We start from the raw sequence: 115,343 nt of genomic DNA, 5'->3' as shown, positions 1-115,343 counted from the left end.
CACCGACATTGATTGTCACTGCTACAGATTGACCAGTACCAACTTGTTGACCCATTTGCTTTTGTGCATTTTCAATACTGCGTGACAGCATTTCATAGCGAGAGTCTTTAGGGCCAATCATCTGCTGCATAATACTCCAATAGCGAACAGCGGCAGGGTAGTCTTGACGTTCATACGCATCGAAAGCAAGTAAAGAGAATACTCGTAAATCCACGTAGTCATCCTGTACTAACTTACCTAACAAGCCACGAGCTTTGTCTTGATCAATATCGTCTTGAGAAAGCATTAATGCTTGAGCATAGCCGAGCATGACATCAGGATCACTTGGCTCTAAGTTATAAGCTTTCTTCATTGCGCCAATCGCCGTATCAATCGTACGGTTCGCTAAGGCAATACGACCAAGTAGTAACCAACCCGTTGAATCATCAGGCTGGTAATGTAGACGCGTACGAAGAGCCAATGATAAGTCACGCATTTCATCTTCGCTTAGCTCAGCACCTTCTGGTGACATCAATTTCTTTGATAGCGCAGGAAGATTGGCACTCACTTGTTGCCATTGCTGAACATCTTCAGATGCGCCAAACTTGAAGTACAAGCCGTATGAAAGACCAATCACCAGTAGAGCTGACGGAATAATCACTGCAAGAGCCGATGTTGTGCTCTCATTCTGTGTCTTCTCATCCGTAGGAATATCATCAAGAAGTGACTGCTTAAGGTCATCTATTAGGTCTTGTTGATTCTCAACCAAACCTTCATCAGCCTCTTCTTCAAGCTCTGATAAACGATCTTTATAGAACGCTTTATTTAGCTCATCACGAAGTTGCTCGTCGTTATTCGACTTCTTCTTGATAAACGGTATTGCAATAAGCACGATGCTGATTGCGATAAGAATGACTGAGGCTATCCAAAATAGTGTCATTACTGCTTATCTCCATCATTCTTTTCATCATCAAGAAGTGCTTTAAGACGTGCTTCTTTATCTGAATCCCACTCTTGATCTTTTTGCTCTACTACTGCTTTAGGTTTGCGGCTACGAACGATAATTAAACCAAAACCAAGAAGTACAACGGCAATTGGCCCAAGCCACAGAATTGACGTTGCTAGCGTAAACGGCGGGTTATACGTCACGAAGTTACCGTAGCGGGCAATCATGTAGTCAACAATCTCTTGCTTAGACTTACCCTCTTTAGTCATTTCATACACTTTATGACGTAAATCAACCGCGAGCTCAGCATTAGAATCAGCAATCGTATTATTCTGACACTTAGGGCAACGAAGCGTATTACCTAACTCTTTGAATTGATGCTCTTGCTCAAGATTATCAAACTCATAGATTTCAATCGTAGCGTACGCTGTCATTGAGAACGTCAAACATGCAACTAATGCGAGGATCCACTTTTTCATTGTTTCGCCTCCGCAAGAAGCTCTTCATACATAGGCTTCAACTTTTCGTTCCAGTTGCGTGTATTGACATCACCAACATGGCGGTAACGAATCACACCGTTAGCGTCGATAAGGAACGTCTCTGGAGCGCCGTAAACACCTAGGTCAAGCCCTAGCATACCATTACCATCGAACAAACTGATTAAGTACGGGTTGCCTAGGTCTCTTAGCCAACCTACCGCTTTGTTACGATCATCTTTATAGTTCATTCCGATAATCTTAACGCCTTCAGAAGCCAACTCGTTTAGGTATTGGTGCTCTGCATAACACGTCGGACACCAAGTCGCCCAAACATTCAATAGCAAGGGTTCACCTTTAAAGATCGCTTGATCGTAAAGTTTTCCCGGCTCAGCTAGGTCTTCAAGACGAAACTGAGGGACTTCTTTACCAACCAGAACAGATTCTAGCTTGGTTGGGTCATCACCATGTTGGTTTTTCACCAGCTGGGTGGCAAATACTGCCACCAAGCCTAAAAATGCCACTAAGGGAATAAATAACAGTTTCTTATTCATTATGCCTCCTGCTTCTTGGCGCTCTTTCTAAAGCGGTAGCGCTTATCACTAATTGCGATAGCACCGCCAAGAGCCATCAATAACGAACCAGCCCAAATCCAACGTACGAACGGTTTGTAATAAATGCGGACAGCCCATGACTTGTCATCATCTAGACGCTCACCCATCGCGATATAAAGGTCACGAGTAATACCGCGATCAATGGCAGCTTCTGTCATCATTGAACGTGCCGTTGTGTAGAAACGCTTTTCTGCATGTAACGTGTTAACGTACTTGCCTTCGTTAGTGATTTCAAAGTCAGCGATGTAGCCATCATAGTTCGGGCCGTCTTTATCACGTAGCCCTTTAAAGTAGAAATCGTATCCTTGGATCTGGAAGTGCTCACCCGGCGCTAAACGCACGTCACGTTCGATACTGTAGTTTTGCACCATCGCAATACCGATAACACTTACGGCTAAGCCGATATGACCAAGCATCATTGCCCAGTGGCTGCGTTGCAGTTTCTTCACACCTTCCATAAATGGGTGGCGGTGAGTTGCACGTTGGTAAAGTTCAAAGCCGTGCATGAAGATAATCCACAGAGCCATCACCCAACCAATGTAAGCCATAGTTAAGAAGAAGTCTGACAACAACGTGGTGAACACAAATGCGAGAACCAGTGATGCTACACCAGAAATCAGCATCGGCTTTTTCAGGCTTGATAGGTCATCACGCTTCCAACGAATCAGAGGACCAATACCCAACAAGAAAGAGAATGGAATCATTAACCAAGCAAACAACATATCGAAGAATGGCGCACCAATCGATACTGAGCCTAGACCAATTTGTTTGTGTACCAGTGGTAGCAATGTACCGACAAGAACCACAACCAGTGCAGCAATCAGTAGAACGTTGTTAGCTAACAGTGCGTTTTCGCGAGAGACTAAATCAAAGTTACCGCGAACACGGACTGATGCCCCTTTCACAGCAAACAGAAGCAAAGATCCACCAATAACAAAGACTAAGAAGCCTAGGATAAACATACCTCGCGATGGATCTGATGCGAAGGCGTGTACCGAGACCAAGATACCAGAACGTACTAAGAAGGTACCAAGTAGACTTAGTGAGAATGCGGAGATCGCAAGCAATACAGTCCAAGCTTTAAACGTACCGCGCTTTTCGGTTACCGCCAGTGAGTGCATAAGTGCCGTACCAGCTAGCCAAGGCATGAACGATGCATTTTCGACTGGATCCCAGAACCACCAGCCGCCCCAGCCAAGTTCGTAGTACGCCCACCAAGAACCTAGAGCGATACCTAGAGTCAGGAACAACCATGCAGCTGTCGTCCAAGGACGTGACCAACGAGCCCAAGCCGTATCAAGACGACCAGTCATCAGTGAGGCAATAGCAAAAGAGAAAGCGACCGAGAAACCTACATAACCCATGTAAAGCATAGGTGGGTGGATGATTAACCCAGGGTCTTGCAGAAGTGGGTTAAGGTCACGACCATCTACCGGGAAGTAAGGTAACGTACGCAAGAACGGGTTCGACGTTAAGATAATGAACAATAGGAAACCTACAGTAATCATACCCATAACTGCGAGTACACGTGCAACCGATTCTTGTGGCATTCCACGGCTAAAGGTCGCAACCGCCACCGTCCACGCTGCTTGGATTAATACCCAAAGCAATAATGAACCTTCGTGCGCACCCCAAACCGCGGTTAAGCGATAGTACCAAGGCAACTGACTATTCGAGTTGCTTGCAACATAGTTCAAGGTGAAATCGTTGGTATAAAATGCCCAAAGCAGAATACAAAACGACAATAGTAGTAATAAGAACATACCCCAAGACAAAGGTCTTGCGCTGTTCATTAAGAGAGTATTGTTTTTCGATGCACCAACCAATGGCAAGATACTAAGCAGTACCGCGAGCGCCAAAGAGATGATCAGTGCAAAGTGACCGATTTCAGCAATCATTGATCGCTTCCTTGTTTTTGTTGTTCAGTGTATTGAAGCGGTTCATGAGTCTTTTTCATCGCTTCAGCTACTTCTGGTGGCATGTACTCTTCATCGTGCTTAGCTAGAACTTCGAATGCCTCAACTGTCGTTGCATCTAGAAGAACACCTTGAGCTACAATACCTTGCCCTTCACGGAATAAGTCTGGAAGAATACCGTCGTAGACGATAGTGACTTTAGGGCCGACATCATGAAGGTCAAATGAAACACGCAGAGACTCAACATCACGCTTAACTGAACCTTCAACAACCATTCCACCAATACGAAGACGCTGACCGACTTCAGGCTTAGTACCATCCGGTTTACCGTTTACCAATTCCGTTGGTGTGTAAAACAAGTCCATATTCTGATTTAAGGCATACAACATCAGACCGATGGTTGCACTGATCCCTAAAAAGATTGCTAGAACAATGCCAAGCCTCTTTTTACGTCTTGGGTTCATAATGTGTTCTCCAAATTTTTCGCTGCATCAATACGTGCTTGTCTATCCACTTTCGCCTGTACTTCATTTAGTAGTGCACGTCCGCGTCGAATACTAGAAACAAGTAAAACAAGCATCACGCCAAAAGTAATACCAAAAGCAGCCCAGACATAACCTGCGTAGCCACCCATGGCAAAGAAGTCACCCAAAGATTCAAAATGCATGATTAATTCCCTCTCTGAGACTTAGCTTCTGCTAGCTTCATCACCCATGGGCGATGGCTCTCTTTATTTATGATTTCGTTGCGTAAACGGATCATCGTTACTGAGCCAAAGAAGAAAGCAAAACCAAAAATATTTAATAGAAGTGGCCATAACATATTGCTTGAAATTGATGGCTTCTCGAATTTTGTAATTGTCGCGCCCTGATGCAGGGTGTTCCACCATTCAACAGAGAAGTGAATGATCGGTAGATTAACCACACCCACAATCGCAAGAATACCAGCCGCTTTTGCTGCCGTTTTTTGATCATCAAATGCGTGATAAAGCGCGATAACACCTAGGTAGAGGAATAGAAGGATTAATTCAGAAGTTAAACGTGCATCCCACACCCACCATGTACCCCACATTGGTTTACCCCAGATAGCACCAGTTAACAGTGCAATAAAGGTATAAACAGCGCCAATTGGGGCCATCGCCGAAGCAGCCATATCGGATAAACGGATCTGCCACACAATGCCGATAAAGGCTGCGATAGCCATCGACATGTAGACACCCATTGACCAAATGGCTGATGGTACATGAATGTAAATGATTCTAAAGCTGTCACCTTGCTGGTAATCAGAAGGTGCAAAGGCTAAACCCCATACTGTGCCGATAGATAAACATAACAGCGCTAGTACAGAGAACCATGGCAAGAGCTTACCACATAGCTGGTAAGCAGATTCAGGCTTGGCATAGGGATGGAGCCATTTCCACATCGTTGTTCTCACTCTTACTTCAGGTTCGTCTAATTTTTCGTTAGACAATTATTAGTTTTGTAATTTATATAAAGGGAAAATTTCGTGCTTGATCAAAAACAATTAATTGACACTTACTCGCAAAGCGGCACTTATTGCAAAAGGCGTTAGCGTCATTGCTCCCATAAACATTGCGCCAAGAATTGCCAATTGACCGTTATACGCCATTCCTAGTGATGCCGCATCAATCGCTGATGTCGCAAAAATCAAGATAGGAATGTATAAAGGCAGTACTAACAAACTCAGTAACACACCACCTTTTTGCAACCCAACTGTTAGTGCTACACCTATCGCACCGATAAAGCTCAGCGTTGGCGTGCCAACCAGCAGAGTCAATACCACAGCGAGCCATGTATTAAAGTCTAGCGATAATAGGATCGACAATAATGGGCTGATCAAAATCAAAGGCAAACCCGTCAACAACCAGTGAGCAATGACTTTAGAGATCACCACTACCGGTAATGGGACAGGCATTAACATCATTTGTTCCAATGCACCGTCTTGAAAATCATCTCTAAATAAACGCTCCAACGATAAAAGTGCTGATAGCAAAGCTGCCACCCACACTATCCCAGCTGCGATTCTCGCTAGCAGATTTGGCTCTGGCCCGATACTTAACGGGAATAACGTAATAACAATGATAAAAAACCACAAAGGGTTAAAGATATCTGCTTGACGGCGAAAAGCGATGAGCAATTCACGTCTTATAATACTATTCATGGTGCCAAGCACTATTAATCACCTAATTTTATTTTTCTTAATTTCGGATTATCAGCGAACATATCTTGGTGTGTCGTCAGCATAACGATTCCACCACTTTCAGCATGCTGCAAAAATAGCGACTCCAGAACCTTTACCCCCTGCTTATCAATTGCGGTTAGAGGCTCGTCAAGAATCCATAGTTTGTGGTCACTCAGCCACAATCGAGCAAGTGCAACTCGCCTCTGTTGACCTGCAGAGAGCTGACCGACAGGTACATCTTCACGGCCTGCTAGGCCTACTTTAGTCAGGGCATCGAATATAGTGGACTTGTCGAATGATTGACGAGAATGAATACTAAGATAAAAACGTAAGTTCTCGTAGGCGGTGAGTTCGCGTTTAACGCCTGTTTGGTGCCCTAGAAATAAAAGGTCTTGGTGAAATTGGTCACGGTTGGACTCAATATTCTCACCATTCCAACAGATTTCTCCGTCATCACGGTCACCTAGTCCAGTCACGATACGTAGCAAGGTTGTTTTGCCAGTACCATTTCTACCCTCAATCTGAACTAATTCTCCAGAATCGATAGTAAAAGACAGGGATTCAAATAGAATTCTTTCATCTCGAATAGCGGTAAGTTGAGATACTTCTAACATTTGGGGTCACTAGGTAAATTTCGAAAGTGTATCTTACCACAGCCGATGCTTCTCTAAATAGGAATAGACCTATACGAATCACGAAACTACGTAAGAATCTGTTAATATTCAAACACAAGCTTAAACAACTACCACTAAATGGCTACATGGGGACATAAAAAAAGTGCCCTAAGGCACTTTTCTAAACGCTATCTTCTCATTGTTCTCTTACGAGCTGCGGCTTTTTGCCGCTCGGGACTACTTTCGAGAGGAGGGACTTTTTCCTGACCAGCAATCTTTTTCTGCAGCGACATCATCAGTTCAGCTTCTGCTTTTGGCAGTTCGCATTCTTCGATCAACTCATTAATATCGGCTCCTAGCTGAACCATTTTGCTGGCTCTAGAGTACAAACGACCATCACTGTCAGCTTGCTCTAGTTCAGTAATACGTTCGTTTAGGTGCTTAATAATATCTTGCTGCTCACTGACTTTTTGACCCAGCCCAACAACGACGGAACGAACTTCTAGAAGTTGCTTATTGGCTTTCTGTAGTTCTTTATCCAAATGTCGAGTCTGCTGACGCTGATGTTCAGCTGAGCGAGCTTGCCCCTGCTTAACACGTAGCAATGCAAAAACAAAAATCAATACGACAAACGATATTGCTCCAGCGATCACCGGAGCACTAAACATCGAACTACTAAATTCCATTATAGGTGAGCCATCTCATCCCATTCTTCGTCTGTAAGCAGCTTGTTCAAATCTACTAGGATCAGAAGCTTGCCATCGCGGTTACTTACACCTTGGATGAATTTAGCACTTTCGTCAGTACCAACACTTGGTGTAGTGTCTATTTCAGAAGAACGTAGGTAAACCACTTCCGCAACGCTATCAACGAGAATACCAATTACTTGATGCTCTGATTCAATAACAATAATGCGAGTGTTATCTGTAATTTCGCCTTCCATTAGGCCAAAACGAGAGCGAGTATCGATAACAGTAACAACGTTGCCACGTAAGTTAATGATACCTAACACGTAGTCTGGCGCACCTGGTACAGGAGCAATTTCAGTGTAACGAAGTACTTCACGCACTTGCATTACATTGATACCGTAAGTTTCTTCTTCTAATTGGAACGTCACCCACTGAAGCACTTCGTCATTTGACTGCTCTTTTCTTACTTCGACTTCATTAGTTTGAGACATACCTTATCCTCTCTAAGCCTAAATCGGCATAAATGTTCTAATTATCTAATGCTTTTACATCAAGTCCTGCATTAAGCATAGCTATCAATGCTTCGACGTGGATCAAAGCACACATTTTTTCTGTGACCATTCCAGCAAGCCATGGGCGTTTCCCGGCGGTTTTACGCCAACGAACCATGTCTGGGTTTAGCGACTCTGTACCTTTAAGTTCGGTTGATGCCAAGCCCCACATGCTCTCACCTAGCATGACTATGTATTGGTAATCGTCTTTATATTCTTCATCTTTAAGCTTTGCAGCCATCACCCACTTAGCAGTGTCAACAACATCAAGCTGAGCTTCTCTACTTGTCTGTAAACCCAAATACCATTCAGGGCGACCGATTAGATGGTTCATTTCACCAATACGGTGGATGCCACCTAGTTCATCCAATGGGACTGCAAACGTCACGCCATTGACATCAAAATAGAGAACCTGAAAATCTAAATTGCGCTCTGTTGAGTGCCATTCACCTAAGTCACCTGCACCTTGAGCAGTTTGTAACTCAGTCTTTATCTCAGTATCCGTTTCAACGTCTAACTCAGGTTGTGGCAGCTCAACTTCTGGGACAACAATCTCAGGTTCGATTTCTGTCTCAACCTCGACGACTGGCTCTTCAATTGTCCAGTCTTGAATCTCTTCCGTAACGACATCAGGTCGAGTTTGAATCTCTTCAGCCTGAGCGATGTCGACGGTATTTTGTTCCATCACCTCTTCTAGTTCTAACTCAGCAACTGGGTTAGTTGATTCTAGCTGCTGCAGTAAGCGCTCAACATCTTCTAGATTCGGTACTTCAACTTCTTCAGTCGGCGGATGATAGTAGCTCTTCTCTTCCACTGACTGAACCATAGGCTCAAGGTGTTGCTCTGGCTCTGGCTCTGGCTCTGGCTCTGGCTCTGGCTCTGGCTCTGGCAAAACCATAGCTTCGACTTCTTGCTCTACAAGCTCATCTTCGCTCAGTTCTTCAGGCTCTTCGAGGAGCGCGGTGAAGTAATCATCTAGAGCTTGTTCACTTGAAAGCAACGATTGGTTAGTCATTAATTGCTAACCTCTCGAGATAGATTAACAGCTGCTTGTAGGCAAATACGCCTCGACTACCAGAAGCAAAGTGAGACACAGGCAAGTGTTTTAAGCTCGCATCTCTAAACTTGGTATCGATAGGAACCGCTGATGACCAAACCTGATTTGGATAGTCTTTCTTCAATTGCTGTAAGGTTTGCAACGAGGCTCGAGTTCGTTTGTCATACATAGTCGGCACAATCGTCACGTTAAATGACTTGTTGCGAGACTTCTGCATGATCGCCAACGTACGTACCATTCGCTCAAGACCTTTCATCGCCAAAAACTCTGTCTGAACAGGAATCAAAATGCGGTCGCTGGCAGCAAGAGCATTCACCATCATTACACCTAGAATTGGTGGACAGTCGATCAACACATAATCATAGTGACTACGAATCGCATTAAGCGCTCGCTTGAGAATAAGCCCCATGCCACTACGATTACCCATCACTCGATCAAGTGTCGCTAATGACATGTGAGCAGGGATAAGATCAATACCTTCAATATCTGAACGCATTACCAAAGGCATGACCGATTGTTCGGTATATTCCTTTAGCTGAAACAAATCAAAAAGGCTTGAAGGTACGCTATCAGAGTCGTAACCAAGGTACGTGGTTAAAGAGGCGTGCGGGTCAGTATCGACTAACAGAACACGCTTTCCTTGTTTACTGAGCAAACCCGCTAGAGTTATGGTTGTAGTTGTTTTACCTACCCCACCTTTCTGGTTCGCTATACTCCATACAATCATGACAACCTCTATGCTAGACCGACTTCGACTAACATTCGCTCGGCAATTCTATCCAATGGTAGGTCTTCAGTAGAAATACCAGCTTTGGCAACAGCTTGAGGCATCCCGTAAACTACGCAGCTCTCTTCGTCTTGCGCCCAAACTGTCGAACCAACTCCTTTCAGCATACGTGCACCTTCACGGCCATCAGCACCCATGCCTGTTAGAACCATTGAAAGTACTTGGTCAGAATAAATCTTAGCGGCACTACCAAATGTCACATCAACGCACGGCTTATAGTTCATACGCTCACCACCATCAATGATACGTAGCTTCGCAGAACCTGGGCGACCATCTAACATCATTTGCTTACCACCTGGAGCTAGATAAGCAACACCAGGTTTTAGAACATCACCGTCTTCTGCTTCCTTCACTTGAATCTTACACAAAGAGTTCAAACGACTCGCGAATGCAGCAGTGAAAGTAGCTGGCATGTGCTGAATCAACACAATTGGATGTGGGTAATTAGCAGGCAGTTTAGTCAAGATCTTCTGTAGTGCAACAGGGCCTCCCGTCGACGTACCAATCGCAGTTATCTGGTACTTTTTACCACTCGCTTTAAAACGCGTCGCTACAGATGGTTTCGCGGTGGTTGGCGCCGTTGCCGGACGTAACGAAGAACGCATTGTCGTTGGAGTTGGCGAAGCAGCAGGTGCCGCCGGAGCACTTGACCTTACTGGCGCAGCACGGCGCATTGAAGCACGCTTCGATGCAATCTGGATAACACGTTGTTGAAGCAGGCTAACCGCTTCGTCTCGGTTACGAGCAATATCTTCAAACTTCTTCGGAAGAAAGTCGAGCGCACCCGCTTCTAGAGCATCTAACGTCGCTTTTGCACCATCGTGCGTCAAAGAAGAGAACATTAGAATTGGCACAGGGCTCTTTGACATGATTTCACGGACGGCAGTAATACCATCCATAACTGGCATTTCGATATCCATCGTAATCACATCAGGCTTAATGGAAATCGCTTTCTCGACAGCTTCTTTACCGTTAGTAGCTACATCGATAACTTCAAGCCTCGCGTCTGAGTTAATAATCTCGCTCACTCGACGTCGGAAAAAACTCGAATCATCAACGACTAATACTTTGATTGCCATATACGTCCTTTATATTCTTATACTTAGATTCGAGAAGCAGCTGCATACTGCTTAAGCAAATCAGGCACATCTAAGATAAGGGCAATATGACCATCACTGGTGATCGTCGCGCCCGCCATACCTGGCGTACCTTGCAATAAATTGTCTAATGGTTTGATAACCACTTCTTCTTGTCCGATTAACGTATCCACGACAAAACCAACACGCTGACTGCCGATCTGTACAATCACAACATGGCCATGACCTTTGCGTAATTCAACTTGACCCGCTTGTGGTGCAAGCCAGTTCTGCAAATAGAACAGTGGAATTGATTTGTCACGTACGATGATGGTCAACTGTCCATCTACTACGTTTGTACGGCTTAAATCTAAGTGGAAAATCTCATTAACGCTCGCTAGAGGAAGCGCGAATGGGTGACCTGCAACGCCAACCATTAGAGTAGGTAGAATCGCAAGAGTCAGAGGTACTTTGATCGTAATCTTTGTGCCTTTACCCATTTCTGAGTCAATATCAATCGAGCCGTTTAAGGTATTAATCGCTGTTTTCACAACATCCATACCCACACCACGACCTGAGATATCAGAAATCTGCTCTTTACTAGAGAAACCTGGCATGAAGATGAGGTTAAAACACTCTTTGTCAGTCAAACGTGACGCAGCATCTTCATCCATAATACCGCGTTTTACAGCGATACCACGAAGCTTGTCTGGGTCCATACCGCCGCCATCATCAACGATAGCAAGCTCAATGTGATCCCCCTCTTGAGAAGCAGATAGAATCACTTTACCTGTACGAGACTTACCAGCGGCAACGCGCGCTTCTGGCATTTCAACACCATGGTCAACTGAGTTACGAACCAAGTGAATCAACGGATCTGCAAGTGCCTCTACTAAGTTCTTATCTAAGTCAGTATCTTCACCACGCATTTCCAGCGTGATGTCTTTGTTTAGGCTACGTGCTAAGTCACGTACCACGCGAGGGAAACGGCCAAATACTTTTTTGATTGGCTGCATTCGCGTTTTCATTACTGCACCTTGAAGGTCCGCAGTAACAACATCTAGGTTTGCCACAGCTTTCGACATTTCTTCATCATTGCTGTTCAAACCTAAACTGAGAAGTCGGTTACGCACCAATACAAGCTCACCGACCATATTCATGATGGTATCTAGTGTTGATGTATCGACACGCACAGTTGCTTCAGCTTGCGTTTTCTTAGCCGGTGCTGCTGCGTCTTTTTTCGCTGGAGGTGCAGCTTTTGGTGCAGGCTCGGTTTTTGCCGCCGGTTGAGGTGCAGGAGCAGGAGTTGGTGCTGGCGCAGGCTTCGATGCAGCAGGTGCCACTGGTTTGGTTGCCGCTTCAAGCTCTTCAGCACTTGGGCCTTTACCGGATCCATGCAGTTCATCGAGAAGCTTTTCAAACTCTTCGTCTGACATCAGATCACTGTCACCTGTGGAGGCTGGAGCCGCCGGTGCAGGCGCTGCAGCTACAGGTTCTGGTGCAGGCGTTGATTCACCTTCACCTGGCGCTTTACCTACACCATGTAATTCGTCAAGAAGCTTTTCAAACTCGTCATCAGTGATGTCACTACTCATGTCGACTTCAGCAGCAGGTGCTGGAGGTGGCACTGGCGCACTTGCTGGTTTTCCTGGCGCACTACCTGCACCATGCAACTCATCAAGTAACTTTTCAAATTCGTCTTGAGTAATCTCATCAATTGAACCTGCTGCTATCTCAGTTTGAGGAGCAGCCGGAGCTTCAACGACTGGCTCTGGAATGACAGGCTCTTCAACAACGGGCGTCGCAGCAACGACTTCATCAGCAGACTCTGGACTGCTTAAACGATGAAGTTCATCTAGCAATGCTTGTTCAGCTTTAGGCAGCTCTTCACGATCTTGAACCGCTTGGAATTGCTCATTAACCGTGTCGAGAGCTTTAAGCATCGTATCCATTAGACTAGCGCTTACTTGACGCTGGCCATTACGCAAGATATCAAACACGTTCTCTGCACCGTGACATGTATCCACAAGCTCGGTTAGGGATAAGAAACCCGCACCACCTTTAACAGTGTGGAAACCACGGAAAATGGCATTTAATAGATCTTTATCTTCAGGGTTATTTTCAAGCTCTACTAACTGCTCAGAAAGCAGCTCTAATATCTCGCCCGCTTCTACCAAAAAGTCCTGAAGAATGTCTTCGTCTAAATCGTAGCTCATATTTACCTCTAAAACCCAAGACTCGAAAGTAAGTCGTCAACTTCGTCTTGTGATGAAACGGCATCTTCCCTATCTTGAGCGTTAAGGATGGGACCTTCCGGGTCCGTTGATGCTTTGTTCTTGTTATTCTTGCTTTCTTCCAACTGTCCAGAACTGAAGGCAGTCAATATTTCTACTAGTCTGCCTTCGACCTCATCTACTAAGGTAATAACACGTCGGATAATTTGACCTGTTAAATCCTGAAAGTCTTGAGCCATAAGGATTTCGGTCAATTGACCTCTTAGCTCAGAGCTATCACCTTCGACTTCACTTAGTAAGTTATCAATGCGATAACAAAGTGCTTTGAATTCAGCGAGCTCTATGCGGCCATGCATAAGTTCATTCCACTGTGGGCGAACTTGTAGCAGTCCTTCATGGAGGTTATCGGCAATAGGCATACAACGATCGACCGCGTCCATTGTTTTGTTCGCAGCAACTTCAGTTTTATCAATGACGTATTGGAGGCGATCCCTTGCATCAGGGATTTCGTCATTGGCGATCTGACTCATGCGTTCGTCCATGCTGAAATGTTTGATTGACTCGTGTAAGTCACGAGTCAACTCACCAATTTCTTGTAGCATTGGATTCGAGATGTTTTCGTATATGTCTTTAACAAGAAGATCCGCTTCCTGCTGCTGACCTTCTTCTAACAACTCGACAAGTTGCTTTGCCTGTTCTAATGAAATCATTCTGAAATTTGGCCTTTCGCGCCTCTAGTCAGTGCCTTGACTATAAACGCTCAAAAATTTTGTCTAATTTTTCTTTTAATGTTGCAGCAGTAAATGGCTTAACGATGTAGCCATTAACACCAGCTTGTGCTGCTTCAATGATTTGCTCACGCTTTGCTTCTGCAGTGATCATCAATACTGGTAAATGCTTAAGCTCGTCATCTGCACGAATATGCTTAAGCAAGTCAATTCCTTGCATACCTGGCATGTTCCAATCGGTCACGACAAAGTCGAACTCACCCTTCTTAAGCATTGGTAGCGCTGTTAAGCCATCATCCGCTTCTTGGGTGTTATTGAAACCCAAATCACGAAGTAGGTTCTTAACGATACGGCGCATTGTTGAAAAATCGTCAACAATAAGGATCTTCATGTTTTTATTCAAAATTGCCTCCACTGAATTCGAGATCAGTGATTTTTACTCATTATTTGTCCAAGCACTCAACTTTGTGCGTAGACGCTGCATAGATTGGCTTAATATTTGGCTAACGCGTGACTCGCTAACACCAATTACTTCACCGATTTCCTTTAAGTTTAACTCTTCATCATAATAAAGCGAAAGTACTAGAGCTTCACGCTCCGGAAGAGATTTAATCGAGTCAACCAATGCGGTACGAAAATATTCATCAGCGACTCCCTTAAAGGGTAAGTTGTCATCCTCACTGTCCTCTGGCGATATCGAATCCTCCGACACCCCGAGATCTTCTATCCCCACTAAACGAGAACAGTTTATATCCGTCAAAATTGTATGATATTGCTCTAGGCTGATACCCATCCGCTGTGCAACTTCTGCATCAGTTGGGTCTCGATTCAACTCACCTTCAAGTATGGCTATAACCTGACTGACTTCTCGATTATGTTTATGAACAGAACGTGGAACCCAGTCTCCTCGACGTATATCGTCAAGCATTGCCCCTCGAATGCGAATTCCTGCATAGGTTTCGAAGCTCGCACCTTTACTACCATCATAGTTTTTTTGAGCTTCGAGCAGGCCAATCATTCCCGCCTGAATAAGATCTTCTACCTGCACACTCGGAGGTAACCGTCCAAGCAAATGATGAGCAATACGCTTCACCAGCACGGAGTATTTTTCTAAAAATGCTCGCTGACTGTTTTGATTAGCATACTGGTCATAGGTCAAGGCCTTATTCACCAAATGGTTCCTCTAGCATCTCAGGTCTATTAAGTAAGCGTTCAACAAAAAACTCAAGATGTCCACTCGGAGTCTTAGGAATTGGCCATGTTAGTGCCTTACTCGCTAGTGAACCGATGGCTAATGCAGCTGGTGCTCTTGGAAACGCATCAACAACAATCTTTTGTTTTTTAACTGATTGCCTAACTTTATCATCCAATGGAATACATGCTACGAGCTCTAAGCTCACATTCAAGAATCGCTCTGTGACCAAGGTCAACTTTGCGAACAATTCTCTGCCTTCTCGGTAGCTTCTGACCATATTTGCAACAATTTTGAATCGCTGCACTTGATGTTCTTTACTCAATAATTTGATCAGTGCATATGCATCAGTGATCGATGTAGGTTCGTCACAAACGACGATAACCACATCTTGAGCAGCCCTTGAAAAGCTTACCACCATATCAGATATACCGGCTGCTGTATCTATTAACAATACATCCATTTCATCTTCTAAGCTGCCAAAAGCTCGAATCAGGCCGATATGTTGGGCATGCGATAACTCAGTCATCGCCTGTGTACCTGAAGTCGCTGGGATTATTTTGATGCCATGTGGCCCTTCAACAATCGCATCTTTCAGTTCGCATTCGCCAGAAAGGACATGTCCTAAGTTACGCTTAGGTCGAATACCTAACATGACATCTACATTGGCAAGGCCTAAGTCGGCATCAAGTACCATGACTTTCTTACCTTGTCTCGCCATCGAGATAGCCATTCCCAACGTCACATTTGATTTACCAACACCACCTTTACCACCAGTCACAGTAATGACTTTAGTTAGTGAAGGTTGTGTTAAGCGGCGTAGTCCGCTTGCTTGGTCTTGTATCATATTCTTTGTCATAATCGTCCGCCGCCTAGAACCTTTCCGATTCACTATTCCAGTAGTGAGGTTCGTCATCTGTCGACTTCTCAAGTAATTCGTTTGCCTTAGCAACCATATATTTTGGTTGTGCTATGACAATATCTTCTGGGACTCGCTGTCCGTTCGCTATATAAGTCACAGGTAGTGCGTTTTGAACAACAACGCTGAGGAATTCTCCTAAACTCAATGACTCATCAAGCTTCGTCATGATGCATCCTGACAAAGGAATTCGCTTAAAGTGATCGATAGTTTCTTGCAACACTTTACGCTGTGCCGTTGCCGGAAGTACCAGATAACTGTGAATAACTTCCCCAGTTTCCTGCATCAAGGTATCAAGCTGTTCAGACAGTCTTACATCACGCTGTCCCATACCCGCTGTATCAACCAGAATTAGACGACGATTTCTTAACTGATAAATTACATCGGCTAACTCGTTGGAATCTTTAGCGACTTTTACAGGACATCCCATAATGCGCCCATAAATTGCGAGCTGTTCATGTGCGCCGATACGATAAGTATCCGTTGAAACTAGCGCGACATTCTCAGATCCGTATTCCATCGCAGCTCGTGCTGCTAATTTTGCTATCGTGGTGGTTTTACCTACTCCTGTAGGGCCTAGCAGAGCAACAACACCACCGCGTTTTAAAATATCTTTCTGCGAGACAGGTACTTGGTCCGCAACCAAACCGAGTAACGCTTTCCACGCTTTGGTTGGTGCAGTGTCTTCAGGTATATAACACGCAAGTTGATCGGCAAGATCAGAAGAAACACCCATTCGCTCTAAACGCTTAATAAGCATCGCTCGCAGAGGTTCACGTCGTTCAACCTCTTGCCACATTAACCCTGAAACTTGGTGTTCTAAGAGACGACGAATAGATGTCATCTCTTCTTTCATTTCTTCAAGATCTTCGCTTGGAACAGCCGCTTCATTTGGTCGAGAGCGTTCATAACGGGTTGGATCTAATTTCGCAGTCGGTCTATCTAGTCTGCGATCTTCTGCAATCAAACGGGCAAGAGGGGAGTCTTCTTTTAGTTGTACGTTTTCGCGTCCGTCTTGGCGAGCAGCAGACTGCCTGTTCAATAATGCAGCTAACGAGTCCGCACTGGTTTCTTCGTTGCTCTCGTTCGTCTCTCCACCACCGTATTGCTTAAACATGTTCGCAAAACGTTTGGTCATTGAGCGATCCGAGCCAGATTGCGACTGAAGACTTACTTTATCCTCAGCCAGCGCTCTACTCGGTGAAGACATCGGCGCTTTCGTCTGTGTTGGTCGAGGATTGTTTCGAGGGCTAGAACTGTAATTATTCGTCGCGCTGCTCGAACCTTCACCATCTACTGCGGCGACAATCTCGACTCCTCCTGCCACTTTTTTGTTAGACATGATTACCGCATCATCACCGAGTTCTCCTTTAACTTGGAGAAGTGCTGTGCGCATGTCTTTGGCAAAAAATCGTTTAATCTTCAAATTAAGTACCGTATATCAACGTATTAAAGCTAGTTCCCAACAGCTTGAACAATACGAATTTGTTTCTCGTCAGGGATTTCTTGGTAAGAAAGAACTCGTAGTGAAGGAATCGTATTCTTAACAAACTTCGCTAAAGTTGAGCGTAGTACACCCGACGTCAATAACACTGCCGGTTCACCTTTCAGCTCTTGCTCTTGTGTCGCTTGACTTAAAGATGTTTGTAAACGCTCTGCTAAACCAGGCTCGATTCCCGCGGATTCTCCACCAGAAGCCTGCATTGTTTGATGCAATATTTGTTCCAGCTCAGGGATTAATGTAATAACAGGCAACTCTGGCTCTATCCCATTGATTTCCTGAACAATTAGTCGTTTCAATGAGATGCGAACAGCCGCGGTAAGTATGTCAGGTTCTTGACTCTTACTGGAGTACTCGGACAAGGTTTGAACGATTGTACGAATGTCTCGAATAGGTACCGCTTCATTCAACAGATTCTGCAGAACTTTAACTACCACACCCAACTGCAATTGATCCGGTACAAAACTCTCCACCAGCTTAGGTGTGCTACGTCCAAGCATTTCAAGTAGGTTTTGGACTTCTTCATGTCCGATAAGCTGAGAAGCATTATTGGTCAGAAGTTGGCTTAAGTGGGTCGCTAACACGGTTGATGAATCAACAACGGTGTAGCCCAATGCTTGTGCGTGTTCACGTTGTTCTTCTCGTATCCAAACCGCCTCTAGACCAAATGCAGGGTCAATGGTCGGCTCGCCTTCGATCATCCCGTAGACTTGTCCCGGGTTAATCGCAAGTTCCATATCAGGTCGAATTTCTGCTTCACCGACCGCAACACCCATCAAAGTGATGCGATAGCTGTTAGGCGTAAGCTCTAAGTTGTCTCGAATATGTACTGCAGGAATAAGGAAACCGAAATCTTGAGAGAGTTTTTTACGCACCCCTTTAACACGTTCTAGTAACTCACCACCTTGAGCCTGATCCACAAGAGGGATCAGTCGATAACCCACTTCTAAACCAACAATATCAACAGGTTGAACATCGTCCCAAGAGAGCTCTTTTGGTGAGGTTGTTTCCGGTTCAGCTGTGGCAGGAAGGTTCGGTTTCTCAGCTTCTTTTTTCTGTTTACGTGCAATCCAATACGCTCCAGCACCAGCGATGGTCGCGAGCAGTAAGAAAGCAAAATGAGGCATGCCCGGAACAATACCCATGACAAACAAGATTGAAGCCGTGATCATCAGAGCTTTTGGGTTGTCGAACATCTGGAAGACAACTTCTTTGCCCATGTCTTCATCGGTGTTCTGGCGCGTCACCATGATTGCAGCGCCAATAGATAGTAGTAACGAAGGGATCTGAGCGACCAAGCCGTCACCAATGGTTAGCAAGGTATAGATCTGAAGTGCTTCACCAAACCCTAAACCGTATTGCGCCATACCAATCGACAAACCACCAATGATGTTGATGAACAGGATTAAAATACCCGCGATCGCATCACCTTTAACGAATTTAGACGCACCATCCATCGAACCGTAGAAGTCCGCCTCTTTGGTCACTTCTTGTCGACGCGTTCTAGCTTGATCTTGGTCGATCAAACCAGCATTTAAGTCTGCATCAATCGCCATTTGCTTACCTGGCAATGCATCCAAGGTAAAACGAGCACTTACCTCTGAAATACGACCCGCACCTTTGGTTACAACCATAAAGTTAATGATCATCAAGATGAGGAAAACCACCAGACCAACGGCATAATTACCACCGATAACAACACTACCAAAGGCTTCGATCACACTACCAGCAGCACCCGCACCTTCGTGGCCATACAGCAGTACCACACGTGTTGATGCAACGTTCAGAGCTAGTCGTAATAAGGTCGCAATGAGAAGTACAGTAGGAAAAGCCGCGAAGTCCAATGGACGTCGGGTATAAACCGTAACGAGCAAAACCACCATCGCAAGAGCAATGTTGAAGGTGAAGAAAAGGTCGAGCAAAAATGCTGGGATTGGCAATATAACCATCGCCAATGTAGCCAAAACCATGATCGGCGCACCGATGGCTGGCATCGCACGTTGAGGAATTGGAGGCAGTTTGTCCGCGAACGGCAAAGAAAACTTCATAGTCGAGTAGCTACAGTAAATATCAGAAAAAGAACAACTTGGCGTAACTATGCAATATCTAGTCCACCAAGTCTGTCAATTTTATGGCTCGTTGTGATTTAGCTATCGTAGAATAACGAAAGCTGTATTAGGGAGTGGACACTCACTTTCATCCCATACTACCAATAGGACAATAGCTTGGTCTTAGCCTTACTATGGATGAATGTTAAACAGAGCTTCACCAGATAGTTTTTCTAGAGAATACTCAATACAAATCAAACCAGATGTTGGAAACATCGGCGGAGTCATATCGGTCACAAACTCTGCAGTTAAATACCCAACTAACGGTAGGTGCGAGACAATTAGAACACTTTCATATTTATTAACGTCCACAAGCGCTGAAACATAATCCGCTACCTGCTCAGAATCTCCATAGGGTGTTATATCATCACACGTTTCGATCTGTTGTGATGAAAATACAGATGAGATTTCTTGCCAAGTTTGCTGCGCACGAATGTAAGGACTTACTAACACTTTATCAAACTGAGCGAAACCTTTGTCCGCACATGCTCTCGCGACAGCGACTGAGGCTTTACGGCCATGCTGAGTCAGCTCTCGCTCTGCGTCACTTGATGCATAATGCTCAGCTTCTCCATGACGCATAATAAAAATTTTCATGGCTTCTTCCTAATACTATCCCGTAATTCAACTGTAGCGGGCTATTGTTATTCTCGTCTTTTTGTTGTTTGTCTTCTTTGTACTGCGTTGCTTAAAGAAAACTCATTGAGCTATGAATAATTATATCAACTTTGCCCCGAAAGACTCTGACATTCTTAACACTCTTCGCACCGAGCGTTGAATGGCATTGATTTCCATTTTGCTCATATTTCTCAAACAGATAGTTTGCAGTCATCCATATCCGAGTCATAATTACTCTATTGTCTATAAGGCATTCTCAAACTGACTGGAGATGGCATCGTGCACATTAGCCCAAATGATACTAACCAATACCGTTACTTAACACTCTCAAACGGGGTTAGGGTATTATTGATTCACGACGATACCGCACAAAAATCAGCCGCAGCATTAGCGGTGAACGTTGGGCATTTCGACGACCCTTCCGATCGTGAAGGTTTGGCTCACTATCTCGAGCACATGCTATTTTTAGGCACAGAAAAGTACCCTAAAGTGGGCGAATTTCAAAGCTATATTAGTCAGCATGGGGGCAATAACAACGCTTGGACCGGTACAGAGCATACCTGTTTCTTTTTTGACGTTTCACCCAATGCCTTCGAAACCAGTTTAGACCGTTTCAGTCAGTTTTTTACCGCCCCTTTATTTAACCCAGAAGCGTTAGATAAAGAGCGTCAGGCTGTGGAGTCAGAATACAAGCTCAAACTAACTGACGATTCAAGACGCCTGTATCAAGTTCATAAAGAGCTAGTCAACCCTGCGCACCCTTTCAGCAAGTTTTCCGTCGGGAACTTAGAAACTCTCGGTGATCGTGATGGCAATACTATCCGCGACGAAATTGTTGCCTTCCATTACGAGCAATATTCCGCAGATCTCATGACGCTTTCAGTCGCGGGGCCTCAATCTCTCGATGAGTTAGAAGCTTGGTGTCACGAAAAATTTTCAGCAATCCCAAACCACAGTTTAGCAAACAAATCGATTACTATTCCGTACTGTGACGAAAACTCCACGGGCATCCAAGTTAACGTCGAACCAGTGAAAGAAATTCGTAAGCTGATACTCGCATTCCCAATGCCCGGCATGGACGAATTCTATCAATCCAAACCGCTCTCTTTTTTCGCTCACTTACTGGGTTACGAAGGTGACGACAGTTTGATGATAGCACTCAAAGATAAGGGATGGATAACCTCACTGTCAGCCGGTGGTGGTACAAGTGGTAGTAACTACAGGGAGTTCACGGTCAGTTGCGCCTTGACTCCACTTGGACTTGAGCACACAGACGACATTACTCAAGCCGTTTTTAGCTACCTAGAACTCATAAAGAGCCAAGGCTTCGATGAATGGCGCTACCTTGAGAAACAAGCGGTATTAGAGTCGGCATTTCGTTTTCAAGAGCCTACTCGTCCACTCGATTTAGTCAGTCATCTTGTAGTCAATATGCAGCACTATCAGCCTGACGATGTTATTTATGGTGATTTCATGATGAATCACTATGACGAAGCCCAAATACAATCTTTGATGGATTACTTAAAGCCAGACAACCTCCGCACAACCTTGATTGCTCATGGCTACCAGTATGACAAAACCGCAAAATGGTATTTCACACCTTACTCGGTCTCTCAATTTACCCAGCAGCAGAGAGAGCATTTCTTAAAAGCTAGCCCACTCAAGTTTGGGCTGCCTGAAAAGAATCCATTTATTTGCTACGACTTAGATCCTAAAGAACTTGAGTCTACTCAAGTCAATCCAGAAGTCCTTGAAGAACTGCCTGGGTTTAAGCTTTGGCATTTACAAGATGAAGAATTTCGTGTGCCGAAAGGGGTAGTCTATGTTGCTATTGATAGCCCTCATGCCGTCGAAAACCCACGCAATATTGTCAAAACTCGCTTATGCGTTGAGATGTTCCTCGACAGTTTGGCAGCTGAAACTTACCAAGCTGAAATTGCTGGTATGGGCTATAACATGTATGCACACCAAGGCGGGGTAACATTAACCATTTCTGGGTTTAGCCAAAAGCAACCAGAGTTAATGAAACTTATCCTGAGCCGTTTTGCTAAGCGTGACTTCAGCCAACAACGCTTTGAGACCATTAAACAGCAGCTATTGCGAAATTGGCGCAACTCAGCGCAAGACCGCCCTATTTCTCAGCTATTCAATGCGCTTACGGGGATTTTGCAACCCAATAACCCACCCTATTCTGTATTGCTTGAAGCTTTAGAGTCTATTGATGTCAATGAGCTCTCAAGCTTTGTTGATGCAATCCTCGCTGAACTTCATGTCGAGATGTTTGTCTATGGTGACTGGACCAAGTCAGATGCTATCGCTCTAGGTGACACACTCAAAGATGCGCTACGAGTTCAAGATCAATTGTATGAAGAAGCGCTGCGACCATTGGTTATGTTAGGAAAGAATGGTTCATTCCAGCGTGAGGTCTTTTGTGATCAAGAAGACTCAGCCACTGTACTCTACTACCAGTGTGATGATACCAGCCCTCGGAGTATTGCCCTCTACTCACTCGCCAATCACCTGATGTCTGCGACCTTCTTCCATGAAATTCGCACGAAACAGCAGTTGGGTTATATGGTTGGTACGGGTAATCTGCCGCTAAATCGCCACCCGGGTATTGCGTTATATGTTCAATCACCTAATGCAGCACCAATCGATTTAATTCAATCAATAGATGAGTTCCTTAACGCCTTCTATATGGTCTTACTTGAACTCAATGAATATCAATGGCACAGCAGTAAACGCGGATTGTGGAATCAAATCGCTACACCAGATACGACCTTGCGAGGCCGCGCTCAAAGGCTTTGGGTAGCCATTGGAAATAAAGACTTGGAGTTCAATCAAAGAGAAGTCGTTCTAAAAGAGCTTAAAGCACTCACTCGAACCGATATGATTCGCTTCATTGTCAATGAGCTAAAACCAAGAACGGCAAACCGACTCATCATGCACACACAAGGTAACGCACACCATGAGTCGGAGAAGCTCAATTTAGGTCAAGAGATCGGCTCGATTGAAGAATTTCAATTAAGGCCGAAAGATATTGAGTTAGGCTGATTGCTCTGATTCAACAATCGCTTTTAATGGATGGGGGTGGAGCTTAATGCACACCCCTTTGTATTTAAATGCAACCGTCGGGTTATGCAGTCGCTCGCCCTCGCCTTTCGGACTAGAAAGCTTCACTTTTACCCCTTTATCTGTCAAAGCGTCCCAATTTTTCGCCAAAGCAGGAAACTGGTTCTTTAGATCAGCTAAATACTCGTCCGCTGTTTGCGCATTTGACGGGACAACAAATTCTACGTGTTCCCAACTCTGCTCTGGGTAAGTTTTACCAGGTGCTGGATAAGGCAATTCTAAGCACTCAATCTCCCAACCAAGGCTAGTTAGCGCCTGCTCAAACAAAATGACGATGATTGGACGGCCATTAATTTGAGCATTCGAGATAACCTGCCCCTCTTTTTGCCACTCTTGATGCGCTAATTTTGCCAGTTCAGCATCGTTTATACGCAATGCGACATGATCGGCCTGAAATGGTTGTAGATTTATATGCAAAACATCGCTTAAATCTTGAATTTTATGCATAAATTCATCAAGATTTGATTTCATCTGAGAAGGCATTAATTCAGCGTTTATGAGCTGTTGTGACATTTTTACGTACCCAATGCGTTGATTTTTCCTCAATACTAACAAGATCGTCAGGAAAAGTAGAAAATTTCACAGTTCACTCCCTATAAGCGGAGCGATAAAGTTGGTATTATGTGCGCCAAATTTATGAACTAGATCGAGATATGCATTCATTCCACTCCGTGGATATTATTCAGCCTTAGTGCTCTTTGCACCTGAATAACTCGGAATGCATAGCTAACCAATTCCCAGAATTGAAGGAAGCGCGTGTGAATATCCAAGCACTTATTAACGACAAAGTATCTCAGGCTCTTGAAGCCGCTGGCGCACCTGTAGGCAGTCCTGCAGCCGTTCGCCAATCTGCAAAACCTCAGTTTGGTGATTACCAAGCAAACGGTGTAATGGGCGTAGCAAAAAAACTAGGTACTAACCCACGCGAATTCGCACAGAAAGTATTGGATGTTCTGGACCTAGAAGGTATCGCAAGCAAAACTGAAATCGCTGGCCCTGGTTTTATCAACATTTTTCTGAGCGAAGAGTTCCTAGCAAAACAAGCTGATGTAGCTTTGGCTGACTCTCGTTTAGGCGTTGCAGCTGAAGAACAGAAAACAATCGTTGCTGACTATTCTGCACCGAACGTTGCGAAAGAAATGCACGTTGGTCACCTACGTTCAACCATCATCGGTGATGCGGTTGTTCGTACTCTTGAATTCCTAGGCCACAAAGTTATTCGTGCGAACCACATTGGTGACTGGGGTACTCAGTTCGGTATGCTTATCGCAAACCTAGAACGTGTACAAAAAGAGTCTGGCGAAGTTTCAATGGAACTATCTGACCTTGAAGCTTTCTACCGTGAATCTAAAAAACTCTACGATGAAGACGAAGAATTTGCTGTTCGCGCACGTAACTACGTAGTTAAGCTACAAAGCGGCGACGAGTACTGTGCAGAGATGTGGAAGAAGCTTGTTGACGTTACTATGGTTCAAAACCAACGTAACTACGACCGTCTAAACGTTTCTCTTACTCGTGACGACGTTATGGGTGAGAGCATGTACAACGACATGCTACCAGGCATCGTTGCAGACCTTAAAGAGCAAGGCCTTGCACAAGAAGATGACGGCGCTCAGGTTGTATTCTTAGAGGAGTACAAGAACAAAGATGGCGAAGCGATGGGCGTTATCATCCAAAAACGTGATGGTGGCTTCCTATACACGACAACGGATATCGCTTGTGCTAAGTACCGTTATGAGACACTAGGCGCTGACCGTGTGCTTTACTTCATCGATTCACGTCAACATCAGCACCTAATGCAAGCTTGGACTATCGTTCGCAAAGCGGGTTACGTTCCTGAGGAAGTTTCTCTTGAGCACCACGCATTTGGTATGATGCTAGGTAAAGATGGTCGCCCATTCAAAACTCGCGCTGGCGGTACAGTTCGCCTAGCAGACCTTCTTGACGAAGCAGAAGAACGCGCAGCTAAACTCATTGAGTCTAAGAACCCAACGCTAGAAGCTGAAGAGAAGACAAACATTGCTAACACTGTTGCAATGGCTGCTGTTAAGTACGCAGATCTTTCTAAGCACCGTACCACTGACTACGTGTTTGACTGGGACAACATGCTAGCGTTTGAGGGCAACACTGCGCCTTACATGCAATATGCTTACACTCGTGTATCTTCAATCTTCGCGAAAGCGGGCATCTCTATGGATAACCTAGCTGGCGAAATCAAAGTAACCGAAGAGAAAGAAAAAGCACTAATCGCGAAACTTCTACAATTTGAAGAAGCGGTTCAGTCTGTTGCCCGTGAAGGTCAACCACACATTATGTGTAGCTACCTATTTGAACTTGCAGGTCAATTCTCTAGCTTCTACGAAGCGTGCCCAATCCTTAACACTGAAGATGAATCTGTTAAGCAAAGCCGCCTGAAGCTTGCTGCACTAACTGCTAAGACAATCAAGCAAGGTCTATCACTATTAGGCATTGATACTCTAGAGCGTATGTAAGCGACACCAAAAGCTTATAGATAATTAGAAAGGTTGACGTGAGAGCGTCAACCTTTTGTTTTATTTGCAGTATACTCAGCTCATCAATACTGTTTGGACAAAATCTATGAGCTTTGAACTCCACCCTCAACTCGCCAACGACACCACGGTCATCGGTCATTTCCCACTATGTGTAGCTTTACTGCATAAAGATAATGCGGTGCCATGGGTTATCTTGGTTCCTAAGCGCGCAAACCTTAAAGAATTGCACCACCTACCAATGCAAGAGCAACAACAATTCTTACATGAGTCACAAGCGGTAAGCCAAGCTCTGGAAGCCACTTTCCAGCCAGACAAGCTCAATTTAGGAGCGCTAGGTAATATGGTGCCTCAACTTCACATCCATCATATCGCTCGATTCCAAAGTGATGTCGCATGGCCAGGGCCAGTATGGGGTAACACTCAAGGAGAGTTCCGTAGTGAAGAAGAACAAGCTGAACTACAAATGCGAATTGGCAACGTCTTATCACTAAGTAAGCTATTCACACGCGCCTAGCATATCTAAAAATCAGCTGTAAACAATACAGCTGATTAATGACATATTTGTAATAATCTTTCTCAGAATCTTGGGATTATCACACCAGTTACTCTTCTATACACTGTGCCCACAGATTAAGGAGAGAGACATGAGTAAAAAAGCCTTCCATTATTTTCGTTACATTAGTTGGATTGCCATCGTTTGTTCAATGGTAGGGTCTGCACTGCTATTTATCATTGGTGCCAGCAAAACCTATACCGCTATTGAAGTCTTTCTGCTTGGAGCAGTGCCTAGTACTGAACTGCAACACTTGGATAGCGCGGATATTGCCATTAGCTACATTGTAAAGTCACTCGATACTTTTCTAGTTGCGCTAGTTCTGTTTATCTTCGCTCATGGTATCTACACCCTATTCATTAAAAATGAAAGTAAAGAATCGATACCAAACCAACCTCTAAGTTGGATTAAGACGCCAAACATTGGCCACCTAAAAAACAAGCTGACCGAAGTCATTATTGTCATTCTGTTTGTTAAGTTTTTAGAGCTGGTATTGATCAACTTCAATCAACTGAGTTGGGAGATCTTACTTCTTCCTGCATCAATTTTGTTGTTGAGCATTGGGGTTAAACTGCTAGGGCTTGGTCAACATAACGAATAAAAAAAGCCGTTCTTCATAAGAACGGCTTTTTTAATTTTCAACGTTTAGTTTACATAGTAACGGTCATCGCTAAGGAGTCACTTGTTACCTTAGCGTAACGTACCCTAGTAACGTGTTTCGCGGCGTTGGTATCGACTAAGCGTGATACCATGCCTTTATTGATCCATACCGAGAGCATCGCATCCACACCGTCTTCACTTAGACAAAATTTCTTCGCTAGGTCTTTTCTCGATACACAACCCTCTGCATCGATATGTTGCTTCAGCTCGCTAAGAATCATGCTAATTGTGCCTCTAACTCTTCTACTTGTTTACATCCAGCCGCTTTTAGCATACGGAAGGTGATAACGCTTATTAGTAGGATGCCACCGATCCAAGCCGCACTAGTAGCAGGATGGTCTGCAAAGTGAGAGGCTTGGTAATACAATGTTGCACCACCATAAGCTAAACCCATCGTCCAGACAGCAATAAAGCGTGCGTATTTTTGCCCAAATTCGCGCACATAAGCGCCCATAGCAGCAACACATGGTGTGTAGAGCAAGATAAAGATTAGGTAGGCAAACGCAGCATGGCTTGATGCGAAGTAGCCTTTTAGGTTACCAAAAATAGATGCGTCCACTTCTTGCTCTTCAGCAACTGTTTGGCTATCCGTGAGGTCACCGACTTCAATACCCAATGGATCTGAGTAGCTTAAACCCGCTAGGTTATCTGGAATAGACATGACCGCTTCTTCAAGACTTGCCATTAAGTCAAATTCACCCGCTTCTTCATCACTTGGTGCATACAAACTGTTCAACGTACCCACTACAGCTTCTTTAGCGAAGATACCGGTGATAATGCCCACTGTTGCCGGCCAGTTATCTTCTTGGATACCAATCGGCGCAAAAATCGGTGTCACGACTTGAGAAGCTTTTGAAAGTACCGAGTTTTCGCTGTCTTCATTACCAAATGAACCATCCGTACCCACAGAGTTTAGGAAGCTCAGAATCGTCACTACCACAACGATCGTTTTACCCGCACCAAGGACGAAACGCTTCAGCTTTTGCCACGTTTTGATCACGACATTACGCATTGTCGGTAATTCGTAATCAGGCATTTCCATCACTAGGCTATCGCTTGAGCCTGGGTATAAGGTGTTTTTCAGCACTAATCCCGTGAACACTGCTGCGACGATACCTAATAGGTAAAGAGCAAACACAACGTTTTGTCCACTTTGTGGGAAGAATGCTGCTGCAAATAATGCATATACTGGCAAGCGAGCACCACAAGACATAAATGGCGCCATTGATGCTGCGAGTTTACGTTCACGTTCTTGGTCGAGTGTACGAGTCGCCATGATCGATGGAACATTACAACCAAAACCCAAAACAAGTGGCACAAACGCTTTACCCGGCAGACCAATCTTTTGCATCACTTTATCGAGTACAAATGCTGCACGTGACATATAACCCGAGCTCTCTAGCACCGCTAAGAATAAGTACAGACAGGCTATCACAGGAATAAAGGTTGCGACCGTTTGGATACCGCCACCGACGCCATCTGCAAGAAGAGTAACCAACCATACAGGTAAGTGATCATCTAGTAGATAATGGCCACCATCCACCAGCAGAGCACCGACACCAATATCGAAAAAGTCGATAAATGCGCTACCAATGTTTATCGAGAACATAAACATCAAATACATGACAACAAAGAAGAAAGGTACGCCAACCCACTTATTCAAAATGATGTTGTCAACTTTCTCCGTGAAACTGTGGCTTAGTTTTCCTTCCGTGCGGCGAACTTTTTTACACTGTTCATGCAGGAATGTGTACTTCACATCTGCGACTAGCAAATCTACATCGAAAGAAACCTCACTCTGCTCTGCTTTAACGGCCGTTCGTGCTGGCTGCGCCAAAGCGTTGAGTACCAATAAGTCGTTTTCTAATGCTCGGATTGCCAAAGCTCGTGGTGAAACTTCTGACTGCTGATCAAATATTGCCTCCACCTTTGCAATAGCGCTTTCAAATTCTGATCCGTAGTCCAAACGCATCTCGTTAAGAGCAACACCTTGAACGAGCGATTTATGTAAACGCTCTTTGAATGCTTGGACTTGTGATTTGTTGTTCGCAGAAATTGCAAATACTGGGCAGCCCAGCACCTTTTCTAAACCTTTAAGATCAATGGTTTGACGCTCACGTTTTAGCGCGTCCATTTTGTTCAAGACGACAACCATCGGACGGCCTAATTCACGCAATTGAAGCGTCATATATAAGCTACGCTCTAAACACGTTGCGTCAACAACGTTAATAATTAGGTCCGCAGGGTGAGTCAAGACTGCACGAGATGCGATTGATTCATCAATACTGTTACCATCATTACCACTATCCAAAGCATAAATACCAGGTAAATCGGTCAGTAAAAAGTCATCGCTAGAGTGGGTGTATTTACCTGTTTTCTTCTCAACGGTAACACCAGCCCAGTTACCTACTTGCTGCTTAGCACCAGTCAAGCCATTAAAAAGCGTTGTTTTACCACTGTTTGGGTTACCAACGGTTAAGATTTTATATTCCATTAGTTCGCCTCCACTTGAATTGCGTCAGCAATGTTCAGACGAACGGCTAAAGAAACACCACGAACTTCAACTTGAAGAGGGTCTCCCATTGGTGCCTTACGGATCAGTTTGACGGGGGTTTGAGGCAATAGCCCCATTACCATTAATTTTTTTCTGACGTCATTGGAGAGCTCAGTAAAGCTAGTAATAGTTGCTTTTTGCCCTTGTTGTAATTGTGAGAGTTTCATAGACAGGCCAAGATATATAAATGAGAAGAATTTTTATTAACAATCGCAATACTAGCTCTGATATAGCAGATAGATCTTGTCTGAAATCAATGTTTCCAATAATTCGATAGTGAAAAACGTAAAAACTACTCACGTCAATTTCGTTAAAAAGTTTGAAATTAAATCTATAAATATAACTATACAATTTATCAATAAGTAGAAAACCCACAATAAAGTCTTTAAAAACATAAACTTATGAAAGTGTCGCTTTTCTTATGTCAATCTGGCGTTAATTTTATAAGTAAAATAAGTAAGCGCAGTTATAGTTATTCACGTCGACAGGGAACACCCTAACGACAAAACATTGAATTCCAGAGGTGGCGCAACAAGCGTCACTCCGGCAGCAAGCGAAGGTGTCATTGGCACCCGTGGTATAGTCCCCCCGGCTATACCACGATATTTTTTTTCTTGTCCTAATCTCCCTCAAGCACTCAGCACTCAGCACTCAGCACTCAGCACTCAGCACTCAGCACTCAGCACTCAGCACTCAGCACTCAGCACTCAGCACTCAGCACTCAGCACTCAGCACTCAGCACTCAGCACTCAGCACTCAGCACTCAAGCAGGGTATCGTTTCTATATTACGCATCAACCCATCCATATAGACATATCACTAATGCTCAGGGTTAACGCAGAGTTTTGGTTTCTAATACCAATAGGAAAGAGCCACACCGCTATTCTTCACGGTATAGCCCAAAGAGACAAAATAGATAAAGTTAAATTCGATCTTGTTGTTCAACGAACTGAGTTGGTGACATTCCAAAGCGATGTTTAAAGCGTTGGCTAAAATAGGAAGGATCATTGAATCCGCACTCAAACGCCACTTCTGATACTTTTTCCCCAGCCAATAATCGACGGCAAGCGTTGTCGAGACGAACTTCCGTAAGATACTCAGTAAACGTCTTCTCTATTGCTGACTTGAGTCTACGCTGTAAGCTTCGCTCTGAGACAAACAGCATCTTAGCGGCAGAAGATGTACTAAAGTCAGGGTCGGTGTAGTTCTCTTCAACGAGCCCAACCACTTTTTCAAGCCAAGGGTCATTCTCTTCAAAAGTAGCCTTCGTTTCGTTTGGTGTCGCAGAAACGATAGAGTCCTCATCAAACATATCACTCGCCTGCCACGTTATTTCAATGAGATTTCGCTCGTTAGAGACATGAGCGTTCATTTCGCCTCCACTTTGTTCAACCAAAGTACGAAGACTCTGTAACGTAGAAGTTAGGATTGATGCACTTTCAAACTCCTCACCTTGATCCAACATCGCAAACGACACCACATCATTTCTACGAGACAGTTGAATCACAACCGTTTGGTTTCGATAACAGCGCTTTATGATCCCATCAAACAGTATGTTAAAGACTTCATCTAGATTAAAGTTAACCAAACCTACGTAGAGGTCGCTTTCTGCTTCTACCTCTACATTAACGCCAGCTTTAGCAAATTCTTCTTTCCAACCGCTAAGTGCCGATTGAATAATAAGAGTAAGGTTGTGAACAGGAAGAGCTCTGCCATTAGTAGAGCCTGTCGTCGCCAATAAGTCGAGTTCTCTCGAGAGCTGAGCCAACATACCACTTGATTCGCCCTCTTTTCTCGCGATATTCCCCAGCTTCTCTTTCAGTGCATTGACTGACTGAGTAAATATCAGGCGTCTCACTTGGAGCTGTTTTCTCAGTTGCTGATTATTCGTCAATAAAATCCGACTTTGATGGCGAAGCTGGTTAGTCTTAAGCGCTATTTGGGCTTTTAACTCTCTATTCGCAGCCGTCATCATCCTAGAACGCCAGTAAACAGACACTACGATCACAACCACCAATACCATGATATAGGCCGCGATTGCAGAGTTAGTCATAAACCAAGGCTCTGTAACCACAAAGTGATAGCTATTGCTTTGTCCTTGTAAAATGCCATTGCGTGTAGCGCGTACATTTAACGTGTAATAGCCTGGCATTAAGTGCTCGATAGTCAACGTCGCCCCATCTAAAGACTGCCAATCAGCATCATCATTCAATCGGTACTCTAAGCTCAGATTATTTGCTCTTGGAAGCACTCCAAATTGGAAAGTAATCGATTCTTGATAGCCTAACTCTGGACGCTCTTTTAGAGTATTCCCCAATGAGTAGAGTGATTGGTTACGTTTAATTTGACTGATAATTATCCGAATATCAGGTAACTTGCTGACCACGAGTTGGTGGGTGTTTACTTTAACAAGGCTTGATTTAGCCCCTAACAGCAAGGTGCGTTCATTGTCGTTGCTATAACTACATAGCCCAGCTAAAAACTCATTGTTAATTAGGCCAAATGGCTCACCATAGTGGTGGATCAAATCACCTTGAGCACTGTATCGAGACAAGCCGATTGATGACGTCAACCATATTCCATCTTGATTCTGCAAAACACATTTTGGCGTGATATGACCGCCAATCATCGTAATCGGTTCTACTTGTTCTTGATATAAATCGAGCTGATATAGACCATATCGACTTGCTACCCATAACTCATTGTCAGATGGTTGAGTAATATCGATAACTTCACCATAAGGGACACTTTCACCAACAAAGTGAACTTGACCATCTTTTAGCAAGTAAATACCGTGCTCGGTGCCAAGCGATAGATAGCCTTGATTTGTCACATGCATATGGGTCAATTGAGCTGGAAGGTATTTTTCAATCATCCATTCAGAGCCATATTGCGTTAGTTTTCGAGTTGCTAAGTTATAGCTCCATAACTGCTTCTGGCTCGCTCCCCAAACCACATTTTTCTCGTCTAACTCGATAAAGCGAACACTAGTCTCTTTTAAGAAGCGTGGAAGTGAGTCATCGATGATTTCTCCACTATCACTATTGATGCAAACAATACCCTCGTCCGTTGCGACCCAAAGAACGCCATTATTCTCTTCAATATCGTGAACTTTACCTTTGTATACTAGCTTCCGCTTACCAATATTAGACAAACTGATTCGGTAAACACCATTGTTGGTCAGTGCCCAATAACTATCGTGATTATCAGCAGGTGTAAACTTAAGCAATGTTTCACTACGATTACTAAAGGCTAATTGCGCACTAGGAAAGCGCTCGAATTTCTGAGAAAAAAGTGAAAAGTAGCGAACACCTCGGTTCGTCGCTATCCAGATCCCTCCGGCATTGTCGTTAAGCAACGAGTAGATTTTTTCACCTGCTAGCTCATTGCCGGCCAAAAAACCCTGCTCAAAACGTTTGGTTTTTCCTGTCAAAAAGGAATATACAAACAGCCCTTTCTCAGTACCAATCCAATACTCTTGACTGGTTTCAGTAATACTAAGTACATGGCTGCCTGCAATACTTGTTATCGGTTTCCCGGGGTTCTCGATGTCAAAGATGAGTGCTCCATTTAAAGAACCGATTATCAACTCTCGACGCTTGTCTGAAAAATAGAGCTTCTCAACATAGTGCTTGCCAGAACTCGCCACATGTTCAAACTGCTCGTCTTTAGAAAGATAAACCCCTGCATTGGTTGCTAGCACCCATCGCGAGTATATAAATCTAGCGTCGTTGATGAGGATCTTTGAGGACTGGTTATATTGGTACAACTCCATCAATGAAAGAGTTTGAAACTCACCACTGTCGACATTGTAAGTATAAAAGTTACGCTCATCAGACACCCAAATAAATCGCTTAGATGCACCAATGCGTAGGATCTCACTGCCTGGAGTGAGACTAAAAATCAGCTCTTTTTCTTGGTTGGGAACAGTACGATAAATTTCATTTTGGAAAAATGTCCAAAAAGCATTGTCTAAAAAAGCGACTTGTTCCGCTTCAAACTCTAGCGCTGAACCTACTTCTGGTGTGATGTTTTGACCATCAAAGAACAGAACTTGATTACGTACATCTTGCAACCAAATGCCACCGCCGTCTGCGAGAAACAATTGCTTTGCCGCAAACACTTTGCCCTCAGCCTGTGTTGGCAAGGGGTAAAAGACCATGAGTGATGAGTTAGATGCAAAAACATGTGCAGATACCAGCAACATGAAGAACATCCATACTGTTCTAATCAAAGAATTGTCCTAGCAGCGAGAAAGATAACCAGTACTGGCTGTGGGCACAAAAACTGCCCTAATTATTTTGTGATAATAATTATCTAGGAATTGAGGAGATTAACAAGTAAGGGTCATCATTAAATGATGACTTTTTAAAGGGCTTCACAAGTAGAGAGAGAAGCCAGAGGCAAAATTCACCTCTGACTTGACGGAATTAACGGACTAAACAGTTGCTGAAGCTATCAGCTAAGTTTTGTTTAAATTGGAAGTAAGCGCCTACAGTTACCTCTACGTCAGCGCCAATTGGGTCGAGTACACCCGTTTTCGCGTCACTACCACGTGTAACAGACTCAACAACCGCAGGAGTAAACTGAGGTTCAGAGAAAACACACATTGCATTTTGGTTAGCCAACGCTTTACGAATCGAGATCAAGGTTTTCGCACCAGGTTTTCTGTCTGGGCTGACTGTGAAGTAGCCCAGGTGGTTCAATGGGAAGTCTTGCTCGAAATAACCATATGCATCATGAAAAACATAGTATCCTGCGTCAGCAACAGGGGCTAGCTGAGCGCGAATGCTCTCTTGCTGCTCTGCTAGTTGTACTTCAAACGCTGCCAGATTATCTTGATACTGCGCCTTATTCGATGCGTCGACTTCTGAAAGACGTTCAGTGATCGCCTGCGCAACTTGCAGCGTTGGCTTGTAACCTAGCCAAAAGTGAGGGTCATGGCTGCCGTGATCATGGCCATCGTGGTCGTGGTGCCCGCCATCGAATTCGCGTAGCTCTAAACTTTTAGTTTCGCTCAGTGTTAACACATTGTCTTGACCTTCTAATACTTTACTTAGAAACGGTTCTAAGTCATGACCGAACCAAATTACAAGGTCAGCAGTACGTAGTCGTTTTACATCTGAAGGTTTTAATGCGTAATCATGTGGCGAGGTATTCGAAGCAAGTAACACCTCCGGTTGATCAACACCTTTTGTTAACTCTAAAGTAATCAACTGAATTGGTTTGATACTGGTTAATACGGTTGCTGCATGAGCAAATGAGGAACTAACAAGCATGAGGGCACATGCAGATATAAAACGTTTCATAGCGAACTAGAATACTCTCTGGTTTAACGGACCAACAAATGTTACATTATAACATTAACCAATTGCAAATGAGTTCCATTCATGTCGGCACTAGTCGAATTAAATGACATCTGCGTTCAATTTGATGAACGAAAAGTCCTAGATAACGTTAATTTATCTCTGGAGCGAGGCAAAATTACCACGTTGATTGGCCCTAATGGCGCAGGTAAATCTACCCTCGTTAAAGTACTTCTCGGCTTACAGCGACGCTACAAAGGTAGAGTAGTCAAAGCAAAAGGACTGAAGGTTGGTTACGTTCCACAAAAGCTCAAACTGAATGACTCTCTTCCACTCAACGTAGAACGATTTTTACGTCTAGCTGGCAAATACAGTAAACAAGAGCTTCATGATGCGCTAAAACTAGTGGGAGCTGAGCATTTACTTACCAATAACATGCATTCTCTATCCGGTGGTGAGAACCAACGTGTGCTACTTGCTCGCGCTCTATTACAGCGACCAGATCTGTTAGTCCTTGATGAACCAGCGCAAGGCGTTGATGTACAGGGGCAAATAGACCTTTATGACCTCATCGACACGATTCGTCATCGCTTTAATTGTGCAGTATTTATGGTGTCGCACGACCTACACTTAGTGATGGCAAAAACAGATGATGTTATCTGTCTACATCACCATATTTGTTGCTCTGGCGCTCCAGCCGATATCGCTCAACATCCAAGTTACATAGCGTTGTTTGGTCACAGCCACCAGCAATCTTTAGCATTTTACCATCACCAGCATGATCATCATCACCATGACTTAGCTGGCCAACCAGTTTCAGGAGAAAGTTCTCAATGTTCTCATCACTCACATGGGCATCATCATGATTGAGTTTCTACTACCTTCAATTCTTGCTGGACTTGGAATTGCTTTAATTGCTGGGCCATTAGGCTCTTTCGTTGTTTGGCGACGCATGGCCTATTTTGGCGACACACTCGCACATGCTTCTTTAATGGGCCTAGCTCTGGGCTTCTTGCTCGATGTTAATCTATATTTGGCACTGACTATCTGCTGTTTAGCTCTGGCTTTTGTTCTTGTTAGCTTACAAAAACAGCAATTAGTCGCAACTGATACTTTGCTCGGTATTCTGGCTCATAGTGCCCTCTCACTCGGTCTCGTTGCAGTTAGCTTTTTAGACAACGTCAGAATCGATTTGATGAGTTACCTCTTTGGTGATTTGCTGGCAGTAACTCCAGAAGACCTCGCGTATATCTACCTAGGTGTCGTTGTTGTTGCATCTGTTTTGGGCTTTTTCTGGCGTTCTTTATTATCAACCACTGTCAACGAAGATCTCGCTGCTGTTGAAGGGCATAATGTTGATTTAATGCGCCTAGTATTGATGCTGATGGTTGGTCTGGTTATCGCGATCGGAATGAAGTTTGTGGGTGCGCTGATTATGACATCATTACTCATCATCCCTGCCGCAACAGCACGCCGCTTTGCCAAAGCACCTGAACAAATGGCAATTATGGCCTCGTTTATCGGTGCTATTGCCGTTTTACTTGGACTTTCCATGTCATGGCATTACGACACGCCTGCTGGTCCTTCTGTTGTAATTAGTGCAACGGCGATGTTTATGCTTAGCCAACTCTATAGCGTGAAAAGCTAAAACGCGAATAAATGAACTCCAATAAAAAAGCCGATATTTTTATATCGGCTTTTTTGTGTTTCGTTCAAGCTACAGACCTATGCACCTTCGTTGTGAAGCTCTAGGTTCGCGAGTTCTTGCTGAATTTCTCGCTGCACTTTCGCATCATCACTACGTAATGACTCAAGGAAGTCTAGGTATTTCTGGTCAATATCGCCCGTTACGTATTCACCGTTAAACACTGAAGTTTCAAACTTAGTGATATCTGTGTTGCCTAGGCCTACCGCATCAACAAGATCGTCGAGTGTTTGGAAAATTAATTCATCTGCGCCAATTTGCTTACAGATAGCATCATTGTCACGACCATGTGCAATCAGCTCTGTTGCGCTTGGCATATCAATACCGTAAACGTTAGGGAAACGAATCTCTGGTGCTGCAGAAACCATGAATACTTTCTTCGCACCTGAATCGCGAGCCATTTCGATGATCTGTTCAGATGTCGTACCACGAACAATTGAGTCATCAACTAGCAATACATTTTTATCTTTGAATTCAGAACGAATTGCATTCAGCTTACGACGTACTGATTTCTTGCGCTGTTGCTGACCTGGCATAATAAACGTGCGGCCAACATAACGGTTCTTAACGAAGCCCTGACGGTATGGCTTATCAATTGCTTGAGCGATTTGAAGAGCAATATCACATGACGTTTCAGGGATAGGAATTACCACGTCGATATCAAGGTGGCTAAACTCATCACGAATACGGTCACCCAGTTTTTTACCCATTTCAACACGTGCACTGTACACCGACACTTTATCAATAAATGAGTCTGGACGAGCGAAGTAAACAAATTCGAAGATACATGGGTTTAATGTTGGGTTGTCAGCACATTGCTTAGTATGAAGCTGACCATCAAAAGTGGCATAAATAGCTTCACCCGGTGCAACGTCACGTACAAAATCGAAACCAACGGCGTCAAGCGCTACTGACTCAGAAGCTACCATGTACTCTGTTAAGCCATTAACTTCACGCTTACCTAGGCATAGAGGGCGAATGCCATTAGGGTCACGGAACGCTACCATGCCATGACCGATGATCATAGCTGCTACTGCGTAAGCGCCTTTGATCGCACGGTGTACATTAGTTACCGCTCGGAACACGTCATCTGCAGTCACATTACCTTTAACGGTATCAATCTCATGAGCCAGTACATTCAGCAGCACTTCCGAGTCAGAGGTTGTGTTTAGGTGACGGCGATCTTTCTCAAATAACTTTTCGCGTACTTCAGCAGCGTTAGTTAAGTTACCGTTGTGTGCCAGAGTGATACCAAATGGAGAGTTCACATAGAAAGGCTGTGCTTCAGAAGCGCTTGAGCTACCCGCTGTTGGGTAACGAACGTGGCCAATACCTACTGTACCTTGTAGGCGCTGCATGTGTTTTGCTTCAAACACATCTTTCACTAAACCGTTCGCCTTACGCAGACGAAAACGATTGCTTTCTATGGTACAAATACCCGCGGCATCTTGGCCACGGTGCTGCAATACCGTCAACGCATCATAGATAGACTGGTTTACAGGCGTAGTGCCCACGATTCCAACAATACCACACATGTCTTAACCCTCGATTTTCGACAATGACTGGCGCGTTATAGCGCGCCAGATAAGAAACTAGATGTTGCTTGTAAGTGTTCAAAGAAAGGAGCAATGACACGGCTAAACTCCGGCACCAACTGTGACCCTTTCCACCACTGTGAGTCTGGAAACGATGTAAACGCATCCATAAAAAATAGCGCCGCAGAGACAATGAGAACACCACGCAGACCGCCAAACACGATGCCTAATACTCTATCTGTTCCTGACAAACCTGTTTTTTGTACTAGTTGGCCAATTACGTAGTTTACGATTGCGCCAATAACCAGTGTTGCAATAAACAAGGCGGCGATCGCTGCTCCGTTACGAAACATCTCATCTTGGATATTGGAGAAGTACACCGCCAATTTAGCGTAGTACTGACTGGCGATAAAAAAAGCGCCAAACCATATAACCAATGACAATGCTTCTTTCGCGAAACCGCGAACTAAACTGATCAAAGCCGACAGCCCGATCACACCTAAAATGACGATATCTAATGTGTTCATTTTCTAATTACATCTTAAGTTGGCGCGCATTTTAACAGAAAAAACGCTGACGCAAACGTTTTCTTATGGATTTAGTGGTTTAAATTTGAGCAATTGACCTTTTGAACCAGTAATTTTTTCTAATTCAATAATCTGACGTTCCAATTTACTCTTGGACACATCAGGGCCAATAATTACTCGAGTGAAACCATTTTCAGGTTTCGTGTGTGCTTGATACCCGCGCTTTTGTAAATCGTTTACAAGGTTTTTAGCATTGTCGGCATTCTTAAGTGCCATAAGCTGAACTATCCAAGCTGAATCTTGGTATTCATTACGCTCTGGAACGTCTTTCACCACCACAGGAAGTGGTTTATCTTCAGGGACAACCTCATCCTCGATATCGACAACTTCTACCGGTGTATCTGGAAGACTATTAGAGTCATCAACAGGATCAAGGACTTCAAAACTTTCCAGCTCGCTGTCTAGCTCAGGTTTTAGAGGGATACTTGCGATTTCTTCTTTGTAATGGGTCTTCTTCCCATCCAAAACATCCGGCAACACAATCACACCTACAGCCACCAAAATAATGGTGCCCACTAGACGATTTTGAAACTTACTTGCCATTTAAACTCCTTTGGTTTGCCAATGCTCTAACACTTCCCCAACCGTATGGAAAGAGCCGACGACAAGAATGACATCATCTTGAGTCGCGTTTGTCATTGCAGCTTCAAATGCTTCTACAGGCGTAGAAAATTGCTCAGTCGTATGTGGCAGAAACTGACAAAGCTCTTCCGCTTTTGCCGCTCTTGGACCAGATAAGGACGCAGGGTACCAATTTGATGCCACAGGAGCCAAAGCTTCAAGCGTTGATTGGATGTCCTTGTCGTGCAACATTGCAACAACGGTATGAATATTCTTATTTGGATATTGCTTGGCAACACGTTCAACTAAATACTCTGCCGAGTGAGGGTTATGCGCAACATCCAGAAGAATTGTTGGCTCAGAGCTGAGGAGCTGCATACGACCTGGTAGTTTCGCGTTTTGCAGACCTTTCACAATGTTGATGTCGGTTATATCAAGGTGAGACGTCGCCAGGGCCATCAGTGCCGTTGCAGCGTTTTGCAAAGGTAGCCCTGGTACCGGTAAATTATCCAGTTCGTAAGAACCATGAACCCAGCGCCACGTATTATCATCTGTAAGTTCGTAATTAAATTGAATCTCAACTTGATAAAGTTCAGCACCGATATCGTCAGCATGAGCAGCTACAGTTGCAGGCGCTTTAGGTTGGCCACAAATTGCTGGCTTGCCACTACGATAAATACCCGCCTTCTCAAACCCAATAACATTGATGTCGTCGCCCAACCAATCAACATGGTCAATCGCCAAGCTCGTGATGATCGAAACGTCATGATCGACAACATTGGTTGCGTCTAAACGACCACCGAGCCCAACTTCAAGTAATACGATATCAACCTTTTCAATTTGAAAGAGGCGTAATGCCGCTAACGTACCGAACTCGAACAAGCTGAGACTGATCTCACCGCGCTGCTTCTCGATAAAGTCAAAAGCTTCTACATGCTTCTCATCAGGAAGATCTTGGCCATTTACGCGAACACGTTCGTTGTAACGAATAAGGTGCGGGGAGCTATAAACACCGACTGAATAGCCAGCGTCAAGTAAGATTGCTTCCATCAATGCGCAGGTCGAGCCTTTGCCATTAGTACCAGCGACAGTAATCACTGTAGGAGCAGGTTTGGTAAGGTTTGCTGATTTAGCGACAGCTTGAACACGATCTAAACCGAGATCAATTGCTGATGTGTGGATGTTTGTTAAATAATCAAGCCACATCGCTAGTGAAGATGTGGCTTGAGGAATTTGGGTTTGACTCATCTAACTTTAACCAATGAATTGTGGTTGCTTGTTAGTAAGTTACTTTACCCTTTTTCGTCCGCTTCTGGTACAGAATAAGCAGCTTCATTTGGCGAATCGTCGACTGAAACAACCAATGGTGATGGTTTATTGTTCATCTTCGCCATTAAGCTACCAATGCGCTGACGCATTTCACGACGGTCAACGATCATATCAATCGCGCCATGGTCTAACAGGAACTCACTGCGTTGGAAGCCTTCAGGTAGGTCTTCACGTACTGTTTGTTCGATAACTCGACGACCAGCAAAACCGATTAGCGCTTTTGGCTCACCGATGTTGATATCACCTAGCATAGCTAGACTCGCTGATACACCACCCATTGTTGGATCGGTCATTACCGAAATGAATGGTAGGCCTTTTGCCGACATACGCTCTAGCGCCGCACTGGTCTTAGCCATTTGCATTAGAGACATAAGCGCCTCTTGCATACGTGCACCACCACTTGCAGAGAAACAAACTAAACCACAGTTCGCTTCCATAGCAGCTTCAGCAGCACGAACGAAACGAGCACCTACAACAGAACCCATTGAACCGCCCATGAATGAGAAGTCGAATGCACACGCAACGATAGGCTGACCAAGAAGCTCGCCTTTCATTACGACTAAGGCATCTTTCTCACCACTGCTCTTTTGCGCAGCAGAAATACGATCTTTGTATTTCTTAGAATCTTTAAACTTAAGCTTATCTTGTGGCTCAAGCTCATCCGCGATTTCAACACGGTTATTTTCATCCAAGAACGTTTCAAGACGACGACGCGCCTTCATACGCATGTGATGGTCACATTTCGGACATACTTCTAGGTTACGCTCTAGTTCAGCGTGGTAAAGCACTTGCTCACATGAAGTACATTTAGTCCAAACCCCTTCAGGGATAGACGCTTTACGTGAACTAACGATATTGCTTTTTTCTAAAATCTTTTCAAGCCAACTCATGGAAGACCTTTTCTCTCTACTCCCGCGCCAATGCGAAGGATACAAATTCTGAATTTACGCGTGAGGATTAAAGCATATTAAATGCCAAGTGTAGACAAAAAACTGGTTGTACCTATTTCTTGAAGAAAATTCTCACGCACTAAGACTCTGATTCTTTCGACAATTTACCACGTATTAGTTCAAGTTGTCTGGCAAAAATAGTGGTCCAATCGGCACTCTTGGCAATTCGAATTCAGATGGGTAGTCAACATCAACTAAATAGAGGCCTTCAGCCTTTGCCGTCGCTCCTGCTAGCTTGCGATCTTTGGCTTCTAGCAGTTCAGCTATCCACTCTGGTTTTTGCTCACATCGGCCGACACAAATCAAGCTTCCTGTGATATTACGCACCATATGGTGAACAAACGCATTGGCTTTAATATCAATTACGACATATTGATTATGGCGCGTCACATTAATGTGCATCATATTTCGCCATGGACTGCGTGACTGGCAATGCGTTGCTCTAAACGATGTGAAGTCGTTCTCACCCAACAGATATTGAGCGGCTTGATGCATCTTTTTCTCGTCAAGTTCACCATGATAATGACTGACACCTGAAGACAAGATCCCTGGGCGCAATGCACTATTAAAAATGATGTATCGATAGCGACGGGCGGTTGCTGAGAAACGAGCATGAAACTCTTCTGGTACTTCTTTTGCCCAACGAACAGCTATGTCTCCTGGCAAATTCGCATTTGCTCCCATTGTCCACGCGACCATTTTTCGAGTCGCTGTCGTATCAAAGTGGACAACCTGACCTGTACCATGCACGCCAGCGTCAGTGCGACCAGCACATTGAACTTCGATAGGGTGATTCGCAACAACGCTTAGAGCTCGTTCTAGTTTTTCTTGAACGCTCTTAACTTCTCTTTGGCGCTGCCAGCCATAGTATTGAGTACCATTGTATTCGATACCTAAAGCAATTCTCATCAGGTGTTCTCGCAGGATTGATTGAACTAAAATGGGGCGGGAAGTATATACCAAAAAGTAAGGGGGCTAAACTGCCCCCTTTCATCTATCTAACTAAGACTTGTTAATTACGTCTATCAAGTTCTTCGCTTCTCGGCGAATCTCATCACTACCATCCACAATCGCCTCTTCCAGAAGCTTTCTTGCTCCTTGTGAGTCATTCATTTCAAGGTAGATTTTTGCAAGATCAAGCTTACCTGCTGCTTCAGAGTTGGCATCCACATCAGCACCAGCGCCAATGTCACCAATCACATCTGGGAAGTCGTTCAAACCAACATCAAGCTTAAGCTCTTCATCAATTTCTTGCGCTTCTTCTGACTCTACCTCTGCCATCAATTCGTCGATGGTGCGGTATTTGTTAGCCTGAGGGTTAAACTCATCTAAATCAGGCTGGTCTTCCCAGTTTTCGTCCAAAATCTGAGCTTGTTCCGGTTGGTTATCTTGTGACCAAACATCTTGCTCGTCCTCTGGGATATCATCCGAGATTTCCGCTTGTTGATCGGCGGACAAACTGAAACCATTCCAATCTTCACCAATTTCGAGCATGGCATCGATATCCATACCCGCACTGTCAGAGGTTGTCTCATCAATAGGAGCATCAAACGAGAAATTCGTTGACTGCGTATCATCTTCAGACAAAAGCTCATTAAACGTGCTTTCGTTGAATTCTTGACGCTGCATTTCAAGCTCATCCGATTGTGGAAGAGTATTCTCCGCAGGAATCTCTCCCAGCTCAGGAAGTTCTACTTGGTCCAATTCAAAGTCATCACTTTCTGCAGGCAACTCTTCCGACAGAGGCTCTAAGTCCATTAGCGCATCTTCTTCACCATATTCTGGTAAGTCCAAGTCACCAATCTCAAGTGATGCTTCTTCAGTCACTGGATCGGGCAATTCAAGCTCTAACTCAGAATCTGCTAATGCGTCTTCTTCGCTGAACTCCGGCAGCTCAAGGTCATCAATCTCTAATGATGGCTCTTCTGCTACTGGCTCTGGTATTTCTAGCTCAGGCGCAGCAGTCGCATCCGCTAGTGCGTCCTCTTCTCTGTACTCTGGCAGCTCAAGGTCATCAATTTCTAATGATGGTTCTTCTGCTACTGGCTCTGGGATATCAAGCTCAGGTGCTGCAATCGCATCCGCTAGTGCATCCTCTTCGCTGTACTCTGGCAGCTCAAGGTCATCAATCTCTAACGATGGCTCTTCTGCTACTGGCTCTGGAATATCAAGAATCAGGTGCTGCAATCGCATCCGCTAATGCATCCTCTTCGCTGAACTCCGGCAGCTCAAGGTCATCAATCTCCAATGATGGCTCTTCTGCTACTGGCTCTGGTATTTCTAGCTCAGGCGCAGCAGTCGCATCCGCTAGTGCATCCTCTTCGCTGTACTCTGGCAGCTCAAGGTCATCAATCTCTAACGATGGCTCTTCTGCTACTGGCTCAATATCAAGCTCAGGTGCTGCAATCGCATCCGCTAGTGCATCCTCTTCGCTGTACTCTGGCAGTTCAAGGTCATCAATTTCTAATGATGGCTCTTCAGCTACTGGCTCTGGAATATCAAGCTCAGGTGCTGCAATCGCATCCGCTAGTGCATCCTCTTCGCTGTACTCTGGCAGCTCAAGGTCATCAATCTCTAACGATGGCTCTTCTGTTACTGGCTCTGGTATTTCTAGCTCAGGCGCAGCAGTCGCATCCGCTAGTGCGTCTTCTTCGCTGAACTCCGGCAGCTCAAGGTCATCAATCTCCAATGATGGCTCTTCTGCTACTGGCTCTGGTATTTCTAGCTCAGGCGCAGCAGTCGCATCCGCTAGTGCGTCCTCTTCGCTGTACTCTGGCAGCTCAAGGTCATCAATTTCTAATGATGGCTCTTCTACTTGATCCTCTGGTTCAATAGCGGCATCCGCTACTTCAACTGCTGGCTCAGGTAATTCAGGTTCATCAATTAACCAATCATCATCTTGTGGAATGCCAAATTCATTTGGTGTTGCAGACGGCGTTGGAGACTCGTCAACGCTTTCATTCTTCGGGGCTTCAGGAGCTTCAGGAGCTTCAGGAGCTTCAGGAGCTTCAGGAGCTTCAGGAGCTTCAGGAGCTTCAGGAGCTTCAGGAGCTTCATCAGATGGTGCTTGGTTCTGCTCCTGTTGTGCAAGAAGATCTTCTTCAACAATCTCTGATTGCTCTGCGCCTGATTCTGAAATTACATCATCAAGTGCGACAGACGGAGACTCTTCCACCAGCACTGGCTCATCTTCTAACGAGGCACTCTCGACCTCATCAACAATTGAGTCTAACCAATCATCATCGTCTTGATTCTCATCATCCAGTTGAGACTGTGGTATTGCAGCCTCTTCTTCATCTAACTGAGAGTCTAATGTCGGTTGTTCTATATCTAGATCGTCATCCAAATCGAAATCTGGGCTCTCAACTTCTTCAATTGCAGAAGTTAGCCAATCATCTTCGTCTTCTTCTGGCTCTGGCTCTGGCTCTGGCTCTGGCTCTGGCTCTGGCTCTGGCTCTGGCTCTGGCTCTGGCTCTGCAAGACTCTGCTCGAGGTCAGGCATGTCAACAGCCGTTGTTTGTTCCGGCTCAACATCGTCTGGCTCGTCGAGATCGATTTCTTCTAAAAGCGGATCGGCTTCAGGAGCGACACTAAGCATGTCGTCGATAAAATCTTCACTAGCGAAGTCTTTATCATCTTGAGAATCTGCCAGTAGGTCTTCCGAGGATTCTTCTAAAACAGAATCTTGAGTCTCATCGATCGCAATTTCAGGTTGCTCAGCATTTTGCTTCTCGATATCAAGCAACTCTTCAAATAGATCCGTGCTGTCGTCACCCAAGTCATCTGCTTGCAAAGTCTCTGATTGAGATTCAACAACATCATCTAACAGCTCGGTACTTTCGTCTTGTAGCTCAACAGTGTCTGTCAGATCTTGACCAATCAGATCATCCAGCTCAGCATCTAAATCGAAGTCGCCTTCATCTTCTGAGTCAGTAAGAAAATCATCTAGGAGATCCGTACTATCTTCAGCAATCTCATCATCTGCGGTGATCAGCTCGTCAAAGAGATCATCACTACTCTCTTTAGTCGGAGAAGTCGTATCTAAATTTTGCTCATCCATGAGTTCATCAAGTAACTCGGTACTATCTGAACTAATATCAACGCTATCTTCCTCTAGCATCTCATCAAGCAGCGCCGTTTCATCAATAGCGTTTGCTTCCAGAGATTCTAGATCCGCTTGCGCATCCATTTGAGCGAAGATGTCATCGATCTCACTGTCAGAAGCTAAGCCTGACTCTGGTGAAGAGTCATCCGACTCATCACTTAGATCAAAACCGCCTTCATCTAACAGGCTATCGATATCTAAATCGTCACTTGAAGAATCTTGGGTATCATTAAACAAGTCATCGAGCAGCGCTTGATCGAGCTCGTCCGTACCGAGATCCTCTGCGTCGCCATCACCTGCTAGTAAAGAGTCAAAATCATCTTGAGACAGCTCGCCTTCGTCTGAGAGGTCAAACGCTTCTTCATCATCAGTACCATCGATGACTACTTCATCAAGTGCGCGCTCCATTTCTTCAAGGCCAAGTGCTTTTTCATCACCATTAACACTAATACCGTTTGAGCCTAGATCCGCATCGGCAAGAGATTCATCAAGATCGCCATCATCACCAATACCTGCGAATGGGTCGTCGCCATCTTCCCCTTCAAGGTTGAAGTCCAGATCGCCGTCGTCAAGATCAGCAAATACATCATCTGACTCATCTTCTGCCAACTCAGTTTCATCGCCGAATAGCGCTTCGCTGTCATCTTCCGACTCACCAAATAAGTCGTCATCAAGCAATAAGTCATCATCGATCTCATCGTTAAGCGTTTCTGGAACAACCGGTGCAACAGGTGGTGGAGACTGTTGTTCTACTGGTGCTTCAGACTGTTCTTCTTTTGAACGTCGGCCTAATAACATCATAACGATTAAGCCAATCAGTAAACCTGGGATGATAGCGAGCGCAGCAACCAACCATGTGTTAGAGAACAACTGCTCTAGAGCAGAAGGGGCAAGCTTTTGTTCTTCAGCTAAGCGTCGACGTTCCTCTTCGAGTAATTTTTCAACCTCGTTACGAATTCGATTTTCATCACCTAACTCATCTTTTAGAACATCCACTTCCGACTGAACATCCGCAAGCATTAATCTTAGCTTGTGGTTCTTCTCTTCAAGGGCAACAAGCTCCGTTTCAGACAGTTCTAGTTGATTTTCAAGTGACTTAACTTGCTGTTGTTTTTCGTTTTCAGCCAGAGCTTTCAAGTCGCTATCTTGAGCATTTGAAGGAGCCTGCTCTGCCTGAGGCTGAGGTTCTTCAATGGTAGGCTGTGCCGGTTTAGTAACTGGTGTAGCAGGTGTCACTGTTGTTGCTGGTACAGCTTTACCAAGGCGAGCTTGGTGCGCAGCCATCACATTGACTGCTTCTTGAGTACTAACACTTCGGACTTGGCTAAGTGAAGGGATTCGAATTGTACTTCGCGGGATCAATTCGTGGATATTCTGATTGTCAAACGCTTGAGGGTTGAGTTGGAAAATGGCGTAAAGCGTTTGCTGAACAGTCACACTGTTTGATGGTCGCAGTTCTGTTGCGATACTCCACAGTGTCTCTTGGCCAGTCGTTGGACCGTAAAAGCGAGAAGGTTCATCTGTCACACGTGTATTGCGAGAGAGCGGCTCTGAAAACTGGGGAGATGATTGAATCTCTCCATTCGGCCCTTTAAGACGAATGCTCTCTGCATTCACAATAGAAGTTTGAGTCACGGCAACCATCGCTAATGGCAATAGTAGACGCTGTAAAAGTCGACGCATATAAGGCTCAGCTATGTGCTCAATTAAATTAAAGACAATGATCTGTTAAATATATCGGATAAACTCACCAAAACTATAGGCGTAGAGGCAAAAAATGTGTGCCTAACGCCATAATCGCATTAATCTCACACAATTTTTCTTAATTCGATTAAAAAAGCCTCACACAATGGCGAGGCTTTACATATCAAGTTATCAACAGATTAGTAGTAATCTCGGATCAGCACTTCTGCAATCTGCACTGCGTTAGTTGCTGCACCTTTACGCACGTTGTCAGCAACGACCCATAGGTTTACACCACTGTGGTGGCTGATGTCATTACGGATACGGCCAACCATCACGTGATCTTTACCGCCAGCATCACGAACTTGAGTTGGGAAGTCATCACCATGGAAAACTTCAACGCCTTCTGTGTTCTCTAGTAAGTTAATCACTTCTTGAGCATCAATTGGCGCACATGTTTCTAGATGAATCGCTTCTGCGTGACCGTAGAATACAGGAACACGAACACATGTCGGGTTTACTGTAATAGCTGGGTCATTAAAGATTTTCTGCGTTTCCCAGACCATTTTCATCTCTTCACGGGTGTAGCCGTTTTCCATGAACTGGTCGATTTGAGGAATACAGTTAAAGGCAATTTGCTGAGAAAACTGCTCAGTTTCAGCCGGCATACCATTAAGTAGCTTCGCCGTTTGTCCTGCTAACTCGTCGATACCTGCTTTGCCTGCACCTGACACGGACTGGTAGGTCGAAACGTTGATACGCTCAATACCTACCGCATCGTGAATTGGTTTTAGTGCAACCAACATCTGAATGGTTGAACAGTTAGGGTTCGCGATGATGTTACGGTTACGGAATTCGGCGATCGCTTCAGGGTTAACTTCAGGCACAACCAGAGGAATATCATACTCGTAACGGAACTGTGAGGTGTTATCAATCACGATAACGCCTTCATCTGCTGCAATCGGTGCCCATTTCGCTGAAAGTTCGCCACCAGCAGAGAACAGAGCAATATGAACTTGTGACCAATCGAACTCTTCTACATTCTGAACTCGAACAGTTTTACCATTGAAACGGTATGTCTTGCCTTCGCTGCGCTCACTCGCTAGTAGGTAGATCTCTCCAACTGGAAACTTGCGCTCTTGTAGAACTTCAAGGATTGTTTCACCTACTGCACCAGTAGCACCTAAAACAGCAACATTGTATTGTTGGCTCATTGACTTACCTCAACCTGAAAACCTAATTTTTCTAGTGGTGATAGATTACTTGTTTCCTCACCGACTAATGTGACTGCACTGTACTCGCGACGATCCCAGTAATTTTTACGCATCAGGTCAAAAGAGCCTGGATTACTGATTTCACGGCGGAATAAGGCGTCATCTTTACGCACATCATAGACTAGCTGCGTGATGTTGTGCAGCGTTGCTTCATCCCACTCTCGATCCAACACCAATTGTGGTACAGGAGCAGTCGGTAGCAAATCGCTGGCATGCGCACGTAATTCATTACCTAAAAACTCGCAGTAGCTATTAAAGATCATTGTCGTACCACGAGCTTTACCCTCTAATCCGTAACCGGCTACATGAGGGGTTGCGAATGCTAGCAGAGGCAGAAGCTCCATATCAACCACTGGTTCAAACTCAAACACGTCTAGCGCTGCAATAAAGCCATCATTTTTCTGTAATCGCGCTTTAAGAGCAGCGTTATCTACTACTGGTCCACGAGCGGCATTAATTAGAATCTGATCACTGCGTAGATTATTGAGCACAGATTCATTGATAAGATGATGCGTTGGATAGTCACCATCACGAGTAATTGGCGTATGTAGAGTAATGATATCAGCTTGCTCGAGGAGAACTTCTAGCTCGGTGAATGTACGAGTATCCCCTTCCGCTTGCTTGAGCGGATCATTGATAAGCACTTTAAGGCCAATACCTTCAAGACATTTCTGTAGGTAGCTGCCGACTTGACCAGCACCAATAATACCTACCGTCTTATCAAACACTGAGAAACCGTGTTGCTGTGCAAGAAGCATCATTACGCTAAAGGCATACTCTGCAACACCTACTTTGTTACAACCCGGCGCTGCGGTGAAAAAGATGCCTTTCTCTTTTAGCAGCGCTTGATCAACATGATCCATTCCCGCAGTGGCCGTTCCGACAAACTTGAGTTTATTGGCCTTTTCAATTAGCTCAGCGTTAACTTTAGTCACAGAACGAATCATTAACGCATCTACATCTACTAAGTCTTCAGCAGTGAATGTGCGTCCTGATTTTAGTACTACCTCACCTAACTGGCTAAATAGCTGCTCAGCGTAAGGCATGTTTTCATCGATTAGGATTTTCATGAACTTGTATATTTGAATGGCAATTGAATTGATTGTGCAGAAAAGGCTCGTCACTGTCGAGGATTATACCAAACTGCAGATAGAAAAATGCCCGGCGTAATAGCCGGGCAATAGTCCAGAACAAAAGGATCTTAACCCGCTCTCCATGGGTTAAAGTCTGCGTCTGTTAGATTCACCTTTATGACTAAAGGTGAATCAGCTCTGGAAACTGGATTGCAGTATGTTTGGCCTAACGCCCACACCGCTGCAAATTCAGTTAGCCTTGGTACTTCTTGATAACTAGCGTAGCGTTTGTGCCACCAAAACCAAAACTGTTCGACATTACGGTTGTTAGCTCTGCATCACGTTTTTCAGTCACGATGTCTAGGCCTTGAGCCGCTTCGTCTAGGTTCGCTACGTTAATGCTTGGAGCAATAAAGCTGTTGTCTAGCATTAGTGTAGAATAAATTGCTTCGTGAACGCCGGCAGCACCAAGAGCGTGACCAGTCATTGCTTTCGTTGCAGAGATTGCAGGGCTGTTGTCACCGAATAGCTCTTGGATAGCACCAAGTTCTTTCACGTCACCTACAGGAGTAGATGTACCGTGTGTGTTTACGTAGTCGATGCTATCAACATCTTGCATCGCCATCTTCATACAACGCACCGCGCCTTCACCAGAAGGAGCTACCATGTCGTAACCGTCAGAGGTTGCGCCGTAACCTACGATCTCACCGTAAATTTTCGCGCCACGAGCTAAAGCGTGTTCTAGTTCTTCAATAACTAGCATGCCGCCGCCACCAGAGATGACAAAACCATCACGGTCTGCATCGTAAGTACGTGATGCTTTTTCTGGAGTCTCGTTGTACTTAGTAGAAAGAGCGCCCATTGCGTCAAACATCATAGTTTGAGACCAATCTAGCTCTTCACCACCACCTGCGAAAACGATATCTTGTTTACCAAGTTGGATAAGTTCCATCGCGTGACCAATACAGTGTGCAGACGTTGCACAAGCTGAACTCATAGAGTAGTTCACGCCACGGATTTTAAATGGTGTAGCTAGACACGCAGATACTGTTGAAGACATTGTACGTGGCACCATGTAAGGACCTACACGCTTAACGCCTTTCGCGCGCATTGTATCTGTCGCTACAGTTTGGTTTAGTGCTGATGCGCCACCTGAACCTGCAACGATACCAGTACGATCGTTAGACACTTGCTCATCAGTTAGGCCAGCGTCTTCAATTGCTTGCTGCATTGATAGGTATGCATAAGCAGCCGCATCACCCATAAAGCGCATCTGTTTACGGTCAATGTGCTCTGCTGGGTTAATTTTTAGATCACCCCAAACCTGTGAACGTAGGCCGTGTTCTTTAAACTGCTCAGACGCAGTAATACCAGATTTACCTTCTTTTAGAGACGCTAGAACTTCTTCGACGTTGTTACCGATACTTGAAACAATACCCATACCGGTGATTACGACTCGTTTCATTATGACATTCCTATAATTCAAAAATCCGCTAGATAATAACTAAGATAGCGGGGAAAAGTGGTCAGCTTTCCCTTAAAACCGTACAATTACCACAATATTATCGCTTCTATTTACATATTTCCGACACCATGACCACAATTACCAACGCGCAACTTGGCTGGAATGACGCTGGAACGCCAGTTTCAGACCAGTTTGATGACGTCTATTTTTCAAACGTGAACGGCCTTGAAGAGACTCGCTACGTGTTTCTTCATCAGAATCTTCTTCCTGAAAGATGGCAAACGTATGACCAAAGGCGTTTTGTAATTGCAGAAACTGGCTTTGGTACTGGTCTAAATTTCCTTGCCGTTTGGCAGTGGTTTGACAACTTTAGGCAGAAAAACCCAGATGCTGCTCTACAAGAACTGCATTTTGTTAGCTTTGAGAAATATCCGTTAAGCCAACAAGATTTAGTTAAAGCACATGATGCATGGCCAGAGCTGGCTGAGTACGCTAAAAAGCTACAAGCCCACTATCCGATTGCTGTACCTGAATGTCACCGTATCGTACTTGAAAACGGAGCGATTACACTCGACCTGTGGTTTGGTGATATCAAAGATTGTATGCCAAAAGTGCCTGTCCCTACACAGGGTTTAGTAGATACTTGGTTTTTAGATGGGTTTGCTCCAAGCAAAAACCCTGAGATGTGGAATCAAGACCTATTCAATGGTATGGCAACATTGGCAAAACAAGACTGTACCTGCGCTACCTTTACCGCGGCCGGTTTTGTTCGTCGCGGTCTAATTGAAGCCGGCTTTGAGATGAAGAAAGTCAAAGGCTTTGGTACTAAGCGAGACATGATTGCCGGCCATCTAGCTGAGAAAAAGCCTGACTCAAACTTCAAGCCTTGGTTCCACCGCAGTGCGAGTAGCTCTAGTGAATCTATAGCGATTATTGGTGGTGGTGTAGCGAGCGCCACATTAGCTAAAACACTGACTCGACGTGGTAAGCAAGTCACCCTTTACTGCCAAGATGATACTCCAGCTCAAGGGGCATCAGGCAACCGACAAGGTGCTGTATATCCGTTATTAAATGGTGCTCATGAAGGCGTGTCACGCGTATTTGCACCAGCTTTCTTGTTTGCGCGTCAGTTTGTCGAACAAGCAACCGAAACCGTTCAGTTCGATCATGATTGGTGTGGCGTAACGCAATTAATGTGGGACGAGAACGCTGCGACTAAGCTAGAGAAGATGCTGACTGGTGACTTCGATACTCAGCTAATTCACCGACTTGATGAATCTCAGACCAGTAACAAAATTGGTTTACCCATTGATATGCCAAGCGTCCATTACCCACTTGGTGGCTGGTTGTGCCCTGCGCAATTGACCCAAGGTTTGATTGAAGACCTACAAAGCGGCTCAAAGCTAAAAGCTCACTTCAACACAAAGATTGAACGCATGGCTTGGTGTGAAGAGAAGCAACAATGGACACTATATTCAGGTGAGCAACAGTTTATCCATGACACAATCATCGTGGCGAACGGTCATCAATTCGCAGAGTTAACACAGACAGCAGACATTCCTCTAGGGCAAGTTAAAGGTCAGGTTAGCCATATCCCAACCACCGATGATCTAAAACAGTTGAAAACCGTTTTGTGTTATGACGGTTACATGACTCCTGTAAACCCAAATAATGGTCACCACTGTATTGGCGCAAGCTACGATCGTTCTCATCTAGACAATGTTTTCGATCCTAGAGCCCAACAAGAGAACGGTGACAAGTTACGTAAGTGTGTACCAGATCAGAGTTGGCCCGAGCAAGTTGATACTTCTGGTGATTTGTCTCGCCAAGGGATTCGCTGTGTAAGCCGTGACCACCTACCATTCATTGGTAATGTCGGGGAGTTCGATGCGATAAAACAGGAATATGCGGAGCTGCATAAGAAAAAACCGGCACAAAATGCGGTCAATGTTCCGAGTCAGCCAAATCTGTTTTGCATGTTGGGCCTAGGTTCTCGTGGTTTAAGCTCAGCACCACTGCTTGCTGAAGTCCTTGCGTCGCAGATTTGTGGTGATCCTCTCCCACTGCCTATCGATGTGCTAGAACAGCTTCATCCAAGCCGTATGTGGGTAAGAAAGCTGCGCAAAGGCAAAGCTATCACAGAGCTCAATAACCAATAAACAAACTAAAACGCCTTCACTATACACAACATAGCGAAGGCGTTTTTAAAGAGAGTTACTGCTGCATTTTAGCGAATCGACTTAAGATGCTAACTCGCTAACGGCTTGTTTTACTTGCTCAGCGATTTCTTCGTTACGGAACGAGCCCGACTCTAGGTCGAAGTTGTCGTAAAAACTAGGAACTGAAACAGATGCTTTCACTTTAGCACCAAAGTATGGCGCTGAACCTGTTGCTGCACCTAACACCGTTTGAGCGCCACCTGGGCCTGGTGATGTCGCAAGGTAAACCACTGGCTTATCCTGAAATACATTGCGTTCGATACGAGTAGACCAATCAAATAGATTTTTGTACGCCGCTGTGTATGAACCATTGTGCTCCGCAAATGAAACAATAATCGCATCAGCTTCTGCTAAATCTGCCAAAAATGCTTTTGCACCTTCCGCTTGACCGATTTCCTTTTCTGTATCTTCGCTAAACATCGGTACTTGGTACTCATTTAGGTCGAGGACTTTAACGTCTGCTCCTTCAACTTGGTTGGCAGCATAAGCGGCTAATGTTTTGTTGATTGATGTAGAGCTGTTTGATGCACCAAATGCGATAATTTTCATAATCTTCTTCCTAATTTGTTTCCCCGTTGTGTGTTAAGAAGAATATCTGCCGGGCATAAAACCAACAACTATAAAAAATGTAAAGGGTTGTTCGAAATTTTCGAACAACCCTTTATTAAGTCGATATAAAAATGATTTGGATTAAGCAGCGTTAACCAGTTCTAACCATAAATCGTTAACGATAGTGCGGTCCGCAGGCGTCAGTTCTGAGCGCGCGGCTTCAAGGCTTGCTTGAATACGTTCTTTCAACGCTTCGACATCATCAACGCCTTCTTCTTCGCATGCTGCTGCCGATAAAGAAATATGACCTCGTAGATAGCCACCAGCAAATAGTTCATCGTCCGACGCCGTAGAAATTCGCGCATCGATTAGCTCAAGTAGCTGTTCTTCAAATTCAATAATCATTTCGCTTTATCGCCTAATTCAGTTTGATTCTCAAAAAGAGCGCCAAGCTTCTCACATTGACAATCGCAACGCAAACCCTCCGTACAGCAAGGGCTCACAGCATGGCATGGCCTGTGCAATCTCTCCAATATTCACCTTAGTTGAGCGAGGATAACGAGAATGAAAACATTCCAGATTGCTAAAACCAGCATACTTATCACCCTACTGCTTTGCGGTGGAAATGCCGCTCAGGCAGAAACGCCTTTTTCAAGCTGTCCGACACAAGCTTTCCTTATTCAAAACCCAACAGGGACTCCAATATCATTTGGTGTCAACATTGATGTCGGTAGCTATGTCACTCTAGACTCCAACCTTGGTAGCGCGAAACTTAATGGCGTTGGTTACAGCAAACATGATGATTTCATTTACGGCTGGGACTATGGTGCAGAATCTCTTTCTCGGATTGACTCTACCTTCACCAAAACTTTGTTAACGGTAACCAAACCTTCAGGTGCCCCTGCTTCAATCTATGTGGGTGACGTTTCACTCGATGAAAACGCTTGGTATGGCTATCGACCGGGCTATGGGCTCTATCGTATTGACCTTACAACACTTGTAATGGAGCTTTCTGCACCACCGAGTCAGTTTGGCAATCCTTCCATTTATGACTTGGCTTTTCACCCAGATAATAGCCTTGCGTATTCCATTGATTCCAATGGCTACCTATGGGAAATAGACGTCTCTTCCGGCACCACCAACAGACTCAATCAACTGCTAGACAAAAATGCACTCGGCTATCGCTTAACGTTTGGCGCTGTCTACTTTGATGTAGATGGTAATTTCTACGCAAGCAACAACAGTAACGGCTATGTCTTCAAAGTGTCCATCAATGGAGAGCAGTCAACCGCAGAGTTTTTTGCTTATGGCCCTTCAAGTAACTCTAACGATGGAGCCCGCTGTGCACTGGCACCTGTTGAACCAAGTGAATACACCGACTTTGGTGACGCGCCAGATAGCTATAAAACCACCTTTGCTCAATCCGGTGCTCGCCACGGTTTAACTGACCTAAAACTAGGTGCTCTTATCGACGGAGAAACGGATGGTAGTGTCTACCCTGATAGTGATGACAGCTCTGATGGCTCAAACGATGATGACGGTGTTGCCTTCCCAGTCCCTATTCAAGTAGGACAAACTAGTAAAATCATCGCCACTGCATCAGGCACTTCTGGAAGCTCAGTACTCAATGCATGGATTGATTTCGATCGTGATGGGGAATTTGAATCCAACGAGATTATTATTAGTGACCAATCAATGACAGATAGTACCTCTGATGTCTTCTTCTCTGTTCCGACGTGGGCCGTTGCTGGTGATACATGGGCTCGATTCCGTATCTCTAATACTTCTGGAATTGGACCAAGCGGTGGTGTCCCTGCGGGGGAAGTCGAAGACTATCAGGTAGAGATAACAGAAAGTGGTGTTGTTACAGAGATCTACCCTGGTGGCGGCGGCTATACAACATTTGCTTATGAAGACCAATACCCTATGGTTGGCGATTACGACATGAATGATGTTCTTATGAACGTCAAATTCACCGAATATCAGCTCAACGATCAAGTGATACGAATGAAGATCGAGGGTAAAATTGCGGCTCTTGGCGGCGATTATCACTCTGGGTTTGCTATTCGACTACCAAGTGTTGCGAAAGAAGATATCAAGTCTGATTCCGTTACCTTAACAATCAATGGTTCTGATGTTTCAGGTACAGTATTGGAAACAGATACGACGGACGCGGTTTTCATTATCCATGAAGACCTATGGGACATTACTGAGTCTGGTGAAGGCCCAGGTTGTACAATGTTCCGAACCCAAGATAACTGTGGTACTACTTACCGTCCAACGTGGAGCTTAACTTTCTCCCTCGAAAACGCTGTCGACACATCGACCATGCCAGACTTCCCTTATGACCCTTTCATTTTCGCCGCTCCGGGGCACTATTATGGTGATATTGGTCATCAACTCAGTGGCGGGTATCCGGGCCGCAGTTTAGAGATCCACCTTAAAAATCAAGCGCCAACCAGTAAATTTGACACTCGATACAAATCTTACGGCGTCGATGCTTCTTCTAGTGATACCCACTATCACAATACCAATGGTTTGCCATGGGCCATTGAAGTACCCACTACGTGGAAACATCCGAAAGAGCGTAAAAACATCCTAGAAGCGTATTCTTCATTTGCAGACTTCGCCCTTGATGCGAGTGGACAAACACAAGCCACTTGGTACACATCTCCAAACAACGCCATCATCTACATCGATTAGGAGACAAAATTATGCGTAACCTATCAATGAAATCCTATCTGACCCTTTTGTTTGCCACACTCCTAGTCGCTTGTGGAGGTGGCGGCGGTGATGGCGGCAGCGGTTCGTCATCTTCAGGTACATCGACAGGCTCTGGGGCATCAATCACTGCAAGTGGTCAGTCTCTCAAGCTCTCAGACTTACAGATCGACCATGATAATAATTTGGACTCCGTCTATAACGTCGATATTGATGTCAGCCTTCCGCACTTGGCCAGTTCTCAAGTGTATATCTCGGTTTGTGATAACAGTGTCGGTGGGTTGGAGAATGTGGATTACGATAAGTGCTTAATTAAGGCAGCGCTACAAAACGGGCAAGGACAATATCAGCTCCGTGTACCAAACCACTGCCCTTCGTTGATCGCCGTAGTTTCTGTTATGGAACCAAATACAGCTCCGTTAGTGTATACCCTTGATCATAACAACGATTCACAAACCACCTGGCTTATTCAATAGCGACATAAAAAACAAGCTGCACTCGGCAGCTTGTTTTTACTTCACTTCAAACTCAGCAAAAGATAATTCTGGAACTTGGTAAAAGGCTCTTAAAGCGTCCGATAGCATACGTACTCGCAAAGGAATCCCTTGTTCGAATATCTTACCTACCTCTCGGTGTACTTTAGCCATGAATTCCAATCGGTCTGGCTCAAAATCACCATTAAGATTGTCGCAGCTGACAGTAAAGGGAAAACCCGCACTCTTGGAAAGAATCCATTCATAGGCTTGAGGACGAATTTCGACTTTTTCAAACTCTGCTTGAACTTGCTCTGTACGACCATCAGGCTCATACCAGTAACCAAAATCTTCAAGAAGTCGACGTTGTGGCCCTGCAACACACCAATGGGCAATCTCATGCATTCCTGACGCATAGAACCCACGAGCAAAAATAATCCGATGATAAGGTTTCACTTCATCCGCAGGTAGGTAAATTGGCTCATCACCACCCAACTCTAATTTGGTGTTGTATTGGTCGAAAAACGTATCGTTAAAAATCGTGATTAGGTCTTGGTACTCGTGACTCATAGCTTAATTACAGAAGTTGGGATTTAGCGCTCGGCATTCTCGCATGTTTACAGTAAAAAGCAAATCCACACCCAAAGTGTTGATATTAGTTTTATTTATCTGAAAAACGTTTTCGTCTTCATAAAATCTCATTCGTCACAGATCACATTTCCCACTACACTCACGCCTTAAATTTATAAGATCAATCTGCCGTTTTCTGGCCTTTTTTGAGAATTCACTATGCTGCTAAGTGTTTTGTATATTATTGGTATTACAGCGGAAGCAATGACTGGAGCTTTAAGTGCTGGTCGCCGAAAAATGGATTGGTTTGGGGTAATGCTAGTCGCGAGTGCAACGGCTATTGGTGGTGGTACTGTTAGAGACATTCTACTTGGTCACTACCCACTCGGTTGGGTTAAAAACCCTGAATTTCTTGCGATCACTTGTGTCGCGGGTGTTCTAACGACTGGCCTAGCGAAATGGGTCATTAAACTAAAAGGCCTATTTATTAGATTGGATGCGCTTGGCCTGATTGTATTCAGTATCATTGGTACGAAAGTGGCGATGGGTATGGGCCACCATGCACTAATCTGTATGGTGTCGGCATTGGTTACTGGTGTATTCGGTGGGTTACTAAGAGATTTAATCTGTCGTCAAACACCACTTGTTTTACACGAAGAGCTTTACGCCTCAGTCGCTCTAATTGCATCAGGTCTTTATTTAGGGTTATTAGAGCTTGGTGTGAATGATGTCACCGCAACCATTTCGACGTTAATTGTCGGCTACTTACTAAGAATGGCGGCGGTTCGCTTCAAATGGCGCTTACCTTCTTTCCATCTAGAAACGGAAGGCTCTATACATTAAGCAAGCCTTAATAGCTGCGCTCTAACCTAGAGCGCAGTTCCCTTCGCATAAATATCCTTTGCTCTCCCGCTGAGTTCAACGTATTGTGACCTGCTCAATATTTCTACAAAAAAACTCACCTCGTATCTCGGCGAAAGCCCAAACAATATTCATAATTTGAGAGTGAAAGTGCACACTAAGCACGCACTATTGATTCAATTAATTGGAATTTCGGATATTCATTCAGGGTGAATAAAAGCGACTCTAACCGGTTAATTATTCGAGCAATTCTATTGTGATCTAATCCGCACCTTTTCCATCTTCACTTCTATAGCCTAATGGTTGCAGGGAGTTAACAGCGAATTTGGTTCAAATTGCCCCTATTCAAAGCAGTATAATAATCTATAAGCAACGATGAGCCAGAGATCCGAATAAATCCAAATAAGGACTTAAAGATGAAAAAGTACCTATCTGTCTCAACGTGCTCTGCGGTAATCGCATTAGTATTATCTGGTTGTAGTTCTACCTCAAATAACAATGCCTCTCAGCAGCTGAATCTACTTTTAGACAATTACTCCCAACAGGTATCTGAGCTCGACAGCAGTGAATTTGGCATCATCAACGACCAAATGACAGCAGTAAAACAAACGCTTGATCAGCGTTACCTGAACCAACTTCTTAACATTGATCGCAGCCAGCTAACTGATGAGGAAAAAGTCTATTTCGACACTTTCCGATTTGATCGCGAAATAGCCATTCGCGGCGCTTCATTTCCTAACGATCGATTTGGTAATCCTGACGTCCCAATCACACACTTTTATAACTTCATGCAGTGGAATGCCGAAGACGCGGGTGCAGCCATCAAAAAGACCGATGAAGGCAATTCATCAGAAAGCTATCATGAACAACTCGTTAAACTTAATGAGTACACGTCATGGGTGAAAAATCTACAAACTCAATATCGCCTCGGCCAAGTAGAACGAATTCAATTGCCAAAAGTATTAATTGAGCGTCTCTATCAAAACAGTTTAGATACTATAGTTGCGGATGATTGGGCGATATTAAAAGCAGGATTGAATGACTTACAAACTCAATCAGATTACAGTCCAGAATTTGTCGAAGAATATGCTCAATCAGTCAATCAAGCGATCACCGCAACCCAAGCTTTCTTAGACTATCTGCATGACGACTACATTAAAACAGCAAGAGGTACTGGTTCACTTAAGGATGAACACATCGGCTGGGGCGATTTACCAAATGGGCAATCTTGGTACCAATGGCATTTAGACAGAAACAGTACGACTGGAAAATCGGCGCCTGAGCTTCACACTATGGGAGAAACGCTAGTTGCTGAAGCTAAAGCGGAAATGATCCGCGTCGCTCAAGTAGTGATTAATAAGCGTGGACCAAAAGTCGATGCAATGTACCGAGATCCCACTACAAAGCGAGTCTCCATGCGAACTTTTAATCTGGTCGATGAGAATGGAAACGTTGAATTACCAGAGTTCTTTGCCTACCTCAACAGCGAACAATTCTTCTTCGGCCGTGATGGAAAAAACATCAATGGCACAGAATACGCTGAAGTCTGTAAAGAAGCCTCAAATCAATCGTCCTGTGAAAGTTCACTCGTTGATTACTATGCGTTTAAGAACAATGCCAATGATGTCGTGGCCAGTTACTTTAAACCTATAAAGACCGATTACAGCATAGAGCCAACCCCTGCAGGTGGTGAGCTTTATGATGGTGTCGCATCATACGATAGCAATGTATTTACACTTAATACCAACCCTGACTACAGCTTACAAAAATGGAATGTATCTACCCTTCTGCTACATGAAGCAGCGCCTGGGCATCATTTCCAAGATGCTTATGCCAAAGAATATCCACCCGCGAATATTCCGGGCTACATGGAAGATATATGGTACACCGCTTACGGAGAAGGCTGGGCACTCTACACTGAGTGGCTCGGTATCGAGATGGGGATTTATGGTGAGCTCAATGCGAAAGGACTACCTAACTTTATTAACGGCAAGGGGATGTGTCTTAAAGACATTGATTACAGCCAATTCCAAGGCGGCATCTATACCGATGAGCAAGAGTGTAATGCACTGCAATACTTTGGCAGCCTCAACGAAGCTCAATTGCGGAATATGCGCTTAGCGGTTGATACAGGTATCCATGCAAAAGGGTGGAGCATTGAGCAAGCTCGTGACTATATGAGAGCCAACTCAGCACTCGGAGATGGCGATATTGAATCTGAAAGCTATCGCTACGCTGCACACGTTGGTCAGGCCGTCTCTTATAAATCAGGCTACCTAGTGATTAAGGAGATGCTCGCAAAAGCACAACAACAGCTAGGGGATAAGTTTGATTACGCAGAATTCCATGATCAACTGCTGCGCTACGGTCAGCAACCGATGGAAGTCGTGCAAGAAAACGTCAACAACTGGATTGCATCGAAGGGTTAATACCACAGATGTAATCGTGCCTTAAACTAGAGCCAAAGGTTGGTATTGATCTAATCTTTGGCTCGGCATCGGCTTTGCTATCCAATAACCTTGGAAGTAGTCAACACCCGTTGCCTGACACATTTCAAACTGCTCACGAGTTTCTATTCCTTCTGCAATGGTTTTTGCCCCTATTCGTCGTGCCACTTCTACCGCTTGCTTAACAAACTTAGCATCACTGACGAAACTTCTATCAATTTTTAAATAGGGTGCGCGTATCTTCATCGCTCGTTCGGTTGTCGAATAGCAAGCCCCGTAATCATCCAATGCAGTGGCAATTCCATACTGCTCTAAATAGGCTTTACCTTGTAGAATACCTTGTAAATCAGACTCCTCAAACTCTGTAATTTCGTAGATGATCTGGGAACTGACTAAACGCAGGCAACGCAAGCGATGTATCAGATACTCGATAGATTCACGATGATTAGCTACCAGATTAAATACTGACGGAGACACATTGATAAAAAGTTTGCTGTTTCGGTAGATTGTGTGTGCGAGATTGATAGAGTGAAGCTTTCCACACAGTAATGTCGTAATCACACTCGCTTCACCACCAGGCTTCATGGATGAAAAATAGTGCCCTGGATTCAGAGGATATCCCTCTTTATCGTAAATTCTGACTAACCCTTCAAAAGCTAATACCTGCCCAGAGCTATCAACTATAGGCTGGAACACACTATGGAAAGTATTACCCTGATAAAAGCCATAGACAAACCCTCCTCGCTCATAGCGAACAAGATTTTGAATATAATCCATCTTAACTGAGTAAATAGACGCTAGCTCCACAATACACCTCCTTTGTGTTTACGCAATGTAACAAAATCATCGCGAAAGGAGCGTAAGCATGTGTAAGCAAAACCTTTACTTTTGCTTACTTAGCAAGCTTTGTAGTTAGGTCCAATTAATGGTGAAATTTACAAAACTATAAATTAAAAGTTAACGTAATGAGCCAAACACAACCACGCTATGCATTCGTATGTCCCAACTTACAAACCCTTTATGTAGAGCATCAAGGCCAACCTCTTGCTCTTGAAAGCCATTGCTACGATGAAATCACTGATTTTGCAGCACTCGCTATCGATGTTGCTGTTAAGCGAAATACTCGCGTTCTATTACTTGATAGGGAAAGTGGTAAGCAATTAGATTTCTACAGTTTCCTGATGGTATAAAAAAGCCCCGACATTTTGGTCAGGGCTTTGAGGAACAAATCTTAAAGATTAAATTTGTGGTGTATCGGTCGATACGCCATGGTTTTGGCCACGATGACGTAATAAATGATCAAGCACGACAATTGCAAGCATCGCTTCCGCAATTGGCACAGCACGAATACCAACACAAGGATCATGACGGCCTTTCGTGATTAGTTGGGTTGGTTCACCTTCTTTAGTGATAGTTTCACCTGGAACCGTAATGCTAGACGTTGGCTTAAGAGCAATGTTAGCGACGATATCTTGACCTGTAGAGATACCACCTAAGATACCACCAGCGTGATTGCTTGCGAATCCATCAGGAGTTAACTCGTCACGATGCTGGCTGCCTTTTTGATTAACAACATCAAAGCCATCACCGATCTCAACCCCTTTCACCGCGTTAATGCTCATCAGCGCATGCGCAATATCAGCATCAAGGCGATCAAATACAGGCTCGCCCAGACCAACAGGTACATTGGTTGCAACCACTTGAAGCTTGGCGCCAATAGAATCACCCTGCTTCTTTAAATCACGAATAAGTTGATCAAACGCCTCTACTTTGTCGGCATCAGGACAGAAAAATGCGTTATTTTCAATCTCATCCCAATCGACTTTGTCAATGGCAACATCGCCCATCTGAGACAGGTAAGCGCGAATTTCTACACCAAACTCTTGTTTAAGGTACTTCTTAGCAATAGAGCCCGCAGCAACACGCATAGCAGTTTCACGAGCTGAAGAACGACCACCACCACGGTAATCACGTACCCCATACTTTTGGTGGTAGGTATAGTCCGCATGACCCGGGCGGAATTTATCTTTAATTTCTGAGTAATCTTTTGAGCGTTGATCGGTATTTTCGATCAATAAGCCGATTGAAGTACCGGTGGTTTTACCTTCAAAAACACCTGATAAGATCTTTACCTCATCTGGTTCGCGGCGCGCTGTGGTATAACGAGAAGTGCCTGGACGACGACGATCGAGGTCAATTTGAATATCAGCCTCTGTGATTTCAAGACCCGGAGGGCATCCGTCGACAATACATCCTAGTGCGATACCATGACTTTCTCCGAATGTCGTCACTCGAAAATGTTGTCCGATACTGTTTCCTGCCATTACTTCCTCAAAATTTTTCGCTATGCATACTTTTCTCTGTATACATAATTTTACACTTCAATTGTTCGTAAATTCATAGTCGCCTTATTGCGGTTTGATGTAAACCCCTAATCACCAACTATTTTGCTTTTTAGCACGCATAAAAAACGCCAAGCTGATTGGTATGCAAATCAAGGCTTGGCGCTTTATTAAAGAACGAGCGTATTAGCGATTAGTCTTTATAGATAGAAAACTCTGCTGCGTGCTCTAGCATCTGCTCACGAGTTAACATAAATACACCGTGGCCGCCGTTTTCAAACTCAATCCAAGTAAATGGAATATGAGGATACTGCTCCATCATGTGAACCATAGAGTTACCCACTTCACAGATAAGGAAACCATTGTCAGTCAAGTAGTCTGGTGCATTGGCCAGAATACGGCGAACTAGCTTAAGGCCATCTGTACCAGCTGCTAAACCTAGTTCAGGCTCGTGCGTGAACTCATCTGGCAAGCTGTTCATGTCTTCCTCATCCACGTACGGTGGGTTAGACACGATAATGTTGTACTTCTCTTTTGGTAGATCACGGAACAGATCAGAACGGATAGGGAAAACTTGTTGTTCCATGCCATGGTCTTGAACATTTTGTTCTGCAACCTGTAGCGCGTCTGTAGAAATATCAATAGCGTCCACTTCTGCTTCTGGGAAGGCATGAGCACAAGCGATCGCGATACAGCCACTGCCTGTACACAAATCCATAATGCGTGCTGGTTCTTCAATCAACCAAGGTTGGAACTCTGCTTGAATCAGTTCACCAATTGGTGAGCGCGGCACTAGAACTCGCTCATCAACAAAAAACTCAAGGCCACAGAACCATGCTTTATTGGTTAGATACGCAGTTGGAGTACGCTCATTGATACGCTTAACAACGCGTTCAACAATACGCATGCGCTCACTTGTTGTTAGACGAGAGTTCAGTACATGTGGAGGCACATCGATTGGTAGGTATAGCGTCGGCAGGATTAATTGCACTGCTTCATCCCAAGCGTTATCCGTGCCGTGACCATAGAAAAGGTTCGCGGCATTGAAACGGCTTACCGTCCAACGAATCATATCTTGAAGCGAGTGAAGTTCTGATACTGCTTCTTCTACAAAAATCTTATCCAAAATTGCCTCCGAAAAGCGCTACAATACTGCTAATTGCATTTATACATATTAAATTTAGTCCCATGAGCAAAAAAGACACCGATATGGATGATGACTTCGCCCTTTTTAGGGATGCAGTACAAGGCGTAAAAAAGTTGTCACAGGATACCATAGTCCAGCAACCAAAAAAAAATAGTAAACAAAAAGAAATTACCCGAACTGCCCGTGAAGCAAGCGATACGGAGTTTTATTTCTCAGACGAGTTTGTGCCTCTCTTAAATGAAGAAGGACCGACTCGTTATGCGCGAGATGATGTTTCTACTTATGAAGTGAAGCGACTTCGCCGTGGTGTGTATGTACCGGATGTGTTCTTAGACATGCATGGTATGACCCAGCAAGAAGCCAAACGAGAGTTAGGTTCAATGATCGCCTACTGTATTAAAAATGAAATTTCTTGTGCCTGTGTGCAACACGGGATTGGTAAGCACATCTTAAAACAGAAAGCACCACTATGGCTGGCTCAGCATCCAGATGTGATGGCTTTTCACCAAGCACCTCTTGAATTTGGTGGGGATGGTGCCTTATTAGTGTTGCTTTCGATTCCAGAAAAGTAACCGGATCACCTTCAAGAGATTCCCTACTCACTCCTTCGTCGTTCTATGGAATGACAGCTATCAAAGCCTCGTCATCCTCAAGAGTGAGGTACGAACGAGTTGGGGATCTCTTAAAGCAAGTCCCAAACCTTTAAAGATTCCCTATTCGCTCCTTCGTCACTCTAAGGAATGACGGAGAAGCAAAGATAAGCTTCCCTACTTCCTCAATTCAGGAGGAATTGGCAACTCAGACGTCTTCAAGTTAGGACGCTGACCACCTTTCCTACGGTATTGCTTAAGCTGGAACACATAAGCCAGAATCTGAGCCACCGCGGTAAACAACCCATCAGGGATCTCTTGTTCTAGCTCTGTAGAATGGTACAGAGCACGAGCCAATGGTGGCGCTGGAATCACATAAATATCGTGCTCACGAGCAACTTCTCTAATTTTCAACGCCATATGGTCAGTACCTTTCGCTACCACAATAGGTGCTTTATCAGTGTTTTGTTTATAGCGAAGCGCGACAGAGAAGTGCTCTGGGTTGGTAACAATAACGTCGGCTTGCGGTACTTCGGCCATCATTCGACGTTGGGCTGCTTCTCGCTGAAGCATACGAATACGACCTTTAACTTCCGGCTTACCTTCAGTTTCCTTGTATTCGTCTTTGACCTCTTGCTTGGTCATTTTTAGCTGATTGGCGTGCTGCCAAATCTGAAACGGAATATCAATCGCTGCTACAATCAATAGCGTACAACTAATAAGTAAAACGAAGTTAAGCAAGATATCGAGAGCATGGAAAATGTTTTGCGGATAAACATCCATACTAAGCTGGAACAGATCCTCTCGAGCTGCACTGATCAGGTAAAACGCCATACCCGATACTAAAGCCACTTTTAATATCGACTTAATCAGCTCAACCCAGCTTTGCATTCCAACCATACGTTTTAAGCCGCTGAGTGGGTTCATCTTCGACCATTTCGGCATTGCAGCTTCAACTGAAAAGCTCACTCCACCAACACCCGCTGCACCAGCAACGGCAGCAATAAACAAGGTTACGAGTATTAGGAGTAAAGGAAGGATTAGACTGCCCATAGAGCCAATAACAATATCAAACAGCTTAACGTGGTCGAATATCTCTTCCCTGGAAAGGCTAAACAAGCGCCCCATAACGGTAAATAACGCACGCGCTAAACTCTCGCCAAACCACATCAGCGCAACGGAGCCTACCACTAGTACAGAAACTGACGCTAACTCTTTAGACCTTGCAACCTGCCCTTTTTCTCGAGCCTGTTGCAAGCGCCTGGGCGTGGCGTCTTCTGTGCGTTCTTGACCGTCTGACTCTGCCATTCAGCCTCCTAACAATCTAGCCTAATAAATTGGCAAATTTGCTGCTCACCCTGTATCCAGAATAGTTCATAGTGGTTGTACAAACCGGCGATGATATACCAACAAATCAACAAACCAACCATCAATGCAAACGCAAAACCCAAAGAGAAAATGTTTAATTGTGGTGCTGCACGGGTCATAACACCAAATGAAAGGTTGATAGTAAGCAACGCAATAATGCCAGAGAGCGACATACTTAACGCAACTTTAAACATAGTACCAAGCCATAACGCCAGCTCTCTAAAATCAACTGTAGTCAGTGAACCAGTCCCAATCGGCAGCGACTTAAAGCTCATCACCACCAGCATGATCATTTTCAAATGTCCATCAGTGGTTAAGAAGAATAACGTTGATAGGAACATGAATAACTGACCTAATAGAGGCGTATTCTGACCATTCGCTGGGTCTACCATAGAAGCGAAGCCCAAGCTCGATTGCATACCGAGGATCTGACCTAAAATAACAAAGGTTTGAATCATGAACTGAGTTACTGTGCCCATCGCGACGCCAATGATGATTTGCTCAAGCAATGTCATAAAACCAGCAAAAGAGAGCAATTCGATGGTATCTGGGACGGCGGGGATAGCAGGCATCACAGCAAAGGTGATTGCCAAACCAAGATAGAGTCGAACGCGAGTAGAAACGAAGCGAGCACCCGTTACCGACATGACCATCAACATTGCAGCGATGCGGGTATAAGGCCAAAAGTAGTTGGCTATCCAATCCAGTACTATCGTCGCCGGATATTCCATACCGCTACCTAGTAAAGAACCTGAGGCATACGCTCAATCATGCTGAAGAAAAACTCCATCAAGATTTGCGTCATCCAGTGAGCAAACAACATTAGTGCGAGTAGCGTTACGATCAAACGAGGTAAAAAACTTAGTGTTTGTTCGTTGATGGAAGTCGCCGCTTGAAAAATGGCTACCACTAAACCAATCAATAAGCTTGGAATAATGATCGCACACACCATGATAAGAACCATCCACAGTGCGTCTCTAAACAACTCGACAAACATTTCAGGAGTCATAATCTATCTCCCGTCACAAGGCAAAGCTGCCGGCCAAGGTGGACAATATCAAGTTCCAACCATCAACCAGTACAAAGAGCATCAGCTTAAACGGCAGCGATACAATCATTGGCGAAAGCATCATCATACCCATTGCCATCAATACCGATGCGACAACAAGGTCGATAACTAAGAAGGGTAAGAACAGCATGAAGCCGATTTGGAATGCAGTCTTGAGCTCAGAGGTGATAAACGCTGGGATTAGCACCGCCATGGATACGTCTTCCGGTGCGGTTGCCGTTGAGCCTGAAATATTAACGAAGGTTTCTAAGTCTTTCACCCGTGTCTGTTTGAGCATAAAGTCTTTCATCGGAACTTGGGCTAAATCAAACGCTTGGCGAGCCGAAATCTGTTCATTAATGTATGGCTGGATGGCATCATCATTAATCTTGTTTAAAACAGGTGACATGATGAAAAATGTTAAGAAGATAGCGATACCAATAATCACCTGATTCGATGGTGTTTGCTGTAGACCCATCGCCTGACGAAGAATCGACATAACTACCACAATACGGGTAAATGACGTCATCAAGATAACCATCGCAGGCAAGAAGCCGAGCATGGTCATTAGCGCCAATATCTGCAAGTTAACTGAGTAGTCTTCACTACCGTCTGGATTCGTCGTCATGGTGAATGCTGGAACACCAGATCCACCTCCCCCCACTAAACTACTCGTGGAGATGGTTTTTGCTGTCCCTTGCTCACTTTCCATCGCTGATACCGTTACCGAGTTCCCCGGAGCGGCGTTGGCTGGAACGGGTGTTGCAAGTTCCTCTTGCGCATAAGTGAGCGTAGAGAAAGCCAGGATGAAAAGCGTCAGAATGAGCGACGCAATGTTATTCGTTTTTATCATTCTTTTTTAATAGCTGAGTCAATTGATTGGCAAATGGACTCGCAGCCATCTCCTCCTGAGATAAGGGTTTATCCAGTTTTGAGATCAGTTGGATTGATTGGGCAGTGACGCCAACCAAAAATTGTTCTTCTCCGGCTTGAACGATCATAATTCGCTCTCGGTTGCCCAATGCTATCTGACGTACAACGCTTAAACCCTTTTGGTTAACCATTGCAGGCACTCGCATTCGCTTTAGCAACCAAGCCAAAAATAAAATGAAGGCAATAACGAACAAGAGCGACCCAAAAGTGGTCGCCCAGTCTAGTTGGCTACCAGGGGCGGCAGCCATCGCGGATGGTGATATTAAAGCCAGAGAATAAAGTAAGTACTCCTTAACTTTAGACGTCATACTGTACCTTACTTTATCTAAGTTTCTTAATGCGCTCTGTTTGACTGATTACATCTGTAAGACGAATACCAAACTTATCGTTGACGACAACGACTTCACCATGCGCAATCAAAGTGCCGTTAACCAATACATCGAGTGACTCACCCGCAAGGCGTTCCAACTCAACAACAGAACCTTGGTTAAGTTGTAGTAGGTTTCGAATACTAATTTGCGAACGCCCAACTTCCATTGAAATAGTAACTGGGATATCTAAAATCGTATCGAGTTTACGGCGCTCATCTTCTGAAATTGGAGAAGAAGTATCTTCTAGCTCATCAAGCTGAGCATTCATTACTTCATCAACATCAATACTTGGTGCACTTGGATCTTCACCTAATGCGGCAGCCCATTCGTCTGCCAGCTTTTGGTCGTCACTCGGTTCCATACCTGTTACCTGTTATTCTCTTAATCTTCAATTTCGCTATCGTCTTCTTCGAGTTCGGAAATCACATCTTTTCCGAGGAAGGCGATATCGGTTTTCACCACATCAGGGCGTTTAATTTTTTCTGAAACTTGAACTGCAAGATGTTCACCTGAGCGCCCCATCTTGGTTCTAAATGTCGGCAGTTCTTCGACGAACATAGTCGCATGTTCTGGCATCGTGATCGGAATGATATCGCCCGGTTGAAGCTCCATCAGATCACGTAATGAGATGTCTTGTTCCAGCAGTTCTACACGAAAATTCACCGGTACATCCATGATTTCTTCACGAAGTGCTGTACTCCAACGAACGTCTGTTTCCATTTTATCTGATTGAACACCGGCATCGAGCAATTCACGAATCGGTTCAACCATTGAATATGGCATAACAACATGGAAGTCACCGCCACCACCATCCACTTCAATGTGGAATGAACTGACAACAATCACCTCAGTAGGGCTGACAATGTTGGCCATACTTGGGTTAACTTCAGAGTCTAAGTACTCAAACTCAACCCCCATCACTGGAGACCAAGCTTCTTTGTAGTCTTCAAATACAATTTTCAGTAGCAGCTGAACAATTCGACGCTCCGTCGGGGTAAATTCACGCCCTTCGATACGTGCGTGGAATCGGCCATCACCACCAAAGAAGTTCTCTACCAAAATGAAAACCAGTCGTGCTTCCATGGTAATCAACGCAGTACCTTTCAACGGACGGAAACGCACCATGTTCAAACTGGTTGGAACGTACAAGGTATTTTGGTATTCACCAAATTTCATCATTTGTACGCCGTTGATCGATACCTCAGCGGTTTTTCGTAGCATATTAAATAAGCTGATCCGCATATGGCGGGCAAAACGCTCATTAATAAGCTCCAAGGTCGGCATTCGACCACGAACAATGCGATCTTGCGATGAAAAGTCGAACTCAACGGCACTGGCGTCTGAGGCAACAACTTCATCTTCGACATCATCGACATCATCTACCCCGTGTAAGAGAGCATCGATTTCATCTTGGCTTAATAGATCGGTCACTTGGCACCTACTGAATTACAAAATCGGTGAAGAGTACACGCTCAATAACAGGCTGACCTACCGCACGCGTTAAGCTCGCTTTAATATCATCAGTGGCTTTGTCACGTAGTTCTACACGACCATTTGCACTTCTCAGTTGGTCAACCGTCGCTGAAGCAAATGTGCTGAGTAGAGAGCTTTCAATCAATGGAGAGTGGTATCGAGCAAGGTTCTCATTATCACTGCCACGCACCATAAGCTGCACTTTAATCTGAACTAAACGATCTTTCTTATCTCCGGTCACATTGAACAAGAAAGGTTGAGGTATATTCACATACGCCACAGGGTCAGTCGGTGCGACAACTTCTTGTTGTACCGCGCTATCGGCTGCTGCTGGCTCATCAGAACCCATTAAGAAAAAGGCAGCACCACCACCGCCCGCCAATAAGACAACGACGGCGATAATGATGATCAGTAATTTGCTTTTCCCTTTCGGCGCTTCCGTTTCGACTTCTTCGACTGCCATAACTTAACGTTCTCTATTTATTTGATTTTTACAGTTTAAGCGTAATAGCTAATTCCATCACGCTTTGCAGCGACATTCAAATCAAGATTGATGTCTGCTTCAAGGTTTTCTTCGCCTTGGACACCTTGATTGCTGTTACCTTGACCATTTTGTCCTTGTCCTGCTGCAGCATAACCTTTTTGTTGCTGACCTGAGGCTTGCTGTTGCACAGAGCTATCATTCAATTGTACACCTTGCTGAGCAAGCATTTCGCGTAATCTTGGCATCGACTGCTCAATTACGTCACGAGCTTGCTGGTTTGCAACGGTAAAGTGAACAGTAGCACCATCACCATTCATATTCATACGAATCTGCATTCGACCTAACTCTGGTGGGTCCAATCGAATATCAATGTTTTTCAGGTTCTTAGACATCATCATTTGGACGCGCTCTGCCACCTGTTCACTAGCCATTTCGCGAGTGAGTTGAAGAGGGGCCTGAGCGGCGACTTGATCAGCGCGAGCCTGACTAAGCGAGTTAGTCCCCTGAGCGCCAGCTGCTTGAGACAGCTGCTGAGCAAAGCCACTTTCTTGCCCAGCTTGCTGGCCTTCACTACTTTTCGCGAGCTGTCCGATAGTACCTGCAGCTTTCGCTCCCATCGCAGCTTTAAGCAACGCTTGATCCTGTGTCATTGCGACATTGGGTGCCGCTGCAACTTGCTGCATTTGCATCGCTGCTAAATCAGCGGGTATAGCAGAAGCTGCTTGTTGTACAGACTGAGTTTGTAATGCACTTTGAGCGACTTGCGCTTGCTGGTGTCCGAGAGCTTGTTGGACTGATTGTGCCACTGCTGCTTGTTGCGCTTTTGGTGCGCCATCAAGATTAATCGCTACTTCATCCGTGGCAACATTCTCTGCCGACGCTGCCCACGGAATCGCTGCAGCAGCGACAGGAGCAGCTGCAGCCATATTAGGGTCAAGGTCGCCTTCGGTTAGAGCTTGCGAAGCAACAGTGTCACCTTGTTTAATCTGAGTTTGAGCGTCATCGTTAGAAACTTTAGCTTGAGGTGTAGTTTTGTTCGAGGTTGCCACGCTAGCTGCGACAACCGCTGCAGCACCTGCTGCGACCGCAGGTTCTGCCGCAGACCCATTCTCTAATTTTATAGCGTCATCAGATTGAGGCTGTATCAATTCTTCAGAGCTTACCTTTTGCGCTACGTGTTCAACGCTTTCTCCGGCCTCAGCGACATCTGTTGTATTTGCAGCAATCACTCCTGCGCTTGTTGCAACCGCCACTGGTGCTGTATCAGACGAGTCGGATTCTAGGGGCTGTTCAGTGCCTGAAGCTTGTTGCTGCTGAATAAATGGCGCTGCTGCTTTTGGTACAGCGACTTCTTCACCATCAGCGCTCACCACAGTTTGCGTTGAAGGTTCGGGCTTCATTGTTGAAGCCGCTTGTTGTTTACCTTCGAGTTTAACGCCCTCTAACTCATTGTCTGGTGATTGACTACTTGTCAAAGCAACGGCTTCTTTTTTAACATCACCCTGAACGATATCACTTTCTTGAGGCAACTCTTTGCCGTCTTTTGGTTTCAGCGCATTGTTGGATTCATTGAGCCGCTGAAGCACTTCATCATTTTCCGAAACAATTTTGCTCGCTGACTGCGATGTTTCTGCTTTTCCCTCAGCGTCAACCGACTTCGTTGTTGCGGCTGGCTTATCTGAGTCAGATTCACTCTCAACGGATGCTTTCTTCTCTGCTGACTCGTTTTCAGAAGCTAATAACTCGTCAGTACTTTGAGATTCCGTTGTGGTTAGTTTTGCTTCACTAACTTCAGCATCACCTTCAACAGAAACTTCACTATCCCCTTCATTTGAAACAGATTTCACGCTTTCAGTTTCACCTTCGGCTTTCCCTTCACCCTTTATCATAGCGGCAAGTTTGGAAAAGAAGCCTCCTGATTCTGACGCTTCCGTAGCGACCTCTTCTCCAGAGGCAACACTCTTTGCCACTTTTGGGCTTTCTGATACCGATGATAGATTGATATTCATAGAAGACTCACTCAATGTCGCTTAAAGGGGATTAACCTCAGAGCAAAAATGCCGGATAAATTGCATACAAGCTGATGACTATATTGCAGAACACACTGCAAAAAGTGAGCCAAGTTAGGAGCTAAAGGGGATGGGTCGTCGAGATTTAGTTGGACAAGCGTCGAGAGAATTGTAACGTCGAAAACTCGTCCATTTGTTTCTGTTCTCGCTGATGCTCCAGTCGTTCTTTTTCGGTTTTCTTCTTGTCAATCAACCATTCATAAGAGCGGCGCTGCTTGCGACTTTCTAACCAGTTTTGTTCGCAACTTTCTACTTGTCCCTTAAAGTGCTCTTCTGCCTGCTTCTGTTTAGCTAGGGTTTCGTCTAGTGTGGTTAAGAAACGATTTAAATGGGAATATTGACTAGCACTCAACCCTTGCTGACCACGGTCAACAAGTTGCTGGCAGTAGTCGAGACGATACTTTTCAATCTGCTCTAGCTGTTGATAATAACCATCCAATTCAACGCGAGCTTGATTTAGGGCCATCACCGCTTGGTTTTCGCGTTCTTTCGCTTGTTCTAGCAAAAACTCTAGTGCGTTTTCCATTGGCGATTACTCCCCGTGCAATAGACGACTTAGCATGTTGACACACATATCGTATGGCACAGTTTCTTTCATCGTCTGCTGCAAGTAAGCATCAAGCTTAGGCTTAATGGTAAATGCACCATCGATAGCAGGATCAGTACCCGGTTTATAGGCACCAATCGATACCAAATCTTGGTTTTTACGGCAGATAGAAAGAACTTGTCGAACCGCTTTCGACATCAATACATGTTCTTCGGTGGTAATTTGTGGCATCACACGGCTGACTGATTTTTCTACATCAATCGCTGGGTAGTGGCCAGCGTCCGCCATCTCACGAGATAAGACTACGTGACCATCAAGAATCGCTCGAGAAGCATCCGCAATCGGATCTTGTAGGTCATCACCTTCAGTTAGAACGGTAAAAAATGCGGTGATGGAACCTTGTTCGGGGCTACCGTTACCCGCTCGTTCAACCAGCGCAGGGAGTTTGGCAAATACTGACGGCGGATAACCTTTGGTTGCAGGAGGCTCACCAACCGAAAGCGCGATTTCACGTTGCGCTTGCGCAAAACGAGTTAATGAATCCATAAGTAACAAGACATCTAAGCCTTGATCTCGGAAATACTCAGCTATCGTTAGCGCTGTCTGACACCCTTTTAAGCGCATTAGTGGGGAAGAGTCTGCTGGAGCGGCAACAACGACAGAACGTTGACGTCCATCAACGCCTAAGATTTCTTCAATAAATTCTTTTACTTCGCGGCCACGTTCACCAATAAGGCCAACAACAACAACTTGCGCGGTGGTACCACGGGTCATCATTCCAAGCGTTACCGACTTACCAACACCTGAACCGGCAAATAGACCAATTCGTTGTCCTTTCCCCACAGTAAGAAGGCCATTGATCGCTTTAATACCCACATCAAGTGGCTCAGAGATCGGTTTTCTCGCGAGTGGATTGATAGGCTCTGCATTAAATGATGCACGCTTTTCTGTGTAGATAGGACCGAGGCCATCCAACGGGTTACCCACACCATCAATAACTCGACCAAGTAGCTCCATACCAACGGGTAGACCTACTTCTCCGGTCATTGGTGTCACTTTAGCGCCGGGTAAAATACCGGTGATTTGCTCACTCGGCATAAGGAAGAGACTGTCACCTGAAAAGCCAACAACTTCTGCTTCCATTTCACCTTGCATGGTTTCCACAGTGCACAAACTGCCAATAGGTGCTCTACAGCCTGTTGCTTCAAGTGTTAAGCCAACAACTCGCACCAGTTTACCGGAGGCAACAGGTCGACAAGTCAGCCCTTGAGATTTGTATTGGGATAAACGATCGGCAAGCGCGAGCATCACTCACCACCTTGGTGACGGTTCACTCCGCAGAAACTCTGAATGACACTGCGAATACGATCTTCCATACGGTAGTTAACACTCGATTCACCGGCTTCAATCTGCACATCACCGCGATTTAATGCCGGTTCAGAAGCCAGAGTCCAGTTTCTAAACTCCAGCTCTTCTTGACCATACGACGAGCGAATAATCTCTACGTCATCAGGATGAAGTTTAAGAGTGATTGCGTGACCTGAAATCGGCAGAGATTCAACCGATTGTTTTATCGTATCTAAGATAACTTGAGGGTTAGTTTGCACTTCAACGTGCACGACTTCTTTAACAAGCGTCAGCACCATATCCACCAGCTGTTTTTCTACTTGAGCATTCATCAGCTCTAGTGGTTGAGCAAACTGGTTGGCTAGTCCAACAAAGGTTTGTACTTGCTGCTGTATAAATTCTTGCCCAGAAGCAACGCCTTCGATTTTTCCGGCTTCTAAACCTTCTTGATGGCCTTCTGCAAGTCCCTGCTCCTTACCCTTTTCATAACCTTGTTTGAAGCCAGCTTCTTGGCCTTGATGTAAACCTTCCTGATACGCTTGTTGCTTAATCAGTTCGATTTCTTCTTCGGTTAACTCAGTCGGAGCTTCTTCTTTGGCAGGCTCTGCTACCGGCATCCAGCTAGGGTCATAGTTCATCGCCGTGTCGCGCGCTTTTTTATGGGTTTGCGCTGTATAATCAGGCATACCCCAACGCTCTGGTTTCTCAACCAGCTCATCATTATCTAGACGTAAAAAACCACGCTTGCGTTCCCCAGACATAAATACCTTTATCTCACTTTATTGCGGTTATAAGAACTCATCCGCACCACCGCCTAGCATCAATTCGCCAGAGTCAGCCATACGTCTTGCAATTGCCAGAACTTCTTTTTGAGCCGCTTCTACATCGGATACTTTAATTGGTGGCATCGCCTCTAGATCATCACGCATCATCTCAGCAGCACGCTTAGACATGTTCTTGAAGATCTTCTCACGTAGACCATCGTCAGCACCTTTAAGTGCACGTTGTAGTGCATCTTGAGGAACATCACGCAGCAACTTCTGAATACCTTGGTCGTCGACTTCGATAAGGTTCTCGAAGACAAACATAAGATCTTGAATCTGAGTTGCCATGTCTTCGTCTTGGTCGCGAATTTGCTCCATCAAGACGCCTTCGACATTGTTGTCCATGTAGTTCATGATCTCTGCCGCCGCCTTCAGGCCGCCAATCTTGGCAGCTTGTGCGCCAGCTTGACCTGCGAACTGTTTCTCCATGATTTCATTCAGCTCAGCAAGTGCGGAAGGTTGAACTTCTTCAAGGTTGGCAATACGCATCATCAAATCTAGGCGATCACGTTCAGCAAATTGAGACAGAATTTCCGCCGATTGATCAGGCTCGAGGTAAGAAAGAACAATGGTTTGAATCTGCGGGTGCTCGTTGATAATGATGCTGGCAACCTGACGAGGGTCCATCCATTTCAACGAGTCTAGGCCTTTCGATCCTGTACCCAGTAGGATTTGGTCAACAAGGTTATTGGCTTTGTCTTCACCTAACGCTGCAACTAGTGCATTACGCATGAAGTCTTCGCTGCCCATACCGATGTTGGTGTATTTCTGAATGTCTTCCAAAAAAGCACGATGCACAGCACCGACTTTATCTTGACTTAAGTCGGCAGCGCGCGCCATGGCACTACCCACCCGTTGAACTTGTTTTGGTTCTAGATGACGAATAATACCAGCAGCATCTTCCTCATTAAGACTGAGTAAAAGGATCGCCGCACGCTCTTCGCCCGGAATACTTGCTATATCCACGGTGTTTTCTACTACCTCACCACCGCCCTCTTCCTGTGGAACTATTTCGTTAGGCATCCTGCATCCAATTCTTAACTACTTGCGCTGCTAGTTCTGGTTCGTTAGCCACTAGAGCTCGAACCGCTTTCAGCACATCTTCATCTTTATGTAAGTTAGGTAAGTCGATACTCGAACCGAACTCAAATAACTCACCACCATCTAAATCGCCGCCAATTAAGCTTGTCTCGCCATCCGCACCGATTGGCATACCATCTGGGCCGTATAGTTGGTCATCATCTTCGTCAGAAGCTGGGTTGAGCAGTTTCTTCATCGCAGGTCGTACTAGGACAAGTACTACAACAATGATGACTAGCGCACTTGCAAACCAACGAATCCAATCATTGAAGTTCGGATGTTCCCAAATCGGCACATCTGCAATCACTTCTGTTTCAGGAATTGCAAACTGCATACTCAGAACGTTGAGTAAGTCTCCACGTGCTTCGCTAAAGCCAACCGTACCAATCAGTAGTTGCTTAATTGAGTTTAGCTCAGCTTCTGAAAGTGGTTGATACGTCGTTTCACCTGTATCAGGATTAACGACTGCACGATTTTTAACTGCAACCGCGACCGTTTGACGATTAACCACACCCGTTTGACGACGCTCATGACTGATTGTGGTATCTAATTCGAAGTTACGTGTCGCTTCTTTATGGACAGAACCTTGACCAAGTACTGAGCCATCTTTCATTTGAGCAACATCTTGAGGAATAGACGCATCCGCTGGCGGTTGGTTGCTTAACGCCCCCGGAACACCGGCAACAACACTACCGTTGTTATAGTCTTCCAAAGTGTATTCGCTTCGTGTCGCTGGCGTATTAGGGTCAAAGCTCTTACGCGTCTGCTCTACTGCACTGAAGTCGAGTTGAATATCAACTTGAGCGGTGTAGTTGCCGAACCCTAGAATTGGGATAAGTACAGAGTCGATTTTTTCACGTAACGCTTGCTCTTGTTTTCGTTCAAGCTCGTGCTCTTTACGACGAGCAGAAGACGCAGCATCTTGTGTGCCCGAGCTTAGTAAGCGACCATGTTGGTCAGTTACCGTAATTCGATTTGGTTTCATGCCAGGTACGGCGCTCGACACCATATCAACAACAGAGTCGACTTCTTCTTGCTTTAAATTTGTCCCAGTTTTCAGAGTCAAAAATACCGAAGCAGAGGCCTCTTGATTGTGGCGCACAAACACACTTTGTTTCGGTAATGCCAGAAGAACGCGAGCTTTACGCACCTGCTTCATTTCTTCGATAGCTTTCGAAAGTTGGCGCTCACGGCTTAGCTTCAGACGCTCTTGCTCTAATCGCTGAGAGACACCAAATCCCATATCTTGCAATAGAATGTCATCACCAGCCTGCTTCTCGTTATTGAGGCCAGCACGAACCATATCCAGTTTAAGTGTGTTGTATTCACTTGCTGGTACTAGGATAGTGTTGCCATCAAGGGTGTAGTCGAGTTTTTGCTGATCAAGATAATCAAGGATTGGAATAAGCTCTTCTGTCTCATACGCACCAAGCGGGCGCATTTCAGGTTCTTTAACCCAAAAGAACAGCATTACAATCAACGCAACACAGATAGAAATAGAAAGGACAAGTACAACTTGACGCAGAAGGTCGAGATCCCCAACTGCCATGTCAAATTTAGAGCTGCTTTTCTCATCCAGATCTGGGTTTTGTACCCCAGAATCGAGATCGGTCGTTGATAGCATTGTGCTATCAGCGCCACTATCAGAAACAGTCAGGTCGGTTGATTGATTTTGCTCTGCCACAGACTTTACCTACAAACTTAAACTGGCATGTTCATCAATTCTTTGTACGACTCGACGAGTTTATTTCGTACTTGAATTGTTGCTTCGAAAGCGACACTAGACTTGTTTCTAGCGATCATAACATCAGAAAGTGAGACATCAGCATCACCGCGGTCAAAGCGCATTTGTAGATTGCTCGATGTTTTTGAAAGGCTGTTGACGTTATTGATAGCATTGTTGAGCAACTGACCAAAGTCAGCACCAACTGTTTGACCAGTTGCAGCAGGTTTAGTCCCGCCAGCCTCAAACATCATGGCTTGCATTTCGCTTTGAAATCCGTCAATTCTCATCAAAACCTCAGTAGTCAACTCTTTGACTTAAATTAGTGCTAGATTAATGACGCTGCAATCCTCATGCCACGTCATTAAAGAGTGAGAAAAATAACACGTTAGTTAGGAATATCAATCCCAGCATCACGCATTTTTGCTAACTTGTAGCGCAAAGTTCTTGGACTAATGCCTAATTTTTCAGCCATTTCCTTACGACGTCCATTACACTCTTCAAGAGTTTCAAGAATGATTGCGTATTCTTGGTCTCGCAGTTCACCGCCCAAACCCGAACCTGCTGTTAAGTTTTTACTCGCTTCAACGACTGGTTTAATGTCAGGAGTAATACCCTCTCCACTTTCAACCGCCACTTGTAGGCTTGATGCATCTTGCCAATCAAGCCCTTCGAGCAGAATGTGTTCTGCGTCGATATTGTTGTTTTCGCTCAATATCAATGCACGTTGGATAACGTTATCAAGTTCACGTACGTTGCCTGGCCATGGGTAAGCCAATAACTTAGCTACGGCTTGATCCGATACATTTGGGACAGGCATACCCAGTTTTTGGCAGTGTCGCTCAACGAGGTGCTTTGCCAATGGCTCGATATCTCCTTGGCGCTCTGATAATGCTGGCCAAGCAATTGGGAATACGTTCAAACGGTAGTATAAATCTTCACGGAAGTTACCTTCTTGAACATACTGTTTGAGGTCACGGTTACTGGTCGCGAGCACGCGGACATCTAGTTTAATGCTTTTACGACTACCAAGACGCTCAACTTCTCTCTCTTGCAGAACGCGCAGTAGTTTCGCCTGAAGGCTTAAGTCCATTTCGCTGATTTCATCAAGTAGGATTGTGCCACCTTGCGCTTGCTCGAACTTTCCTGGACACGCTTGAACCGCGCCAGTGAATGCCCCTTTCTCGTAGCCAAATAAAGTGGCTTCTAGCATATTGTCCGGAATCGCTGCACAGTTGATCGCGACAAACGGACCATCTTTACGGTTTGAAGCGTTGTGGATGTAACGAGACATCACTTCTTTACCAGAACCACTTGGCCCTAACACCATGACGCTTGCATCGGTTTTCGCTACTTTGTCGGCTAACGCGAGTAATTTGATGCTCTTCTCATCCGCTACAACTGCATCGCCGTTATCGTCTGACTTTACCGGTGCATAGCGACTTACCATGTTTAGCAGCACTTCTGGAGCAAATGGCTTCGCCATGTAATCAATCGCACCATCTTTCATGGCAGAGACAGCATCTTCAATGTTGGCATAAGCCGTCATCAGCAAAACTGGTAAATTTGGCCAATGTTGTTTGATGTTTCGAAGTAACGCTAAGCCGCCCATGCCTGCCATTTGCACATCGGAAACAACAATATCAACGTTATTTGATTTGAGTTTGACCAAGGCATCTTCGGCACTGTCCGCTTCCAACCATTCGTAACCAGCTAGAGCGAGAGTGTCGACTAATGCTTCGCGTAGACCTTCATCATCTTCTACGATTAATACCTTACTTTGAGCCATTATCTTTCTCCAGTCATAGCTTCTTGGTCAGTTTGAGGAATGCGTTCCAACGGAATACACATGGTAAAACATGCGCCGTCACCCTCTTCTGAAATCAGTTCCAATCTTCCGTCATGTGCTCGGCACACCATTTGAACCACCGCTAAACCAAGGCCAGTACCTTGAGAGCGAGTTGTGAAGAAAGGTTCCATAATTTTGTTTTGCAGCTCTTTAGGCACGCCTGGCCCGCTGTCTTGAACTGAAATTTTCAACTCACCATTCACAGGTCTAAAGAATACGTCTACTTGAGACTCTTTGCCTGCGATTTGAATTGCGTTCATTACTAGGTTACTTAACGCAGAGGCAATAGCATTGGCATTGCCTAGTAACTGTGTATGTTCTTCTTCTACTTCTAAAAAGTAATCGATCTGATTGTTTTTAAGCGCCGTTTCGACCATTGGTGAGAACTCTGCCACCAAGTCTGAAATCGTAAATGGCTTCACGACCTTGTTATCACCACCTTTAGCAAAAAGCAGCATGTCATTCACTTGCTTTTCTAAGTCATGCAATCGATCCATCAGCTTATTTTGAAAACGATCTTTTGTCGCTGGCGGTAGATTCGGTGCACCTAGATTCGACGCATACAACATCGCACTAGAGAGCGGTGTTCTTACTTGGTGCGCAAGTGACGCGACCATTCTCCCCAATGAAGAAAGGCGTTGAAGGTCGCTGATTCGAGACTGAAGTAAACGAGTTTCCGTCAAATCCGTGATTAAGATAAGCTGACCTGTGGTCGAAGCCGAAATCGCTAAACGTACTTTGCGGCCATTTCTGAGGGAAATTTCGTGACCATCATCTTCTCGGGGCGCGAACGCTTGTTGAATCACTTCGAACCATTTTTCACCGACAAGAGAAATTTCTAACAAACGCTGAGCTTCAGGGTTGGCTTCTTGAACAACCCCTTGAGTATCAAGCAGAATCACACCAGCAGGCATAACATCGAGCACTTGCTGATAACGTTCGACTTGTTGTTCTAAAGTACCTAGCGGCATTGGGTTATCAGCCTGTGATGTTGAATGCATGACGTATTTCTACCTTAAAAACTACAATAGCCTGTCATGCAATAAGCAAGCCAGGCTATTTTACAATACTTTCAACAAGTTACCATTAAGTCGAAAATTTGACAGTCAAATTTTCGGCCAATACTAACGCTGCAAATTGTATTTTCTCATCTTCTCAACCAGCGTGGTACGACGCATACCTAGCATGTCAGCAGCTCGGGCGACTACTCCACCTTGTGCTTCTAGTGCTTGATTAATCATATTCACTTCAAGCTCAGCCAGCATCTCTTTTAAGTTCACCCCTTCAGGCGGGAGGCTTTGAGGCGCATTGTCATGATCTTGGAAAAAATCCGTCGACTCTAAGCTGAAATCTTCAGAAAACAGATCTTGTAAAGCATCTCGTTCTTGCTCTTCAACCGAATCTACACTGTTGTACTCTGGCTGGAATTCAGGAATATCACTGTATCGGTACTTAGTTGGCAGGTGGTTTACATCAACCAAACTGTTTGGATAGAGGATGATCATACGTTCGACTAAATTCGCCAGTTCACGTACGTTGCCTGGCCAATCATGCTCTGTTAAAGAGTTAATAGAACGAGGAGTAAAGCAGATTGGCTGTGCACCTTCTGACTCCATTCGAGTCATCAGCTCTTGCAGCAATAGAGGTATATCTTCTCTGCGATCACGTAATGCTGGCATCTCTATCGGGAATACGTTTAAACGGTAGTACAAGTCTTCACGGAACGACTCGTCATCGATCATGCCTTCTAGATTACGGTGCGTTGCAGCAATAACACGCACGTTTACACGTATTGTTGTATTACCACCGACTCGTTCGAAGCTACGCTCTTGAAGTACACGAAGAAGCTTCACCTGCATAGGCATTGGCATATCACCAATTTCATCTAGAAACAGAGTGCCGCCTTCAGCAAGCTCAAAACGCCCTTTGCGCGCAGTAATTGCACCTGTAAAGGCCCCTTTCTCATGACCAAACAACTCACTTTCTAACAAGTCAGGCGGGATCGCCCCACAGTTAATAGGGACAAATGGGCCTGTACGGCGCGCTGAATGATAATGAATGTTTCGTGCAACAACTTCTTTACCTGTTCCCGATTCACCGAGAATAAGAACATTGGCTTCTGTACCTGATACTTGTTCGATCAGGTGTCGCACCTCTTTGATTCCCATACTTTGACCAACCAAACTACGGAACAAGGTGTTTTTACGTGAAGAAGAAGGAACATTTACCCCTTTACGACCTAGAAAATCTTTACAGTGACGTAAGGCTTCGCTGAGCTGAGGGTAATTCAAAGGGAACTCCAGCTCACCAACATAATGTGTTAGCTCTTCGACTGGATAAGAATGCTTCCCGGCAATTAATAGCGGAATATGATTGGCTTGAGATAATTTTTCACTCAGCTTGGCCGACAGGTTACCACTGTCCAGAGAACCCAAAATACAGCCAGCCCAAACCTGCGACCAATCGAGATCGTCAAGTTGATCAGAGCTGATCGCCTCACATTGTTCCCCAACAAATTCTAAAATATTACTAAGATTGATACGCGCTTGAGCGTCGTCCTCAATCACAAGTAGCTTTGCTAAACCCTGCATAGGTGAGATTGTTTGCCTTTTCTTTTTAATACGGAGTGGCTGGATAAAGTTGCTAACGATACAGATAACTATAGTTTAGTTAACACGCTAGACAATATATAAATTTCAGCAACAAAAAAAGCCACTAGGCTATATGTGGCTTTCTATTCTATTTTAAAAAAAAATAAAGGCAACCAAGCAATTACTTGATGTGATGTTAAGCCAAAGCTGGCTAAAGCATTATTCGGAAAATACTTACATCGATCTCAGAATTATCAAAAGACTATTGATGAATTTATAAACCAACATCCGTCGCTGTCAGGTTGTGATATTCGTTTGGAATTTGATCCCAAGCTGACTTAATTTCACGAATAATGTCGATAACATCGTCAATTGGCTGCGGATTGTTCTGGTGATTCGCTTCAGTAATCTGAGTGATCATGAACTCATATAGTTGGTCTAGATTCGAAGCAATATCACCACCGTCATCCATTGAAAGACAGCTGCGCAGACTAATAATAATATCTAACGCTTTACCAAGGCGCTCACCTTTCATCGGGATGTTGCCAGCTTGCATTGCCGCCTTACCCTGAATCAATCGCTCAATTGCGCCTGCCATCAACATTTGGACGATCTTATGTGGGGAGGCCGCACTTAGTTGGCTATCAACTGATACCTTCTTGTAAGCCTGTAATGAACCACGCATGATAACCCTCTTAATCTATAAAAACTTTTGATACTGCTGAACAGAACGCTTGCCATGGCGATACTTCTTTAACGCCATTGCTAATTCAGCGGTTTTACTCTGCATCAATTCTACAACAGTTTGAGTGTTTTTGACCGCATCTTGCCACTGTTGCTCGTGCTTAAGCTCTGGATGCAAATGAATCGCTTCCAATAACTTTTGCAAAATCTGTTCCCTTGTATCGACAAACTGACCGATTTCTTCAGCACTTATTTCTTCAAATGAAAGAGTTTCACAGATTTTGTGATCTAAATCTCTCAAATGAGCGATGTTAGCGTCGAAGTCACTATCCAAGGGCATTCATCATCCCTGCTAATTGAGACTGCATTTTGCTTGTTGCATCCTGCATCGCCGAAAACTTGGCGTGAGTACGCTTCTCTAAGTTATCCATACGGCGGTCCAATGCCGCCTGATCATCAGCAATTCGATAATTACGTTCGACGAGGCTACGTTCACGACTTCTGATTGATCCAGTCACGCCTGTCAAACCTTGAATCGCGTCTTCAACCTTCTTAGCAAAGCCTTGGTTGCCACCGAAGAAGTCTTCTAACTTGTTAAAGTTATTGTTGAGTTGGCGATCGAGCATCTCATAGTTGATTTCAAGATTACCCTGCCTTGTGGTGGTAATACCAAATTCAGTCAAGGTTTTAAGGTCTTCTGGTGCAGGCTCTACGCGAGAGGAGAACACCGCTTTTAGCCTTGAGTCAGCACTGCGGACAATGCTGTCTCCTGAAAGTGGTCCTGCCATTCCAGTTCTTGGATCAACACCGCCTAGCTCTTTTGATACTTGATAAAACTGGTTATAAGCGGCGACGAACTGTTCAATGTCTTCTCTTACACCTTGTCGATCGTACTCAATATCAATTTCAGACGCTGGCTGACCCTTCTCTGTACGCCCTTTAAGCGTCAGGTCAACGCCATCAATCGCGTCTTCAATAATATTGTTGTCACTAGATAATTGAGCAACACCATCAAGCATCACCTTGGCATCTTGTGCAGATTGCACTTCTGTCATACCACGGTAAGTATCAAAAGACTGCTGCGCAGCGTCCAAGTCAGCTTGTGCTTTGTCTAAGCGTTCAAGATACTCACGCTCATCTTTAGGGAGATTAGCACGCTCGAGCTCTTTCGCCTGTTCTGGGGTTAATTCACCAGAAGCAACACGGCTTTGCAATGCCGCTTTCTGATCGACAAAGCCCTGTTCAATGCGCGCCTTTTCTGCGTCAAGTTTTGCTTGCGCTTCTTTTGGCGTGACATAGGAGTCCGTAAGTGTACCTGAAGCACTATTTGACCAGCCCGGTATGTCTGGCATTTTTTCTTTAGCTTTTGCATCTAGCTGTGGTTCTGGCTCCCAGTAAGAATCAAGCAGTGTGCCTGATGCTGTTGGACTCCACCCAGGGATGCGTTCTTCAGGTTTTAAGTATTTGTTTGCATCAATACCAGCTTGAGCAGCCGCTGAAGTTGCTCCATTAGACATTTCATTGCCAGGAGTCGCCTCTTTTGCTGCGTTAGGATCGGCACTTATTGCCGCTTGCTTAGATGCATCGGCAATCTCTTGGTCTACAACTTTTGCCGCTTCGATGTTTCTTTGCGCGATTTTGTCGGCAATCAGTTGCTCCGCTGGATTAAGAGGGGAAAGTAATTCTTGAGCGGTCGCTCTGGCACGTTCGAGATCTTTAACACGTTGCTCGAGCGTTTTGTATTCAAGTTGCTTAAGAGTGTCACCTGGCTGCGCTTCAACGGTCATTGAAATGTCGTTTTCTTGGCCAGATTTATTGGATGCCACAATTAAACGAGGCCCCGCCGTATCGTTGATTACAGCGGCTCGTACACCAGGATTAGATTTACTGCCATTGATACCACGAACGATATCAAGCAAATTTGAGTTTTGTTGGACGTCAATGGAGAACTTTTTGTCTCCTAATGAAACCTGCAGCTTACCCGGACCAAACTTCGCGTCTTCAGGTAAAACATCTGACGCAATTTTGTGGCTTTGGGCAAGCTGCAACACATCGATCGCATAGCGACCAGCGATAGCTTCAGTGGTTGCAGTTGCTGATACAACAGCTTCATCCGTTGATTCCACTGTTCTTGAGGCAAAAGCTTTCTCTTGACGAAAGCTCGCCATCAAGTTTTTCATCGTATCCAGCGACTCTCTGAGTCGACCATAGGCACTGATACTGGAATCAATCTTGGTCTGCTCATTGTCGATACGTTGCTGCTTAGGTACACGCTCCGCATCTACAATTTTGCTGACCATGGAATTGATATCCATGCCAGAATTCATGCCTACTGGGCCAAAACTCATTCACTCACCTCAAGTATGGTTACACCGCCTGATTGATAAGCCCCGATGAATAACGGGCCGTTTGCTCTCTCAGTCGACGTAAGATCTCCAACATTTCCTCATCTGGAATCTGACGAATAATATCACCAGTGTCCGCTTCATATATCGTTACAACATCTCTACCGGATTCTTCATCCACCCGGAAGGATAAGCCTTTATTGATTGAAGAAATAAAATTATTCATCTCTTCGACAATGCGCTCTCTCTCAGCTCGATTGAGCTTTTCTCGCTCTTTTGAAGCTTCGATTGCTCTTTCAACCGATTGAGTCGCTTGTTCACTTACCTTCGCTGTAGAAACTTGCTCCTTTTGCGAGGAAACTTGCTGTACACCATCATACTTGGAAGCAATTTTTGTGCCACTTTCTGAACCATAAGGCTGGACGTTCGATGTGTAGGATGATATTTCCATAACGATCTCCCTTCCACCTTAGCAGGTCACAACATAATGTTGCACCAATAAGCTCCTATCGAACCTATCGATTAACCTAGTAAGCTAAGTGCTGCCGACGGAGACTGCTTCGCCTGTGCCAGAATAGAGGTACTCGCTTGTTGAAGGATCTGAGACTTAGTCATCGCAGTAGTTTCCTTCGCATAGTCTGTATCAACGATTCGACTACGAGATGCATTCACATTCTCGTTGATGTTGTCTAAGTTGCTGATCGCATGACCAAAACGGTTTTGGAATGCACCTAATTCAGCACGTTGGCTATCTACAGTTTTCAATGCGCCATCGATCACAGATACCGCTAGCTGAGATCCTGCAACCGTAGTTACATCAACATCAGCAACAGTACGATCTTCTGCAGCACCAAAACCAATTTCACCACCTAAACCGCCACCGATGGTAACATCTGTAGCGACTTTATTTGATGCTGCAAAAAGCTGTAGTTTACCCTCTTCACCTACAGACGCTTTCACATCTTCACTTTGACCATTAATGTACGTTGCAAGCTGCTCCATATCGTCGCCAGCTTTTGCATTTATTGTGAGCGTTTTAGCTTCACCATGTACATCAGTATAGTCCAGTGTAAGATCTGTTGCCCCTGCTGCTACAGTCCAATCGGCAGCTTTACCAGCAGTTGCGATATACGCTTTACCACCCATATTCATGGTATCAGAACGCATGTTACCGATACCTAGCTGTACAGCTTCACCAGAACTTGCACCAATTTGGAAAGACTTGTCACCGAATGTACCGTTTAGCAGTTTATTACCACCAAATGAAGTCGTTTCAGCAATACGATTTAACTCGTCATTTAGTGCTGTTACTTCTTCTTGGATAGCAATACGTTCGCCACGGGAGTTTGAGCCGTTTGAAGATTGAAGAGCCAAATCACGCATACGTTGAAGTATGTTGGTAGTCTCATTCATCGCACCTTCAGCGGTTTGAGCAATAGAGATACCGTCATTGGCATTTTTTACAGCCATGTCTAGGCCACGGCTTTGTGAGTTTAAGCGGTTGGAAATTTGCAAACCAGCAGCGTCATCTCGAGCACTGTTGATTTTATAACCTGAAGATAAACGCTCCATCGATTTCTGCATGCCGTCAGCAGCACCGTTTAGGTAACGCTGTGCGGTCATTGCAGACACGTTCGTGTTTACATTAATTGCCATATTTGATCTCCTTCGGCATTAAGGGCGATGTGCCTCAGTGTCTCTCACCTCACTTTGGCACATCTCATTTCTCTCAATCCTTTAACGGCGAGCTAAAAAATACCTTTAGAAAAAAATTAAATTATTTCTGATTTTTCTTTATCAAGGATATGAAATGTGATGAAGATCATTTATTTAGGCCAAACAAAAAATCCAGCCGAAGCTGGATTTTTTATCGTTTGGTTTGCTTAGCCAAGTAAACCTAGTGCCGAGTTCGGCGCTTGCTTCGCTTGAGCAAGGATAGAGCTTGAAGCTTGAGAAAGAATTTGCGACTTAGTTAGTGCAGTTGTTTCTTTCGCAAAGTCAGTGTCTTTAATACGGCTCTTAGATGCATTCACGTTTTCGTTGATGTTATCTAAGTTATTGATAGCGTGGTTGAAGCGGTTCTGGAATGCACCCAGCTCTGCACGGTGGCTATCTACATTTTTAAGTGCAGCATCAACGATTGCAACTGACTCTTGTGCACCACCAACAGATGTTACGTCGATAGTATCAACAGTTACCGCTTTTGCTGCGCCCATTGCAAGTTCACCTGCTAGACCACCAGAGAAAGCTACACCGCCATCAACCTTATCTGAACCAGCAAACACTTGCAGTTGGCCATCTTCGTTTACAGATGCTTTAACTAAGTCAGTTTGACCATTGATGTACGTCGCTAGCTCTTCGATGTCATCGCCTTCTTTCGCGTTAATAGTGATAGTTTGAGCAACACCATCTACGTCATTTAGGTTAATAGTTAAATCGTTCGCACCTGCAGCTACTGTCCAGTTCGCGTCTTTTCCGTTTGCAGCTTGGAAGCTTTGGCCACCCATCTTAGCGTCATCAGAGCGCATGTTGTTTAGTGATAGCATTACTGCTTCACCGTTGTCTGCACCGATCTGCATTGATTTAGTGCCGAACGTACCATTAAGTAGCTTGTTACCACCGAATGAAGTTGTTTCAGCGATACGGTTTAGTTCGTCGTTTAGCGCTGTTACTTCTTCTTGGATAGCAACACGTTCAGATTTAGAGTTAGAACCGTTCGCAGACTGTAGCGATAGGTCACGCATACGTTGCAGGATGTTTGTAGTCTCATTCATCGCACCTTCAGCAGTCTGAGCGATAGAGATACCGTCGTTCGCGTTACGTACAGCAACGTCTAGACCACGGCTTTGTACGTTTAAGCGGTTAGAGATTTGAAGACCCGCTGCATCGTCTTTAGCGCTGTTGATCTTAGAACCAGATGACAAACGCTCCATTGAAGTTTGTTGAGCATTGTTAGCGCTGTTTAGGTAACGCTGTGCTGTCATTGCTGATACGTTTGTATTTACATTCACTGCCATGGTGATTTCTCCGTTTGATTTTCCGATGTTTCCGGTTTCCGACGTCTCGGAAAACCAAAGTAGTTCTCTCAAAAGTTACATTTATTAACGGCGCGATTTCGAAAACCTTGAGTATTTTTTTAAGTTTTTTTTGAAAAAAGTTCTGTTGGTGAGAAAAGCGTGATTAAACGTCAATAAAGCTATTTTTTTGCTAAAGCTTTCACTTCCTCTGTCGATAATGCTCTCTTGCTTTAATTTAACCGAGCAGTGTTAGCGCTAAATTTGGTTGTTGCTTAGCCTGCGCCAAGATAGAGGTACTGACCTGTTGTAGGATCTGTTGCTTGACCATCTGGGTTGTTTCTTTCGCGTAGTCGGTATCTTTAATCCGGCTATTTGAAGCTGATAGGTTTTCATTTACATTGCCCAAATTATTGATGGCATGGTTGAAGCGATTTTGCATTGCACCAAGCTCTGCCCTGTGGCTATCAACGTATTTAAGGGCCGTATCAATAATGGAGACAGCTCTTTGTGCGCCACCTACTTCAGAAATATCAATATTATCAACCGCTTCATATCCAGACAGATTCATATTTAGCTCATTTGCTAAACCACCAGAAAACGAAATTGTTCCTGATGTTTCTTTACCTGACATAAAGATTTGCAGCTGCCCTTCCTCATTAACTGACGCCGAGACTTTGTCAGTTTGCCCATTAATATAGGTAGCTAGCTCTTCAATATCATCGCCTGATTTAGCGGTAATATTGATCGTTTCTTGCTGACCTTGAGCATTGGTATATTGCATGGAGAGATCTTGGCTGCCCTGCGAAACTTGCCATGAACTGTCTGCTTTTCCTGCTGCAATATAGCTAAATCCCCCCATATCTAAACTGTCAGAACGCATGTTTTTTAGTGACACTTGTACTGCTTCACCTGAACTCGCTCCGATCTGAAAAGAAGAGGATGAAAACGAACCATTGAGCAATTTTCGACCACCAAAAGAGGTCGTTTCTGCAATTCTGTTCAATTCATCGTTTAAAGCGCCCATTTCTTCTTGTAACGCATCACGCTCTGCACGACTGTTTGAGCCATTTGCTGATTGCAAAGAGAGATCTCGCATACGCTGCAGTAGATTAGTGGTTTCATTCATTGCACCTTCCGCTGTCTGCATAATGGAAATACCATCATTAGCATTGCGCATTGCGACATCCAGTCCACGCATCTGCGACTCAAGACGATTGGATATCTGCAAACCAGCAGCATCATCTTTTGCACTATTAATACGACTGCCTGATGCCAATCTTTCTAACGACTGGTTAAGCAAATCTGTCGCATTTGTCAGGTGACGCTGTGCAGTCATTGCAGAAACATTAGTATTGACAGTAATAGCCATGGTTATGGAGTATCCTTTTTTGGGTTACCCTCTGTATCGGCCAAGCTGTTAATTCTTTAATCGAAATAGAATAAAAAAACCGAAGCACTTGGCTTCGGTTTTCATTTTAAATTCAGTGTCGTACTACTTAACGTTTACGCTCTGTAGCATTTCTGCCGACGGTGCAAAGAAGTAAGCACCAGTGACCGCTGTCGTGAAACGAAGTAATTGGTCAGTCTTACCATCAGTAACGCCATACATGCTTTCAAGCATCGCTTTGAAATTGTGGAGGGTATTACAGTAAGCAATAAATAGTAGGCCATGCTCACCTGACACACTGCCGTATGGCAAGCTATGGCGAACAATCTTAAGGCCTTTACCTTCTTCTTTAATATCAACGCGTCCAACGTGTGACGCTGCTGGTACATCGTCTAATTCGATAGAGTCTGGCTTAGTACGACCAATCACTTTTTCTTGCGCTGAAACGTTTAGACGATTCCATGACGGCAAATTGTGAATGAAGCGCTGAACCATAACATAACTACCACCAGCGAACTCTCCTTGAGGAATGATCGCGACTTCTTCACGCTGTGCGTCTTTAGGGTTTTCTGTACCATCAACGAAATCTGTCATATCACGTGAATCTAGGTAGCGATAGCCGTAAGTTTCATCAACGACTGACACCTTCTCTGATACCTGAGCAAAGAATTTGCGTAATAAGTAGAAATGCAAATCATGGCGGTTTGAATGGCAATGGATCAAAACATCAACATCTGAGCTAGGAGCAACAACATCGCCTTGACCAAGTACTGGGAAATCAATCAGCTCAGCGGGAATCGCTACATCTAACTTGCTCCAGAACGCTTTGGTAAAAGCGATAGAAAGCGTTAGATCAGCACCCGGTTGTTGACCGTTCAATTCTTCAACCAATGCTGGTAAAGCTTTTAACTGCTCTAACACTGCTTGAGCGTCTTGGTTTACTTTTAACAAAGTGTATTGTGCAAATGGTCCTGCTTCAGGAAGAATGGCACTTTGAGGGTATGACATTATTAATTCCTCACTTATAATTTTTGCTCAGTGTATTTCGTTTTGATTTCAGAGTATTGACAACGATCATCGCTTGCTTCGATCATTGCATCGGAGGGTTCTTAAAACAGTCTCTGACACTCCGACTTTTGCCAATATAAAGAATTAACCATAGCAGTAGCAACATCACCGATCCATTAGTCCAGCTAAATGCTCCATGCACCAGATAAACATGATAGAGCGTTTGAGACAGTTGCAAGGTTGCAGTTACTAAGGTGACACTTCGTCCCCAGGTAACGATTCGATTAATCCAACGGCGTTCAGGGCTACGTAAGTTCACTAACCACATCAACACAATACTTGGGATGCCCATGGCGAGCCCGAGATATAACATTGTATGATCAGGATAAACAATCGACAGAATCTTACTGCCACTTTCACGGCTTGCACCGGCAACAACAAACACAATCCAAGCTTTGGCTAAAAATAACCAGCTAAACCAAAGGAGCTTTGGTGCTTTTAAAAAACCATGTTTGTCATATTGTTCTATAGCGTAACGCACTGATTAGTAACTACTGATTTGAAATTAGCTATTACTCTATACCAATTAACGCATTTTTCTATCAGTAAATTGTTAGGAGGAAGAAGAGGAAGGCCGAGCTTTTACTCGTTTAATCGATAAGCCGATAAACAAACCAAGCAAGATGATGGGTGCTAACCACAACAGTGCATTCGACAAACTGAACGCAGGTTTGTACAGGACGAACTCACCATAGCGCGCTGTCATAAAATCTATCACTTGTTGTTCACTCTCGCCTTGGTTGATTTTTTCGAACACGATTAAACGTAAATCTTTGGCAATAGGAGAGTTAGACTCAACTAAATTTTGATTCTGACATTGTGGGCAGCGTAATGACTTGGCTAGCCCTATTGCGGTCTTTTGTAGCTCTGGTGATTTGAATTCAAACAGCTCTACCTGAACATTTTGTTCCGACGTCGCTGGGGCAAAAAGGTCTTGTGAGGCAAATGTACCCACTGAAAAAACAACTAGAGTCATAGCTATCGAGAGTAAGACTTTAATACAGAAACCTTTCACCACTAGCTTTCCCCTTGTTCAAAATATGGAAGAAAATGCTTAGTCCATACTCGTTCGTTCAACACGCCAAGATGTTTATAAACAATCTCACCCTGCTTTGTTACCAAGTAGGTTTCAGGGGTTCCTACCACTCCTAAATCAAGCGCTAACTTTCCTTTGGGATCAAATATAACTTCACTATATGGATTTCCCAACTGACCAAGATAATTCAAAGCACCTGAACGTTGGTCGCGATAGTTCAAGCCCACTATTGGGATACCTGACTCTTCTAGTTGATTTAAGTATGCATGTTCTTGCTTACATATCCCACACCAAGAAGCCCATACATTGACGAGTTGATAATCATGGTCAAAAAGCTGGCTACTTTGCCTAATACCACCTTCTTCAAGTAGCTCTACAGGCATAACGGGGAAAGCTCGAACAACAGGCGTCGATTGAGGACCGAATTGCTGAGAATTGAGCCCAGCAAGTAGAAAACCGATAAAGCCAAGCAAACCAACAATAAAGATTGAGATTTTATGCTTGCTTGAAAGCGCCATGAACAACTCCTTTTCTTCGAGTGGAAAGTAAAGGTAACACAGCCCCGAATATAGCGACTAGAGCGCCCCCCCAAATCCAACCAATATACGCCTTGTATTGAATTTTCACGGCGTAAGAGTCTGCATCGACTTTACTACCAAGCGTCACATAGTAATCACCATGCCAGAAAGGTTTTATCGCAGGTTCACTCATATTCATCACACGAACAGGGTAATGGCGACGCTCTGGAATTAATTCAAACTCGCGCTCTCGTTGAGCAAAACGAATCACTGCTTTTTCTGCTGTGTAATTTGGCCCGATTGACCATTGTGTATCTAGATAGTCAACCTGCCAATCGCCAAATTGAACCGAACTTCCTACTGACATTTTATGGTTTACTTCATGGGAGTGTTCACTATTCATCACCGCGCCAATACAGCTAATGGCTAGGCCAACATGAGCAAGAACCATAAACGAGGCTTTTGCTTGCTTAACCGCGAGTAAACTGTGACTGGATGCTACCCAAGCACCAAGGCCCCAAACGATCATCACGATAGTTGACCACTTATCCACTTGCAGCCAATAAACGAATGCTCCAACAACAAACGAGGAGATAAATAGCGTGATTATTTTCAATGAGGAATAGTACGCACCACGATGCCACTTGAGCAGAGGCGCTAGCCCCATGCCAACTAGAGCTAATAGAGTCAATGGCAAAAATAAGGTATTGAAATACGGCGCGCCAACGGAAATGGAACCTAACCCTAGTAGTTCATAAACCATCGGGTAAAACGTACCAAGAAATACAGTAAAACTGGCGATAGCGAGCAAACCAACGGCTATGAAAGACAGGTAACTACGTCCATTCAATGCTTGAATAGGCTGGCTTTTTATTACATCACTGCGCTCAAACAATAAAGCAAATGAACCCATTAAAGTAACCGCTAAGATCAGCAATAGCGCGATCCCTTTACTCGGGTCGACCGCGAAAGCATGGACAGACGTCAACACACCGGAACGAACAATAAAGGTACCAAGAATACTCAAACTGAACGTCACTAGAGCCAAGATTACGGTCACGCGATTTTGTTGTTGATGGTTTTTAGCCGCCACCATTGCATGCAACAACGCAGTCCCCGTTAACCAAGGCAACAAAGAAGCATTTTCGACTGGATCCCAGAACCACCAGCCGCCCCAGCCAAGCTCATTGTATGCCCACCAAGAGCCAACCAATATGCCTAAAGTTAAAAACGCCCATGCAGATATTACCCAAGGAGTGGCTAACTTAACCCATTGAGACATGTAGACAGGTTGCATCAGCGCCGCTAGAGCGAAAGCGAGGACCGTAGAAAAGCCAATATAACCAAGGTAAAGCAAAGGAGGATGGAAAATAAGACCGACATCTTGCAACATCGGATTCAAATCTCGCCCTTGCTCCAACCAAACATCGGAATAGGCAAAAGGGTTCGAAGCAAATAAGGTAAACCAGCTAAATGCAGCAACAAACAGCGTCATGACCAACAAAACATCTTGCAAGTAATGCTCGCTGGCTGAACGAATATAGGAAATACATGCCGACCATAGCGCTAAGGTAAAAACCCAAAATAATATTGAGCCTTCATGTCCGCCCCAAACCGCTGCCATTTTGTAGAACACCGGTAATGCAGAATTAGAATGAGAGGCGACATAATGAAACTGGAATTGATCGGCTATAAATAAGTAGCCAAGAATAATAAGGCTCAACAGCGCCAATACACCATTAAGCCTCACAATCCACGAAAAGGAGAGTGTTGGATTTTTCTTACACCATTTTTGCCATGCATACGTTCCAGCCCCAATAGAGCTAGATACCGCAATCCAAACCAATGCAAAATGACCAAACTCTCCTACCATACTTAAACGACCGTCATCTGCCCTGCATACAAAATAAAGGTACGCAGCATCAACACGCCGACTAAACTCAACGTCGTCACGATGAAGATGTAGCCACCACTATGACGTGCTTCTTTAGGTGCGACTGCATTGAGTGTCAACGGTAGAACCATGCCAATCAATACCACACCAAACCAGAACCAGTTAGACCAGAACCCGCCACCAATTGCATTCCAAGCCGCCACTTCATTCTGACCACCACTAAAGATTAAGCCAGTAAAGAAAGTTACGAGGACGAACAATTCAAACAAGACGACCGGACGCTCAAAGCGGTGAACCCAAGAAACACTTGGACTTGTTGCTGACTCTTTAAACACCAATATGCCGAACATCAAACACGCTGCAGCACCAGAGGAAAGACTAGAGAACAAGAACAAAATCGGCAGTACTGGGTTATTCAGCATTGGGTAAGTTTTCAGCGCTGAAAGCAGGAAGCCTGTATATGCCGCTAATACGATTGCCAAGAAGCCTAAAAACAGCTCAATACCATTAGAGAACTTACCAGACTTAATCAGGATTCCATCAACCAAATCGAGCAACTTCGTTGGCAGTTTACCTTCACAGAAGCGAATGATTTGATGGCGGAATAGAATCCCGATCCAGATAAACAATACAATCATGTACACCTGGAATAAGATGACACCCATCGACATTACTGAGCTCGGGTTGTAGAAAATCATGATCTTCCAAAATGACAAAGGTTTAGTTAAGTGGAAGATAAGAATCGTTAACCCAGAAATAATACCAAACGGTGCTAGCCAAGCCATTGCCTTGAAGATGCCGTTATTTGCAGGATCGCCTTCAATGACTTTTCGTTTCAGATAGAGAGAGATCATCACGGCACCAGCGGACATACCCGCTAAAAACAGATAGATTGCAATAATCCAGTCCCACACCAGAGAGTCAAAGTGGAATGCACTTTCAAAACCATTCATTATGATATCTCCCCTTTCTGATGAGGCACTTTGTACAACTTAGGCTTAGTCCCAAGATGCACTTTGTCTCGGTATACGGCTTCGTTGTTTAATACCTGATTAATCTCACTTTTCGGATCATTGAGATCACCAAAGATCAGCGCTTTCGTTGGACACGACTCGACACACGCAGGCAATTTACCCTGGGCCAAATTAGTATCACGACAAAAGTTACATTTATCGGCAGAGTGATCTTCTGGATTAAAGAAACGAACTTGATACGGGCACGCGGCTAGACAGTAACCACAACCAACACATTTGTCCTTGTGTACGTCGACAATACCTGTTTTTTCGTCTTTGTACGCTGCCCCTGTTGGACACACATACACACACGGTGGGTTCTCACAATGTTGGCAAGATTTGCGAGTAAAACGGTAATCAACGTCTGGGAACTCTCCTTGTGGCTCACTACGTATTATCTCTAGGCGAGAGACACCTTCAGGCACCTTATTCACCTCTCGACACGCTTCAGTACAAGCAGTACAACCAATACAAGCCGTTTCATCGTGAACCATGCCATAGAGTTTATTGCCATCTTGCTCGACATTCGCCAAGGATTTACGACTGTTAAAAACAGCAGTCCCGGCAACACCTGTGGTAAAAATTAGTGCCCCCGATCCAGCTAAGAAGTTTCGTCTAGAACAACTCATACTACTTCTCCTTATTCAGCTGATTAAAATCAGAGTGACAATCAACACACAACTTAATGCGCTCTTTACGCTCAAGTCCTAACACCTTCGTTTTACTAGCATGAACATCATGACAGTTTGAACAAGTTAAGTTTTTAGCATGCACATCATGCGTCCAGCTGTCGTCGCGTAGATATTGAGGTTGGTGGCAATCGGTACACTGGCTATTCGCCTTTAAGATAGCTTCAGGATCAAGAAAGACTTTGTCGGTACCCGACTGCGATTGAGCACTAGAGTATTTGGTCACAATTGGCGCACCTTCACGGTGATCTGGTCCGATATTGTTGTGACACTCAGTACACGTTACTTCACGGCCAAGAATTTTGTGCGCATCTTCACCATGTGAACCTTGGAGGGTTTGTTTTGAATCCTTATGACATTGGATACATTTGTAGTCCTTGTCACGGATAAGCGTAACCTCATGACGTGCTGACTTATCTTCAGACTGCACAGTTGAAGTGTCGGCAACGGCATGAAGAGAATAACCATAGAGGCAGAATGCAAGAATAGACTTTAGCATTATGACTATGGCCAACTTTATATTGCCCATATTATCCTTTCCTTATTCCCGTACCCGTTATTGAATATTCAATACGTCGATATACGGTTAAAAATTAAAGCCCCTTGATACATCGAAAATATATCAAATGAGATCAATTCTTATTTTGGAAAAGCCACAACGCTATTTAACTATATATTACTCCCACTACTCTTTAGAGGTAGTCACAACTGCTCAAAATTCGATCTTCATCACCTTAATAATTTAATGGTTAATATCACTAAGTCATTGATGATAATAAGTTTCATTAAAATCTTTACGAATCAACAAGTAACCCTTTAGGGGTATAAAAATCCCAATTTGAACTGGATCACTAGGTAAAATTGATCTCAAACAATGAACACTTATTAACAAGTTATTTAATTTATTTCTTTTTATTACAATATGTATCAGTTTCTCCAGTTCTTAGTTTGGAATAAAGCCAGTTCACAACGCTGCTTATAAAAACAGAATACGGAGATAGCACTGTGAATAAATTGCATTGGATACCAAAATCCGCTGCAGCATTAGCGATTGTGGCCAGCTCATTAATGAGTGTCACTAGCTTTGCTGCATCCGAAGAAAAAGGCTTAATTGACCCTCGTAACGACGCATACGAGCAGCAACACCCTGATCAATACCACTCTTGGAAAGCCACCTCAGAAAGTGAACACATCGAAGATGCTCTAGCAGAAGACCCAAACATGGTGATTCTATGGGCTGGCTATGGTTTTGCCAAAGACTACAATAAAGCGCGTGGCCACTTTTACGCTGTAGATGACGTCAGACAAACTCTACGTACAGGCGCACCTCAAGATGAGAACTCTGGCCCGATGCCAATGGCATGTTGGAGCTGTAAGAGTCCAGATGTGGGACGCATCATTGATGAGCGCGGTGAAGACGGCTACTTCGAAGGTAAGTGGGCTCGTCTAGGTGATCAAGTTGTGAACCCTATCGGTTGTGCAGATTGTCACGATACGCGTAGTGAAGGATTTAAGAACGGTGAACCTGCACTGGCGCTAGCTAAACCTTATGTCGAGCGCGCTTTCGAAGCGATTGACAAACCTTTTGCAGAGCAGTCTCGCCTCGATCAACAAGCGTCTGTCTGTGGTCAGTGCCACGTAGAATACTACTTCGTTAAGTCTGAGAAGAACGCCGTTAAATTCCCATGGGATCGCGGTACCACCGTTGATGATATGGAAGAGTATTACGACGCACTTGGCTTCAAAGATTGGACGCACAAAGTATCGAAAGCACCAATGCTAAAAGCTCAACACCCAGGTTACGAAACTTGGCGCGACGGTATTCATGGTAAGAACAAAGTCGCTTGTGTTGACTGTCATATGCCAAAAGTAACCAAAGAAGATGGCACAGTTTATACCGACCATAAAGTAGGTAACCCATTCGATCGCTTCGAAGATACCTGTGCAAACTGCCACACGCAGTCAAAAGAGCAAATGCGAGAAATCGTTTCAACTCGTAAAGCGCAAGTACTTAACATGAAACTTACTGCCGAGAAGCAAATTGTCGCGGCTCACTTTGAAGCTGGTGCTGCATGGGATGCTGGTGCAACAGAAGCAGAAATGAAAGATATCCTACAAGATATTCGTCATGCTCAATGGCGCTGGGATTACGCAATAGCATCACATGGTGTTCACATGCATGCACCTGAAGTTGCGCTTGAAGTTTTAGGTACCGCAGTTGACCGTGCGGCAGATGCCCGTACTAAGATTGTTCGCTTACTCGCGAAGAAAGGTATTACTGAGCCCGTTGAGTTACCAGACATTTCAACTAAAGCAGCGGCTCAGAAAGCGCTAGGTATGGACATGGATAAGATGAACTCTGATAAAGAGAACTTCTTGAAAACCGTAGTTCCTGACTGGAATAAAGCAGCTGAAGAGCGTGAATCTAAATACTAAGATCACACCATCAACCAAAAAAACCGGCGTAATTCGCCGGTTTTTTATGCTCTTTAAAAGAGCTAAATGTCAACGTGGCACTAAGAGTTATTCAACATTGCTTTCGCTTGATTTAACGAGCGAATAACTGACTCTCTGTCCAAATCTTTGCTGCTTGAATCCAACATAAGTGTCCAAGCATCGACAGCTTCTTGGTAGCGAAAGCTGATAAAGTGGTCGCTGGCAATCAATGCCAAAGCCGTTAAGTTTTTAGGTTCTAGCTCTAATGCTTGTTCTAGCAACACTCGAACCTCATCGGTCATTCTTTGTTTTTTAATGTAATAAAGCGCGCTTGCTTTAGCAGCCATTTGGTTCGCTGTAGGCTCATCACTCAAACGCAAGGCATAATCAAAACAAGTCAACGCTGAAGCAAAATCTTGATTATTCAAGTATCCATGTCCAAGCTGAAACCATAGTTCGGCTTGGTTGGGATCTTGCTTAAGTCGCTGCTGTAACGAATCCATCCACTCAGAATGAGTTTGAGCTACTGTATCTTCCACTTTAGGCTCAGGCTTTTCTCCTTGTAGCCAAAAGTAGAGAGGGGCAGACAGTGCTAAACTGACTATCAAAACTCGCTTCATTCTAAGACTCTTGATTTTATACATTAAGTTAAAATTATATCGTGATAGGATAAAACTATCTTTGATCTCGCAAGACCTATCAGTATGAAAAATAAAGTCGTTCCCTCGCAAGAAACACAAACGGAAGCAATGAAAATAGCTAAAGCGACTCAAAAGCCAGGCCAGACTAAAGAGCAAACCAAATTGATTGCTCAAGGCATTGAAAAAGGCATTGCCCAATACAAGAAACAGCAGAAAGAACGCTCAAGACAAGCAGACAAAGCCAAGAAGAAAGCACAAAAATCTAAACAGCAATCTCAGCAAGTTGAGCAAAAGACAGCTGAAGAGAAACCGAACGTTCAAGAAACAACAAGCAAAAGCACATTGTTACCTTGGGCACTGTTAGCAATTAGTTGGATAGGATTTATCGTATATGTTAGCCAGAGTTAGCTTACTCTTTAGCGCACTACTCATTGTTGGTTGCGCTACACCTGCGAAAGTCATACAGCCAGACGCAGAAACTGTTCACCTTAGACTCGACGCATCTTTTAATGCCGATAAATGCCAATGGCTTGGAGAAGTCACTGGTAATGAAGGTCATTGGTACAGTTACCTCTTTTACCCTAATGACGTAATGGTGCGTGGCGCAATGAACGATATAAAAAACCAAGCCCACCAGTTAGGCGCTAACACGGTTTATATGGTTCACCCTCAGGACTTCGTTACCTCGTTCACGGTAATGGGGAATGCCTACCTTTGCCCTTAGAAACTAAAAAAACCTAGTGCCTACACTAGGTTTTTTTCTTTGCTAGGCATTAAAGCCTAAACTTGCGGCAATGTCAGACTTACGGTCAGTCACCCATTGGCTATCAAAGGGCCCCCAGTCTGATAGTTGATAATAGCCATCGTTATGACGTCTGCCATCTTGGACAAATGCCAGTTCAATGCCAATGCCGGGTAGAGCTTTGATGACGTCTTGAATCGTTCGACGTGGCCAGCCTGTTTGCTCTATTAACTTCGGAACATTTGGGCGCTCTAGATTTTCTACCAATAATGCAAGATACAAGCGCCTTGCAAAAACAGGACTCAATTCCATTGATACCTCCTATAAATTTCTAGAGTCATTATTTCTGTTTTGCCCTGCTATGTGTTGCGTTTGATCAAAAACTCTACGATCGTCATTGTTTGAAACACATTTTTTTTGCCCAATGAAATATATCCATCACACTTTTGTCTCTGTAATCACTTCCTGATAGGATGCTTGAATACTAAAAATATGCTCCCTAACTCAGGTAGCCCAACACTAAAAAGTCACTTTCAAAGGTTCAACAATGACAAACACTATGTATGGCATTCCAAACTGCGACACAATTAAAAAAGCCAAGAAATGGTTAGAAGCAGAAGGTGTCGAATACAGCTTTCACGACTACCGTAAACAAGGTGTCGACAAGGCAATGGTTGAAACATTTTGTCAGCAACTTGGCTGGGAAAATGTTCTAAACAAGCGCGGCACAACCTACCGCCAGCTGACACAAGAGCAAAAAGACTCACTTAACGAAGCGAACGCTATCGAACTACTTGTTGAGCAGCCTGCAATGATCAAACGCCCTATTCTTGTTTCTGGTGACAGCTACCACCTTGGATTTAAAGCTGACCAGTACACTGCAATTTTCTCATAATTTTATTTTTCGAAAGGATTTCAAGGATGACAGACAGCCCAACTCTGGCTCTCGCAAAAGATCTCATTAGCCGTCAATCAGTAACACCAGAAGATGCAGGCTGCCAAGACATAATGATTGAGCGTTTAAAAGCGCTTGGTTTTGAAATTGAAGTAATGGTATTTGAAGATACGACCAACTTCTGGGCTCGTCGTGGCAGTGAAGCACCACTGTTCGCTTTCGCGGGCCACACTGATGTCGTCCCTGCTGGTAAATTAGAACTTTGGGACACGCCCCCTTTTGAACCGACCATTAAAGATGGTTTCTTACACGGCCGCGGCGCAGCAGATATGAAAGGTTCATTAGCCAGTATGATTGTTGCGGTTGAGCAATTTATTGCTGAGAACCCAGACCATAAAGGCTCGATTGGCTTTCTAATTACCTCTGATGAAGAAGGTCCATTTATCAACGGTACAGTAAGAGTTGTTGAAGCTCTTATGGCTCGTGGTGAAAACATCGACATGTGTATTGTGGGTGAACCATCAAGTACTGAAATCGTCGGCGATGTGGTTAAGAACGGCCGTCGCGGTTCGATTACAGGTGACTTAACGGTCAAAGGGATTCAAGGTCACGTTGCCTACCCTCACTTAGCGAAAAACCCTGTTCATCAGTCACTGCTGGCAATTAATGAGCTTGCAACCACAGAGTGGGATCAAGGTAATGCTTACTTCCCACCGACAAGCTTCCAAATTCCGAATGTTCATGCTGGTACAGGTGCATCAAACGTGATTCCTGGTGAATTCAATGTTCAGTTCAATCTACGCTTTAGTACCGAGCTAAATAACGATGCTATCGTTGCTCGAGTGACTGAAACGCTTGATAAACACGACTTAGATTACGATCTGAAGTGGACTTTCAATGGCGACCCGTTCCTAACCGATACTGGTGCATTACTAGATGCGGTAGTTGATGCTGTCGATAAGGTAAACCAAACCAAGCCGGCATTGCTGACAACTGGAGGTACATCTGACGGTCGATTTATCGCGCGCATGGGTGGTCAAGTGGTTGAGTTAGGTCCAGTAAATGCCACGATCCACAAAGTGAATGAATGTGTAAAAGTCGCTGATCTTGAAAAGCTCACCGACATGTACCAGAAAACACTTGAGAACTTGTTAGGTTAATGATGACGCCCGAGCAACTGACTGGTCAGACGCAAACTCATTTAATTGAGACCATTGTCGGTCAAAAAGCATTCTTGGTTCACACTAAAGTGAGTCAAGACTTACTCGCACTTAAACAATCAGCAACTCGGGCTGGATTCAATCTCAACATCGCCAGCGGCTATCGTGATTTCAATCGTCAGATGATGATTTGGAATAACAAAATGTCCGGTCGTACTGCCATTTTGGATAGCGATAGCCAGCCACTAGACTCCCAGCAACTCACCGATACACAAAAGGTGATGGCGATCTTGCGCTGGTCAGCACTACCAGGTGGCAGCAGACATCATTGGGGAACCGATTTCGACTTATTCGATCGTGATAGCTTACCGGATGGGACCCAACTTCAACTCGAACCTTGGGAATACCTGACTGGCCACCAGCGAAGCTTTTATCTATGGTTAAAAGAGCATGCCGAACAACACGGATTCTTTTTCCCGTATGCTCAAGACAAAGGTGGCGTCGCCCCAGAACCTTGGCATGTTAGTCACAAAGCTTCAGCCGCAGAATGCTTACAACAATTAACACCTGCACGACTTACTGAGCAACTCGTGTCTGCTCCCATTTTGGGTAAACAAGTAGTGTTAGAGCAGCTAGAAACGATCTACAATCAGTTTATTAGCAATATACATCAATAGGTAGCGAGATGGATTTACTGACCAACCCTTGGGTTATCATTGTTATCGTATTGAGCGTGGTCATCGGTAATATTGCCGCTCTTAAGTACACGGCAAATATGAAATTTGGCCAAACAGAGAAAAAACCAAAAAGCGATTCCCACGACAAATCAGAAGAATCAAAAAAAGACGCTTAATACGCGTCTTTTTTAATGCATCAAATCCAATATCTTTACTTAAGGTGATCCCAAGAAATATTAGACACGATTCGGCAGTCATCGCATTTAAAGTAGAAGATATCATGCAACGGCTCTTCCAGTAGCCATTCACCGCCACACTTAGGGCATTTACGTTCTTTCTCATCCGCTAAGCTTTTTCCGCCGACTCTGTATTGGTAGTAGTACGTCGGGATTTTAGTGATGTATTCAATCCTGCCACGTAAATCCCAACCTCGCTTAAATAGCACACTATCGGTATCGCATATTTCATGCAGAGCAGCATGTTCAGCGCGACACCCACCAGCCATCTGAATCTCATCACAGGCTTGCCACTCCGTCTGCCACTTCACTACAGCTTTATGATCACCGTTAAGAGTTGGAGCATTGCGGTACAAAGGAATAGGTAACAAAGTTTCACCCGAGCGCAGTGGCGAACAAGTATGGACATAAGTCGTGTATAAAACCTGCCAACTCGGCTGTTCATCTTCTGCGGCTTCTTCTGAGTTCAAGTCTCGACCGAACAAACGCATTTTCGGAGCCAGTAAACTTGCTTCGGATAAGCGGTTTAGACACACCTTCACAAAATCAGAGTGATAGTTCGGGTGCAGGCTGTCTTGCTCTGGACAGACAACGCGTACAAAGAATTCACCATCTCCCATCACGATTGGAAATTCACGTCCGAGTACTTGGCCATTGTATCGCAGTGCATCCATCAAGCCGTTGATCGCTTTGTCGACCGCAGACACAGTTGTGTTATCAAAACACTCAAACTGAAGTTCTACAACGTACATAACTACACCACAGGCTCTAGGTTAACCAAAAACTCCGCCACATTTTGAGCAAGAACATCACGCTTATCAGTGCCAAGGCGCTCTAAGATAACATTGCCCGAAATGTTGCAGATCGAGATAACGTCTAGCTCAGCATCCGTCGCGGCAATAAATACGGTTGGCTTTAGCTTTAGTCGGCGTTGAGTCACTAGATGGCCAAGAATATTTTCTTGTAAGCGAACAAAGTCATCGTCACTCCAAACTTGAAGCAGTGACAACTCATTACCCTGCCACGTCGCTTCCATATCAGCACTGTACTGAGCACCATAGAAAGTTTTGATGTCTTCATGCAGCGTCAGTTCAATGCCATTTTCCACATTAGTAAAATCCGCTGGCACTTCGCGCTGACAAGCTTGCCACTCAACTGCCTCTTCAGTTTTACTTTCGACACACGGCGACACGAGATCCACCAATTCTTCGCTTTTTGGTAAATGACCAGAAGCATCGAGGTGCGCCTGACGGTATTTTTCACTGAACGAGAGCAACGCTTGCAAGGCATTATCAGCCATTAGATTCTCCAACATGAATATTCGCTTTTAAGAGCGGGATTGCGTAAAATTCTCGACATTCTAATAGAAAATGAACAAAAGTATGAGCAAATATTCTGATGCGAAAGAGCTTGCTGGCCTAACGTTGGGCCAAAAAACTGAATACGCAAACCAATACGACCCTAGCCTACTTCAACCTGTGCCTCGTAGCCTAAACCGTGATGACCTAAATCTAGGCGACACTCTACCTTTTCAAGGCTGTGATATTTGGACTTTATACGAGCTTTCTTGGCTTAATGATAAAGGCTTACCACAAGTGGCAGTCGGCGAGGTGGCGATCCCTGCAACCAGTCCAAATCTTATCGAATCAAAATCATTTAAGCTTTACCTTAACAGCTTCAACCAGACTCGTTTCTCAAACTGGGATGACGTTGAGAAAACATTGATTAAAGACCTTTCCAACTGCGCAGGTGAAGAAGTTAGTGTCACAGTGCGTTCAGTCGTGGATTACACTGATACTGTCATTGTGGCAATGGACGGTGAATGCATCGACGATCAAGATATTGAAATCACGAGCTATGATTTTGACCGCGCTCTACTTGAAGGTGCTGCAACTGGTAATGAAGTGGAAGAGAGCTTACACAGCCACCTGTTAAAGTCGAACTGCTTAATCACCAACCAGCCAGACTGGGGCAGCGTTGAGATTAGCTATAAAGGCAAACAGATCGACCGCGAAGCCCTTCTTCGTTATCTGGTCTCTTTCCGCGAACACAATGAGTTCCACGAGCAGTGTGTTGAGCGTATCTTTACCGATATCATGGAGTTCTGTCAGCCAAGTTCGTTGACTGTATATGCTCGCTATACTCGTCGTGGCGGTTTAGACATTAACCCATACCGTTCAAATACTCACACTCAACCGAACCATAACCAACGCATGGCGCGTCAATAGGGATTTTATCAGGATGTTAAAAGTACGCTGGGAACGTATGATCGGCATGCTCTTGCTGCTCGTCTCGTCGCCACTATTGGCAAGTACAATCTACTCGTCTGCGGTATTAAACGAGGCCAATAGCTTGGTCGAAGTTGTACCAAAACAAGCCAAGCAGTTAGCGTCAAACTACCTTGCTCAGCGTACTCTTTCTGACAAAACTGAAAAAAGCCCTTCGGCTATCTCTAGAGATGAAACCGATAGCCGAACACGTACACCAGGTGGAACAATCGATGCGTTACGCATTCTTGCTCGAGCTGAATTTAATCTCGGAAGTAAGCAAAGTGCTCTAAGACATTTAGCGGAAGCAAAAGAAGTCGCCACTATCTATAAGCTCCCATACTTACAGATCGATATTGACCTACTTGAAACGCGCCTAGCGTGGATAATAGATAAAGATGCGATAACCGCACGAAAGAAAATTGAGCAGATAGAAAACAACTATTCACAGCTCAACAATACCCAATTAGTTGCTCGTGGCCTTAAATACAAAATGACCATGTTAAAGGCTGACATCGCGTCAGGAGAAGGCGAAGTAGAAGTCGCATCCAAACTCTACTTAGAAGCAAAGCCTTACGTTGATAGCGCTAAATCCTCATACACACTCATTGAGTACCACACGACTGTTGGTAAACACCTACTGCAGAACAAAAAATATAACCGCGCTTTATCTGAACTGCTTATCAGCTACTGGAAAGCGATCGAGACAGATTCCGCCCTGCAACTTGCCCAAGTAAACCGCATTTTGGGGCAGTTATTTTATGAACGTCGCGTGCTAGACAAAGCCAACGATCACTTTTCTCAGGCGGCCGATTTTTACGACAACTATGAAAGCTCCCCTGTTCTTGCTCCTATCTTGAAGCGCATGGGTGATATTTATTACCACCAGAATAAATACAACCTTGCTCTAGTCCATTACTTCAATGCAATGGACCACGAACGGATGCAGAACAACATTGAGAGCGTTATCGATATTCGTATTTCATTGGCAGCAACCTATCTACAGCTCGTTAATTACACGTTGGCAGAGCAATACTTAAATCGAGCAGAAGAATTGCTAGAGTACGCGAGCATTCCACGTTTAGAATCATACGCTTATCTATTAGAAGCCGGACTAGCAAGACACAAGCATGAGCCAGAGCGAGTACTTGAGTATGCTCAGAAAGCGCTTGATATCGCCCAGAAAGAACAAGACATCAGCACTCAAAAAGCCTCATACCAACTGCTTTATTTAGGCTATGAGCAAAGCGGTCAGTATAAGTTGGCGCTCGAATACCTGCTTTACTACAACTCGTTGGCCACAATCGAACAACAAGAGCTTGATTTACTTAGTGAAGATGCTTTCCGCCAGCAAAAAGACTTTGTTGAGCAGAGCATACATTTAAGCGGCCAGAAAGATGAACTTGAGCAAACTCATGCCGAGTATCGTAAGTTCCAAAAGATCACTCTAACTCTATTCATTCTTTCAGCATTGCTGTTTATGTTCTTGTTGCGCCGTGGCCATGTAATCAATGTGCAAAAAGACCAGATAGAATCACTCAATGAAGATCTTTTCACCCATTCACGTTCAGGGTTAAAGAACCTGCGCATGCTGAATGCGAAATTGCCAGCCTCGCTTGAAGAAAGCAGTCATAAGTTTGAGAAGTGGCATGTGGGCGAGCTTATCCATGAGCCACTCAACGATCGATTACGCTTTGTAATGATCGACGTACCCTTCTTGCGCAATATGTACCTGCAGCACGGCTATCAAGAAGGTCTAAAACTCGAACGTGCATTTGGTGAGTTCTTATCACAGCGCGTAGAGCACCCTGCTCGTATTTATCACTTCTCTGATGCGAACCTGCTCTATATTGAGCCAAACAGTGAACGCAATACAGACCCTGAGCAACTGTTTGAGAAGATCCAGCAGTGGGTGATGGAATTTGAACCTGACCGTATTCTAAACCGCATCATTCGAATTGGTATGGCAGACTACCCTTTCCTACCTAGGGCTTACACCGCAGTTAATGATAAGGAACTAGTTGATGTGCTACTAATGTCAACAAGCACTGCTCGCACTCTCAGCATGAAAGAGCACTCTAGCCAATGGGTTTATTTGAAAGCAATTGAGAACGCACCAGCAGCAAGTTTGGCGACAGGTAATATCCGCAAGGCCTGTAAGCATTCGATAAACCAAGGGTTAATAAAAGTACACTCTTCGTTCAAGAATGAGGACAGCATCAAAAAACTATTAAAAGATGAATAAAAGCGCATCAATCGAACGTAGTAAGTCGTGACGCCCGAGATTTATTTGATATTATCTACAGATTAATAAATAGAAGTAGATTATATCTTTAAGTTTATATTTCATGGGCGTTCTCGAACAAGATCTTCAGTCACAGCTGCACAACCTGAAATCTCAATTGGAACAAGTTCGATTGACACAACGGGATACTTCGTTCAAATTTAAAAGAGAACAGAAGGTGCTTCAGCGCATCATAGCGTCGCTGAGTAACGCCTATAAAAGTGAGAACCCGCGTCTTCAGTCGGGTCTAATGGAACTCACTCAAGCTATCGAACAACAGCAAGACGTCAGTACTCTGATCCCAAAACTTGCGGTATTAGAGCGTCTGCTAAAACAACAAGGCTTGGCTATGGAAAAGCAGAGTGAACACCTAGATACGCAGATCAAACACAGCGGAGAAACCCTGTTGCGCTTGACCGGTCTGCCTGCAAAGATCAAACGTGATCTCCGAGATTTGCTCAGTTATTCCAATGGACTCTCACACCCTAAATCAGAACAGGCCCTGCGCTTACTCGGCCTATATGAACGTTCTGTAAAGATCATCACTTCTAACCCTGATTACAGCATTAACCAAGTCGCAAATAGCTCCGATCGTGAGTTACAGCTACGCCTATCAGAAGAGCTACAACACCTCATTACGGAACTCGATTTCGAAGGTGAATCCGGTGAGCTACTGTCAGATATTAGGGCTAAGCTACTCATTGGTGTTAGCAGCCACACTCTACTTGAGTTAACGCTTCAGACGCTAAAGCTCGTCATTGAGGGAACTCATTACGAGCGTAAGACTTCTGAACAGTTCCTTGAACAAGTTAATTCCTCTCTATCTTCTTCACTAAAAAGCTCAGCTCAAAACGTACAACAATCTCAAAGCTATTTCGATCATCGCCAAGAGATGAGTTCAGAGCTAAGCGATCTGCTAAGCGATACACAAGCCAAAGTAACCAACGCTGAAGATTTAGAAGGCCTAAAGCAAGAAGTCAATCCACTGCTTGACCAACTTAACTCGCTGACGGAACGCTTAAAACATGCAGAACAACGTGAACAAGCGCTGTTAGAGAGAATGGATTATGGCAAAAATCAGCTCGAAGCACTGTTTGAAGTTACCCAAGATTATCGCAGACGCCTTGAAGATCAGGCGCAACGTATGCTTCTCGATCCACTTACCAAGGTCTACAACCGTGCTGCATTTGGCGACCGACTAGAACTTGAATATCGCCGCTGGATTCGTGCGCAACATACTCTTCGTGTTGTCATCTTAGATATTGATGGTTTTAAATCGATCAATGATAGTTTCGGCTACAGTGCTGGTGATAAAGCGCTAAAAATCATCGCTCGTACAATCAAAAAAGAGCTTCAAGATACAGACACCGTGGCTCGATTCTCTGGTGAAGAGTTTATTCTTCTGCTCCCAGAAGTCTCTGATAGCGATGCATTTAGTCTCATCCAAACGATTCAAACGCAAGTATCTAAGCTGCCATTTAAATTCCGTGACCGTAACCTAATGATCACCCTTTCGGCAGCAAGCACTGCATTTAAAGACTCTGACACACCAGAAGAAATATTAGAACGATTAAACTTGTGCCTAAATGAAGCTAAATCTCTTGGTAAAAACCAGCTAGTTTGGCGTTAGATCTCCGACTCAACATCTTTAGCATTCCCCAAACACCTCTTTCCTTTTTGTGACTGATCTTTATATATCAGATAGTTAGCTTCACTATCATCAGAAACCTGCTAAGCTTATTAAACCGTCGCTAAAAACTCGTCAGACAGTGCGACGTGTAAGGACAATAATAACAACGACACTTCACTCACTATTGGTGAGTTTCTCGTCAAGGAGGTCACTATGATCACGCATATTAGTCCAGCAGGTAGTATGGACCTACTTTCTCAGCTTGAAGTTGAGCGCCTTAAAAAAACCGCTGCTAGTGATCTATACCAGCTATATCGTAACTGTACTCTTGCTGTATTGAACTCAGGAAGTCACACAGATAACTCCAAAGAGCTGTTAGATAAATACAAATCGTTTGATGTAAACGTAGTACGTCGTGAACGCGGTATTAAGCTTGAGCTTAGCAATGCACCGGAACACGCTTTTGTTGATGGTGAGATCATTAAAGGGATTCAAGAGCACCTGTTCTCTGTGCTGCGCGACATTGTTTACGTCAACATGCACCTTGCGGATAACCAACGCTTAAACCTAACTAACGCATCTCATATTACTAACCTTGTCTTTGGTATCTTGCGTAATGCTGGCGCGCTAACACCAGGTATCGAACCAAACCTAGTCGTGTGTTGGGGTGGCCACTCGATCAATGCCATCGAATATCAATACACTCGCGAAGTCGGCAACGAACTAGGCCTGCGTGAAATGAACATTTGTACTGGTTGTGGGCCTGGTGCGATGGAAGGCCCGATGAAAGGGGCCGCAATCGGTCATGCGAAACAACGCTATTATGAGCAACGCTACCTAGGTCTAACTGAGCCATCAATCATTGCCGCTGAGCCACCAAACCCAATAGTTAATGAACTGGTGATCATGCCGGACATTGAGAAACGTCTTGAAGCTTTCGTTCGTATGGGTCATGGCATCGTGATCTTCCCTGGCGGTGCTGGTACTGCAGAAGAGTTGCTCTACATCCTAGGTATTATGATGCACCCTGATAATGCCGATCAGCCATTACCTATCGTATTGACTGGCCCGAAAGAGAGTGAAGAATACTTCCGCTCTATCGACCGATTTATAGGTGATACTCTAGGGGAAGCGGCACAGAAGCATTACCAGATCGTTGTCGACGACCCAGCGAAAGTCGCGCAAATCATGAAACAAAGCATGAGTGACGTACGCCAATATCGAAAAGATACCGGTGACGCGTACAGCTTCAATTGGTCACTCAAGATTGAACCCGAGTTCCAACTGCCATTTGATCCAACTCATGACAACATGGCCAGCCTAGACCTACACCTCAATCAACGACCTGAGAATCTAGCAGCAGCATTACGCCAAGCGTTCTCTGGCATCGTAGCCGGTAATGTTAAGGCCGAAGGTATTCGTGAAATTGAGCGTCATGGCCCATTTATTCTTAATGGTGACGTCGAGTTAATGAAGAAAATGGACAAGCTTCTGAAAGACTTTGTAGAGCAAGACCGCATGAAACTTCCAGGCGGCACTGCTTATGAGCCATGTTATCAGATCAAGACAAGCTAGCTTCTGGTAATATTAAACTCATCCGATACAATAAGGGCTCCAAGCCCTTATTTTTTTGATTCTTATGTCTATTCATCTTGTTATTATCGATGCGTTAAACCTTATTCGTCGAGTCCACTCAGCTCAACCAGATCCTAACGATATAGCAAGAACCATCACCACAACCTCCCGCACACTCAATAGAATTCTTTCTGAGTCACAACCAACGCACATCATTGCTGTGTTTGATCACCATTTACAAGAACGTGGCTGGCGCGCAGACATCTGGCCAGAGTACAAACAAAACCGTAAGCCAATGCCTGAGCCATTAATGAATGGTTTAGAAGCTATTCAAGATGCGTGGTGGAAGCTCGGAATAGATTCATTGTTATCTGATGGTGATGAGGCTGACGATCTCGTCGCAACATTAGCGATGAAAGTGGCGAGCCATAATGAAAAGGTCACGATTATCTCGACCGATAAAGGGTACTGTCAGTTGCTGTCACCGACTTTGCAAATTCGCGACTACTTCCAACATCGTTGGTTAGATGAGCCTTTCATTGAAAAAGAGTTCGGTGTTAAACCAACTCAGCTTTCAGATTATTGGGGATTGACCGGAATTAGCTCGAGCCAAGTTCCAGGAGTTCCGGGGATAGGTCCAAAAGCAGCAAAAGAGATACTGACACAGTACGCTGATATTGAGCAGGCATTTGCAAGTGAAGAGCTACCCACGAAATACCGTAAAAAACTGGATGAGCATATTGAATCGGCGAGAAAGTGCAGAATGATTTCCGCACTCAAAACCGACATAGAATTGGGTTTTAACCTGCAAGACCTGCGCTTTAATGGTCCAAATGAAGAATAAAACAAAAGGGTTGGCACAATGCCAACCCTTTTCTTCATTCATCAATAATGAACTTAAATTAGTGCGGTGAGATATTAGACAGGCACTGAACGTGCACCGTGATCTCTTCGCGGTCATGGTATAGGTGTTTCGCTTGGAGCTTAAATTTGACCTTGTTTTCGATTAAGAATAGCTTCAAGTTTTCGATATCTTCGAGAACCTCATCGTAGCGACCTTTCATTGGCAACTTGAGGTTAAAGATCGCTTCTTTTGCCCAACCACTGATGATCCACTCACCCATTAGCTGTGCCACGCGTGATGGTTTTTCAATCATATCACAGACAAGCCACGTTACATTCTTACGCGCTGGTTCAAACTTAAAGCCATCTTCTTGGTGGTGTTTCACCTGACCCGTTTCCATCAAGCTATCCGCCATCATGCCATTGTCCACAGAGTGAACAAACATCGAACGTTTAACAAGCTGATAAGTCCAACCGCCAGGGCAAGCACCTAAGTCAACGCCCCACATACCCGCAGCTAAACGCTCATCCCACTCTTCACGAGGAATAAATACATGGAACGCTTCTTCTAGTTTCAGTGTCGAACGGCTAGGTGCATCTGAAGGGAACTTAAGGCGAGGGATACCCATAAAGAACTGAGAGTTATTGTCAGGCAATGAGTAACCGATGAAACAGTGAGTCGGACCGACAAAACACACATGCAGTACCGGCTTCTTAGGGCTATCTTTCGGGAAAAGAATCCCTTTACCACGCAATGCTTGGCGCATCGGTACAGTAAATTTACGACAGAATTTCAGTAGCTCTTTCGCTTCGTTAGTGTCAGGGGTTTCGATACGAATATCACCACAACGAGGCATAGTTTCTACAAAGCTCAGATCATGAAGAATTGGAGAGATACGGTCTTCACGTGGCAACTCTTGGATTTCAGCAGCAACAGCAAAGATCTGGCGAGCGAAGATAAGAGATTTAAAATCTAGCTCTTTAACCAGTTTTTGAGCATCACCATCTTGGTAACATTCAAAGATCACATAGCCGCTGTTCTTCTTAACACGAGGGAAACCAAATACTTCTATCTGAGTTGCACGATCTTGAATTTCACCGGCACACTCTTTTTCAAAGCCACTGCGGCAGTAGAGCATTAATTGTTTCACTGTTTCACCTCTGTAATCTGTAGCGCTGCGTAGACGAACAATCCCCAACCAAGCATAAACGTCATACCGCCAAGTGGAGTAATCGGTCCGAACCATTTAATGCCCGTCAATGCGAGTGCGTAGAGACTGCCGCTAAAACAAAAGATGCCGATGATAAAGCAAATTACCGCAAGGGCGAAATATTTTTGTGACTTAGTAGGCAATTTTAGCTGAAGCAGAACACCACCGAGCAAAATCGCCATCGCATGAATAAATTGATACTGCACACCAGTTTGGAATACGTCGAGTAAATAAGGTGACAATGATTTCTTCAAACCATGAGCAGCAAAAGCACCTAAGGCAACAGCGATCCCACTGAAAAGGCCACCTAAAGCAAGCAGATGTTTACTTTTCACCGTACACCTCAAATATAAATTCAGCTAGATGTTTTACCGCGAGTTGAATATTGCCCAACTCAGTATGCCCCGAGCTCTTACGAGGTTTAAAACTATGATCACCATCAGGAACGAATTGAACTTGAACGGATTCAGACAGCGTAAAACCTGAAAACTCTTCTTTTTTGCCAAACGTATCTCGTTCACCTTGAAGAATAAGAGTTGGTTTCTCTAACGTTGCGAGGTGCTCACCCTTAAAGTTTTCTGGTTTTCCTGGTGGGTGAAATGGAAAGCCTAAACACGCAATACCCGCGACGTTCACTTCCGCTGCTAACAAGCTAGACATACGACCGCCCATCGATTTGCCACCAATAACAATCGAGCCTTGTTCGCTAAACTCTTCAATCACAGCCTGATAAGCCTCAAGCAGTTTTGGAGCTCGATCAGGTGGGCGCTTTTTGCCATCTTCAGCTCGCTTCACCATATACGGGAAGTTAAAACGAACGACCTGAATGCCTCGTTTTGCTAAACCTTGTGCAACGGACTCCATAAACGCGTGGTCCATACCAGCACCAGCGCCATGAGCAAAGATAAACAAAGGACTGCCCTTCTCGCCGTCAATCAAGTAATCACTCATCTAACAACTCCTCTTGCTCACTTTGTGCTTTGGCTAGCATCCAATCACGGAAAGTGGCGATACGCCCCATATCGGCTTGCTTGTCATGACATACCACATAGAACGCATTTTTCGACAGTAGCACTTCGTCAAACGGCGCGATTAGACGGCCTGCTTCTAATTCAGGTTGAGCTAGAACGTTATTGCCTAATGCCACCCCCTGTCCGTGAGCTGCCGCTTGCAGCACCATGGTCGAGTGGCTGAAAATCGGCCCATGGTTTACATTCACACCTTCAATACCGTTTTGCTTGGCAAATTGTTTCCAGTCTTTACGCGAGGTATCGTGAAGTAACGTATGCTGTTTTAAGTCACTTAGAGTTTCTAATGGTTTATTACCCAAAAGTAATGATGGTGAACAAAGAGGAATCAAGAACTCTTGATACAATTTGTCAGCACGCAATCCAGGCCAGTTACCGCGCCCATAGTAAATTGCAACATCGACATCATCAGTGAGCGAGCCTTCGTCCATATCGACCGCTTTGATACGTACATCAATGTCTGGCTCTTGCTGGTTAAAATCCGCCAAGCGAGGCACTAGCCATTGAATAGCAAAACTAGGTGGCAAACTGATTGTTAACGCACCTTTTTCACTACGTTCTAACACTTTATCAGTCGCTTCTGCTAATGACGTAAAGATATCCTTAATATCGAGGAAGTAGCTTTGCCCTTCTTCAGTAAGAAGAAGCGAGCGATTTCGACGACGAAACAGTTTTAAGCCAAGGAATTCTTCTAGCGCTTTAATCTGGTGACTGACGGCTGCTTGCGTTACAAACAGCTCTTCTGCCGCACGAGTAAAACTCAAATGTCGGGCAGCAGCTTCAAACACTTTTAAAGAGTTCAAAGGAGGCAATCTTCTGGACATAGTAGCCTTCTATAAATAGATTAGTTTTTTTTATCTGAAACATTATAAAATGTCCGTTGCCTGACGACCAGAGAAATTCTATATTTCACACCGCAGTAAGGAGTCAGAACGGCTTGATTCCCTTTTGAATCAATTGACCTCTTATTGCGATGTTGTGTTTGCAAACTCGTATTTCGAGTTCGGTAGGTTTCTACCAGTTTTGTTTCCAAGTGAAACGAAACATATACTTCCTGTATTTATTTTGACCTGTCTGTCAAATTTTTTAGCACCGCCTTATTAGGCGGTGTTTTTTTATCTGTCACTTTTTATACTGCTTTTCCTAACCTGCCTCAGTAGGTTAACTGTCCAATGATACCTTGAACACCAACACCCCGTGCAAACGAGTGACAAGGTCTCACGAACTTATTACGTTCCTGTGGTCATGCG

General features: G+C 44.5%; 111 protein-coding genes (1 of these 111 running past the window's edge). 25 read left to right on the top strand and 86 right to left on the bottom strand.

Features of this window, described 5'->3' with window-relative positions; genetic code table 11:
• From ccmI to sixA, 22 genes are all read right to left on the bottom strand, one after another.
• On the bottom strand, nucleotides 1-919 hold the 5' portion of the coding sequence (gene ccmI / locus AAFX28_RS13265; protein WP_408688303.1) for a c-type cytochrome biogenesis protein CcmI. It extends 299 nt beyond the left edge of the window; 919 of the gene's 1,218 nt are visible here — the first part of the coding sequence; it begins with the start codon at nucleotides 917-919; its stop codon lies beyond the left edge, outside the window.
• A complete protein-coding gene (locus AAFX28_RS13260; protein ID WP_408688302.1) occupies nucleotides 919-1,404 on the bottom strand; it encodes a cytochrome c-type biogenesis protein in 486 nt (161 codons plus the stop codon). The genes ccmI and AAFX28_RS13260 overlap by 1 nt, the downstream gene beginning before the upstream one ends.
• Nucleotides 1,401-1,955 carry a DsbE family thiol:disulfide interchange protein gene (locus AAFX28_RS13255; RefSeq protein WP_408688300.1) on the bottom strand — a complete coding sequence of 185 codons (555 nt, stop codon included), beginning with the start codon at nucleotides 1,953-1,955 and terminating at the stop codon, nucleotides 1,401-1,403. The genes AAFX28_RS13260 and AAFX28_RS13255 overlap by 4 nt, the downstream gene beginning before the upstream one ends.
• Complete coding sequence (locus AAFX28_RS13250) at nucleotides 1,955-3,913, bottom strand: heme lyase CcmF/NrfE family subunit (RefSeq protein WP_408688299.1); 1,959 nt, start codon at nucleotides 3,911-3,913, stop codon at nucleotides 1,955-1,957. Before AAFX28_RS13250 ends, AAFX28_RS13255 begins: the two co-directional genes overlap by 1 nt.
• Entirely contained in the window at nucleotides 3,910-4,395 is a 486-nt protein-coding gene (ccmE, locus tag AAFX28_RS13245; protein WP_408688298.1) for a cytochrome c maturation protein CcmE, read from the bottom strand. Before ccmE ends, AAFX28_RS13250 begins: the two co-directional genes overlap by 4 nt.
• Entirely contained in the window at nucleotides 4,392-4,598 is a 207-nt protein-coding gene (gene ccmD, locus AAFX28_RS13240; RefSeq protein WP_408688296.1) for a heme exporter protein CcmD, read from the bottom strand. The genes ccmE and ccmD overlap by 4 nt, the downstream gene beginning before the upstream one ends.
• Nucleotides 4,599-4,600: 2 nt before the next feature.
• Nucleotides 4,601-5,353, bottom strand: a complete 753-nt coding sequence (locus tag AAFX28_RS13235; protein ID WP_408688294.1) for a heme ABC transporter permease — start codon at nucleotides 5,351-5,353, stop codon at nucleotides 4,601-4,603.
• A gap of 102 nt (nucleotides 5,354-5,455) precedes the next feature.
• Nucleotides 5,456-6,112: a heme exporter protein CcmB gene (ccmB, locus tag AAFX28_RS13230; RefSeq protein ID WP_408688293.1), complete on the bottom strand. Its 657-nt coding sequence runs from the start codon at nucleotides 6,110-6,112 to the stop codon at nucleotides 5,456-5,458.
• Nucleotides 6,113-6,126: 14 nt separating this feature from the next.
• Entirely contained in the window at nucleotides 6,127-6,747 is a 621-nt protein-coding gene (ccmA, locus tag AAFX28_RS13225; RefSeq protein WP_408688292.1) for a cytochrome c biogenesis heme-transporting ATPase CcmA, read from the bottom strand.
• A 188-nt stretch (nucleotides 6,748-6,935) separates the two neighbouring features.
• Nucleotides 6,936-7,433 (bottom strand): DUF2802 domain-containing protein, encoded by a 498-nt coding sequence (locus AAFX28_RS13220; protein WP_408688291.1) that lies wholly within the window; start codon nucleotides 7,431-7,433, stop codon nucleotides 6,936-6,938.
• Nucleotides 7,433-7,927, bottom strand: a complete 495-nt coding sequence (locus tag AAFX28_RS13215; protein WP_004413313.1) for a chemotaxis protein CheW — start codon at nucleotides 7,925-7,927, stop codon at nucleotides 7,433-7,435. The genes AAFX28_RS13220 and AAFX28_RS13215 overlap by 1 nt, the downstream gene beginning before the upstream one ends.
• A gap of 37 nt (nucleotides 7,928-7,964) precedes the next feature.
• Entirely contained in the window at nucleotides 7,965-9,002 is a 1,038-nt protein-coding gene (locus AAFX28_RS13210) for a chemotaxis protein CheW (RefSeq protein WP_408688289.1), read from the bottom strand.
• A complete protein-coding gene (locus AAFX28_RS13205) occupies nucleotides 8,995-9,771 on the bottom strand; it encodes a ParA family protein (RefSeq protein WP_408688288.1) in 777 nt (258 codons plus the stop codon). Before AAFX28_RS13205 ends, AAFX28_RS13210 begins: the two co-directional genes overlap by 8 nt.
• An 8-nt stretch (nucleotides 9,772-9,779) precedes the next feature.
• Nucleotides 9,780-10,910, bottom strand: a complete 1,131-nt coding sequence (locus AAFX28_RS13200; RefSeq protein ID WP_408688287.1) for a chemotaxis response regulator protein-glutamate methylesterase — start codon at nucleotides 10,908-10,910, stop codon at nucleotides 9,780-9,782.
• A gap of 23 nt (nucleotides 10,911-10,933) precedes the next feature.
• Nucleotides 10,934-13,123: a chemotaxis protein CheA gene (locus AAFX28_RS13195; protein WP_408688285.1), complete on the bottom strand. Its 2,190-nt coding sequence runs from the start codon at nucleotides 13,121-13,123 to the stop codon at nucleotides 10,934-10,936.
• An 8-nt stretch (nucleotides 13,124-13,131) separates the two neighbouring features.
• Complete coding sequence (locus tag AAFX28_RS13190) at nucleotides 13,132-13,851, bottom strand: protein phosphatase CheZ (RefSeq protein WP_408688283.1); 720 nt, start codon at nucleotides 13,849-13,851, stop codon at nucleotides 13,132-13,134.
• Between the two features lie 40 nt (nucleotides 13,852-13,891).
• The gene (gene cheY, locus AAFX28_RS13185; protein WP_006879571.1) at nucleotides 13,892-14,260 is read right to left on the bottom strand and encodes a chemotaxis response regulator CheY; all 369 of its coding nucleotides are present in this window, start codon (nucleotides 14,258-14,260) and stop codon (nucleotides 13,892-13,894) included.
• Between the two features lie 45 nt (nucleotides 14,261-14,305).
• A complete protein-coding gene (locus AAFX28_RS13180; RefSeq protein WP_408688282.1) occupies nucleotides 14,306-15,040 on the bottom strand; it encodes an RNA polymerase sigma factor FliA in 735 nt (244 codons plus the stop codon).
• Nucleotides 15,033-15,920, bottom strand: a complete 888-nt coding sequence (locus tag AAFX28_RS13175; RefSeq protein ID WP_408688281.1) for a MinD/ParA family protein — start codon at nucleotides 15,918-15,920, stop codon at nucleotides 15,033-15,035. Before AAFX28_RS13175 ends, AAFX28_RS13180 begins: the two co-directional genes overlap by 8 nt.
• A 13-nt stretch (nucleotides 15,921-15,933) precedes the next feature.
• Nucleotides 15,934-17,406 (bottom strand): flagellar biosynthesis protein FlhF, encoded by a 1,473-nt coding sequence (gene flhF / locus AAFX28_RS13170; protein ID WP_408688279.1) that lies wholly within the window; start codon nucleotides 17,404-17,406, stop codon nucleotides 15,934-15,936.
• A 29-nt stretch (nucleotides 17,407-17,435) separates the two neighbouring features.
• The gene (flhA, locus tag AAFX28_RS13165) at nucleotides 17,436-19,529 is read right to left on the bottom strand and encodes a flagellar biosynthesis protein FlhA (RefSeq protein WP_408688277.1); all 2,094 of its coding nucleotides are present in this window, start codon (nucleotides 19,527-19,529) and stop codon (nucleotides 17,436-17,438) included.
• 192 nt (nucleotides 19,530-19,721) lie between these two features.
• Nucleotides 19,722-20,186: a phosphohistidine phosphatase SixA gene (gene sixA, locus AAFX28_RS13160; RefSeq protein ID WP_408688276.1), complete on the bottom strand. Its 465-nt coding sequence runs from the start codon at nucleotides 20,184-20,186 to the stop codon at nucleotides 19,722-19,724.
• A 300-nt stretch (nucleotides 20,187-20,486) separates the two neighbouring features.
• Between sixA and AAFX28_RS13155 the strand changes: the two genes are divergently transcribed.
• Nucleotides 20,487-23,261, top strand: coding sequence for an insulinase family protein (locus AAFX28_RS13155; RefSeq protein ID WP_408688274.1), 2,775 nt, complete (start codon nucleotides 20,487-20,489; stop codon nucleotides 23,259-23,261).
• On the opposite strand, the gene AAFX28_RS13150 is transcribed toward AAFX28_RS13155, so the two are convergent.
• On the bottom strand, nucleotides 23,253-23,852 hold the full coding sequence (locus AAFX28_RS13150) for a VOC family protein (protein WP_408688272.1): 600 nt from the start codon (nucleotides 23,850-23,852) through the stop codon (nucleotides 23,253-23,255). The two genes, AAFX28_RS13155 and AAFX28_RS13150, sit on opposite strands and share 9 nt — an antisense overlap.
• A gap of 245 nt (nucleotides 23,853-24,097) precedes the next feature.
• On the opposite strand from AAFX28_RS13150, the gene argS reads away from it, so the two are divergent.
• The 3 genes from argS (at nucleotide 24,098) to AAFX28_RS13135 (ending at nucleotide 27,006) form a co-directional block, all read left to right on the top strand.
• Nucleotides 24,098-25,831 (top strand): arginine--tRNA ligase, encoded by a 1,734-nt coding sequence (gene argS, locus AAFX28_RS13145; RefSeq protein WP_408688271.1) that lies wholly within the window; start codon nucleotides 24,098-24,100, stop codon nucleotides 25,829-25,831.
• 106 nt (nucleotides 25,832-25,937) lie between these two features.
• The gene (locus AAFX28_RS13140) at nucleotides 25,938-26,366 is read left to right on the top strand and encodes an HIT family protein (RefSeq protein ID WP_408688269.1); all 429 of its coding nucleotides are present in this window, start codon (nucleotides 25,938-25,940) and stop codon (nucleotides 26,364-26,366) included.
• A 130-nt stretch (nucleotides 26,367-26,496) separates the two neighbouring features.
• Nucleotides 26,497-27,006: a YqhA family protein gene (locus AAFX28_RS13135; protein WP_408688267.1), complete on the top strand. Its 510-nt coding sequence runs from the start codon at nucleotides 26,497-26,499 to the stop codon at nucleotides 27,004-27,006.
• Between the two features lie 49 nt (nucleotides 27,007-27,055).
• On the opposite strand, the gene AAFX28_RS13130 is transcribed toward AAFX28_RS13135, so the two are convergent.
• The 5 genes from AAFX28_RS13130 to znuA all read right to left on the bottom strand — a co-directional run bounded on the left by AAFX28_RS13130 (nucleotide 27,056) and on the right by znuA (nucleotide 34,927).
• Complete coding sequence (locus AAFX28_RS13130) at nucleotides 27,056-27,286, bottom strand: FeoC-like transcriptional regulator (RefSeq protein WP_408688266.1); 231 nt, start codon at nucleotides 27,284-27,286, stop codon at nucleotides 27,056-27,058.
• On the bottom strand, nucleotides 27,283-29,559 hold the full coding sequence (feoB, locus tag AAFX28_RS13125) for a Fe(2+) transporter permease subunit FeoB (protein WP_408688264.1): 2,277 nt from the start codon (nucleotides 29,557-29,559) through the stop codon (nucleotides 27,283-27,285). Before feoB ends, AAFX28_RS13130 begins: the two co-directional genes overlap by 4 nt.
• The gene (locus tag AAFX28_RS13120; protein ID WP_408688262.1) at nucleotides 29,559-29,786 is read right to left on the bottom strand and encodes a ferrous iron transport protein A; all 228 of its coding nucleotides are present in this window, start codon (nucleotides 29,784-29,786) and stop codon (nucleotides 29,559-29,561) included. Before AAFX28_RS13120 ends, feoB begins: the two co-directional genes overlap by 1 nt.
• Nucleotides 29,787-30,540: 754 nt before the next feature.
• Nucleotides 30,541-33,825, bottom strand: coding sequence for a helix-turn-helix domain-containing protein (locus tag AAFX28_RS13115; RefSeq protein WP_408690870.1), 3,285 nt, complete (start codon nucleotides 33,823-33,825; stop codon nucleotides 30,541-30,543).
• Nucleotides 33,826-34,048: 223 nt separating this feature from the next.
• Nucleotides 34,049-34,927, bottom strand: coding sequence for a zinc ABC transporter substrate-binding protein ZnuA (gene znuA / locus AAFX28_RS13110; RefSeq protein ID WP_408688261.1), 879 nt, complete (start codon nucleotides 34,925-34,927; stop codon nucleotides 34,049-34,051).
• An 81-nt stretch (nucleotides 34,928-35,008) separates the two neighbouring features.
• Here znuA and znuC point away from each other — a divergent pair, with 81 nt between their 5' ends.
• Both znuC and znuB read left to right on the top strand, forming a co-directional pair.
• Nucleotides 35,009-35,794, top strand: a complete 786-nt coding sequence (gene znuC / locus AAFX28_RS13105; protein WP_408688259.1) for a zinc ABC transporter ATP-binding protein ZnuC — start codon at nucleotides 35,009-35,011, stop codon at nucleotides 35,792-35,794.
• On the top strand, nucleotides 35,787-36,572 hold the full coding sequence (gene znuB / locus AAFX28_RS13100) for a zinc ABC transporter permease subunit ZnuB (protein WP_408688257.1): 786 nt from the start codon (nucleotides 35,787-35,789) through the stop codon (nucleotides 36,570-36,572). Before znuC ends, znuB begins: the two co-directional genes overlap by 8 nt.
• A gap of 77 nt (nucleotides 36,573-36,649) precedes the next feature.
• On the opposite strand, the gene purF is transcribed toward znuB, so the two are convergent.
• The 11 genes from purF to fabB all read right to left on the bottom strand — a co-directional run bounded on the left by purF (nucleotide 36,650) and on the right by fabB (nucleotide 51,191).
• Nucleotides 36,650-38,164 carry an amidophosphoribosyltransferase gene (purF, locus tag AAFX28_RS13095; protein ID WP_408688255.1) on the bottom strand — a complete coding sequence of 505 codons (1,515 nt, stop codon included), beginning with the start codon at nucleotides 38,162-38,164 and terminating at the stop codon, nucleotides 36,650-36,652.
• Nucleotides 38,165-38,199: 35 nt separating this feature from the next.
• Nucleotides 38,200-38,691, bottom strand: coding sequence for a CvpA family protein (locus AAFX28_RS13090; RefSeq protein ID WP_408688253.1), 492 nt, complete (start codon nucleotides 38,689-38,691; stop codon nucleotides 38,200-38,202).
• A gap of 63 nt (nucleotides 38,692-38,754) precedes the next feature.
• Entirely contained in the window at nucleotides 38,755-39,294 is a 540-nt protein-coding gene (locus AAFX28_RS13085) for an SPOR domain-containing protein (protein WP_408688252.1), read from the bottom strand.
• Nucleotides 39,295-40,560, bottom strand: coding sequence for a bifunctional tetrahydrofolate synthase/dihydrofolate synthase (gene folC, locus AAFX28_RS13080; protein WP_408688250.1), 1,266 nt, complete (start codon nucleotides 40,558-40,560; stop codon nucleotides 39,295-39,297).
• Nucleotides 40,561-40,604: 44 nt separating this feature from the next.
• Nucleotides 40,605-41,531, bottom strand: a complete 927-nt coding sequence (gene accD, locus AAFX28_RS13075) for an acetyl-CoA carboxylase, carboxyltransferase subunit beta (RefSeq protein WP_408688248.1) — start codon at nucleotides 41,529-41,531, stop codon at nucleotides 40,605-40,607.
• Nucleotides 41,532-41,705: 174 nt separating this feature from the next.
• Nucleotides 41,706-42,500 carry a tRNA pseudouridine(38-40) synthase TruA gene (gene truA, locus AAFX28_RS13070; RefSeq protein WP_408688246.1) on the bottom strand — a complete coding sequence of 265 codons (795 nt, stop codon included), beginning with the start codon at nucleotides 42,498-42,500 and terminating at the stop codon, nucleotides 41,706-41,708.
• Between the two features lie 93 nt (nucleotides 42,501-42,593).
• Nucleotides 42,594-43,784 (bottom strand): FimV/HubP family polar landmark protein, encoded by a 1,191-nt coding sequence (locus AAFX28_RS13065; RefSeq protein ID WP_408688244.1) that lies wholly within the window; start codon nucleotides 43,782-43,784, stop codon nucleotides 42,594-42,596.
• Nucleotides 43,759-47,379: a FimV/HubP family polar landmark protein gene (locus AAFX28_RS13060; protein WP_408688242.1), complete on the bottom strand. Its 3,621-nt coding sequence runs from the start codon at nucleotides 47,377-47,379 to the stop codon at nucleotides 43,759-43,761. The genes AAFX28_RS13065 and AAFX28_RS13060 overlap by 26 nt, the downstream gene beginning before the upstream one ends.
• Before the next feature lie 200 nt (nucleotides 47,380-47,579).
• Nucleotides 47,580-48,593 carry an aspartate-semialdehyde dehydrogenase gene (locus tag AAFX28_RS13055; protein ID WP_408688240.1) on the bottom strand — a complete coding sequence of 338 codons (1,014 nt, stop codon included), beginning with the start codon at nucleotides 48,591-48,593 and terminating at the stop codon, nucleotides 47,580-47,582.
• Nucleotides 48,590-49,723: a 4-phosphoerythronate dehydrogenase gene (locus AAFX28_RS13050; RefSeq protein ID WP_408688238.1), complete on the bottom strand. Its 1,134-nt coding sequence runs from the start codon at nucleotides 49,721-49,723 to the stop codon at nucleotides 48,590-48,592. The genes AAFX28_RS13055 and AAFX28_RS13050 overlap by 4 nt, the downstream gene beginning before the upstream one ends.
• A gap of 256 nt (nucleotides 49,724-49,979) precedes the next feature.
• Complete coding sequence (gene fabB, locus AAFX28_RS13045; protein ID WP_408688236.1) at nucleotides 49,980-51,191, bottom strand: beta-ketoacyl-ACP synthase I; 1,212 nt, start codon at nucleotides 51,189-51,191, stop codon at nucleotides 49,980-49,982.
• A 128-nt stretch (nucleotides 51,192-51,319) separates the two neighbouring features.
• On the opposite strand from fabB, the gene mnmC reads away from it, so the two are divergent.
• Nucleotides 51,320-53,350: a bifunctional tRNA (5-methylaminomethyl-2-thiouridine)(34)-methyltransferase MnmD/FAD-dependent 5-carboxymethylaminomethyl-2-thiouridine(34) oxidoreductase MnmC gene (gene mnmC / locus AAFX28_RS13040; protein WP_408688234.1), complete on the top strand. Its 2,031-nt coding sequence runs from the start codon at nucleotides 51,320-51,322 to the stop codon at nucleotides 53,348-53,350.
• Nucleotides 53,351-53,431: 81 nt separating this feature from the next.
• Here mnmC and AAFX28_RS13035 read toward each other — a convergent pair whose 3' ends face one another.
• Both AAFX28_RS13035 and AAFX28_RS13030 read right to left on the bottom strand, forming a co-directional pair.
• On the bottom strand, nucleotides 53,432-53,959 hold the full coding sequence (locus AAFX28_RS13035; RefSeq protein ID WP_408688232.1) for an NADPH-dependent FMN reductase: 528 nt from the start codon (nucleotides 53,957-53,959) through the stop codon (nucleotides 53,432-53,434).
• A 141-nt stretch (nucleotides 53,960-54,100) separates the two neighbouring features.
• Complete coding sequence (locus AAFX28_RS13030; RefSeq protein WP_408688230.1) at nucleotides 54,101-54,364, bottom strand: YfcL family protein; 264 nt, start codon at nucleotides 54,362-54,364, stop codon at nucleotides 54,101-54,103.
• A gap of 159 nt (nucleotides 54,365-54,523) precedes the next feature.
• On the opposite strand from AAFX28_RS13030, the gene AAFX28_RS13025 reads away from it, so the two are divergent.
• Nucleotides 54,524-56,662 carry an LruC domain-containing protein gene (locus AAFX28_RS13025; protein WP_408688229.1) on the top strand — a complete coding sequence of 713 codons (2,139 nt, stop codon included), beginning with the start codon at nucleotides 54,524-54,526 and terminating at the stop codon, nucleotides 56,660-56,662.
• An 11-nt stretch (nucleotides 56,663-56,673) separates the two neighbouring features.
• Nucleotides 56,674-57,156, top strand: a complete 483-nt coding sequence (locus AAFX28_RS13020) for a hypothetical protein (RefSeq protein ID WP_408688227.1) — start codon at nucleotides 56,674-56,676, stop codon at nucleotides 57,154-57,156.
• 36 nt (nucleotides 57,157-57,192) lie between these two features.
• On the opposite strand, the gene AAFX28_RS13015 is transcribed toward AAFX28_RS13020, so the two are convergent.
• Complete coding sequence (locus tag AAFX28_RS13015; RefSeq protein ID WP_408688225.1) at nucleotides 57,193-57,723, bottom strand: elongation factor P hydroxylase; 531 nt, start codon at nucleotides 57,721-57,723, stop codon at nucleotides 57,193-57,195.
• 219 nt (nucleotides 57,724-57,942) lie between these two features.
• On the opposite strand from AAFX28_RS13015, the gene AAFX28_RS13010 reads away from it, so the two are divergent.
• Both AAFX28_RS13010 and AAFX28_RS13005 read left to right on the top strand, forming a co-directional pair.
• On the top strand, nucleotides 57,943-58,566 hold the full coding sequence (locus tag AAFX28_RS13010) for a trimeric intracellular cation channel family protein (RefSeq protein WP_408688224.1): 624 nt from the start codon (nucleotides 57,943-57,945) through the stop codon (nucleotides 58,564-58,566).
• A 434-nt stretch (nucleotides 58,567-59,000) separates the two neighbouring features.
• A complete protein-coding gene (locus AAFX28_RS13005; protein WP_408688222.1) occupies nucleotides 59,001-61,013 on the top strand; it encodes a DUF885 domain-containing protein in 2,013 nt (670 codons plus the stop codon).
• Nucleotides 61,014-61,034: 21 nt separating this feature from the next.
• Here the strand turns inward: AAFX28_RS13005 and AAFX28_RS13000 are convergent, their stop codons facing one another.
• Nucleotides 61,035-61,838 (bottom strand): EAL domain-containing protein, encoded by an 804-nt coding sequence (locus AAFX28_RS13000; protein ID WP_408688220.1) that lies wholly within the window; start codon nucleotides 61,836-61,838, stop codon nucleotides 61,035-61,037.
• 158 nt (nucleotides 61,839-61,996) lie between these two features.
• Here AAFX28_RS13000 and AAFX28_RS12995 point away from each other — a divergent pair, with 158 nt between their 5' ends.
• The gene (locus AAFX28_RS12995; protein ID WP_408688218.1) at nucleotides 61,997-62,221 is read left to right on the top strand and encodes a hypothetical protein; all 225 of its coding nucleotides are present in this window, start codon (nucleotides 61,997-61,999) and stop codon (nucleotides 62,219-62,221) included.
• A gap of 48 nt (nucleotides 62,222-62,269) precedes the next feature.
• Here the strand turns inward: AAFX28_RS12995 and aroC are convergent, their stop codons facing one another.
• Together aroC and prmB are read right to left on the bottom strand one after the other, a co-directional pair.
• Nucleotides 62,270-63,355, bottom strand: a complete 1,086-nt coding sequence (gene aroC, locus AAFX28_RS12990) for a chorismate synthase (protein ID WP_408688217.1) — start codon at nucleotides 63,353-63,355, stop codon at nucleotides 62,270-62,272.
• Between the two features lie 211 nt (nucleotides 63,356-63,566).
• Nucleotides 63,567-64,499: a 50S ribosomal protein L3 N(5)-glutamine methyltransferase gene (gene prmB / locus AAFX28_RS12985; RefSeq protein ID WP_408688215.1), complete on the bottom strand. Its 933-nt coding sequence runs from the start codon at nucleotides 64,497-64,499 to the stop codon at nucleotides 63,567-63,569.
• 62 nt (nucleotides 64,500-64,561) lie between these two features.
• On the opposite strand from prmB, the gene smrB reads away from it, so the two are divergent.
• The gene (gene smrB / locus AAFX28_RS12980) at nucleotides 64,562-65,092 is read left to right on the top strand and encodes an endonuclease SmrB (RefSeq protein ID WP_053440462.1); all 531 of its coding nucleotides are present in this window, start codon (nucleotides 64,562-64,564) and stop codon (nucleotides 65,090-65,092) included.
• A gap of 195 nt (nucleotides 65,093-65,287) precedes the next feature.
• Here smrB and flhB read toward each other — a convergent pair whose 3' ends face one another.
• From flhB to nrfB, 33 genes are all read right to left on the bottom strand, one after another.
• The gene (gene flhB / locus AAFX28_RS12975) at nucleotides 65,288-66,418 is read right to left on the bottom strand and encodes a flagellar biosynthesis protein FlhB (RefSeq protein WP_408688213.1); all 1,131 of its coding nucleotides are present in this window, start codon (nucleotides 66,416-66,418) and stop codon (nucleotides 65,288-65,290) included.
• 8 nt (nucleotides 66,419-66,426) lie between these two features.
• Nucleotides 66,427-67,209 (bottom strand): flagellar biosynthetic protein FliR, encoded by a 783-nt coding sequence (fliR, locus tag AAFX28_RS12970; protein WP_408688211.1) that lies wholly within the window; start codon nucleotides 67,207-67,209, stop codon nucleotides 66,427-66,429.
• Nucleotides 67,210-67,217: 8 nt separating this feature from the next.
• A complete protein-coding gene (gene fliQ, locus AAFX28_RS12965; RefSeq protein WP_408688210.1) occupies nucleotides 67,218-67,487 on the bottom strand; it encodes a flagellar biosynthesis protein FliQ in 270 nt (89 codons plus the stop codon).
• A gap of 13 nt (nucleotides 67,488-67,500) precedes the next feature.
• Complete coding sequence (gene fliP / locus AAFX28_RS12960; RefSeq protein WP_408688208.1) at nucleotides 67,501-68,379, bottom strand: flagellar type III secretion system pore protein FliP; 879 nt, start codon at nucleotides 68,377-68,379, stop codon at nucleotides 67,501-67,503.
• On the bottom strand, nucleotides 68,363-68,767 hold the full coding sequence (fliO, locus tag AAFX28_RS12955; protein ID WP_408688206.1) for a flagellar biosynthetic protein FliO: 405 nt from the start codon (nucleotides 68,765-68,767) through the stop codon (nucleotides 68,363-68,365). Before fliO ends, fliP begins: the two co-directional genes overlap by 17 nt.
• Before the next feature lie 13 nt (nucleotides 68,768-68,780).
• Entirely contained in the window at nucleotides 68,781-69,191 is a 411-nt protein-coding gene (gene fliN / locus AAFX28_RS12950) for a flagellar motor switch protein FliN (RefSeq protein WP_004413260.1), read from the bottom strand.
• A 20-nt stretch (nucleotides 69,192-69,211) separates the two neighbouring features.
• Complete coding sequence (gene fliM / locus AAFX28_RS12945) at nucleotides 69,212-70,261, bottom strand: flagellar motor switch protein FliM (protein ID WP_408688205.1); 1,050 nt, start codon at nucleotides 70,259-70,261, stop codon at nucleotides 69,212-69,214.
• A gap of 7 nt (nucleotides 70,262-70,268) precedes the next feature.
• Entirely contained in the window at nucleotides 70,269-70,766 is a 498-nt protein-coding gene (fliL, locus tag AAFX28_RS12940) for a flagellar basal body-associated protein FliL (protein WP_408688203.1), read from the bottom strand.
• Between the two features lie 35 nt (nucleotides 70,767-70,801).
• A complete protein-coding gene (locus AAFX28_RS12935) occupies nucleotides 70,802-72,796 on the bottom strand; it encodes a flagellar hook-length control protein FliK (protein ID WP_408688201.1) in 1,995 nt (664 codons plus the stop codon).
• A 145-nt stretch (nucleotides 72,797-72,941) separates the two neighbouring features.
• The gene (gene fliJ / locus AAFX28_RS12930; protein ID WP_408688200.1) at nucleotides 72,942-73,382 is read right to left on the bottom strand and encodes a flagellar export protein FliJ; all 441 of its coding nucleotides are present in this window, start codon (nucleotides 73,380-73,382) and stop codon (nucleotides 72,942-72,944) included.
• A 6-nt stretch (nucleotides 73,383-73,388) separates the two neighbouring features.
• The gene (gene fliI / locus AAFX28_RS12925) at nucleotides 73,389-74,711 is read right to left on the bottom strand and encodes a flagellar protein export ATPase FliI (protein ID WP_408688199.1); all 1,323 of its coding nucleotides are present in this window, start codon (nucleotides 74,709-74,711) and stop codon (nucleotides 73,389-73,391) included.
• A complete protein-coding gene (fliH, locus tag AAFX28_RS12920; RefSeq protein WP_408688197.1) occupies nucleotides 74,711-75,511 on the bottom strand; it encodes a flagellar assembly protein FliH in 801 nt (266 codons plus the stop codon). The genes fliI and fliH overlap by 1 nt, the downstream gene beginning before the upstream one ends.
• A gap of 27 nt (nucleotides 75,512-75,538) precedes the next feature.
• Nucleotides 75,539-76,597, bottom strand: a complete 1,059-nt coding sequence (gene fliG / locus AAFX28_RS12915) for a flagellar motor switch protein FliG (RefSeq protein WP_408688196.1) — start codon at nucleotides 76,595-76,597, stop codon at nucleotides 75,539-75,541.
• Nucleotides 76,590-78,338: a flagellar basal-body MS-ring/collar protein FliF gene (gene fliF, locus AAFX28_RS12910; RefSeq protein ID WP_408688194.1), complete on the bottom strand. Its 1,749-nt coding sequence runs from the start codon at nucleotides 78,336-78,338 to the stop codon at nucleotides 76,590-76,592. Before fliF ends, fliG begins: the two co-directional genes overlap by 8 nt.
• 17 nt (nucleotides 78,339-78,355) lie before the next feature.
• Complete coding sequence (gene fliE, locus AAFX28_RS12905; protein WP_408688192.1) at nucleotides 78,356-78,667, bottom strand: flagellar hook-basal body complex protein FliE; 312 nt, start codon at nucleotides 78,665-78,667, stop codon at nucleotides 78,356-78,358.
• A gap of 98 nt (nucleotides 78,668-78,765) precedes the next feature.
• The gene (locus AAFX28_RS12900) at nucleotides 78,766-80,166 is read right to left on the bottom strand and encodes a sigma-54-dependent transcriptional regulator (protein WP_408688190.1); all 1,401 of its coding nucleotides are present in this window, start codon (nucleotides 80,164-80,166) and stop codon (nucleotides 78,766-78,768) included.
• Nucleotides 80,166-81,227, bottom strand: a complete 1,062-nt coding sequence (locus tag AAFX28_RS12895; protein WP_408688189.1) for a sensor histidine kinase — start codon at nucleotides 81,225-81,227, stop codon at nucleotides 80,166-80,168. The genes AAFX28_RS12900 and AAFX28_RS12895 overlap by 1 nt, the downstream gene beginning before the upstream one ends.
• Nucleotides 81,228-81,350: 123 nt before the next feature.
• On the bottom strand, nucleotides 81,351-82,817 hold the full coding sequence (locus tag AAFX28_RS12890) for a sigma-54 dependent transcriptional regulator (RefSeq protein WP_408688188.1): 1,467 nt from the start codon (nucleotides 82,815-82,817) through the stop codon (nucleotides 81,351-81,353).
• Nucleotides 82,818-83,091: 274 nt separating this feature from the next.
• A complete protein-coding gene (fliS, locus tag AAFX28_RS12885; RefSeq protein WP_408688186.1) occupies nucleotides 83,092-83,502 on the bottom strand; it encodes a flagellar export chaperone FliS in 411 nt (136 codons plus the stop codon).
• 15 nt (nucleotides 83,503-83,517) lie between these two features.
• Nucleotides 83,518-83,841 carry a flagellar protein FliT gene (locus AAFX28_RS12880; RefSeq protein ID WP_408688185.1) on the bottom strand — a complete coding sequence of 108 codons (324 nt, stop codon included), beginning with the start codon at nucleotides 83,839-83,841 and terminating at the stop codon, nucleotides 83,518-83,520.
• Nucleotides 83,828-85,849, bottom strand: a complete 2,022-nt coding sequence (gene fliD / locus AAFX28_RS12875; protein ID WP_408688184.1) for a flagellar filament capping protein FliD — start codon at nucleotides 85,847-85,849, stop codon at nucleotides 83,828-83,830. Before fliD ends, AAFX28_RS12880 begins: the two co-directional genes overlap by 14 nt.
• A gap of 19 nt (nucleotides 85,850-85,868) precedes the next feature.
• A complete protein-coding gene (gene flaG, locus AAFX28_RS12870) occupies nucleotides 85,869-86,297 on the bottom strand; it encodes a flagellar protein FlaG (protein WP_408688182.1) in 429 nt (142 codons plus the stop codon).
• A gap of 71 nt (nucleotides 86,298-86,368) precedes the next feature.
• The gene (locus AAFX28_RS12865) at nucleotides 86,369-87,502 is read right to left on the bottom strand and encodes a flagellin (protein WP_408688180.1); all 1,134 of its coding nucleotides are present in this window, start codon (nucleotides 87,500-87,502) and stop codon (nucleotides 86,369-86,371) included.
• A 227-nt stretch (nucleotides 87,503-87,729) separates the two neighbouring features.
• Nucleotides 87,730-88,863 carry a flagellin gene (locus AAFX28_RS12860; protein ID WP_408688179.1) on the bottom strand — a complete coding sequence of 378 codons (1,134 nt, stop codon included), beginning with the start codon at nucleotides 88,861-88,863 and terminating at the stop codon, nucleotides 87,730-87,732.
• Nucleotides 88,864-89,098: 235 nt separating this feature from the next.
• On the bottom strand, nucleotides 89,099-90,232 hold the full coding sequence (locus tag AAFX28_RS12855; protein WP_408688177.1) for a flagellin: 1,134 nt from the start codon (nucleotides 90,230-90,232) through the stop codon (nucleotides 89,099-89,101).
• Between the two features lie 123 nt (nucleotides 90,233-90,355).
• Entirely contained in the window at nucleotides 90,356-91,258 is a 903-nt protein-coding gene (locus AAFX28_RS12850) for a Dyp-type peroxidase (protein ID WP_408688175.1), read from the bottom strand.
• A gap of 82 nt (nucleotides 91,259-91,340) precedes the next feature.
• Nucleotides 91,341-91,799 carry a DUF2919 domain-containing protein gene (locus AAFX28_RS12845; protein WP_408688174.1) on the bottom strand — a complete coding sequence of 153 codons (459 nt, stop codon included), beginning with the start codon at nucleotides 91,797-91,799 and terminating at the stop codon, nucleotides 91,341-91,343.
• Between the two features lie 72 nt (nucleotides 91,800-91,871).
• The gene (locus tag AAFX28_RS12840; protein ID WP_408688173.1) at nucleotides 91,872-92,294 is read right to left on the bottom strand and encodes a cytochrome c-type biogenesis protein; all 423 of its coding nucleotides are present in this window, start codon (nucleotides 92,292-92,294) and stop codon (nucleotides 91,872-91,874) included.
• A 41-nt stretch (nucleotides 92,295-92,335) separates the two neighbouring features.
• Nucleotides 92,336-92,872, bottom strand: a complete 537-nt coding sequence (locus tag AAFX28_RS12835; protein WP_408688172.1) for a DsbE family thiol:disulfide interchange protein — start codon at nucleotides 92,870-92,872, stop codon at nucleotides 92,336-92,338.
• The gene (locus AAFX28_RS12830) at nucleotides 92,850-94,745 is read right to left on the bottom strand and encodes a heme lyase CcmF/NrfE family subunit (protein ID WP_408688170.1); all 1,896 of its coding nucleotides are present in this window, start codon (nucleotides 94,743-94,745) and stop codon (nucleotides 92,850-92,852) included. Before AAFX28_RS12830 ends, AAFX28_RS12835 begins: the two co-directional genes overlap by 23 nt.
• A gap of 2 nt (nucleotides 94,746-94,747) precedes the next feature.
• Nucleotides 94,748-95,719 carry a cytochrome c nitrite reductase subunit NrfD gene (gene nrfD / locus AAFX28_RS12825; protein WP_408688169.1) on the bottom strand — a complete coding sequence of 324 codons (972 nt, stop codon included), beginning with the start codon at nucleotides 95,717-95,719 and terminating at the stop codon, nucleotides 94,748-94,750.
• On the bottom strand, nucleotides 95,719-96,408 hold the full coding sequence (nrfC, locus tag AAFX28_RS12820) for a cytochrome c nitrite reductase Fe-S protein (protein WP_408688167.1): 690 nt from the start codon (nucleotides 96,406-96,408) through the stop codon (nucleotides 95,719-95,721). The genes nrfD and nrfC overlap by 1 nt, the downstream gene beginning before the upstream one ends.
• Before the next feature lies 1 nt (nucleotide 96,409).
• Nucleotides 96,410-96,997 (bottom strand): cytochrome c nitrite reductase pentaheme subunit, encoded by a 588-nt coding sequence (gene nrfB / locus AAFX28_RS12815; RefSeq protein ID WP_408688165.1) that lies wholly within the window; start codon nucleotides 96,995-96,997, stop codon nucleotides 96,410-96,412.
• A gap of 539 nt (nucleotides 96,998-97,536) precedes the next feature.
• On the opposite strand from nrfB, the gene nrfA reads away from it, so the two are divergent.
• Complete coding sequence (nrfA, locus tag AAFX28_RS12810; RefSeq protein WP_408690869.1) at nucleotides 97,537-98,904, top strand: ammonia-forming nitrite reductase cytochrome c552 subunit; 1,368 nt, start codon at nucleotides 97,537-97,539, stop codon at nucleotides 98,902-98,904.
• Nucleotides 98,905-98,984: 80 nt separating this feature from the next.
• Here the strand turns inward: nrfA and AAFX28_RS12805 are convergent, their stop codons facing one another.
• Nucleotides 98,985-99,524 (bottom strand): tetratricopeptide repeat protein, encoded by a 540-nt coding sequence (locus AAFX28_RS12805; RefSeq protein WP_408688163.1) that lies wholly within the window; start codon nucleotides 99,522-99,524, stop codon nucleotides 98,985-98,987.
• Between the two features lie 84 nt (nucleotides 99,525-99,608).
• Between AAFX28_RS12805 and AAFX28_RS12800 the strand changes: the two genes are divergently transcribed.
• Together AAFX28_RS12800 and AAFX28_RS12795 are read left to right on the top strand one after the other, a co-directional pair.
• Nucleotides 99,609-99,953, top strand: coding sequence for a DUF2956 domain-containing protein (locus AAFX28_RS12800; RefSeq protein WP_408688161.1), 345 nt, complete (start codon nucleotides 99,609-99,611; stop codon nucleotides 99,951-99,953).
• The gene (locus tag AAFX28_RS12795; protein WP_408688160.1) at nucleotides 99,937-100,269 is read left to right on the top strand and encodes a DUF4156 domain-containing protein; all 333 of its coding nucleotides are present in this window, start codon (nucleotides 99,937-99,939) and stop codon (nucleotides 100,267-100,269) included. The genes AAFX28_RS12800 and AAFX28_RS12795 overlap by 17 nt, the downstream gene beginning before the upstream one ends.
• 42 nt (nucleotides 100,270-100,311) lie before the next feature.
• On the opposite strand, the gene AAFX28_RS12790 is transcribed toward AAFX28_RS12795, so the two are convergent.
• Nucleotides 100,312-100,599, bottom strand: a complete 288-nt coding sequence (locus AAFX28_RS12790) for a helix-turn-helix domain-containing protein (protein ID WP_408688159.1) — start codon at nucleotides 100,597-100,599, stop codon at nucleotides 100,312-100,314.
• A gap of 235 nt (nucleotides 100,600-100,834) precedes the next feature.
• Between AAFX28_RS12790 and AAFX28_RS12785 the strand changes: the two genes are divergently transcribed.
• From AAFX28_RS12785 to AAFX28_RS12770, 4 genes are read left to right on the top strand one after another with little or no spacing between them, the layout of a single operon-like run.
• Nucleotides 100,835-101,182, top strand: coding sequence for an ArsC family reductase (locus tag AAFX28_RS12785; protein WP_408688157.1), 348 nt, complete (start codon nucleotides 100,835-100,837; stop codon nucleotides 101,180-101,182).
• Nucleotides 101,183-101,208: 26 nt separating this feature from the next.
• Nucleotides 101,209-102,342: a succinyl-diaminopimelate desuccinylase gene (gene dapE / locus AAFX28_RS12780; RefSeq protein ID WP_408688156.1), complete on the top strand. Its 1,134-nt coding sequence runs from the start codon at nucleotides 101,209-101,211 to the stop codon at nucleotides 102,340-102,342.
• Nucleotides 102,342-103,019 (top strand): M15 family metallopeptidase, encoded by a 678-nt coding sequence (locus AAFX28_RS12775; protein WP_408688154.1) that lies wholly within the window; start codon nucleotides 102,342-102,344, stop codon nucleotides 103,017-103,019. The genes dapE and AAFX28_RS12775 overlap by 1 nt, the downstream gene beginning before the upstream one ends.
• Before the next feature lie 8 nt (nucleotides 103,020-103,027).
• On the top strand, nucleotides 103,028-103,195 hold the full coding sequence (locus AAFX28_RS12770; RefSeq protein ID WP_408688152.1) for a DUF2897 family protein: 168 nt from the start codon (nucleotides 103,028-103,030) through the stop codon (nucleotides 103,193-103,195).
• Nucleotides 103,196-103,230: 35 nt separating this feature from the next.
• Here AAFX28_RS12770 and AAFX28_RS12765 read toward each other — a convergent pair whose 3' ends face one another.
• Nucleotides 103,231-104,007 (bottom strand): Zn-ribbon-containing protein, encoded by a 777-nt coding sequence (locus AAFX28_RS12765; protein WP_408688150.1) that lies wholly within the window; start codon nucleotides 104,005-104,007, stop codon nucleotides 103,231-103,233.
• A 2-nt stretch (nucleotides 104,008-104,009) separates the two neighbouring features.
• A complete protein-coding gene (syd, locus tag AAFX28_RS12760) occupies nucleotides 104,010-104,555 on the bottom strand; it encodes a SecY-interacting protein (protein WP_408688149.1) in 546 nt (181 codons plus the stop codon).
• 82 nt (nucleotides 104,556-104,637) lie between these two features.
• Between syd and queF the strand changes: the two genes are divergently transcribed.
• The 5 genes from queF to xni all read left to right on the top strand — a co-directional run bounded on the left by queF (nucleotide 104,638) and on the right by xni (nucleotide 111,855).
• A complete protein-coding gene (queF, locus tag AAFX28_RS12755) occupies nucleotides 104,638-105,483 on the top strand; it encodes an NADPH-dependent 7-cyano-7-deazaguanine reductase QueF (RefSeq protein ID WP_408688147.1) in 846 nt (281 codons plus the stop codon).
• 13 nt (nucleotides 105,484-105,496) lie between these two features.
• Nucleotides 105,497-107,767 carry a tetratricopeptide repeat protein gene (locus AAFX28_RS12750; RefSeq protein WP_408688146.1) on the top strand — a complete coding sequence of 757 codons (2,271 nt, stop codon included), beginning with the start codon at nucleotides 105,497-105,499 and terminating at the stop codon, nucleotides 107,765-107,767.
• A gap of 103 nt (nucleotides 107,768-107,870) precedes the next feature.
• Complete coding sequence (locus AAFX28_RS12745) at nucleotides 107,871-109,436, top strand: GGDEF domain-containing protein (RefSeq protein WP_408688145.1); 1,566 nt, start codon at nucleotides 107,871-107,873, stop codon at nucleotides 109,434-109,436.
• A gap of 213 nt (nucleotides 109,437-109,649) precedes the next feature.
• A complete protein-coding gene (gene ppnN / locus AAFX28_RS12740) occupies nucleotides 109,650-111,011 on the top strand; it encodes a nucleotide 5'-monophosphate nucleosidase PpnN (protein ID WP_408688144.1) in 1,362 nt (453 codons plus the stop codon).
• 64 nt (nucleotides 111,012-111,075) lie between these two features.
• Nucleotides 111,076-111,855, top strand: a complete 780-nt coding sequence (xni, locus tag AAFX28_RS12735; RefSeq protein ID WP_408688142.1) for a flap endonuclease Xni — start codon at nucleotides 111,076-111,078, stop codon at nucleotides 111,853-111,855.
• Nucleotides 111,856-111,913: 58 nt separating this feature from the next.
• Here xni and rlmM read toward each other — a convergent pair whose 3' ends face one another.
• From rlmM to AAFX28_RS12715, 4 genes are read right to left on the bottom strand one after another with little or no spacing between them, the layout of a single operon-like run.
• Nucleotides 111,914-113,005, bottom strand: a complete 1,092-nt coding sequence (rlmM, locus tag AAFX28_RS12730) for a 23S rRNA (cytidine(2498)-2'-O)-methyltransferase RlmM (protein ID WP_408688140.1) — start codon at nucleotides 113,003-113,005, stop codon at nucleotides 111,914-111,916.
• A complete protein-coding gene (locus AAFX28_RS12725) occupies nucleotides 113,002-113,400 on the bottom strand; it encodes a DUF423 domain-containing protein (RefSeq protein ID WP_408688138.1) in 399 nt (132 codons plus the stop codon). Before AAFX28_RS12725 ends, rlmM begins: the two co-directional genes overlap by 4 nt.
• Nucleotides 113,390-114,016 (bottom strand): alpha/beta family hydrolase, encoded by a 627-nt coding sequence (locus AAFX28_RS12720; protein WP_408688137.1) that lies wholly within the window; start codon nucleotides 114,014-114,016, stop codon nucleotides 113,390-113,392. The genes AAFX28_RS12725 and AAFX28_RS12720 overlap by 11 nt, the downstream gene beginning before the upstream one ends.
• Nucleotides 114,009-114,917, bottom strand: coding sequence for a transcriptional regulator GcvA (locus AAFX28_RS12715; RefSeq protein WP_126574733.1), 909 nt, complete (start codon nucleotides 114,915-114,917; stop codon nucleotides 114,009-114,011). The genes AAFX28_RS12720 and AAFX28_RS12715 overlap by 8 nt, the downstream gene beginning before the upstream one ends.
• Nucleotides 114,918-115,343: the final 426 nt, after the last annotated feature.

Source organism: Vibrio sp. TBV020, assembly GCF_046056895.1.
Lineage (GTDB): Bacteria > Pseudomonadota > Gammaproteobacteria > Enterobacterales > Vibrionaceae > Vibrio.
The sequence above is the reverse complement of the archived record's forward strand: the minus strand, read 5'-3'. Positions and strand labels throughout refer to the sequence as shown.

Excerpts from the sequence above, each read along its gene's own strand:
- AAFX28_RS13260 (WP_408688302.1), bottom strand. The coding sequence starts at position 1,404 with ATGAAAAAGTGGATCCTCGCATTAGTTGCATGTTTGACGTTCTCAATG.
- AAFX28_RS13255 (WP_408688300.1), bottom strand. The coding sequence starts at position 1,955 with ATGAATAAGAAACTGTTATTTATTCCCTTAGTGGCATTTTTAGGCTTG.
- AAFX28_RS13250 (WP_408688299.1), bottom strand. The coding sequence starts at position 3,913 with ATGATTGCTGAAATCGGTCACTTTGCACTGATCATCTCTTTGGCGCTC.
- ccmE (WP_408688298.1), bottom strand. The coding sequence starts at position 4,395 with ATGAACCCAAGACGTAAAAAGAGGCTTGGCATTGTTCTAGCAATCTTT.
- ccmD (WP_408688296.1), bottom strand. The coding sequence starts at position 4,598 with ATGCATTTTGAATCTTTGGGTGACTTCTTTGCCATGGGTGGCTACGCA.
- AAFX28_RS13235 (WP_408688294.1), bottom strand. The coding sequence starts at position 5,353 with ATGTGGAAATGGCTCCATCCCTATGCCAAGCCTGAATCTGCTTACCAG.
- ccmB (WP_408688293.1), bottom strand. The coding sequence starts at position 6,112 with ATGAATAGTATTATAAGACGTGAATTGCTCATCGCTTTTCGCCGTCAA.
- ccmA (WP_408688292.1), bottom strand. The coding sequence starts at position 6,747 with ATGTTAGAAGTATCTCAACTTACCGCTATTCGAGATGAAAGAATTCTA.
- AAFX28_RS13220 (WP_408688291.1), bottom strand. The coding sequence starts at position 7,433 with ATGGAATTTAGTAGTTCGATGTTTAGTGCTCCGGTGATCGCTGGAGCA.
- AAFX28_RS13215 (WP_004413313.1), bottom strand. The coding sequence starts at position 7,927 with ATGTCTCAAACTAATGAAGTCGAAGTAAGAAAAGAGCAGTCAAATGAC.
- AAFX28_RS13210 (WP_408688289.1), bottom strand. The coding sequence starts at position 9,002 with ATGACTAACCAATCGTTGCTTTCAAGTGAACAAGCTCTAGATGATTAC.
- AAFX28_RS13205 (WP_408688288.1), bottom strand. The coding sequence starts at position 9,771 with ATGATTGTATGGAGTATAGCGAACCAGAAAGGTGGGGTAGGTAAAACA.
- AAFX28_RS13200 (WP_408688287.1), bottom strand. The coding sequence starts at position 10,910 with ATGGCAATCAAAGTATTAGTCGTTGATGATTCGAGTTTTTTCCGACGT.
- AAFX28_RS13195 (WP_408688285.1), bottom strand. The coding sequence starts at position 13,123 with ATGAGCTACGATTTAGACGAAGACATTCTTCAGGACTTTTTGGTAGAA.
- AAFX28_RS13190 (WP_408688283.1), bottom strand. The coding sequence starts at position 13,851 with ATGATTTCATTAGAACAGGCAAAGCAACTTGTCGAGTTGTTAGAAGAA.
- cheY (WP_006879571.1), bottom strand. The coding sequence starts at position 14,260 with ATGAAGATCCTTATTGTTGACGATTTTTCAACAATGCGCCGTATCGTT.
- AAFX28_RS13175 (WP_408688281.1), bottom strand. The coding sequence starts at position 15,920 with ATGACAAAGAATATGATACAAGACCAAGCAAGCGGACTACGCCGCTTA.
- flhA (WP_408688277.1), bottom strand. The coding sequence starts at position 19,529 with ATGAAGTTTTCTTTGCCGTTCGCGGACAAACTGCCTCCAATTCCTCAA.
- sixA (WP_408688276.1), bottom strand. The coding sequence starts at position 20,186 with ATGAAAATTTTTATTATGCGTCATGGAGAAGCTGAGCATTATGCATCA.
- AAFX28_RS13150 (WP_408688272.1), bottom strand. The coding sequence starts at position 23,852 with ATGTCACAACAGCTCATAAACGCTGAATTAATGCCTTCTCAGATGAAA.
- AAFX28_RS13140 (WP_408688269.1), top strand. The coding sequence starts at position 25,938 with ATGAGCTTTGAACTCCACCCTCAACTCGCCAACGACACCACGGTCATC.
- AAFX28_RS13135 (WP_408688267.1), top strand. The coding sequence starts at position 26,497 with ATGAGTAAAAAAGCCTTCCATTATTTTCGTTACATTAGTTGGATTGCC.
- AAFX28_RS13130 (WP_408688266.1), bottom strand. The coding sequence starts at position 27,286 with ATGATTCTTAGCGAGCTGAAGCAACATATCGATGCAGAGGGTTGTGTA.
- feoB (WP_408688264.1), bottom strand. The coding sequence starts at position 29,559 with ATGGAATATAAAATCTTAACCGTTGGTAACCCAAACAGTGGTAAAACA.
- AAFX28_RS13120 (WP_408688262.1), bottom strand. The coding sequence starts at position 29,786 with ATGAAACTCTCACAATTACAACAAGGGCAAAAAGCAACTATTACTAGC.
- AAFX28_RS13115 (WP_408690870.1), bottom strand. The coding sequence starts at position 33,825 with ATGTTGCTGGTATCTGCACATGTTTTTGCATCTAACTCATCACTCATG.
- znuA (WP_408688261.1), bottom strand. The coding sequence starts at position 34,927 with ATGAAACGTTTTATATCTGCATGTGCCCTCATGCTTGTTAGTTCCTCA.
- znuC (WP_408688259.1), top strand. The coding sequence starts at position 35,009 with ATGTCGGCACTAGTCGAATTAAATGACATCTGCGTTCAATTTGATGAA.
- znuB (WP_408688257.1), top strand. The coding sequence starts at position 35,787 with ATGATTGAGTTTCTACTACCTTCAATTCTTGCTGGACTTGGAATTGCT.
- purF (WP_408688255.1), bottom strand. The coding sequence starts at position 38,164 with ATGTGTGGTATTGTTGGAATCGTGGGCACTACGCCTGTAAACCAGTCT.
- AAFX28_RS13090 (WP_408688253.1), bottom strand. The coding sequence starts at position 38,691 with ATGAACACATTAGATATCGTCATTTTAGGTGTGATCGGGCTGTCGGCT.
- AAFX28_RS13085 (WP_408688252.1), bottom strand. The coding sequence starts at position 39,294 with ATGGCAAGTAAGTTTCAAAATCGTCTAGTGGGCACCATTATTTTGGTG.
- folC (WP_408688250.1), bottom strand. The coding sequence starts at position 40,560 with ATGAGTCAAACCCAAATTCCTCAAGCCACATCTTCACTAGCGATGTGG.
- accD (WP_408688248.1), bottom strand. The coding sequence starts at position 41,531 with ATGAGTTGGCTTGAAAAGATTTTAGAAAAAAGCAATATCGTTAGTTCA.
- truA (WP_408688246.1), bottom strand. The coding sequence starts at position 42,500 with ATGAGAATTGCTTTAGGTATCGAATACAATGGTACTCAATACTATGGC.
- AAFX28_RS13065 (WP_408688244.1), bottom strand. The coding sequence starts at position 43,784 with ATGCGATTGCAGCACCTGATTCTTGATATTCCAGAGCCAGTAGCAGAA.
- AAFX28_RS13060 (WP_408688242.1), bottom strand. The coding sequence starts at position 47,379 with ATGCGTCGACTTTTACAGCGTCTACTATTGCCATTAGCGATGGTTGCC.
- AAFX28_RS13055 (WP_408688240.1), bottom strand. The coding sequence starts at position 48,593 with ATGAGCCAACAATACAATGTTGCTGTTTTAGGTGCTACTGGTGCAGTA.
- AAFX28_RS13050 (WP_408688238.1), bottom strand. The coding sequence starts at position 49,723 with ATGAAAATCCTAATCGATGAAAACATGCCTTACGCTGAGCAGCTATTT.
- fabB (WP_408688236.1), bottom strand. The coding sequence starts at position 51,191 with ATGAAACGAGTCGTAATCACCGGTATGGGTATTGTTTCAAGTATCGGT.
- mnmC (WP_408688234.1), top strand. The coding sequence starts at position 51,320 with ATGACCACAATTACCAACGCGCAACTTGGCTGGAATGACGCTGGAACG.
- AAFX28_RS13035 (WP_408688232.1), bottom strand. The coding sequence starts at position 53,959 with ATGAAAATTATCGCATTTGGTGCATCAAACAGCTCTACATCAATCAAC.
- AAFX28_RS13030 (WP_408688230.1), bottom strand. The coding sequence starts at position 54,364 with ATGATTATTGAATTTGAAGAACAGCTACTTGAGCTAATCGATGCGCGA.
- AAFX28_RS13025 (WP_408688229.1), top strand. The coding sequence starts at position 54,524 with ATGAAAACATTCCAGATTGCTAAAACCAGCATACTTATCACCCTACTG.
- AAFX28_RS13020 (WP_408688227.1), top strand. The coding sequence starts at position 56,674 with ATGCGTAACCTATCAATGAAATCCTATCTGACCCTTTTGTTTGCCACA.
- AAFX28_RS13015 (WP_408688225.1), bottom strand. The coding sequence starts at position 57,723 with ATGAGTCACGAGTACCAAGACCTAATCACGATTTTTAACGATACGTTT.
- AAFX28_RS13010 (WP_408688224.1), top strand. The coding sequence starts at position 57,943 with ATGCTGCTAAGTGTTTTGTATATTATTGGTATTACAGCGGAAGCAATG.
- AAFX28_RS13005 (WP_408688222.1), top strand. The coding sequence starts at position 59,001 with ATGAAAAAGTACCTATCTGTCTCAACGTGCTCTGCGGTAATCGCATTA.
- AAFX28_RS12995 (WP_408688218.1), top strand. The coding sequence starts at position 61,997 with ATGAGCCAAACACAACCACGCTATGCATTCGTATGTCCCAACTTACAA.
- aroC (WP_408688217.1), bottom strand. The coding sequence starts at position 63,355 with ATGGCAGGAAACAGTATCGGACAACATTTTCGAGTGACGACATTCGGA.
- smrB (WP_053440462.1), top strand. The coding sequence starts at position 64,562 with ATGAGCAAAAAAGACACCGATATGGATGATGACTTCGCCCTTTTTAGG.
- flhB (WP_408688213.1), bottom strand. The coding sequence starts at position 66,418 with ATGGCAGAGTCAGACGGTCAAGAACGCACAGAAGACGCCACGCCCAGG.
- fliR (WP_408688211.1), bottom strand. The coding sequence starts at position 67,209 with ATGGAATATCCGGCGACGATAGTACTGGATTGGATAGCCAACTACTTT.
- fliQ (WP_408688210.1), bottom strand. The coding sequence starts at position 67,487 with ATGACTCCTGAAATGTTTGTCGAGTTGTTTAGAGACGCACTGTGGATG.
- fliP (WP_408688208.1), bottom strand. The coding sequence starts at position 68,379 with ATGATAAAAACGAATAACATTGCGTCGCTCATTCTGACGCTTTTCATC.
- fliO (WP_408688206.1), bottom strand. The coding sequence starts at position 68,767 with ATGACGTCTAAAGTTAAGGAGTACTTACTTTATTCTCTGGCTTTAATA.
- fliN (WP_004413260.1), bottom strand. The coding sequence starts at position 69,191 with ATGGAACCGAGTGACGACCAAAAGCTGGCAGACGAATGGGCTGCCGCA.
- fliL (WP_408688203.1), bottom strand. The coding sequence starts at position 70,766 with ATGGCAGTCGAAGAAGTCGAAACGGAAGCGCCGAAAGGGAAAAGCAAA.
- AAFX28_RS12935 (WP_408688201.1), bottom strand. The coding sequence starts at position 72,796 with ATGAATATCAATCTATCATCGGTATCAGAAAGCCCAAAAGTGGCAAAG.
- fliJ (WP_408688200.1), bottom strand. The coding sequence starts at position 73,382 with ATGGAAAACGCACTAGAGTTTTTGCTAGAACAAGCGAAAGAACGCGAA.
- fliI (WP_408688199.1), bottom strand. The coding sequence starts at position 74,711 with ATGCTCGCGCTTGCCGATCGTTTATCCCAATACAAATCTCAAGGGCTG.
- fliH (WP_408688197.1), bottom strand. The coding sequence starts at position 75,511 with ATGTCTGGGGAACGCAAGCGTGGTTTTTTACGTCTAGATAATGATGAG.
- fliG (WP_408688196.1), bottom strand. The coding sequence starts at position 76,597 with ATGCCTAACGAAATAGTTCCACAGGAAGAGGGCGGTGGTGAGGTAGTA.
- fliE (WP_408688192.1), bottom strand. The coding sequence starts at position 78,667 with ATGAGAATTGACGGATTTCAAAGCGAAATGCAAGCCATGATGTTTGAG.
- AAFX28_RS12900 (WP_408688190.1), bottom strand. The coding sequence starts at position 80,166 with ATGGCTCAAAGTAAGGTATTAATCGTAGAAGATGATGAAGGTCTACGC.
- AAFX28_RS12895 (WP_408688189.1), bottom strand. The coding sequence starts at position 81,227 with ATGCATTCAACATCACAGGCTGATAACCCAATGCCGCTAGGTACTTTA.
- AAFX28_RS12890 (WP_408688188.1), bottom strand. The coding sequence starts at position 82,817 with ATGCAGGGTTTAGCAAAGCTACTTGTGATTGAGGACGACGCTCAAGCG.
- fliS (WP_408688186.1), bottom strand. The coding sequence starts at position 83,502 with ATGCGTGGTTCATTACAGGCTTACAAGAAGGTATCAGTTGATAGCCAA.
- AAFX28_RS12880 (WP_408688185.1), bottom strand. The coding sequence starts at position 83,841 with ATGCCCTTGGATAGTGACTTCGACGCTAACATCGCTCATTTGAGAGAT.
- fliD (WP_408688184.1), bottom strand. The coding sequence starts at position 85,849 with ATGAGTTTTGGCCCAGTAGGCATGAATTCTGGCATGGATATCAATTCC.
- flaG (WP_408688182.1), bottom strand. The coding sequence starts at position 86,297 with ATGGAAATATCATCCTACACATCGAACGTCCAGCCTTATGGTTCAGAA.
- AAFX28_RS12865 (WP_408688180.1), bottom strand. The coding sequence starts at position 87,502 with ATGGCAATTAATGTAAACACGAACGTGTCTGCAATGACCGCACAGCGT.
- AAFX28_RS12860 (WP_408688179.1), bottom strand. The coding sequence starts at position 88,863 with ATGGCAGTGAATGTAAATACAAACGTATCAGCAATGACAGCACAGCGT.
- AAFX28_RS12855 (WP_408688177.1), bottom strand. The coding sequence starts at position 90,232 with ATGGCTATTACTGTCAATACTAATGTTTCTGCAATGACTGCACAGCGT.
- AAFX28_RS12850 (WP_408688175.1), bottom strand. The coding sequence starts at position 91,258 with ATGTCATACCCTCAAAGTGCCATTCTTCCTGAAGCAGGACCATTTGCA.
- AAFX28_RS12840 (WP_408688173.1), bottom strand. The coding sequence starts at position 92,294 with ATGACTCTAGTTGTTTTTTCAGTGGGTACATTTGCCTCACAAGACCTT.
- AAFX28_RS12835 (WP_408688172.1), bottom strand. The coding sequence starts at position 92,872 with ATGGCGCTTTCAAGCAAGCATAAAATCTCAATCTTTATTGTTGGTTTG.
- AAFX28_RS12830 (WP_408688170.1), bottom strand. The coding sequence starts at position 94,745 with ATGGTAGGAGAGTTTGGTCATTTTGCATTGGTTTGGATTGCGGTATCT.
- nrfD (WP_408688169.1), bottom strand. The coding sequence starts at position 95,719 with ATGAATGGTTTTGAAAGTGCATTCCACTTTGACTCTCTGGTGTGGGAC.
- nrfC (WP_408688167.1), bottom strand. The coding sequence starts at position 96,408 with ATGAGTTGTTCTAGACGAAACTTCTTAGCTGGATCGGGGGCACTAATT.
- nrfB (WP_408688165.1), bottom strand. The coding sequence starts at position 96,997 with ATGGGCAATATAAAGTTGGCCATAGTCATAATGCTAAAGTCTATTCTT.
- nrfA (WP_408690869.1), top strand. The coding sequence starts at position 97,537 with ATGAGTGTCACTAGCTTTGCTGCATCCGAAGAAAAAGGCTTAATTGAC.
- AAFX28_RS12805 (WP_408688163.1), bottom strand. The coding sequence starts at position 99,524 with ATGAAGCGAGTTTTGATAGTCAGTTTAGCACTGTCTGCCCCTCTCTAC.
- AAFX28_RS12800 (WP_408688161.1), top strand. The coding sequence starts at position 99,609 with ATGAAAAATAAAGTCGTTCCCTCGCAAGAAACACAAACGGAAGCAATG.
- AAFX28_RS12795 (WP_408688160.1), top strand. The coding sequence starts at position 99,937 with ATGTTAGCCAGAGTTAGCTTACTCTTTAGCGCACTACTCATTGTTGGT.
- AAFX28_RS12790 (WP_408688159.1), bottom strand. The coding sequence starts at position 100,599 with ATGGAATTGAGTCCTGTTTTTGCAAGGCGCTTGTATCTTGCATTATTG.
- AAFX28_RS12785 (WP_408688157.1), top strand. The coding sequence starts at position 100,835 with ATGACAAACACTATGTATGGCATTCCAAACTGCGACACAATTAAAAAA.
- dapE (WP_408688156.1), top strand. The coding sequence starts at position 101,209 with ATGACAGACAGCCCAACTCTGGCTCTCGCAAAAGATCTCATTAGCCGT.
- AAFX28_RS12775 (WP_408688154.1), top strand. The coding sequence starts at position 102,342 with ATGATGACGCCCGAGCAACTGACTGGTCAGACGCAAACTCATTTAATT.
- AAFX28_RS12770 (WP_408688152.1), top strand. The coding sequence starts at position 103,028 with ATGGATTTACTGACCAACCCTTGGGTTATCATTGTTATCGTATTGAGC.
- AAFX28_RS12765 (WP_408688150.1), bottom strand. The coding sequence starts at position 104,007 with ATGTACGTTGTAGAACTTCAGTTTGAGTGTTTTGATAACACAACTGTG.
- syd (WP_408688149.1), bottom strand. The coding sequence starts at position 104,555 with ATGGCTGATAATGCCTTGCAAGCGTTGCTCTCGTTCAGTGAAAAATAC.
- queF (WP_408688147.1), top strand. The coding sequence starts at position 104,638 with ATGAGCAAATATTCTGATGCGAAAGAGCTTGCTGGCCTAACGTTGGGC.
- AAFX28_RS12750 (WP_408688146.1), top strand. The coding sequence starts at position 105,497 with ATGTTAAAAGTACGCTGGGAACGTATGATCGGCATGCTCTTGCTGCTC.
- AAFX28_RS12745 (WP_408688145.1), top strand. The coding sequence starts at position 107,871 with ATGGGCGTTCTCGAACAAGATCTTCAGTCACAGCTGCACAACCTGAAA.
- ppnN (WP_408688144.1), top strand. The coding sequence starts at position 109,650 with ATGATCACGCATATTAGTCCAGCAGGTAGTATGGACCTACTTTCTCAG.
- xni (WP_408688142.1), top strand. The coding sequence starts at position 111,076 with ATGTCTATTCATCTTGTTATTATCGATGCGTTAAACCTTATTCGTCGA.
- AAFX28_RS12720 (WP_408688137.1), bottom strand. The coding sequence starts at position 114,016 with ATGAGTGATTACTTGATTGACGGCGAGAAGGGCAGTCCTTTGTTTATC.
- AAFX28_RS12715 (WP_126574733.1), bottom strand. The coding sequence starts at position 114,917 with ATGTCCAGAAGATTGCCTCCTTTGAACTCTTTAAAAGTGTTTGAAGCT.